General features: G+C 70.2%; 98 protein-coding genes, 4 tRNA genes and 1 riboswitch (2 of these 103 running past the window's edge). Of the genes, 59 read left to right on the top strand and 43 right to left on the bottom strand.

What is annotated here, in order from left to right; all coding sequences use genetic code 11:
- The 3 genes from Cs7R123_RS39705 to amcA form a co-directional block, all read left to right on the top strand.
- Positions 1-928, top strand: the 3' portion of a protein-coding gene (locus Cs7R123_RS39705) for a carboxypeptidase-like regulatory domain-containing protein (RefSeq protein ID WP_212834335.1). 860 nt of this gene lie to the left of the window's left edge; the window shows 928 of its 1,788 coding nt (coding positions 861-1,788); its start codon lies off the left edge, out of view; the stop codon is at positions 926-928.
- 126 nt (positions 929-1,054) lie between these two features.
- Positions 1,055-2,176: a cyclophane-forming radical SAM peptide maturase AmcB gene (amcB, locus tag Cs7R123_RS39700; RefSeq protein ID WP_212835131.1), complete on the top strand. Its 1,122-nt coding sequence runs from the start codon at positions 1,055-1,057 to the stop codon at positions 2,174-2,176.
- Positions 2,127-2,321: a multiple cyclophane-containing RiPP AmcA gene (amcA, locus tag Cs7R123_RS39695; RefSeq protein ID WP_212834334.1), complete on the top strand. Its 195-nt coding sequence runs from the start codon at positions 2,127-2,129 to the stop codon at positions 2,319-2,321. The genes amcB and amcA overlap by 50 nt, the downstream gene beginning before the upstream one ends.
- A gap of 21 nt (positions 2,322-2,342) precedes the next feature.
- On the opposite strand, the gene Cs7R123_RS39690 is transcribed toward amcA, so the two are convergent.
- Positions 2,343-2,591 (bottom strand): DUF3073 domain-containing protein, encoded by a 249-nt coding sequence (locus Cs7R123_RS39690; protein WP_212834332.1) that lies wholly within the window; start codon positions 2,589-2,591, stop codon positions 2,343-2,345.
- Between the two features lie 331 nt (positions 2,592-2,922).
- Positions 2,923-3,984, bottom strand: coding sequence for a Glu/Leu/Phe/Val dehydrogenase (locus tag Cs7R123_RS39685; RefSeq protein WP_212834330.1), 1,062 nt, complete (start codon positions 3,982-3,984; stop codon positions 2,923-2,925).
- 122 nt (positions 3,985-4,106) lie between these two features.
- On the opposite strand from Cs7R123_RS39685, the gene Cs7R123_RS39680 reads away from it, so the two are divergent.
- The gene (locus tag Cs7R123_RS39680) at positions 4,107-4,934 is read left to right on the top strand and encodes a hypothetical protein (protein ID WP_212834328.1); all 828 of its coding nucleotides are present in this window, start codon (positions 4,107-4,109) and stop codon (positions 4,932-4,934) included.
- 219 nt (positions 4,935-5,153) lie between these two features.
- Complete coding sequence (locus tag Cs7R123_RS39675; protein WP_020522548.1) at positions 5,154-5,363, top strand: BldC family transcriptional regulator; 210 nt, start codon at positions 5,154-5,156, stop codon at positions 5,361-5,363.
- Between the two features lie 185 nt (positions 5,364-5,548).
- Here Cs7R123_RS39675 and Cs7R123_RS39670 read toward each other — a convergent pair whose 3' ends face one another.
- The 5 genes from Cs7R123_RS39670 to Cs7R123_RS39650 form a co-directional block, all read right to left on the bottom strand.
- Positions 5,549-6,232 (bottom strand): ABC transporter ATP-binding protein, encoded by a 684-nt coding sequence (locus Cs7R123_RS39670; protein ID WP_212834326.1) that lies wholly within the window; start codon positions 6,230-6,232, stop codon positions 5,549-5,551.
- Positions 6,225-7,217 (bottom strand): ABC transporter ATP-binding protein, encoded by a 993-nt coding sequence (locus Cs7R123_RS39665; RefSeq protein WP_212834324.1) that lies wholly within the window; start codon positions 7,215-7,217, stop codon positions 6,225-6,227. The genes Cs7R123_RS39670 and Cs7R123_RS39665 overlap by 8 nt, the downstream gene beginning before the upstream one ends.
- Positions 7,217-9,868: an ABC transporter permease gene (locus Cs7R123_RS39660; protein WP_212834322.1), complete on the bottom strand. Its 2,652-nt coding sequence runs from the start codon at positions 9,866-9,868 to the stop codon at positions 7,217-7,219. The genes Cs7R123_RS39665 and Cs7R123_RS39660 overlap by 1 nt, the downstream gene beginning before the upstream one ends.
- A gap of 8 nt (positions 9,869-9,876) precedes the next feature.
- Positions 9,877-13,074, bottom strand: coding sequence for an FtsX-like permease family protein (locus tag Cs7R123_RS39655; protein WP_212834321.1), 3,198 nt, complete (start codon positions 13,072-13,074; stop codon positions 9,877-9,879).
- A gap of 104 nt (positions 13,075-13,178) precedes the next feature.
- A complete protein-coding gene (locus Cs7R123_RS39650) occupies positions 13,179-13,781 on the bottom strand; it encodes a TetR family transcriptional regulator (protein ID WP_212834320.1) in 603 nt (200 codons plus the stop codon).
- A 106-nt stretch (positions 13,782-13,887) separates the two neighbouring features.
- On the opposite strand from Cs7R123_RS39650, the gene Cs7R123_RS39645 reads away from it, so the two are divergent.
- Complete coding sequence (locus Cs7R123_RS39645; RefSeq protein WP_244872434.1) at positions 13,888-14,445, top strand: hypothetical protein; 558 nt, start codon at positions 13,888-13,890, stop codon at positions 14,443-14,445.
- Positions 14,442-15,767: a PrsW family intramembrane metalloprotease gene (locus tag Cs7R123_RS39640; protein ID WP_212834319.1), complete on the top strand. Its 1,326-nt coding sequence runs from the start codon at positions 14,442-14,444 to the stop codon at positions 15,765-15,767. The genes Cs7R123_RS39645 and Cs7R123_RS39640 overlap by 4 nt, the downstream gene beginning before the upstream one ends.
- A 143-nt stretch (positions 15,768-15,910) precedes the next feature.
- Here Cs7R123_RS39640 and Cs7R123_RS39635 read toward each other — a convergent pair whose 3' ends face one another.
- Together Cs7R123_RS39635 and Cs7R123_RS39630 are read right to left on the bottom strand one after the other, a co-directional pair.
- Positions 15,911-16,147 (bottom strand): hypothetical protein, encoded by a 237-nt coding sequence (locus Cs7R123_RS39635; RefSeq protein WP_212834318.1) that lies wholly within the window; start codon positions 16,145-16,147, stop codon positions 15,911-15,913.
- Positions 16,148-16,184: 37 nt separating this feature from the next.
- On the bottom strand, positions 16,185-17,516 hold the full coding sequence (locus Cs7R123_RS39630) for an ABC transporter substrate-binding protein (protein WP_212834317.1): 1,332 nt from the start codon (positions 17,514-17,516) through the stop codon (positions 16,185-16,187).
- 128 nt (positions 17,517-17,644) lie between these two features.
- On the opposite strand from Cs7R123_RS39630, the gene Cs7R123_RS39625 reads away from it, so the two are divergent.
- Positions 17,645-18,043, top strand: a complete 399-nt coding sequence (locus tag Cs7R123_RS39625) for a hypothetical protein (RefSeq protein WP_212834316.1) — start codon at positions 17,645-17,647, stop codon at positions 18,041-18,043.
- 118 nt (positions 18,044-18,161) lie between these two features.
- Here Cs7R123_RS39625 and Cs7R123_RS40965 read toward each other — a convergent pair whose 3' ends face one another.
- From Cs7R123_RS40965 to Cs7R123_RS39585, 9 genes are all read right to left on the bottom strand, one after another.
- Entirely contained in the window at positions 18,162-18,284 is a 123-nt protein-coding gene (locus Cs7R123_RS40965) for a hypothetical protein (protein ID WP_280517357.1), read from the bottom strand.
- A 368-nt stretch (positions 18,285-18,652) separates the two neighbouring features.
- A tRNA-Phe gene (locus tag Cs7R123_RS39620) sits at positions 18,653-18,729 on the bottom strand.
- Positions 18,730-18,757: 28 nt separating this feature from the next.
- Positions 18,758-18,831, bottom strand: a tRNA-Asp gene (locus Cs7R123_RS39615).
- A gap of 63 nt (positions 18,832-18,894) precedes the next feature.
- Positions 18,895-18,967, bottom strand: a tRNA-Glu gene (locus Cs7R123_RS39610).
- A gap of 156 nt (positions 18,968-19,123) precedes the next feature.
- On the bottom strand, positions 19,124-19,915 hold the full coding sequence (locus tag Cs7R123_RS39605; RefSeq protein ID WP_212834314.1) for a polysaccharide deacetylase family protein: 792 nt from the start codon (positions 19,913-19,915) through the stop codon (positions 19,124-19,126).
- A gap of 98 nt (positions 19,916-20,013) precedes the next feature.
- Entirely contained in the window at positions 20,014-20,556 is a 543-nt protein-coding gene (idi, locus tag Cs7R123_RS39600; RefSeq protein WP_212834312.1) for an isopentenyl-diphosphate Delta-isomerase, read from the bottom strand.
- Positions 20,553-21,980, bottom strand: a complete 1,428-nt coding sequence (gene crtI / locus Cs7R123_RS39595) for a phytoene desaturase family protein (RefSeq protein WP_212834309.1) — start codon at positions 21,978-21,980, stop codon at positions 20,553-20,555. The genes idi and crtI overlap by 4 nt, the downstream gene beginning before the upstream one ends.
- Positions 21,981-22,243: 263 nt before the next feature.
- On the bottom strand, positions 22,244-24,985 hold the full coding sequence (locus Cs7R123_RS39590; protein WP_212834306.1) for a cellulose binding domain-containing protein: 2,742 nt from the start codon (positions 24,983-24,985) through the stop codon (positions 22,244-22,246).
- A gap of 305 nt (positions 24,986-25,290) precedes the next feature.
- On the bottom strand, positions 25,291-25,941 hold the full coding sequence (locus tag Cs7R123_RS39585) for an NADPH-dependent FMN reductase (RefSeq protein ID WP_244872433.1): 651 nt from the start codon (positions 25,939-25,941) through the stop codon (positions 25,291-25,293).
- A gap of 170 nt (positions 25,942-26,111) precedes the next feature.
- On the opposite strand from Cs7R123_RS39585, the gene Cs7R123_RS39580 reads away from it, so the two are divergent.
- Entirely contained in the window at positions 26,112-26,684 is a 573-nt protein-coding gene (locus Cs7R123_RS39580) for a hypothetical protein (RefSeq protein WP_212834304.1), read from the top strand.
- A gap of 67 nt (positions 26,685-26,751) precedes the next feature.
- Here Cs7R123_RS39580 and Cs7R123_RS39575 read toward each other — a convergent pair whose 3' ends face one another.
- Together Cs7R123_RS39575 and Cs7R123_RS39570 are read right to left on the bottom strand one after the other, a co-directional pair.
- Positions 26,752-26,958 carry a hypothetical protein gene (locus tag Cs7R123_RS39575; protein WP_212835151.1) on the bottom strand — a complete coding sequence of 69 codons (207 nt, stop codon included), beginning with the start codon at positions 26,956-26,958 and terminating at the stop codon, positions 26,752-26,754.
- A gap of 72 nt (positions 26,959-27,030) precedes the next feature.
- Positions 27,031-28,023 (bottom strand): response regulator transcription factor, encoded by a 993-nt coding sequence (locus Cs7R123_RS39570; RefSeq protein ID WP_212834302.1) that lies wholly within the window; start codon positions 28,021-28,023, stop codon positions 27,031-27,033.
- Positions 28,024-28,140: 117 nt separating this feature from the next.
- Here Cs7R123_RS39570 and Cs7R123_RS39565 point away from each other — a divergent pair, with 117 nt between their 5' ends.
- The gene (locus tag Cs7R123_RS39565; protein ID WP_212834300.1) at positions 28,141-28,860 is read left to right on the top strand and encodes a PP2C family serine/threonine-protein phosphatase; all 720 of its coding nucleotides are present in this window, start codon (positions 28,141-28,143) and stop codon (positions 28,858-28,860) included.
- On the opposite strand, the gene Cs7R123_RS39560 is transcribed toward Cs7R123_RS39565, so the two are convergent.
- Entirely contained in the window at positions 28,857-29,906 is a 1,050-nt protein-coding gene (locus Cs7R123_RS39560; protein WP_212834298.1) for a LacI family DNA-binding transcriptional regulator, read from the bottom strand. The two genes, Cs7R123_RS39565 and Cs7R123_RS39560, sit on opposite strands and share 4 nt — an antisense overlap.
- Before the next feature lie 619 nt (positions 29,907-30,525).
- On the opposite strand from Cs7R123_RS39560, the gene Cs7R123_RS39555 reads away from it, so the two are divergent.
- Together Cs7R123_RS39555 and Cs7R123_RS39550 are read left to right on the top strand one after the other, a co-directional pair.
- On the top strand, positions 30,526-30,753 hold the full coding sequence (locus Cs7R123_RS39555) for a hypothetical protein (RefSeq protein WP_212834296.1): 228 nt from the start codon (positions 30,526-30,528) through the stop codon (positions 30,751-30,753).
- Between the two features lie 224 nt (positions 30,754-30,977).
- Positions 30,978-32,816, top strand: a complete 1,839-nt coding sequence (locus Cs7R123_RS39550) for a S9 family peptidase (RefSeq protein WP_212834295.1) — start codon at positions 30,978-30,980, stop codon at positions 32,814-32,816.
- 54 nt (positions 32,817-32,870) lie between these two features.
- On the opposite strand, the gene pepN is transcribed toward Cs7R123_RS39550, so the two are convergent.
- The 7 genes from pepN to Cs7R123_RS39515 all read right to left on the bottom strand — a co-directional run bounded on the left by pepN (position 32,871) and on the right by Cs7R123_RS39515 (position 40,905).
- Positions 32,871-35,435, bottom strand: coding sequence for an aminopeptidase N (gene pepN, locus Cs7R123_RS39545; protein ID WP_212835126.1), 2,565 nt, complete (start codon positions 35,433-35,435; stop codon positions 32,871-32,873).
- A gap of 32 nt (positions 35,436-35,467) precedes the next feature.
- A complete protein-coding gene (locus Cs7R123_RS39540; RefSeq protein ID WP_212834294.1) occupies positions 35,468-36,241 on the bottom strand; it encodes a class I SAM-dependent methyltransferase in 774 nt (257 codons plus the stop codon).
- A 43-nt stretch (positions 36,242-36,284) separates the two neighbouring features.
- Positions 36,285-37,583: a hypothetical protein gene (locus Cs7R123_RS39535; RefSeq protein ID WP_212834293.1), complete on the bottom strand. Its 1,299-nt coding sequence runs from the start codon at positions 37,581-37,583 to the stop codon at positions 36,285-36,287.
- Positions 37,576-38,118 (bottom strand): hypothetical protein, encoded by a 543-nt coding sequence (locus Cs7R123_RS39530; RefSeq protein WP_212834292.1) that lies wholly within the window; start codon positions 38,116-38,118, stop codon positions 37,576-37,578. Before Cs7R123_RS39530 ends, Cs7R123_RS39535 begins: the two co-directional genes overlap by 8 nt.
- A gap of 20 nt (positions 38,119-38,138) precedes the next feature.
- Positions 38,139-39,326 carry a YcaO-like family protein gene (locus Cs7R123_RS39525; RefSeq protein WP_212834291.1) on the bottom strand — a complete coding sequence of 396 codons (1,188 nt, stop codon included), beginning with the start codon at positions 39,324-39,326 and terminating at the stop codon, positions 38,139-38,141.
- 101 nt (positions 39,327-39,427) lie between these two features.
- The gene (locus Cs7R123_RS39520) at positions 39,428-40,018 is read right to left on the bottom strand and encodes a GAF domain-containing protein (RefSeq protein WP_280517356.1); all 591 of its coding nucleotides are present in this window, start codon (positions 40,016-40,018) and stop codon (positions 39,428-39,430) included.
- Between the two features lie 47 nt (positions 40,019-40,065).
- A complete protein-coding gene (locus Cs7R123_RS39515; RefSeq protein ID WP_212834288.1) occupies positions 40,066-40,905 on the bottom strand; it encodes a S8 family serine peptidase in 840 nt (279 codons plus the stop codon).
- Between the two features lie 200 nt (positions 40,906-41,105).
- Here Cs7R123_RS39515 and Cs7R123_RS40960 point away from each other — a divergent pair, with 200 nt between their 5' ends.
- The 12 genes from Cs7R123_RS40960 (at position 41,106) to Cs7R123_RS39460 (ending at position 54,126) form a co-directional block, all read left to right on the top strand.
- A complete protein-coding gene (locus Cs7R123_RS40960) occupies positions 41,106-41,231 on the top strand; it encodes a hypothetical protein (protein ID WP_280517355.1) in 126 nt (41 codons plus the stop codon).
- A 95-nt stretch (positions 41,232-41,326) separates the two neighbouring features.
- On the top strand, positions 41,327-42,592 hold the full coding sequence (locus tag Cs7R123_RS39510) for a pitrilysin family protein (protein WP_212834286.1): 1,266 nt from the start codon (positions 41,327-41,329) through the stop codon (positions 42,590-42,592).
- 112 nt (positions 42,593-42,704) lie between these two features.
- Positions 42,705-43,943: a pitrilysin family protein gene (locus tag Cs7R123_RS39505; protein WP_212834284.1), complete on the top strand. Its 1,239-nt coding sequence runs from the start codon at positions 42,705-42,707 to the stop codon at positions 43,941-43,943.
- 39 nt (positions 43,944-43,982) lie between these two features.
- Positions 43,983-45,035, top strand: coding sequence for a hypothetical protein (locus Cs7R123_RS39500; protein ID WP_212834282.1), 1,053 nt, complete (start codon positions 43,983-43,985; stop codon positions 45,033-45,035).
- Positions 45,035-46,462 (top strand): radical SAM/SPASM domain-containing protein, encoded by a 1,428-nt coding sequence (locus Cs7R123_RS39495; protein ID WP_212834280.1) that lies wholly within the window; start codon positions 45,035-45,037, stop codon positions 46,460-46,462. Before Cs7R123_RS39500 ends, Cs7R123_RS39495 begins: the two co-directional genes overlap by 1 nt.
- Before the next feature lie 70 nt (positions 46,463-46,532).
- The gene (locus Cs7R123_RS39490; RefSeq protein ID WP_212834278.1) at positions 46,533-47,849 is read left to right on the top strand and encodes an MFS transporter; all 1,317 of its coding nucleotides are present in this window, start codon (positions 46,533-46,535) and stop codon (positions 47,847-47,849) included.
- A 70-nt stretch (positions 47,850-47,919) separates the two neighbouring features.
- Positions 47,920-49,164: a CapA family protein gene (locus Cs7R123_RS39485; protein ID WP_212834277.1), complete on the top strand. Its 1,245-nt coding sequence runs from the start codon at positions 47,920-47,922 to the stop codon at positions 49,162-49,164.
- A gap of 96 nt (positions 49,165-49,260) precedes the next feature.
- The gene (locus tag Cs7R123_RS39480) at positions 49,261-50,358 is read left to right on the top strand and encodes an adenylate/guanylate cyclase domain-containing protein (RefSeq protein WP_212834276.1); all 1,098 of its coding nucleotides are present in this window, start codon (positions 49,261-49,263) and stop codon (positions 50,356-50,358) included.
- Positions 50,322-52,463 carry a hypothetical protein gene (locus tag Cs7R123_RS39475; RefSeq protein ID WP_212834275.1) on the top strand — a complete coding sequence of 714 codons (2,142 nt, stop codon included), beginning with the start codon at positions 50,322-50,324 and terminating at the stop codon, positions 52,461-52,463. The genes Cs7R123_RS39480 and Cs7R123_RS39475 overlap by 37 nt, the downstream gene beginning before the upstream one ends.
- Positions 52,464-52,674: 211 nt before the next feature.
- Positions 52,675-53,277 carry a response regulator transcription factor gene (locus Cs7R123_RS39470; protein ID WP_212834274.1) on the top strand — a complete coding sequence of 201 codons (603 nt, stop codon included), beginning with the start codon at positions 52,675-52,677 and terminating at the stop codon, positions 53,275-53,277.
- 134 nt (positions 53,278-53,411) lie between these two features.
- Entirely contained in the window at positions 53,412-53,795 is a 384-nt protein-coding gene (locus Cs7R123_RS39465) for a hypothetical protein (RefSeq protein WP_212834273.1), read from the top strand.
- Between the two features lie 175 nt (positions 53,796-53,970).
- Entirely contained in the window at positions 53,971-54,126 is a 156-nt protein-coding gene (locus Cs7R123_RS39460; protein WP_212834271.1) for a hypothetical protein, read from the top strand.
- Between the two features lie 59 nt (positions 54,127-54,185).
- Here the strand turns inward: Cs7R123_RS39460 and Cs7R123_RS39455 are convergent, their stop codons facing one another.
- Positions 54,186-57,032, bottom strand: a complete 2,847-nt coding sequence (locus Cs7R123_RS39455) for an AfsR/SARP family transcriptional regulator (protein WP_212834269.1) — start codon at positions 57,030-57,032, stop codon at positions 54,186-54,188.
- Positions 57,033-58,035: 1,003 nt separating this feature from the next.
- Between Cs7R123_RS39455 and Cs7R123_RS40610 the strand changes: the two genes are divergently transcribed.
- Both Cs7R123_RS40610 and Cs7R123_RS39445 read left to right on the top strand, forming a co-directional pair.
- Positions 58,036-58,395: a hypothetical protein gene (locus tag Cs7R123_RS40610; RefSeq protein WP_244872432.1), complete on the top strand. Its 360-nt coding sequence runs from the start codon at positions 58,036-58,038 to the stop codon at positions 58,393-58,395.
- Positions 58,386-58,460, top strand: a tRNA-Lys gene (locus Cs7R123_RS39445). Before Cs7R123_RS40610 ends, Cs7R123_RS39445 begins: the two co-directional genes overlap by 10 nt.
- A gap of 311 nt (positions 58,461-58,771) precedes the next feature.
- Here Cs7R123_RS39445 and Cs7R123_RS39440 read toward each other — a convergent pair.
- Entirely contained in the window at positions 58,772-60,295 is a 1,524-nt protein-coding gene (locus Cs7R123_RS39440) for a tyrosine-type recombinase/integrase (protein WP_212834267.1), read from the bottom strand.
- 81 nt (positions 60,296-60,376) lie between these two features.
- Complete coding sequence (locus Cs7R123_RS39435; protein ID WP_212834265.1) at positions 60,377-60,610, bottom strand: helix-turn-helix domain-containing protein; 234 nt, start codon at positions 60,608-60,610, stop codon at positions 60,377-60,379.
- Between the two features lie 54 nt (positions 60,611-60,664).
- Between Cs7R123_RS39435 and Cs7R123_RS39430 the strand changes: the two genes are divergently transcribed.
- The 9 genes from Cs7R123_RS39430 to Cs7R123_RS39390 all read left to right on the top strand — a co-directional run bounded on the left by Cs7R123_RS39430 (position 60,665) and on the right by Cs7R123_RS39390 (position 72,413).
- Positions 60,665-61,267 carry a helix-turn-helix domain-containing protein gene (locus tag Cs7R123_RS39430; protein WP_280517354.1) on the top strand — a complete coding sequence of 201 codons (603 nt, stop codon included), beginning with the start codon at positions 60,665-60,667 and terminating at the stop codon, positions 61,265-61,267.
- Between the two features lie 826 nt (positions 61,268-62,093).
- Positions 62,094-63,521: a hypothetical protein gene (locus tag Cs7R123_RS39425; RefSeq protein ID WP_212834261.1), complete on the top strand. Its 1,428-nt coding sequence runs from the start codon at positions 62,094-62,096 to the stop codon at positions 63,519-63,521.
- An 86-nt stretch (positions 63,522-63,607) separates the two neighbouring features.
- Positions 63,608-64,546 (top strand): hypothetical protein, encoded by a 939-nt coding sequence (locus Cs7R123_RS39420; protein WP_212834259.1) that lies wholly within the window; start codon positions 63,608-63,610, stop codon positions 64,544-64,546.
- Between the two features lie 237 nt (positions 64,547-64,783).
- A complete protein-coding gene (locus Cs7R123_RS39415; protein WP_212834257.1) occupies positions 64,784-66,523 on the top strand; it encodes a P-loop NTPase fold protein in 1,740 nt (579 codons plus the stop codon).
- A 110-nt stretch (positions 66,524-66,633) separates the two neighbouring features.
- On the top strand, positions 66,634-67,302 hold the full coding sequence (locus Cs7R123_RS39410; protein ID WP_212834255.1) for a hypothetical protein: 669 nt from the start codon (positions 66,634-66,636) through the stop codon (positions 67,300-67,302).
- On the top strand, positions 67,299-68,567 hold the full coding sequence (locus Cs7R123_RS39405; protein WP_212834253.1) for a hypothetical protein: 1,269 nt from the start codon (positions 67,299-67,301) through the stop codon (positions 68,565-68,567). The genes Cs7R123_RS39410 and Cs7R123_RS39405 overlap by 4 nt, the downstream gene beginning before the upstream one ends.
- Positions 68,551-69,315, top strand: a complete 765-nt coding sequence (locus Cs7R123_RS39400) for a TatD family hydrolase (RefSeq protein ID WP_212834251.1) — start codon at positions 68,551-68,553, stop codon at positions 69,313-69,315. The genes Cs7R123_RS39405 and Cs7R123_RS39400 overlap by 17 nt, the downstream gene beginning before the upstream one ends.
- Positions 69,316-69,555: 240 nt before the next feature.
- A complete protein-coding gene (locus tag Cs7R123_RS39395) occupies positions 69,556-70,401 on the top strand; it encodes a hypothetical protein (RefSeq protein ID WP_212834249.1) in 846 nt (281 codons plus the stop codon).
- A 1,073-nt stretch (positions 70,402-71,474) separates the two neighbouring features.
- Entirely contained in the window at positions 71,475-72,413 is a 939-nt protein-coding gene (locus tag Cs7R123_RS39390; protein ID WP_212834247.1) for an LLM class flavin-dependent oxidoreductase, read from the top strand.
- Positions 72,414-72,918: 505 nt separating this feature from the next.
- Here Cs7R123_RS39390 and Cs7R123_RS39385 read toward each other — a convergent pair.
- The gene (locus Cs7R123_RS39385) at positions 72,919-74,628 is read right to left on the bottom strand and encodes an FG-GAP-like repeat-containing protein (protein ID WP_244872430.1); all 1,710 of its coding nucleotides are present in this window, start codon (positions 74,626-74,628) and stop codon (positions 72,919-72,921) included.
- Between the two features lie 582 nt (positions 74,629-75,210).
- On the opposite strand from Cs7R123_RS39385, the gene Cs7R123_RS39380 reads away from it, so the two are divergent.
- Positions 75,211-78,834, top strand: coding sequence for a PKD domain-containing protein (locus tag Cs7R123_RS39380; RefSeq protein WP_212834245.1), 3,624 nt, complete (start codon positions 75,211-75,213; stop codon positions 78,832-78,834).
- A 66-nt stretch (positions 78,835-78,900) separates the two neighbouring features.
- Here the strand turns inward: Cs7R123_RS39380 and Cs7R123_RS39375 are convergent, their stop codons facing one another.
- Positions 78,901-81,009, bottom strand: a complete 2,109-nt coding sequence (locus Cs7R123_RS39375) for a S9 family peptidase (RefSeq protein WP_212834243.1) — start codon at positions 81,007-81,009, stop codon at positions 78,901-78,903.
- Between the two features lie 232 nt (positions 81,010-81,241).
- Here Cs7R123_RS39375 and Cs7R123_RS39370 point away from each other — a divergent pair, with 232 nt between their 5' ends.
- The 7 genes from Cs7R123_RS39370 to ccsB are packed head-to-tail and all read left to right on the top strand — an operon-like array spanning position 81,242 to position 88,272.
- Positions 81,242-82,417, top strand: coding sequence for an FAD-binding oxidoreductase (locus Cs7R123_RS39370; protein ID WP_212834241.1), 1,176 nt, complete (start codon positions 81,242-81,244; stop codon positions 82,415-82,417).
- 10 nt (positions 82,418-82,427) lie between these two features.
- Positions 82,428-83,750: a glutamate-1-semialdehyde 2,1-aminomutase gene (gene hemL, locus Cs7R123_RS39365; RefSeq protein ID WP_212834240.1), complete on the top strand. Its 1,323-nt coding sequence runs from the start codon at positions 82,428-82,430 to the stop codon at positions 83,748-83,750.
- Between the two features lie 13 nt (positions 83,751-83,763).
- Positions 83,764-84,393, top strand: a complete 630-nt coding sequence (locus Cs7R123_RS39360) for a histidine phosphatase family protein (RefSeq protein ID WP_212834238.1) — start codon at positions 83,764-83,766, stop codon at positions 84,391-84,393.
- Positions 84,394-84,401: 8 nt separating this feature from the next.
- Positions 84,402-84,956: a TlpA disulfide reductase family protein gene (locus Cs7R123_RS39355; protein ID WP_244872429.1), complete on the top strand. Its 555-nt coding sequence runs from the start codon at positions 84,402-84,404 to the stop codon at positions 84,954-84,956.
- A complete protein-coding gene (locus Cs7R123_RS39350) occupies positions 84,956-85,750 on the top strand; it encodes a cytochrome c biogenesis CcdA family protein (protein ID WP_212834237.1) in 795 nt (264 codons plus the stop codon). Before Cs7R123_RS39355 ends, Cs7R123_RS39350 begins: the two co-directional genes overlap by 1 nt.
- Positions 85,747-87,294 carry a cytochrome c biogenesis protein ResB gene (locus Cs7R123_RS39345; protein ID WP_244872428.1) on the top strand — a complete coding sequence of 516 codons (1,548 nt, stop codon included), beginning with the start codon at positions 85,747-85,749 and terminating at the stop codon, positions 87,292-87,294. Before Cs7R123_RS39350 ends, Cs7R123_RS39345 begins: the two co-directional genes overlap by 4 nt.
- A complete protein-coding gene (gene ccsB, locus Cs7R123_RS39340) occupies positions 87,295-88,272 on the top strand; it encodes a c-type cytochrome biogenesis protein CcsB (protein WP_212834236.1) in 978 nt (325 codons plus the stop codon).
- Between the two features lie 103 nt (positions 88,273-88,375).
- On the opposite strand, the gene Cs7R123_RS39335 is transcribed toward ccsB, so the two are convergent.
- Positions 88,376-89,221 (bottom strand): hypothetical protein, encoded by an 846-nt coding sequence (locus Cs7R123_RS39335; protein WP_244872427.1) that lies wholly within the window; start codon positions 89,219-89,221, stop codon positions 88,376-88,378.
- A gap of 54 nt (positions 89,222-89,275) precedes the next feature.
- On the opposite strand from Cs7R123_RS39335, the gene Cs7R123_RS39330 reads away from it, so the two are divergent.
- Together Cs7R123_RS39330 and mqnP are read left to right on the top strand one after the other, a co-directional pair.
- A complete protein-coding gene (locus tag Cs7R123_RS39330) occupies positions 89,276-90,739 on the top strand; it encodes a menaquinone biosynthesis decarboxylase (RefSeq protein WP_212834235.1) in 1,464 nt (487 codons plus the stop codon).
- Positions 90,736-91,638, top strand: a complete 903-nt coding sequence (gene mqnP, locus Cs7R123_RS39325) for a menaquinone biosynthesis prenyltransferase MqnP (RefSeq protein WP_212834234.1) — start codon at positions 90,736-90,738, stop codon at positions 91,636-91,638. Before Cs7R123_RS39330 ends, mqnP begins: the two co-directional genes overlap by 4 nt.
- 242 nt (positions 91,639-91,880) lie before the next feature.
- On the opposite strand, the gene Cs7R123_RS39320 is transcribed toward mqnP, so the two are convergent.
- A complete protein-coding gene (locus Cs7R123_RS39320; protein WP_212834233.1) occupies positions 91,881-92,528 on the bottom strand; it encodes a UbiX family flavin prenyltransferase in 648 nt (215 codons plus the stop codon).
- A gap of 58 nt (positions 92,529-92,586) precedes the next feature.
- Here Cs7R123_RS39320 and Cs7R123_RS39315 point away from each other — a divergent pair, with 58 nt between their 5' ends.
- Entirely contained in the window at positions 92,587-93,063 is a 477-nt protein-coding gene (locus tag Cs7R123_RS39315; RefSeq protein WP_212834232.1) for an SRPBCC family protein, read from the top strand.
- Here the strand turns inward: Cs7R123_RS39315 and Cs7R123_RS39310 are convergent.
- Both Cs7R123_RS39310 and Cs7R123_RS41035 read right to left on the bottom strand, forming a co-directional pair.
- Positions 93,060-94,406 carry a hypothetical protein gene (locus Cs7R123_RS39310; protein ID WP_212834231.1) on the bottom strand — a complete coding sequence of 449 codons (1,347 nt, stop codon included), beginning with the start codon at positions 94,404-94,406 and terminating at the stop codon, positions 93,060-93,062. The genes Cs7R123_RS39315 and Cs7R123_RS39310 overlap by 4 nt on opposite strands.
- Before the next feature lie 152 nt (positions 94,407-94,558).
- Entirely contained in the window at positions 94,559-94,840 is a 282-nt protein-coding gene (locus Cs7R123_RS41035; protein WP_308442909.1) for a BldC family transcriptional regulator, read from the bottom strand.
- A 220-nt stretch (positions 94,841-95,060) separates the two neighbouring features.
- Here Cs7R123_RS41035 and Cs7R123_RS39300 point away from each other — a divergent pair, with 220 nt between their 5' ends.
- Complete coding sequence (locus Cs7R123_RS39300) at positions 95,061-95,507, top strand: Lrp/AsnC family transcriptional regulator (RefSeq protein WP_212834229.1); 447 nt, start codon at positions 95,061-95,063, stop codon at positions 95,505-95,507.
- A 52-nt stretch (positions 95,508-95,559) separates the two neighbouring features.
- On the top strand, positions 95,560-96,651 hold the full coding sequence (locus tag Cs7R123_RS39295) for a PLP-dependent cysteine synthase family protein (protein ID WP_212834227.1): 1,092 nt from the start codon (positions 95,560-95,562) through the stop codon (positions 96,649-96,651).
- Between the two features lie 80 nt (positions 96,652-96,731).
- On the opposite strand, the gene Cs7R123_RS39290 is transcribed toward Cs7R123_RS39295, so the two are convergent.
- Both Cs7R123_RS39290 and Cs7R123_RS39285 read right to left on the bottom strand, forming a co-directional pair.
- Positions 96,732-98,300: a DEAD/DEAH box helicase gene (locus Cs7R123_RS39290; RefSeq protein ID WP_244872525.1), complete on the bottom strand. Its 1,569-nt coding sequence runs from the start codon at positions 98,298-98,300 to the stop codon at positions 96,732-96,734.
- Positions 98,301-98,611: 311 nt separating this feature from the next.
- Positions 98,612-99,979, bottom strand: a complete 1,368-nt coding sequence (locus Cs7R123_RS39285; protein WP_212834225.1) for a C40 family peptidase — start codon at positions 99,977-99,979, stop codon at positions 98,612-98,614.
- Positions 99,980-100,157: 178 nt separating this feature from the next.
- Here Cs7R123_RS39285 and mqnE point away from each other — a divergent pair, with 178 nt between their 5' ends.
- The 6 genes from mqnE (at position 100,158) to Cs7R123_RS39255 (ending at position 105,139) form a co-directional block, all read left to right on the top strand.
- Positions 100,158-101,327: an aminofutalosine synthase MqnE gene (mqnE, locus tag Cs7R123_RS39280; protein ID WP_212834223.1), complete on the top strand. Its 1,170-nt coding sequence runs from the start codon at positions 100,158-100,160 to the stop codon at positions 101,325-101,327.
- Positions 101,328-101,329: 2 nt separating this feature from the next.
- Positions 101,330-101,743, top strand: a complete 414-nt coding sequence (locus Cs7R123_RS39275) for a hypothetical protein (protein ID WP_212834221.1) — start codon at positions 101,330-101,332, stop codon at positions 101,741-101,743.
- A gap of 20 nt (positions 101,744-101,763) precedes the next feature.
- Positions 101,764-102,048: a DUF4229 domain-containing protein gene (locus Cs7R123_RS39270; protein ID WP_212834220.1), complete on the top strand. Its 285-nt coding sequence runs from the start codon at positions 101,764-101,766 to the stop codon at positions 102,046-102,048.
- Positions 102,049-102,198: riboswitch (cobalamin riboswitch) on the top strand.
- A gap of 96 nt (positions 102,199-102,294) precedes the next feature.
- The gene (locus Cs7R123_RS39265; protein ID WP_212834219.1) at positions 102,295-103,236 is read left to right on the top strand and encodes an ABC transporter substrate-binding protein; all 942 of its coding nucleotides are present in this window, start codon (positions 102,295-102,297) and stop codon (positions 103,234-103,236) included.
- Positions 103,237-103,345: 109 nt separating this feature from the next.
- Complete coding sequence (locus Cs7R123_RS39260; RefSeq protein ID WP_212834218.1) at positions 103,346-104,371, top strand: iron ABC transporter permease; 1,026 nt, start codon at positions 103,346-103,348, stop codon at positions 104,369-104,371.
- Positions 104,372-105,139 carry an ABC transporter ATP-binding protein gene (locus Cs7R123_RS39255; protein ID WP_212834217.1) on the top strand — a complete coding sequence of 256 codons (768 nt, stop codon included), beginning with the start codon at positions 104,372-104,374 and terminating at the stop codon, positions 105,137-105,139.
- On the opposite strand, the gene Cs7R123_RS39250 is transcribed toward Cs7R123_RS39255, so the two are convergent.
- Both Cs7R123_RS39250 and Cs7R123_RS39245 read right to left on the bottom strand, forming a co-directional pair.
- Positions 105,132-106,466: an aminotransferase class V-fold PLP-dependent enzyme gene (locus Cs7R123_RS39250; RefSeq protein ID WP_212834216.1), complete on the bottom strand. Its 1,335-nt coding sequence runs from the start codon at positions 106,464-106,466 to the stop codon at positions 105,132-105,134. The two genes, Cs7R123_RS39255 and Cs7R123_RS39250, sit on opposite strands and share 8 nt — an antisense overlap.
- Before the next feature lie 207 nt (positions 106,467-106,673).
- Positions 106,674-108,701 (bottom strand): AAA family ATPase, encoded by a 2,028-nt coding sequence (locus Cs7R123_RS39245; RefSeq protein WP_212834215.1) that lies wholly within the window; start codon positions 108,699-108,701, stop codon positions 106,674-106,676.
- A 187-nt stretch (positions 108,702-108,888) separates the two neighbouring features.
- Here Cs7R123_RS39245 and Cs7R123_RS39240 point away from each other — a divergent pair, with 187 nt between their 5' ends.
- From Cs7R123_RS39240 to Cs7R123_RS39230, 3 genes are read left to right on the top strand one after another with little or no spacing between them, the layout of a single operon-like run.
- Complete coding sequence (locus Cs7R123_RS39240; protein ID WP_212834213.1) at positions 108,889-109,419, top strand: ArsR family transcriptional regulator; 531 nt, start codon at positions 108,889-108,891, stop codon at positions 109,417-109,419.
- Between the two features lie 58 nt (positions 109,420-109,477).
- Positions 109,478-110,710 carry an MFS transporter gene (locus tag Cs7R123_RS39235; RefSeq protein ID WP_212834212.1) on the top strand — a complete coding sequence of 411 codons (1,233 nt, stop codon included), beginning with the start codon at positions 109,478-109,480 and terminating at the stop codon, positions 110,708-110,710.
- A 28-nt stretch (positions 110,711-110,738) separates the two neighbouring features.
- Positions 110,739-111,587: a menaquinone biosynthetic enzyme MqnA/MqnD family protein gene (locus Cs7R123_RS39230; protein WP_374707089.1), complete on the top strand. Its 849-nt coding sequence runs from the start codon at positions 110,739-110,741 to the stop codon at positions 111,585-111,587.
- Between the two features lie 174 nt (positions 111,588-111,761).
- Here the strand turns inward: Cs7R123_RS39230 and Cs7R123_RS39225 are convergent, their stop codons facing one another.
- Positions 111,762-112,712: a hypothetical protein gene (locus Cs7R123_RS39225; RefSeq protein WP_212834210.1), complete on the bottom strand. Its 951-nt coding sequence runs from the start codon at positions 112,710-112,712 to the stop codon at positions 111,762-111,764.
- A 58-nt stretch (positions 112,713-112,770) separates the two neighbouring features.
- Entirely contained in the window at positions 112,771-113,718 is a 948-nt protein-coding gene (locus Cs7R123_RS39220) for a hypothetical protein (protein ID WP_244872425.1), read from the bottom strand.
- A 321-nt stretch (positions 113,719-114,039) separates the two neighbouring features.
- On the opposite strand from Cs7R123_RS39220, the gene paaA reads away from it, so the two are divergent.
- On the top strand, positions 114,040-115,074 hold the full coding sequence (paaA, locus tag Cs7R123_RS39215; RefSeq protein ID WP_212834208.1) for a 1,2-phenylacetyl-CoA epoxidase subunit PaaA: 1,035 nt from the start codon (positions 114,040-114,042) through the stop codon (positions 115,072-115,074).
- On the top strand, positions 115,071-115,343 hold the 5' portion of the coding sequence (gene paaB / locus Cs7R123_RS39210) for a 1,2-phenylacetyl-CoA epoxidase subunit PaaB (protein WP_212834206.1). Its footprint extends 9 nt past the window's final position; only the first 273 of its 282 coding nucleotides appear in the window; it begins with the start codon at positions 115,071-115,073; the stop codon falls past the right edge of the window. Before paaA ends, paaB begins: the two co-directional genes overlap by 4 nt.

Here is a 115,343-nt window from a genome sequence, read left to right as displayed (position 1 = left end):
CGACGACGACGACCCGCAGCCGCGGGGCCGTCCGGGCGCGCGCGGCGGCGCCGGTCAGCCGGCCCGTGCCGGTGCCGGTGCGTACGCGGGTGCCGGTGCCGGTGGCGGCGCCTACGGTCGTCCCGCCGACCCGACGATGGTGGCGCGGCCCGGTGCCGACGCGGCCACGATGATGCACCGCCCCGGCGACTACGGCACGCCGGCCCAGCGCGGCCAGCAGCAGTACGGCCAGCAGGGGCAGCAGCAGGGCCAGCAGCCCCCGTGGGGCCAGCAGCAGCAGCCGGGGTACGGGCAGCAGCAGCAGGGCTATGGCCAGCAGGGCGGCGCGTACGGCAGCCCGGCGGGCGGTGCCTACGGCGGCTCCCCGGTCGCGCCGACCAGCGGTTACGGCGGCGGTTCGCCCGTCGCGCCGACCAGCGGTTACGGCGGCCAGCAGGGCTACGGCGACGCCGGCTACGGCCAGCAGGGCTACGGCCAGCAGGCCGGCGCTGGATACGGCCAGCAGCAGGGCGCCGGTTACGGCCAGCAGGGCTACGGCCAGGGCCAGGGCCAGTACGACGAGCCCACCCACTACGCGGGCCCGACCTCGGGCGCGGGCGGCGGCTACGGCGCCCAGCAGCAGCAGGGCTACGGCCAGCAGCAGCAGCCCGGGTACGGCCAGCAGCAGGGCGCCGGTTACGGCCAGCAGGACCAGTACGGCCAGCAGGGCTACGGCCAGCAGCAGCAGGGCTACGGCCAGCAGGACCCGTACGGCAGCGGCCAGCAGCAGCAGGGCGGCGGCTACGACCCGTACGGCCAGCAGCAGCAGCCCGGGTACGGCCAGCAGCAGGGTTACGGCCAGCAGGACCCGTACGGCAGCCAGCAGAACGACGGCTACGACGACCGGCGCGGCCGCGACGGGCGCCGCCTCGACTGGCTCGACGACTGATTCCAACCACTGAGAAGGCGCCGACCCGGCCGCAGCCGCGACAGGGTCGGCGCCTTCTTTCACGTACGCGCTGGAGACAAACTCCATCGGGTTTGCTGCAATGGTCGCGTGCCCCCCGTCAACGGCATGCGAGGCGTCTCGCGGGTGCCCTCATACGTGGTGATGCAGCCGACCACGCTGTGCAATCTCGACTGCGTCTACTGCTACCTGCCGCTGCGCGCGGCGGACCGGCGGATGGGCGTGGCCGTGGCCCGCGCGGTGGCCGCCGACGCCAATGAATGGGCACGGCAGGACCGCTTCTCGGTGGTGTGGCACGGGGGCGAGCCGACGGCGGCCGGGCGCGAGCACCTGGCGGCGCTGATGGCCCCGTTCTCGGCCGCGGTGGAGCAGCACGTCCAGACCAATGCCACGCTGATCGACGACGCCTGGTGCGAGTTCTTCACCGCGCGCCGGATGCGGGTGAGCGTGAGCGTGGACGGGCCGCCGGACTGCAACGGCGACCGGGTCGACCGGGCCGGGCGGGCCGCGTACGCCCGGATCGAGCGCGGCGTGGCGGCGCTGCGCCGCCACGGCCTGCCGTTCGCGGCCCTGTGCGTGGTCACCGACCCCCGTCCGGGCCTGGCCGCCCGCCTGTACGACTACTTCCTCGACCTGGGCTGCGACACCCTCGGCATCAACGTGGAGGAGCGGGAGGGCGTCAACAGCCGCGACAACCGGCACGACGCGGCCGCGGTGCGGGGGTTCTGGGCCGAGCTGACCGCCGCGTGGCGTGCCCGCCCCCGCCTGCACCTGCGCGAGCTGGAGTGGAGCCTGCGCTACCTGGACGCGGTGCTGGCGGGCACCGATGACGACCTGCTGCCGCGCGAGCTGGACCCGATCCCGACCGTGGGCTGGGACGGTGCCGTGGTGCTGCTGTCACCGGAGCTGGCCGGGTTCACCGACCCCGGGTACGGCGACTTCACCAGCGGCAACGTGCTCACGCACGGTCTGTCGGCGCTGCTGGCGCAGCCCACGGGAACCCGGTGGGTCGGTGAGTTCGTCCAGGGGGTGGAGGCGTGCCGGGCGAGCTGCCCGTACTTCGGCTTCTGCGGCGGCGGGCACGCGGCCAACCGCTACTTCGAGCACGGGCGGTTCGACGGGACACAGACCGAGCACTGCCGCAACAGCAAGATCAACTTACTGGAGGGAGTGCTCGATCATGTCCGATCCACTAGACCTGGTGACAGCCCAGATCCGCGATGTACGTGACGATCTCGTTCCCCTGCTGGAGGAGGCCCGAGCGGCACGACTGGAGCGCTCCGAAGCGCCAGGCGCCGACAGCAGTGCTGTCTGCGCCTGGAACCACTTCGAGAACATCCCGACCTTCTTCAACTGGAACAACCGCCCGCGCTAGCGGGCGGTGCGGCCAGGAAGATCAGCGGCGGGAGGTCCAGTCCTTGCCGTCATCGTCATCGTCGTCATCATCATCGACGGCGTAGGCATCGTACGGGTCGTACGGATCCGGCTCGTCGTCGTGATCATCGGCTTTGCCGCTGCCGCTGTCGCTGGTGAGATCGCTTCCCGCGAGCTCACGCTGCAAGGCGGCGAGGTCGGTGTTCGGGGAGTGGTACTTCAACTCCCGGGCCACCTTAGTCTGCTTGGCCTTAGCTCGGCCGCGCCCCATGGCCGACCCCCTCGCACATGAATGACGGGGCTACCCGAAGGCGGGCCCCGATGACGTCAGACATCTCTCGTGGCTCATACGGTACATGGGAGGAGGCCACTTCGGCATCTCGGGTTGCCGGGTGTCTGCCAAGCCACCGGAACCTGTCCGTTTTATGACTTGTAAGGAGTATATCGCGCCAGGTCCATGACGGTGCGGCCCGCCTTGCCAAGATCGAGAAAGGTGCCCGGCAATCGTGCGAAAGGACGCGCGACATACCCACGACTGCCGGGCAACTTGGGTGATCTTCGAGGGGGTGCCGGCCGGGCTGGAGGGCCGGGCCGGGCGGCTGTCAGAGGCGGATGGCGCGGAGGCGGCCGACGTCGGCCATACGCTGCTCGGCGAGGCGGTCCGCGGCGGTGGCCGGGGAGATGCTCTCGCTGTCGGCCAGCTCCAGCAGGCGCTTGGTGGTGTCGAAGATCTTCGTGGCGCGCAGCTTGGCCCGCTCGAAGTTGAAGCCGTCGATCTCGTCGGCGACCTGGATCACGCCGCCCGCGTTGACCAGGTAGTCGGGCGCGTACAGGATGCCGCGGTCCATCAGCAGCTTCTCCACGCCGGGGTGGGCCAGCTGGTTGTTGGCGGCACCGGCCACGATCTGGGCGCGCAGCGCGGGGACGGTGTCGTCGTCCAGGGCGCCGCCGAGGGCGCAGGGGGCGTACACGTCGATGTCGCTGGTGATCAGCGCGGTCGCGTCGGCGACCAGGCTCACCTGCGGGTGGGTCTCCTTGGCCCAGGCCAGCGCCTTCGGGCTGACGTCGGTCGCCACGACCTCGGCGCCGTCCTCCAGCAGGTGGGCGGTCAGGTACTTGCCGACCTTGCCCAGGCCTGCGATGCCGACGCGGCGGCCGCGCAGCGAGCTGCTGCCCCAGCGGTGCTCGGCCGCGGCGCGCATGCCCTGGAAGACGCCCCAGGCGGTGAGGATGGAGGAGTCGCCGGCGCCGCCGTACTCGACGCTGCGGCCGGTGACGAAGCTGGTCTCGCGCGCCACCACGTCCATGTCCTGCACGTAGGTGCCGACGTCGCAGGCGGTGTAGTAGCGGCCGTTCAGGGACTGCACGAACCGGCCGTACGCCCGCAGCAGGCTCTCGGACTTGAGCTGGTCGGGGTCCCCCCAGATGACGGCCTTGCCGCCGCCGAGGTCCAGCCCGGCCAGGGCGTTCTTGTACGCCATGCCGCGGGACAGCTCCAGCACGTCGTGCAGGGCCTGCTCCTCCGAGGCGTACGGGTAGAAGCGCGTGCCGCCCAGGGCGGGCCCGAGCGCGGTCGAGTAGATGCCGATGATGGCCTTGAGACCGCTGGCGCGGTCTTGGCAGAACACGACCTGTTCGTGACTGCCGTCGGTGAATACACCCACTGCTGGCTCCAAGGAGACGTCGCTGGCCCTTGTGAGGCCACGGCCGCCGGTCTTTCCGGAGGCTGGGAGACGCCCCGGTAGTGGCGCTCCCGCTGACAGCCTAATCGTGGGAGGATCGCGAGGTGCCGTCACAGTTCGCCGCGTATCTGAGGGTGTACGAGCCGCTCACCGCGTTCGGCCCTGAACGGGAGCGGTTCTGGCGTCGATACGTGGACGAGGGACGGGCCGTGGGCGTGGCCGACGGGCCCGGCCGCCAGCGCGCCACGGTGCTGGAGGCACTCGGCGCGGGCTGGTCCCGGTTGCCCGACCTGCCCGACGAGGCATACGTGATGCAGAGCCTCACCGGCCAGAACGACGTGCCGCTGGTGTGCCCGTGGAACCTGCGGGTCCGGGTGGCCGAGGCGGCGCTCCAGGCGCGTGACGGGGTGCCGCAGGTGCTGGCCGACGCGTTCGTGCCCCCGGCGCTGGTGGGCCTGGCGCAGACCGTCATAGAACAGGTGCGGGCCGAGGACCGGATGCACGAGCAGGTCGCCACCTGGGGTGTGCCGCTGCGCTGGTTCGTGCTGGTCTCGCCGGCTGAGCGCGACCTGGTGCTGGAGCCCGCCCGCCGGGTGCTGCGCTACCGCACCGAGATAGGAAAGGCGCGCCAGCGGGCCCACAAGGGGCTGCGGGTGCTGCGCAAGACCCTGGGCGACGTGCCGATCACCGAGTCGCTGCGCGAGACCGCGCGCTGGCTGGAGTCGTTCCACCCCGGCTCGGTGGTGGAGCTGGACTACGGCGGCCTGACCGCCCTGCTGCCCGACGACGCGCTGCGCGACGACGACTCGGTCGAGCTCGTCGCGACCGGGCTCGCCGGACTGGAACGCGAGGACGGCGACGCGGCCACGGCGGCATATGAGCAGCTCGTGCAGCGGTGGCGGGCGATCCAGCTCCTGGAGCGGAGCAACTGACTGTACGCAGTGGTAGCGCCACTTACAGTAATTCAAAGCTATGAAATTACTGTCTTCATGCCCTTAATGCGGACATGTCGTTCATTCATCATCCGTCCATCCACGGACCTTCACCCGTTCGGCCCATGTCGGACATCGCGGACTAGCCGGACTATGGGTAGCGCGTTGGCCGGCGGGACCCCGGCCTACGTCTATAGGTACTTGTGGAGGAGTGACCGCATGGCGTCGCGTACGCACGAACCAGAGCCCCTGCTCACCCCGGCAGAGGTTGCGTCGATGTTCCGCGTCGACCCGAAGACCGTGACCCGGTGGGCCAAGGCGGGAAAGCTCAGCGCCATTCGGACGCTGGGCGGCCACCGCCGCTACCGTGAGTCGGAGGTGCGTGCTCTGCTCCAGGGCCAGATCCCGCACCAGCGTCAGGGCGACTGACACAACTGAACAGCTAGGACCCCTTGATCGAGGCGCCCTCCACACCGTCCCCCAACGGTGCGGAGGGCGCCTCGGTCTTTACCCACCGCACCCACGGTCAAGATCGCTCACAAGTTGCCGGGCAATCGGGCGTATGAGTGGTCAAGATACGCACGATTGCCCGGCAACTTGGCTGATCTAGAAGGTCAGACCGTGGCGGGGACCAGGGCGCCGTCGCGGAGGGTGACGATGCGGTCGGCCATGTCCATCAGGGCGGGGTCGTGGGTGGCGACCAGGGCGGTCATGCCGCGGGCGCGCACCAGGGCGCGGAGCAGGTCCATGATCTGGCGGCCGGTCTCCGAGTCGAGCTGACCCGTCGGCTCGTCGGCGATCAGCAGCCGCGGGTCGTTGGCCAGCGAGCGGGCCACGGCGACGCGCTGCTGCTGGCCGCCGGACAGCTCGTACGGCCGCTGGTTGGCGTGCGCGCCCACCCCGACCAGCTCCAGCAGCACCGCCACGCGCTGCTCCCGCTCGGCGGCGGGCACCTTGGCCAGCCGCAGCGGCACGCCCACGTTCTCGGCCGCCGACAGGATCGGCACCAGGCCGAACGACTGGAACACGAACCCGATCACGTTGCGGCGCAGCGCCACGAGCTGGTTCTCCGACGCGGAGGTCAGCTCCTGCCCGGCCACGAACACCTTGCCCGAGGTCGGCCGGTCCAGGCCGCCGACGATGTTGAGCAGCGTCGTCTTGCCCGCGCCGGAGCGGCCGCGTACGGCCACCAGCTCGCCCTGCTCGGCCGTGAACGACACGTCGCGGACCGCGTGCACCACCCGGTCGCCCTTGCCGAAGTCGCGGCACACCGACTCCACCCGCACCAGCTCAGCCACGGCGCACCTCCACGTGCTCGGTCTCCAGGTTCAGCTTCACGCGGTCCTTGAGCTCCAGCGCCTCCACGAAGGCGCCCGGCAGCTGCATCCGGCCGGCCCGATCGAGCACCGCGTACTCCTCGGTCACCAGCTCGGTCTCGCCGTCCTCGGTCTGGCGGGAGGTGCGGCGCACCTCCGAGGCCAGCCGCCCGTCCCGGATCGCGACGGTGCGGCGCACCTGGCCGGCCACGTTGTGGTCGTGGGTCACCACGACCACGGTGACGCCCAGCTCGGCGTTGATCGTCTGGAGCGCCCCGAACACGTCGGCGGCGGTCGACTCGTCCAGCTCGCCGGTCGGCTCGTCGGCGAACAGCACCTCGGGGTCGTTGGCCACGGCGAGGGCCACCGCGACCCGCTGCTGCTCGCCGCCGGACATCTGGCCCGGCCGCCGCTGCGCGCAGTAGCCGACGCCGACCATGTCCAGCAGCTCCATCGCCCGCCGCTTGGCGGCCCGGCCCGACCGGGTCCCGGCCAGCTGCATCGGGGTCACCACGTTCTCCAGCGCGGTCAGGTACGGCAGCAGGTTGCGGCCGGTCTGCTGCCAGACGAAGCCGACCATGCGCCGCCGGTACGACAGCCGCTTGCGCGCCGACATGGTGAGCAGGTCGTACTCGCCGACCCGGGCGATGCCCGCGGTGGGCACGTCCAGGCCGGACAGGATGTTCAGCAGCGTCGACTTGCCCGAGCCGGAGGCGCCCACGATGGCGAGCAGCTCGCCCCGGTCGACGACCAGGTCGAGTCCCTGGAGCGCGACGACCTCGACGCCCTCGGTCTTGTAGATGCGGACCAGCCCGTCGCAGACCAGGTGCCCGCGCAGCCGGTCGGTGCCGCCCGCCCGGTCGGCGGCCCGCTGCGCGGCCCGTGCCTGCAACGTGGCCAGGTCGGGTACGTCGCGTCCGGGTGCTCCCGCCGGGTCGGCGAGCCCGATTCCGGTGTCCGTAGTCATCAGCTCTCTCCCGCCTCGAATGAACCCAGCCGCAGCACCTCGCCGAGACGCAGCCGCCGGTTGAACAGGGTCTCCACCAGCAGCGCCGTCAGCAGCCCGGCGAGCACCAGCCCGACCGCACCGCCGACCACGGCCGGGTCCAGCCGCACGCCGGCGTCGTAGCCGCCGGTGTACGTCGTCAGCCCCAGCGCCGGGCCGAGCAGCGGCGGCAGCGCCAGGCCCACCAGCGCGCCGGTGAGCACCGCCACCGTCACCAGCGGCGCCAGCTCCACCAGCAGCAGGCTGCGGCCCTGGCCGCGGCTCAGGCCCATGGTGCGCAGGCGCGACAGCACCTGGCCGCGGGCCCGCGCCCCGGCCAGCACCGCGAACGCCACCGCCAGCAGCGCCAGCGCCAGCCCGCCGAGCGCGCCCACGCCGTACGCGAAGGTCAGCACGCCGTTGACGCCGGTGCGCTCCAGCTCGGCCCGGCGCTGCGCCCAGGTGGTGACCGTGGTGGTCAGGTCGGCGCCGCCGACCGGGGTGCCGATCGAGGTGACCCAGCGCAGCTGGGCGTCGTCGCCGGCCTTGGCCAGCGCGGCCGCGTCGGGGGCGCCCGCGATCAGCAGCCGGTTCGGGGCGATCGGCTTGTCCGCGCGTACGCCCAGGGCCTGCCAGGGGATGACCATGAACTGGGCGTCGTCGGGCAGGCCCGGGAACCGGTCGGCGGTCCCGCCGACGGTGAAGTCGTACACCCGGCCCTGAAGGTCGGCGGCGGCCGTGGTGCGGCCCTTGAACTTGGCCGCGACCTCGGGCGACAGCAGCACCGGCGCGGGCTGGCCCGGCTGGGCGTCCACGAACCACTGCGGCAGCGCCAGATCGCGCCCGGCGTCCCGGATCACCTGGGCCATCCGGGGGCCGTCCACGACGACCACGTAGAACTTGCCGATCTGCTCGGCGCCGGGCTGCCGGGAGAGGTTGACCGTGGTGGACGGCTGCGCCAGCATCGGCGCGGCCGACCGTACGCCCGGGACCGCCAGCAGCGCGTCGGCGCTGTCGTGGGCGAAGAAGAATCCGCTCACCGTGGCGTCACCGGGGACTGCCTGGTCGGCGGCCTGGTCGCGGCCCGCGTCGACCGTGCCGGACACCCCGAGGCTGAAGACCGTGGTGCAGATGGCCACCACCAGCACCGCGATCGGGCCGACCGCGGCGGGCGCGGTGCGGCCGGAGCGGGCCAGGCCGAGGAAGCCGATCGCGCCGCGGGTCCGTGCCGCCAGGCGGCTGACCAGGCCCAGCGGCGCCGGGATGGCCCGTAGCGTGAGCACGGCCGCGCCTGCGGCCAGCAGCACCGGCACCGCCGCGAGGAACACGTCGACGTCGGCGGTGGCGTTGAGCCCGCGGCGGCGGACCAGCCACACGCCCAGTGCGCCGAGCACCAGCAGGCTCACCTCGGCGGTGCGCCGCCTGGCGCCCACCCGTGACCCGGCCAGGTCCTCCCGCTCGCCCGAGAACGACAGCCGCCGCAGCGTCAGCATCGCCGTCACCGGCATCGCCAGCACCGCCATCAGCGCGAACAGCACCAGCACGGTCGAGGTGTCGGCGGCGCGGCCGGGCATCGCGAGCCCGGCCAGCCAGCCGACGACCGCGGCGGGCAGCACCACCGGCAGCACCTCGGCCAGGGTCCGGCCGCCGATGGTCAGCACGGCGCCGCCCCGGGCCCGCAGCAGCGCGAACTCGCCCCGCCGCCGGCTCACCGCGAGCCGGGCCGCGAGCAGCACCAGCCCGGCCAGGGTCGCCAGCGTGCCCGCCTGGACCACGGCCAGCAGCGACTGCCCGGCGTGGGCGGCCTCGGCGAACCGGGTCAGCGCGGTGTCGAGGCTGCCCTCCATCCGGGTGTCCAGGCCCTGCGAGTGCGCCGCGTACACCGCGGACACCACCTTGGGCAGCACCGCCATGTCCAGCTGCTGGGCCGCGAGCCGGTAGCGCAGCTCGAACGTCGTCGGCACCCCGGCGTAGTGGGCCCGGTCCACCCCCGAGAAGTCGGTGAACATGACCGCCAGGAACGTCTCGCCGTCGTCGCGCGGCTGGTACGGCTTGAGCGCCAGCGGCGCGGTGTCCCAGAAGCCCGCCGCCGGGTCCACCGGCTCGGCGATGCCGACGACCTGCACGCCGCCCGCACCGGTCACGTTGAACCGGCTGCCGACCTTCAGGTGCAGCACGGTCGCCTCGGCCGGGGTGATCACGACCTCGACCGGGAAGCCGGGCTCGTCCAGCGTGGCCGGCCAGCGGCCGTCGACCAGGCGGGTCGCCTGCTCCAGGCCGCTGGCGGCGCGCAGGCTGAACCGGGCCTTCGAGGGCAGCCCGGTGTCGGTGGCCCAGGACTCCTCCAGCTCGGTGTAGACCGTCCACCAGGACTCGCCGATGCGCCCGCGCAGGTCCGGGTAGAACACCGCGGTCTGCGCGTCCAGGCGGTTGGGCATGGTCCGGGTCGAGCGGTTGACCGGGAAGCCGCCCCGGTAGTTCAGGTCCTTCACCTGGTACGGCAGCGACGTCACGTGGTCGCGCAGCGCCTCGTCGGTGATCCCGTTCGCGATGCGCGGGGTGCCGATGACCAGCACCCCGGCGACCGCCGTGAGCAGGCCGAGCAGGACGAGCTGCCCGAGCGAAGCCCGCATCCGCCTTCTCATCGGTCAGCTCCGATCCGCAGCTGGGCGGCGGACAGCCGCTGCCGCATGGTGGTCGCGATCAGTCCGGCCATGCCCATCGACAGCACCAGCAGCAGCGCGCTGGTGCCGAGCACCGGTAGCCAGTCGAGGCTGAGCAGCGGTTCGGGCACCGGGCGGGCGGCGCTGGGCGTGAGGATGACCAGCGGCGCCATGGTCGCGGCGACGCCGACGCCGACGACCAGCCCGACGGTCACGCCCAGCCCGGCCAGGAACGCCTGCTCGACGATGAGCGCTCCGGCCAGCAGCCGGGGCGTGGCGCCGAGGGTGTGCAGCACCGCGAGCTCGCCGATCCGGCGGCGGGCGGTGGCGCGCACGTCGACCGCGACGCCGACCAGCGCCAGCGCGATGGCGCCGAGCGCGGCGATGAACAGGGCCAGCCGCGCGCCGACGCCGTACGGGTCGTGCCCGGCGTTGTCGGCCAGCGCGAGCCGGTCGGTGACCCGTACGTTGGTCAGCTGCGCCGCCGCGGCCGCCGTGGCGGCGTGCTGCGCCGGGTCGGTGCCCAGCCACCACTCCTGCACGCCCTGGGTGCTGCCGTACCAGTCGAGGTAGCCGGCGCTCAGCGAGGGCAGGTCCAGCAGCAGCGCGGACGTGTCGGACACGCCGGGCAGCGCCGGGATGCTGCCGACGATCTTCACCCGCACCTGCACGCCGTGGAACCGGATCGTGGTGGCCTCGCCGACCTTGACGTGCATCGTGTCCAGCGCGGTGGTGGTCGCCAGCGCCGGGATGTCGGCGGTCGGCAGGGTGCGGGTGACCGTGGTGTGGAACGAGGGCGGGTATCCGCCGCCCTGGTTCTCGGTCCGGTCGTAGCGCACGACCAGCTCGTCGGTGGTGACGTCCGTGGCGGCCAGTTCGTGCGCGCCGTTCGGCGGGTTCTGGTACTGCCACGGCGCGCTGTCCACGCGCAGCGACACGGGTGCGGCGGTGCCGTCGGCGGTCACCGCGGCCAGGCCCTTGAGGTGCCATTCGACGGGGGTGTCGTAGTCCCCGAACCCGTCGATCATGAAACCGGCCAGCCGGGTCGCGCCTGCGGGCACCGCGACCTCGAACGGGGTCGCGGTGCCGTTGAGCGGCAGCATGCTCAGCGGCACCCGGAAGGTCTGGCCGTGCGCGCCGTACAGCACGACGTCGGTGCCGCCCCTGCCCTGGGTGCCTTCCGGCAGCCGCGCCGTCAGCCGCAGCGTGCCGCGCAGCTTCGCGGTGCCCGCGGGCAGGTCGACGGCGGGGGCGGTGAGCTGCCGCTCGGCCAGCTGGTGCAGCAGGGCGGGCAGGTCGCCGAGGTCTTCGCGCAACCGGAGCACCCCGGTCGCGGCGGCGGCGTCCAGGGCGACCAGCGTCGACGGGGTCGACTTCTCGCCCAGAGGGATCGAGGTGCGCCAGGCGGGCAGCACGGCGCGTACGCCGGGCAGGCCCGTCACGGCGGCCGTACGCCCGGCCGGCTCGAAACCCGACGTCTCGGTCAGCCGCAGGTCGGCGCCGGTGACGTGGTCGGCCTGGTCGTGGTTGGAGCGCTCGCTGGTGGCGGCCAGGGTCCAGGCCAGGGTGCTGACCGCGACGGCCAGCGCCAGCAGCAGCACCGGCCCGGCGTGCGGGCGTCGACCGGCCTGCCACATGCCCAGCTGGGTCGCGAACCACGGCCGCCGGTCGAGCAGCCGCTCGACGAGCCGCGTCAGCGGGGGCAGCAGCCGCAGCGCGAGCACCGCGCCGGCCAGCACGCCGATCGGGGCGGCCGCGGCCAGCAGCGGGTCGATGCCGAGCTTGCCGCCGAGACCGGACAGCGGGGAGTCGTACTGCCGCAGCTGGAACCAGGCCAGCACGGCGAAACCGATCAGTGCGAGGTCGGCGCCCGCCCGCTGGACGGCGGCGCCCCGGGAGGGGCGGGACCGGGCGGCCAGGTCGGCGACGTACGTGCCGCCGTTCTTGAGGGCGGGCAGCATCATCGCCAGCACGCAGCCCGCACCCGCGGCGAGCGCGACGAGCCAGACGCCCGCCGTCAGCGAGCCGTCGGGGCGCAGCCCCACCGCGCGGAACGCGCTCAACCCCGAACTGCGGCCGAGCAGCAGCGAGGCCAGCAGCGGCGCCAGCACCACGGCGGGCAGCGCGACCAGCACCGCCTCGCGGGCGGCCAGCCCGGCGAGCTGGCCGCGGGCGGCGCCGCGGGCGCGCAGCAGCGCGGTCTCGGGCCGCCGCTGCTCAGTCAGCAGCGCGGCCAGCAGCATCAGGGCGTATCCGCCGAGCACGATGGTCAGCAGCATCGGGGTGAGCAGGGCGGAGCGGCCGACCAGGTCGGCGGCCTTGAGCCGCTCCACCAGCCGGTCCAGGGCGGTGATCGTCTGCCCGGAGTTGCCGAAGCCGACCGCCCTGGGCAGGTCGCTCAGGCTGCGCAGGGCGTTGCTGACCTTGACCAGCCCGGCCAGGTCGGACCCGGCCAGGCGCGGCTGCGCAATCCAGCCGGCGCTGCCGTTGGCCGCCCAGCCGCCGCCGAAGAAGTCGGCCCGGTCCAGCACCAGCGGCCCGTACGTCGAGCCGCCCGCGAGCGAGCCCTCGGACAGCTCCGGCGTGAGCAGCCAGTACGGGTCGTCGCCGTGCTTGGCGGCGAAGACGCCGGTGACGACGACCTCGGTGACCTTGCCGGAGCGCCGATCGGTGACCGGCACCCGCGCGCCGGGCTGCACGCCCATCACCCGGGCGGCCGCCTCGCCGAGCACCGCCTGCGCGGGGACGGCGCCGGGCACGGCCCACGTCCCCGATCGCAGGTCGGCGTGCTCGGGCAGCGCGTCCAGGAACATGACCTGCGCGAACACCAGGCCGCCGGAGTCGGGCACCGCGTTGCCCGTGGCGCCGCTGAACTGGCGCCCGTTCGAGTAACCGGCGCCCACCAGGTCGACCTGCGCGCCGCCCAGGCCGCCCGCGAACCAGCCGCGGACCTTGCCGTCGGCGGTGGTCCAGGTCTCGGCGCTGTCGGCGGGCCCGCGTACCACGATCGAGCGCTCCGCGGGCGGCGCTGCCGCGACCGCGGCCTGCCCACCCGCCTGTACGACGGCGCTGTTGTAACTGACCAGCCCGGCGAGCAGCACCGTCGCGATCAGGGCAGCGGCGGCCGCCGCGGCGAGAAGGCTCCTCGCGCTGTTGGCGCGACGCCAGACCAGCATCTCCACTCCCACGTTCGTCGGCTGTTGGCCGCTGTAGAGAGCAAGGACGATGCCGGAAAGGTTCGCATCCGACCAACGGTCGTTACTCGAATGTGACAGCGCTCTCAGGGCTGATCGGTCAACCCCGCCGTCAACTGGTCGAAAGCGGCGCGTCGGGTCCCGGCCAGATCGGGGCTGAGCCCGGCGGCCCAGGACCACAGCGCGGTGTCCCAGGCGCCCTGCGCCGCCGCGGCGACCAGCAGGGGGTACGGATGGGCCGGCGGCACGCCGCACCGCTCACCCACGAACCAGGCCACCTGCTGCCGCAGCTCCTCGCTGATCAGCAGGTACGTCTGGAGCAGCGTCGGCTGCGCCTCGACCAGCCGCAGCCGCGCCCGGATCTGGGCCAGCTCGTCCGCGCCGGTCAGGTCGCCGGCCTCCAGCACGGCGCGCACCGACGCCAGCGGCGACTCGCCCGGTGGCCGGGCCGCGAGGGCGGTGCGCAGGTCGGCCAGGCGCCGGTGCGCGACGTCGCCGAACAGCACATGCTGCTTGGAGGAGAAGTACCGGAAGAAGGTGCGTACGGAGACGCCCGCCGCCGCGGCGATCTCCTCGACCGTGGTGTCGTCGAACCCGCGCTGCGCGAACAGCTCCAGCGCGGCCTCCTCCAGCGCCGCGCGCGTGTGCTCCTTGCGCTGCTCCCGCCGGTTGATCACCTTGCCGGTCATTCACTCATCCTGCGCGTCCGGGCCGGAGCCGTCAAAAACCCCGGCCAAGCCCGCGCATCGGTCGATATAGCAGCATTCAAGTTCAATGCCCGGTTAACGTCTGATCATGGTGGCGCACCGACTGCTGCGGAACCTGGCCGGCGGCACCGCAGTGCTGGCTGCCCTGCTCGTGGTCGTCTTCGGCCTGCCCGCACTCAACCGGATCGTGCCCAACGACCGGTCGCTGGCCGGGCGGGAGCGCTACGGCGTCGGGGCGGGCGTCAGCGTGCAGCCGCCACCCGGTGCCCGGATAGACGCCAGCAAGACCCGGCCCGGTGCCGACCGGGCCACCGTGCTGTTCCTGATCGGGGCGGTCCGCTACGCCATCGTGGTGACCCCGTTCAGCGGCGGCATCGAGGACGCGGCCGGCCGCCTCCGTACGAAGATCAAAGCGACCCAGGGGTACCAGGTGACCGGTGACGAGGACGGGGTGCGCACCGACAGCGGCATCGCCGGGCTGGCCGGCGGCTACACCGCCCCCGGCCGGTGCGGCCGGTACGCGGTGTTCCTGGCCGGCGGCGTCTCCATCGAGGTGACCGTGAGCGGCGCCGAGTTCGAGCTCGACCAGGTCATGGACGGCATCGACCACAGCATCGACTCCATCGCGTACGGCGGTGCGCGGTGACCGCCGCGGGGGAGACCGGCGGCAGACGCTGGCGGTTCTCCGTACGCCCGACGCCGCGTCCGGCGCGGGCCCTCAAGTCGCTCCAGTTGCCCGCGTTCTGGCTGCTCGGGCTGATCCTGCTGGCCGGGCTGACGCGGCTGGGCGGCATCCTGCGCGCCGACCTGGCCCGATACCCGGTGGCCACCACCACGGCGATCATCCTGTTCGCCCTGTACGCCGTCCCGTTCTGGCTGTTCATCGCCTCGATGGACTTCCTGGAGCGGGAACCGCCGCTGCTCATGGCCACGGCGTTCGCCTGGGGCGGGGCGGTCGCCACCACCGCCGCCATCCCGGGCAACCAGTCCGTGCACGACCTGCTGGCCAAGCTGATCTCGCCCGCGTTCGCCGCCACCTGGGGCCCGGCCATCGCCGGGCCCACCATCGAGGAGCTGCTCAAAGCCCTAGGCGTGGTCATGATCGTGCTGGTGGCGCGCAAGCAGATCAACAGCGTCCTGGACGGCATGGTCTACGGCGCGCTGGTCGGCCTCGGCTTCCAGGTCGTCGAGGACATCGTGTACGCGGTGAACGCCGTCTCCGTCACCGGCCGCGGCGACGGCGTCGGGCCGGTCATCGCCACGTTCTTCCTGCGCGGCTTCCTGGCCGGGCTGTGGAGCCACACCCTGTTCACGGCCCTGGCGGGCGCGGGCATCGCCTGGTTCCTGGTCCGCACCGACAAGCCGACCTGGTGGCGCGCGGGCGGGCTCGCCGTCGGCCTCGGGCTGGCCTGGCTGACCCACTTCATCTGGAACTCGCCCCTGTTCGCCGACGGGCTCGGCTCCGGTGGCGCCGGGGTGCTGCTCGGGATGCTCGGCAAGGGCCTGCCCGCACTGGTCATGGTGCTGGCCCTGGTCTGGGTGGCCCGCCACCGCGAGGCCCACTTCTACGTGGCGCAGCTCGCGGCGCTGCACGATCCGGCGATCGCCACGCCGGGCGAGCTGCAGATCATGGGCCACGGGCACCTGCGCGCCGACGCCCGGCGGTACGGCAAGGCCCGCTGCGGGCGGGCCGGGGAACGCGCCGTACGCGGGTTGCAGACCGCGCAGGCGCGGCTGGCGGTCGAGCTGAGCCGGGTCAGCCATCTCGATCCGGCCGACGCGCTGCTGATCTACTGCCGGGACGAGGTGCTGGCCCAGCGGCAGCGGCTGGTGGCGCTGGGGCACCCGGAGGCGATCGTGTCACCGTCCCGGCCCGCGGTGCCGCGCATCGTGGTGCTAGGCGCGCTCGGGGCCGTCCTGCTGGTCCTGCTCATCTGGCAGGCCATCCGCTCCATGAACGCCGCCTGACCACCTCCCCGCCCGCCGCACATCTGGCTTGAGATAAACGTTGGCCTATCTCATCGATTTTATGTAGATCATCTTCGATGAGATAGGCCAACGTTTATGTAATTAGGGTCGGGGCGGCGGACCGCCCGGACTGCCCGGACCGGTCAGGCCGGGGCGTGGCCGCCGTCGCCGTCCACGGTCGCGTCCGGGGTGCCGTCCTGGTCGAGGTCGACCAGGGTGATGTCGACGTTGCCGTCGCCGTCGGTGTCGAACTGGAACAGGTCGGCCTTGCCGTCGCCGTCGGTGTCCGACACCCACACGTCGGTCTTGCCGTCCTGGTTGGTGTCGCCGGTGATCAGGTCACGGCGGTCGTCGCCGCGGGTCTCTACGGTCTCGCTCACGAGGTTCTCCTTCTCAGGGGGTCGATCCGGTCAAACGTTAGTGGCGGATGAGAACGCTCGCATCCACCAGCTTCGCGATCGCCTGGGCCGAGTCCTCGTAGAAGCCGACGATCAGCACTCCGTCCAGCTGCGCGGACTTGATCTCCTGGGCGATACGCACCAGTTCGTTCTCATCCTTGACGTTGCCGTCGTCGGTGAGCTGGTACGTGAACGATCGGATCTCCGACTCCGAGACACCGGCGTTGATCAGTTCCTTCTTGGTGTCGTTCGCGAGCTTCGTGCCGTAGTCGTCGTTGCGGGCGATGATCGCGTATCGGCGGCCGCCGTCGCGGACCATCACGTCGGCCAGCGCCCGCGCCTGCAGGATGTCCGACGGCGCCGTACGGAAGTAGAGGCCCTTGTCGTCCGCGGTGCTCAGGGTCGACGAGGTGTTCGACGGCGAGAACATGATCAGGCCGTTCCGGACCGCATCGGGCAGCGTGGCCACCGCGACCCCCGAACCGGCCGGGCCGATCAGCACCGACACCCCGGCGGCCTTGTGCGAGTTGATCGTGGCGCGGGCGACCTTAGGGTCGGTGCCGTCGTCGCCGTCGATCCACTTCACCGGCTTGCCGAGCACTCCGCCCGCGGCGTTGATCTCGGTGATCGCCAGCTTGGCCGCGGCGGCCATCGGCGGCAGGGCCGGGGCGAGCCCGCCGTGCTGGGGCAGCAGCCCGCCGATCGTCAGCGGGGTGGAGGACTTGCCGTCCTTGACCGGCTTCGGGGCCTTGGTCGAGGACACGTCCGACTCGTTGCCGGTGCCCAGGAACTCGGTCTTGCCGCTGTCGACCTGGTTGCTCGCGTCGAAGTGCATGGTGGCGTACATCGTGGTCGCGGGCTCGCCGGCGTCGGTGAAGCCGTATCGCACGGTGATGCCGCGGTAGGCGATGTCGTCGCCCTTGCGCGCCATCGACAGGCACTGGGCCGGGGTCTTGCAGGCCAGGCCGTCGGTGGTCACGCCGTTGATGTACTTGGCGATGTCCGCCGGGTCGGTCGAGCCGGCCTGCTGCGCGGCCAGCGCCGCCACCACCACCGCGTCATAGGTCTCCCCCGCGTAGGTGAAGTCCTTCAGCCCGGGGGTGATCGCCCTGAGTTTGGCGACGAAGGCGCCGTCGAGCGGCGTCATGGGCAGCGTGCCCTTCATGCCGTTCAGAGCGCCCGGCTTCTCCTTGAGGAAGTCGGCGATCGAGTTGCTCATGTTGCCGTCGGTGCCGTAGAGATACGCCCCCGGGTACTCGGCGGCCCGCGGATCGTCTGCCTTGTTCGAGCAGGCCGCGAGGGTGAGCAGGGAAACGCAGGCAGCGGCTGCGACAGCGCGCGGGATACGCATGAGGGTGCCTCCATGGCCATGGTCCAACGGGCACCTTAGCGTTGTTCCCGGGATTGGGGGAGGGGCCTTTACGACGTTTGGGTGCCGAGTGGTCCGGTACGGTTGCCACCGCCCGATAGGCTCCGACCGTGACCGTCGATCCTGACCACGCGTTCGAAGACGCCGCTCTCATCCTCGACCAGGCACTGGCCGGCAACGGGAAGGCGGTGGCAGGCACCTTCGACGCGGTAGTGAAGCGGGAAGGCGCGTTCGGTGCGTACAACGTCGCCTGGTGCCTGGCCGGCGAGCTGGCCGGCGACGGCCTGCGGGCAGGCCCGTGGACCCTGGACTACCCCGAGATAGACGAGGCGCACTACGACGCCCGCTGGGTGGCCAGATTCGTCAGCGCGTACGTCAACGAGGATCAGCCGACCGGAGAAGCCCTGGTCGGAGCTGCCATCGCCGACGGCAGGCTGCCCGAGTGCCTGCTCACCCTGGCCGGCTCGACGGTCGCCACCCTCCGCCGCCGCTCCCCCGGCGCTCCCTGACTGCCCCACGTACGGGCGAGTTGCCAGGCAATCGGTCGCGAGACCTCGCGCTGAACACACGACTGCCGGGCAACTTGAACGATCTCGGTGTGGCGCGGTGCGGGCCCGATGGTCAGGGCTACAGGTAGTACCAGGTGCCCTCAGAGCAGGTGCCCTGGCTGTCCCTGCAGTCGAGCGCGGGCTTCTGCGCGTGGGCGGGAGCCGCCGCGACCGCCGAGTCCAGCAGGGCCAGGCTGGCCATGAGAGCGATTCGAGCAATGATTCGCATGCCGACCTTCGGGAACGAAGTGCGTAGATGATCTAGTATATTGACGCTCGTAGATCACCTGGAACCGCCGTTCGGACGAACTCGTCCCGGGCCGCCCCTGGTCCTGCCGAAGTCCGAGGTGTGGGTCGTGCAGTTTCGGGGAAACTGCGGTTATCCGGCCCAAGATTTCAGCACTTTCCCCGAAACTGCACGCCTGCCTCAAGCATCGGCGAAAGCCGGTTCGGCGCGGTCGACCACGGTCACTCGCCGGTGAGGTCGGCATCGGCATACGAAAATGCCCCGACCCGCAGCCCGAGATGTCTCAGGCGCAGTTCGGGGCGACAAAGCCCGGCGAAGAGCTTTGGTGGCCAGGGGCGGGGTCGAACCGCCGACCTTCCGATTTTCAGTCGGACGCTCGTACCAACTGAGCTACCTGGCCGAAACCACCGAGGTGGCCGTACAAAAAGCGGTCCTGACGGGACTTGAACCCGCGACCTCCGCCTTGACAGGGCGGCGAGCACTCCGACTGCTCCACAGGACCTTGCTTGTCTTGCTGGTCTTACCGGTCTTGCTTCCGGGAGAACCTTACCAGGTCTCCCGGTCGTGCCCCCAACGGGATTCGAACCCGTGCTACCGCCTTGAAAGGGCGGCGTCCTGGGCCGCTAGACGATGAGGGCGGCCGCACCATCATTGCACAGTGCCGCGGGAAACCCGCAGTACTTATGCTCTGACGGTTTGTTGCTCCCATCCGGCCCCGCCGGAGGCTCGGAAAGCATATGTGACCAGCGGGCGTAACACCAAATCGGGGGTGGGGTCCGCTGCGGCGGGTCGGATCAGAGGGCGTCCGGCAGGCGCACGAGCTTGTACTTGGCACGCAGCGTGCTGATGATGCGGGGCAGCGCGGCGAGGGTCTGGCTGCGGTCGCCGCCGCCGTCGTGCATGAGCACGACCGAGCCGGAGCGGGTGGCCCGGATGACGCGGTTGGCGATGGTGCCGGCGCCGGGGCGCCGCCAGTCCTGCGGGTCGACGGCCCAGTGCAGCGGGCTCATGCCCAGGCTGCGGGCGACCTTCACCGCGGCGAGTGTCCAGTTTCCGCCCGGGTGCCGGAAGTACTTGATCGGCGCCCCGGGGACCGCGGCGTGGATGGCGTCGTTGGTCCGCTGCATGTTCGACCGGATCTTGGCGGTGGACCAGGTGCCCAGCTTGAACTCGTGGTTCCAGCTGTGGTTGCACAGGGTGTGCCCCTCGGCCACGATCCGGCGGATCAGGTCGGGGTGGGCGGCGGCCTGCGAACCGATCACGCAGAAGGTGGCCTTGACCCCGCGCGCCTTGAGCGCGTCCAGGACCTTCGGGGTCCACGCGGAAGGGCCGTCGTCGAAGGTCAGCGCGACCCCGCCGAAGCCCGTGGTGCGCTGGAGGTTCATCTTCTCCGGCACCGGTTTGACCGTGGGGCCGACCGAAGGGCTCGCCGAGGGGGTGGGCGAGGGGATGACCGGCACGACGCTGGGCGACTCGCTGGCGGCCGCCGCCGCGTCGTCGTCGCGTGCGCCGGTGCACGCCGACATGGCCAGGGTGAGGCTGATCGCCAGCAGGGCGATCAGGCCGTGGCTGCGCCGTTGCGCCATGGCCGCTCCCGGGGGTGGAGGGGGTCAAGGGGGACCCCAGCCTGACACAGCGGCGCAGGCTGTGCCAGGGGACGGCCGGTGAAGTCTGTCGAACGCCTCTACGCGCAGTCGCCCAGTGCGACGTCGGTCACGCCGGCCAGCCAGGGGGCGAAGTCGTCGGGGCTGCGGCCGAGCCAGTCGCGCAGGTCGGCCGGTGAGATCCAGCGCAGCGCGGCGACCTCGGCCGGGTCCGGGCGGGGCGGCTCGGCGTCGGCGCCGAGGATGCCGAGCAGTACGTGGTCGTACTCGTCCTCGACCCGGCCGGTGGAAGGGTCGACGGCGCGGTAGCCGTACACCCCGATCTCGGTGAGTTCGACGGCGCGGACACCGACCTCCTCGGCCAGGCGGCGCGCGGCGGCGACCGTCACCGGCTCGCCCGGCGCCGGATGGCCGCAGGTCGCATTGGCCCAGCGCAGCGCGAACCGGGTCTTGACCGCGGCACGCTGTTGCAGCAGCAGCCGCCCGGAGGCGTCCAGCAGGTGCACCGAGAAGGCGCGATGCCGCACGCCCGGCGCGCTGTGCGCCTGGGCGACCGTGGCCTTGCCGCAGGCGTTGCCGTCGGCGTCGACCAGTTCGACCAGATCTTCTTCCCGTGACCTCATGAGCGCGCTCCGATCACCCGACGCGCGGCCGCTCTACCCGAGATCAGCACCATCGGTACACCGACGCCGGGACGCGTGCCGGACCCCGTGAACACCACATTTGTCAGGGTCGGATGCAGGTTACCCGGCCGCAGTGGTCCGGTCTGCCGCAAGGTGTGCGCACTCGCGAACGGTGTGCCGAATGTCATACCCTGCCGGGCCCAGTCGTCGGGGGTGACCACATAGGACAAAGCCAGGTCAGCGCCCAGATCCAGGTAGCCGCGGGCCTCCAGGGTGGCCATCAGCTCGCCGGCGTACCGGCGGCCGACCGGGCCGTCCCAGCGGACCGGCGCGGTCTTCAGGTTCGGCACCGGCACGGTCACCTGGTATGTCTGCCGCCCCGTCGGGGCCGCCCCCGGGTCGGTCCGGCTCGGGTTGGTGACCAGCACCGACGGGTCGCTCATCAGCTCGCCGCGGTTGACCACCTCGTCGAAGGTCTGCCGCCACGAGCGCCCGAAGTGCAGGTTGTGGTGCGCGATCCGCTGGTAGCCGCCCCGGTCGTCGCGGGTGCCCAGGTGCAGCACCACGCAGGAGGGCGCCGGGCGCAGCCGCCGGATCCGGGTCGGGGCGCCGCCGGGCAGCAGGCCGTACGCGGCGGGCAGGTCGGGGTTGAGCACCACCGCGTCGGCGGTCAGGCGCTCGCCGTCGGCCGTGTGCACCGCCACGGCCCGGTCGCCCCGGGTCTCGACCGCCGTCACCTCGGTATGGAACCGGAAGCTGACGCCGTGCTTCTCCGCGGCGGCGGCCAGCGCCCGGGGCACGGCGTTCATGCCGCCGCGGGGATACCAGACCTCGGTGACGGTGTCGAGGTACGACGCCACGCGAGGGTCACGCCCGGTGAGCAGGTTCCGAAACGCGAACAGCCGCTGCGTACGAGGGTCGGCGAAGAAGTCGGTCAGCCGCCGCCGCGCCCCCTCGCTCGCCAGCGTGCGCCAGTGCCCGGCCGGGTCGCGCCGCTCGAACGACTGGAGCCGCCGCGCCCAGCGCAGGAAGCGCAGGTAGCCCGCCGCCTCCTTGCCGCCGCAGAGCCGGGCGATCGCCGCGACCATCCGCTCCGGGTCGGCGTGCACGTCCAGCGTGGTGCCGTCCGGGAAGTGCGCCCGGTACGCCGGATCGAGCCGGATCAGCTCGATCCAGTCCTGGAGGTGCTCGCCGACCGCGTGCAGCGGCTCGGCGAGCAGCTCCGGTGAGGTCACCATGGTGGGCCCGGTGTCGAACCGGTGCCCGTCGAGTTCGAGCACCCCGACCTGCCCGCCGGGGTGCCCGTTCCGTTCCAGCACGGTGACCTCGCGCCCTGCACCTGCCAGGTGCAGCGCGCAGGCGAGCCCGCCCAGGCCGGCCCCCACCACGACGACATGATTTGTCGGACCTAGTACGGTTCGCACCGATTCATGGTGGCACGTTCGGCCACTCCGACACGCCATTCAGCCACCTCCCAGCCACCGCTTGGCCGATATCTGACATTTCGGACAGGGTCCTCCCCGCAGTTTCGGGGAAAGTGCAGGAATCGCGGCCGGCATTCGAGCACTTTCCCCGAAACTGCCCGAACCCCTGCCCGCCCTGCCCCGCCCGTCCCCCGCGTCGACGCTCCCCGGAACGGGCGACCGCCCCCGCCGGCGGGCGGCGGGGGCGGTCGTGGGGTGGTGCGTCAGAGGGCGGTGCAGGTGATGGGCGACGGGACGGGGTTGGACGTGGTGTAGTTCGCGTTGAAGCCCGGGTTCGCCGTGGCGCCGGGCGCCAGCGCGCCGTTCCAGGCCTCGTTGGTGATCTGGACAGCCGCCCCGGTCTGGGTCTTGACGCCACCCCAGAGCTGGCTGATCACCTGGCCGGCGGTGTAGTTGAAGTTGACCCGCCAGCCCGTGGTCGCCGAGGTGCCGGTGTTGGTCACCACGATCTCGCCCTGGAAGCCGCCCGGCCACGAGTTGAGGATCTTGTACGTGGCACTGCACGACCTGCCCGGCTGCGGCGAGGCCGACGGGCTGGGCGAGGCGGAGGCCGACGGCGACGGCGAGGCGCTGCGCGACGGGCTGGGCGAGACGGACGGCGAAGCCGAGGCGGACGGCGAGGCCGAGCCCGAGGCGCTGGGCGAGGCCGACGGGATCACGCCCGTGTCGCCGTACACGATGCCGCGGCCGTTGGTGCCCATGTAGACGCGGCCGTACGTGCGCGGGTCGCCGGTGATCGAGTCGCCGGCGTTGCCCCACTGGTGCTGGGCGTCGTTGATGCGGACCCAGCTCGCGCCCGCGTCGTTGGAGCGGTACACGCCGCGCACGCCGTCGATGGTGGCCATCGTGTAGACCGCCATGTTGGTGCGGCCCGGCGCCGCCTTGCCGAAGCCGACGCCGACCGCGCTGGCCGACGCGCTGAACTTGGTGAAGCTGGTGCCGGAGTTGGTCGAGCGGTAGAGGCCGGTGTCGCTGGCCAGCCACAGCTCGCCTTCCACGCCCGGCACCGCCTTGAACCCGGCGATGACGCCCAGGCCGGAGGCGGCCGCGGTGAAGCTCTGCCCGCCGTTGGTGCTGACGTAGACCGTGCCGTTGTAGGCGGCGTAGAACTTGTTCGCGTTGACCCGGTCCGACTCCACCTTGGCCGTGGCCGGGGCGCCGCTGGACTGGGTGAAGGAGCCGCCGAAGCTGGTGGCGTAGAAGACGCCCATGGAGTCGGTGCTCCACACCGCGCGGGTGCCGTTGGCGTTCAGGGCCACCGTGCCGCCCTGGGCGCCGCTGGGCGAGCTGCCCGACCACCAGTTGGCGCCGCCGTCACTGGAGACGCCGATGTTGGTCTGGCCGTTGGCGGTGCGCGCGCCCTTGCCGACCCGGATCACGTAGCTCGGGTTCAGCTCGGCGTAGTCGAGGCTGTTCGTGCTGCCGAAGTACGGCATGTCGAACATGTCGGGGACCACGGTCAGGTCGGTGTGCCGGAAGCCGCCGATGTCGCCGACGCCGGAGATCAGCGGGGCCGCGCCGGTCGGCGGGCTGATCAGGTCCAGCACCGCGGTCTCCTCCAGCCCCTTGACCATCGGGGCCAGGTTGACCGTGGCGCCGGTGTCCAGCGCGGTGAGGTTGGTGGTGCCGTAGATCGTGGCGCCGGTGCCGAACATCATCCGGTTCGAGTTGAACGGGTCGATCTCCAGCGCCTCGGTCATCCAGCCCAGCTTCGGCGACTGCTCCGGGGCCGACTTCTGCTCGTTGAAGTCGAGCCACGGCACGCCGCTGATGTTCAGGCTGTACTTGTTGGTGCGGTTCGGCCAGGCGTAGTCGTAGAACTGCTTCCAGGTCGCGCCGCCGTCGGTGCTGCGCCAGATGAAGGTGTCCGGGTACCAGGAGCTGTAGCCGGTGACCATCAGCGTGTTCGGGTTCTGCTTGTCCACGGACAGGCCGGAGTAGCCGAACCAGTTGTTGTTGGTGTCGGTCGACGGCACCGGGCTGATCTGGGTCCAGGTGCCGGTGGACAGCTGCATCTTCCACACGTCGCCGTGGCCGCCGTCGTACGGGCCGCCCTTGTCGCTGGTGGTGATGTAGAGGTATCCACCCGCGATCTCACCCTGGTGGGCCAGGAAGCCGGTCGGCTGCCCCGCCACCCGCTCCCACGAGGTGCCGCCGTTGAGGCTGCGGTACACCGTGTTCTGGAGGTCGGCGACGCCGACGTAGATCGCCTGGGTGGTGTTGCCGGCGGTGCCGGTGGACTTGTCGAACGCGACCCACACCACGCCCTGGTTGAACGTCAGGTACTGGTTGGTGTCGGCCGGGTCCTGCACGTAGTTGCCGACGTTGGGGAAGTTGGTCACCTTCGCCCAGGTCACGCCGGAGTCGGTGCTGCGCCACAGGCCGTTGCCCGCCTCGGCGCCGAAGTAGAGGGTGCTGTTCTTGTTCGGGTCGATCGCCAGGCGCTCGCCCATGCCCCGGCCGGGCATGTTGCCGCCGACCTTGAACGGCAGCGTGGTGGCCGCCCAGGTGGCGCCCTTGTCCGAGGAGCGCAGGATGGCGCCGTTGTTTGGGTCCCAGCTGTTGAGGTACATGCCGACGGCGGCGTACACCTTGCTGGTCTGCACCGGGTCGGTGGCGAGGCTGATCACGCCGTTGTAGTTCCAGTTGTCCCAGCCCGCCCAGTCCAGCAGCGGGGTCCAGCTGCTGGTCGACTGGTTCCAGCGGTAGGCGCCGCCGATGTCGGTGCGGGCGTAGATCAGGTTCTGCTCGGTCTGGTTGAAGATGATGCCGGGGACGAAACCGCCACCGTCGATCCGGACGTTCTTCCAGGTGTACGGCTCAGACGTGGCGGCCAGGGCCGGTGTTCCCCCGGCGAGCTGGGTCACCACGGCCAGCACGCCTGCGGCGAGGCTGGCGGCGACCGCACCGGCGAGGGTGCGGGTTCTTCGGGCACGCGTAGGCATTGCGGCATTCCTCTCAGGGTCGTGAGAAGGGAGGTGCCGCCGCGTACGGGGGAGAGCGTGAAGCGGGCCCGGGCAGTGTCGACCGCCGCACTCACCCGTCGGACGGCGACAGAGTTCGTGCGTGAGTTGCTGCGGGACTGCCCTCGGCGCACACGGCACCGGCCCCGTGGAGAGGTTCACACGGGGCGCCGAGCCATGTCAATAGTTGGGGGTACAAACGAAATAGGAACCGGTCTGAGCTGCTGTGCACTGGCGCGCTATGGACGCCGCCGGAACGGTGGCGGCCGACAGCGGATCGAAGGGCGCTACTCGATGCGGTCGACCGCCGGGTCCGGGCGCTCGCCCAGGAACTCGATCCAGCGCTGCTTGGCGCACGGGTAGTGCACCGCCGACTCGACCAGGGTCAGGAAGTCGGTCAGCATCGTGGCGAACCGGCGGGCCAGTTCGGCGTCGCCGACGCAGCCCCGCTCGTCCATCGCCTGATGCGCCTGGGCCAGCGAGAACATCTCCGGGTACACCCGGGCGCCCAGATGCTCCAGCGGGATGCGCAGCGCCCACAGGCCGCGGTTGCCGCCCACCATGGACGGTGACGCCGACATCAGCAGCACGTGCCGCGCCGCGAACGGCTGCGGGCGCAGGCGGGAGCCCCAGTCGATCAGGTTCTTCAGCGTGCCCGGGATCGAGGCGTTGTACTCGGGCGAGGCGATGACCAGGGCGTCGGCCTCGGTGAGCGCGGCGCCGAACGCGCCGACCGGCTCGGGCAGGCCGGTGGCGGCCTCCTCGTCGCCGTCGTACGGGGGCAGCGGCCAGTCCCGCAGGTCCGCCAGCCGCACCTGCGCGCCCAGGCGGCCCGCCTCGGCGGCGGCACACGCGGCGAGCCTGCGGTTGAGCGACTCGCGCCGCAGCGACCCGCCGAACACGAGCAGCCGCACCGGGCGGTCGGGCGAGTGGTCCATGTCGACACTCAACCACTCGCGGCCCTGGCGCGCAGGGGGATCGCCGAACGCGGCCGCCAAGATTGTCAAGTTCCGTGCGCGCACTGGGCTGGGATGCCGGAGTAGGGCACTATGACGGCGGCGAGGTAACGTGCGCCAGCTATACCCCTCAACCCCTCCGGAGCTCGATCATGAGTGAATACACCCCTCAGGTGAACCTGGTCAGCCGCACCGGTGCCGGTGTGGTCGGCGGCGTCGCCGGTGGGCTGTTCCTGGCCCTGGCGTTGCAGATCATGGGGCACATCAAGCCGTACGCGCAGCTCGTGGGCGAGACCGACGCCTCGACCGCGTGGGTCATGACGCTCGTCGTGGCCGGTGCCGGCGGCGGCCTCTTCGGCGCGTTCCTGGGCAAGTTCATCCGCGGGCAGATCATTCCGGCAGTCGGTGTCGGCCTGGTCTACGGCATGATCACCTGGGTGCTGCTGGCCCTGGTCGTGCTGCCGATCCGCGGTGACGGCGCGTTCCTGGGTATCGCCGACGCGGGCGGCATCTTCGTCCTCGGCGTCTACGTCATCTTCGGCGTGGCCACCTCGATCGTGTACGCCATCTTCGGGCCCCGCCGCCGCCACTACTACCGCCGCCGCCGCGAGTACGGCTTCGTCATGGCGATGCCGAGCGTCTCGCGCCGCCGCCGCAAGTCCCGCCGCAGCCACCACGACGACGACGTCGACATCGACGTCGACGTGGAGATCGACAACGACTGACCGCGCCGACGTCCGACGGCCCGGGACGCGCCCGCCCCGCAGCGGTGCGCGCCCGGGCCGTCGCGCGTCAGCGGCCGGCCGCGGCCAGCTCGGCCAGCACGTCCGCGGGCACCTCGACCACCGTCTCGTGCGCCGGGACGTCCAGCTGGGACAGCGCCTCCGGGTCGGTCACCCGCCAGCCCTGCACCAGGTAGGTGCCCCGGTCGGTGCGGTACAGCGACGGGCAGTTGGTGTCGCCGGACAGCGCCGTCTTGCGGATGAAGGTGAGCTGCACTGGTCCCCCTGGCCTCGACGTCGGAACACCCTTATCGGGCATACCGGTAGCTTAGCCACGCCTACCCGGCCCTCAGCCGCGCCGCACCGCCCACAGCGCCGCCTCCGTACGCGAGGAAGAACCGGTCTTGCGCAGCAGATTGGACACGTGCACCGCCACCGTCCGGATGGAGATGTCCAGCGTGCGGGCCATCTGCTTGTTCGACATCCCGGCGGTCAGGCACTCCAGCACCTCCAGCTCGCGGGCGGTCAGCTCGGCCCGCTCGCCCGGCGCGGCCGGCGCGGGGCGCTGACCCGGCAGCGGGGCGCTCAGCAGGGCCTGCGGCGGCTGCCCGGCCGCGACAGCCAGCAGCTCCGTCAACCGGTACGCGTTGCCGCCGGTGCGCTCCCACACCGCGTCGGCCAGCCCCTCGGGCACCGGCCCGTGCACCTGCGCGATCAGCGCGGCCACCTCGGCCCGGCCCAGCGGGCCCAGATGCTGGCGCACCGCCCCGGCGGCACCCGAAAGCCGGGCGAGCGCGGTCGCGGCCAGCTCCGGGGAGACCGCCGCCTCGGCCGGGCGGCTGGTGACCACCAGCAGCACGGGCAGGCCGGCGGCGGCCGCCAGCTCGGCGACGAGGTTGAGGCTGGCCGGGTCCAGCGCGTGCAGGTCCTCCACGATCAGGGCGGCGGGACCGCGGCCGACCAGTGCGCGCACGGTGCGCACCGCCAGCCGCAGCAGCGCGCCGGGCGCGTACCGCTCCGCCGGGGCGGTCGGGTCCTGCCCCAGCCAGGCCAGGCCGTCGGCGGGAATCGGCAGGTCGCGGGTGTCGTGCCGGCTCAGGATCGCGGCCAGCCAGTCGTACGGCGCGGGCGAGTGCACCCGGGCCGTGCCCCACAGCACCACCGCCGGGCGCGGCGCGAACGCCGCCAGCGCCTCGCTCACCAGCCGGGACTTGCCGGTCCCGGCCGCGCCGGTGACCACCACCACCCGCGTCCCGGTGCCGTCGCCGCGCCGTACGCAGGTCCACTGCCGCGCGAGCTCGTCGAGCTCGTCGGCGCGCCCGACCATCGACAACGGCGTCATCGCCACACAATACGAGGAGGGCGCAGTGCGGCCGCCGGGCGTGTCGCGTGCCGAGCGAGGCAAGATACGTACATCTGCTTAAAGACAAGTCCCCTCGCGATAGGCAGGCTAGACACCATGAGCTTGATCCTGCGCGCCGTGACCGTCACCGATCCTGGCCTGGTTCGGGAGAACAACGAGGACTCGGCGTACGCGGGCCGTCGGCTGATCGCCGTCGCCGACGGCATCGGCGGCTCACCCTCGGGCGAGGTCGCCAGCCACATCGTCATCAACGAGCTCGCCCCGCTCGACGGCGAGCCCGCCGAGGGCGACCCGGCCGAGGCGCTGCTGGCCCGGCTGGCCCAGGCCAACTCGCGCATCCGCGAGGTCACCGACGCCGACCCGGCCAGTGAGGGCATGGGCACGACGCTGACGGTCGTGCTCTTCGACGACGGCCGGGCGACGCTGCTCCAGGTCGGCGACTCCCGGGCATACCTGCTGCACGAGGACGAGCTGAGCCAGCTGACGGTCGACGACACCCTGGTCCAGGCCATGATCGAACGCGGGCTGCTGACCCCGGCCGAGGCGCGGGTGCACCCGCACCGCTCGATCATCACCCAGGCGGTGCAGGGCCGGGAGTTCACGCCCACGATCCTCACCCTCCAGCTGCGGCCGGGCGACCGGCTCATGCTGTGCAGCGACGGCCTGTCCGACGTGGTCGACGACGAGGCCATCGCCGAGGTCATGTCCCGCGTCATCGACGTGCGGCCCTGCGCCGACCGGCTCGTCTCGCTCGCGCTGGCGGGGGGCGCCCCCGACAACGTGACCGTCGTCGTCGCCGACGTGGTCACCGGCTAAGCGGAGTCGCGCAGCACCAGCTCGGTGGGCAGCACCGTGGGCCCGTCGCCGACCGGCTCGCCGCGCACCGCCGCGAGCAGCCAGCGGGCGGCGACCGTGCCGATCTGCTCCACCGGCTGGTGCACCGTAGTCAGCGCGGGCCGGATCTGCTCGGCCAGGGCGTGGTCGTCGAAGCCGACCACGGCGACGTCCTCCGGGATGCGGCGGCCGGCCTTGCGCAGGTAGCGCACGGCACCCGCCGCCATCACGTCCGAGGCGGCGAAGACGGCGTCCAGGTGTGGCCGCTGGTCGAGCAGCCGCTGCATGGCGTGCGCGGCCGAGGCCTGGCTCCAGTCCCCGTACGCGACGGGGGCGTCGGTGGCGCCGATGGCCCGCATCGCGTCCCGGTAGCCGGCCAGCCGGTCCGCGCCCACGCCCGTGTCGGGCGGCGCGGCCAGGTGCGCGATCGAGCGGCGGCCCTTCGAGATCAGGTACTCGACCGCGGCGCGGGCCCCGCCCCGGTTGTCGGCGTCGACGTACGGCACCGGCTGCGGCCGCAGCGGGCGCCCGATCACGGTCACCGGCGTGCCCAGCGTGGCCAGCGTCGCCGACAGCGGCAGCGGCCCGTGGTCGGAGACGATCATGATGCCGGAGACGTGCCCGCCCTGGAGGTATCGCCCGACGGTCTCGACCAGGCCGCCGCTGACCGTGGTGACCAGCAGCGGGATGCCGTGCGCGGCCAGCTCCAGCTCGGCCGCGCCGATCAGCCGCGCGAAGAACGGCTCGGTGAACAGCAGCCGGTGCCCGGCGTGGATGACGGCGGCGAACGCGTTCACCTTCCGCTGCGCCTGACCCCACGCCGCCCGGTGCCGCCGGTAGCCGAGCTGGCTGGCCGCGTCGCATACCCGCTGGTACGCCTCCGCGCTGACCCGGCTGGAGTTGTTGAGCACCCGCGACGCGGTCGCGATGGAGACCCCGGCCGCGCGGGCGACCTCGGCGAGGGTCGGCGGCGTGGAAGTGAGCGATCCAGGCTCGCTGTGAGCAGTGGAAGCGCTCCCGTCGGTCATTGGTGCACCCTAACGCGCATGAGTCGGGGGCGGTAGGCCCGCGCAGCGCGGCATGATCGCGGTCTGCGGCCAATTCGCGGCGACTGGGCGCGGGTGGGGACCGCAGGCGCCGGTCATGCGCGACGTGCGCACCTATATAAAGGCCGAAGCCCCCTCCCGTGTGCCGAGGGGGCTTCGTGACCTGCGGTGCTGGTGGGCCGCCAGGGACTCGAACCCTGAACCTACGGATTAAAAGTCCGCATCACATGAGGCCATCCATCCGCGTGAACCGATTAAATATGGTGTCTGAACTGGGCAAATGCGCGATTCGAATGTCTCGGGAGGTCCGCTTCGGACTTGCGCGCATCCATTTCCAATCTTGTGCTGGCCCGGCTAAACCGTTGGTCGCCTGCCTGCGCTTGTCGCCCGTCAGCTTGCCCGACCCAGGATGATCACCAGGCTGGGAATACCGCCAAGTTGCGTCCGGGATGCCCGAAACGCTAGGCCGTCAACGCTGGGCATCTGCCCGCCCGGTGCCCGCCTACGGCTGCCTGTGGCACGCCGATCTGGCACGCCACTGCACGCAACTCGATCACTAAGCCGGTCGACGTGATACCGGCTGAGGTGCAAGCATCGGAGCATGCAGCTGTTCGGAGACCGGATCGTCGCCCCGAGAGAACTCATGATTAGAGAGATCATCGCTAACGAGGGCTGCTTGACCGTCACTCTCGATCAAGCGCTGTTTGTGCGTCAGGGTGAGACGCTGTGGTTGGACAAGTCGGAGTTGGTTGTTGAGCGGCTTGACGGCACCACGGTGCGCCCAGGTTCCGCGTCGGCGATGGTCCGGCGGAGTTTCCGGCTTCTCTGACAAGCAGCCAGATGCAGACTGTAGTGATGCCGATGATCCGCACAACGCCTCTGGACCCACGGACTTGATGCGGCCGCTTCTGCCACCGATGAGGTCGGGAAGCCCGCAACCAGAACCGAGCCCGGCCAGGCCATGGTTGTGCCCGGCGAACTGATGGACTCTGAGGATAGCCCGATGGACTTTGCGGGACTGCGACTGAACTTCCGCTTGGCTAGGATCAGGGCATGCCTTCGTACCGCGATTTCCGGCCCACGCTAAGGTTTCAGCCGATCCTGGCGCTGTCTGCCGACTGTTCGCAGATCGCCTATGCCGATGACGCATCCGGCCAGTTCAACCTCACCGTGCGTCCGGTCGTCGGGGGTCCGGAACGGCGAGTCACTGACTTTTCGACGCACACGGTTCGCAAGGCGTCGTGGCACCCGGACGGCAGAACTCTGATCTTCCAGGCCGACCAGAACGGCGATGAGAGAACACAGCTGTATGCCATCGCCGCCGAGGGCGGCGAGCCGACGCCGCTCACCGATGTGACGGGTGCGCAGTTCACGCTCGGGTATGGCGCCCCGGTTTCACCAGATGGCAAGTACTTGACGTACGTGGGCAACGACCGTTCCCGGGCCGATCAGGACATCCTGGTCCGGGATCTGACCACCGGCGAGGTGAACCGGATCTACGAGGGAGACGGTCGTCTCGCCTTGGGCCACTGGTCACCCGACGGCTCTCGCCTCAGCATGGCCCTGTGGCGGGAAGGCTATGACCACGTGGTGCACATCCTGCCCGCCTCGGGTGGCCCTACCAAGAGGCTGACCTCTGACGAAGCCGTAGCGGCCTACTGGCTCGGGCCGTGGCTGCCCGACGGTTCGGGGTTCATCGTCCGCAGCAACGCCGGCCGTGAGTTCACCGGCCTCGCCGTCATCGACGCCGACTCGGGCGAGCTGACCTGGATCGACACTCCCGACTGGGATGTGGAGGCGGTGGCGCTGTCCGCCGATGGACGCACCCTGGTCTGGGTGGTCAACGTCGGCGGTGCTTCCCAGCTGAGGGGACGTGATCTCCGCACCGGAACGGACCTGCCCATGCCGGAGCTTCCACTGGGCCAGGCTGACGCAATCTCGGTATCGGCCGACGGAGCGTTCGCCGTCGTACTGCTGTCCACGCCGACCAGACCGTGGAACGCCGCCGCGATCGACCTCGTCACCGGGCAGGTGCGGTGGCTCACCGACTCCGTTCCCGGCGTCGCCGATCCGGCGACGTTCGTCGATCCCATCCTTGTTCACTATCCCACGCATGACGGTCGCCAGGTTCCTGCCTATCTCTACCTCCCGGCCGGGGCCACCTCCGATCTGGGTGTGCTGCTCTCGATCCACGGCGGCCCGGTCTACCAGGAACGTCCTGCCTACGTCTACGACGGCTTCTACCAGTATCTGGTCAGTCACGGTGTCGCGGTCCTGGCGCCGAACGCCCGTGGGTCGTCCGGATACGGAAAGACCTACGAGAAGCTGGTCTTCCGGGACTGGGGCGGCGGCGACCTGGGCGACTTCGCCGCCTCGGCGCAGTGGCTACGCGAGCAGGACTGGGTCGATCCCGCGCGGCTGGGGCTGTTCGGGGCTTCCTACGGCGCATTCGGCGTGCTGTCGTGCCTGGCCCGGTTGCCGGAGATGGACTGGGCGGCCGGGGTCGACCTGTTCGGCCCGAGCAACCTGGTGACCCTGGCGGAGGCTACGCCACCCGCCTTCCGGGCGCTGGTGGCTGACGTCATCGGCGATCCAGACACCGACGCGGAGATGCTCCTGTCCCGCTCGCCGATCACCTACGTCGACCAGATTCGGGCTCCGCTGTTCGTGCTCCAGGGCGCGAACGACCCTCGCGTCCCCCGTGGTGAGAGCGATCAGCTCGTCGAGCGGCTCCGAGCGCGCGGGGTCGAGGTCCGCTATGACGTCTATCCCGACGAGGGCCACGGTTTCGTCAAGAGCGAGAACCAGATCAAGGCTCGTTCCGACGCGGCGGACTTCCTCATCGAGCGTCTGAACCCTGAGGCGGCGAGGACAGCCGCAGCAGGGGCATGATCGACGGGTGGGCGCGGCCGGATACTGCCTCGCCCACCCGTCGGTGGCGCGCCGTCAGCTACCCGCCACCGCCACCTGCCGTGCCGCGGTGTCCCGCAGGCGGCAGGCCAGCGCGCGGGCGACGGCGTCCTTGCCCTCGATGACCAGCCTGCGCAACGGAGCCGGGTGCCCGTCACGCGCGAGCCACCTCTCGGCGTAGGCGATCGCCTCTTCGCTGATGTCGAATCGCGGGTAGGCGAAGGTCATGAACTCCTGCGCCGACTCGCTGTCGCGCTCAGCCCAGATCCGCGCCGCCACGTCGAAGTACCTCTTCGTATACGGAGCCAGCAGCTCCCGCTGCGACGGGTGCTGGAAGCCGATCAGCATCGCCCGGGCCTTCCAGTTTGGCGGCTGCTGCGATGCCGTGAGCGCCTCCCACACAGCTGCCTTCGCAGCGCCGTCGGGCAGCATCGCCAGGGCGAGTTCCGCCTGACGGTCGCCCGTGGCCGTATGGTCTGCCGCGTGCTCAGCCGCCACCTCGGCGGCGCCGACCCGCCCGGCCGCGGCCAGCATCTGGATGATGTGCCAGCGGAGGTCGCCGGCGACGGTGAGTCCGGTCGGGACGCCGGATCCGGTGAGCCAGCCTTTCAGAACGGCGAGGTCCTGCTCGCCGCGGGCGGCGAAGGCGAAACTGCGTGCCCAGGCCAGTTGGAAGCCGCTTGCCGGGGCCGCCTCCAGCATGGCCGTTCTGGAGACGGTGGCGAGCAGTTCCCAGCCCGGCGCATGCCACTCGGGGTCGGCATACTGCCCGATCGCGGTCCGTGCCTGCATCAGCGTGGCGGTGATCAGGTTGATGTCGGTCTCCTGCGGCAGCCCGGACGCGACCAGCGCCAGATAGTCTCGGCTGGCCATCTCGCCGTCGCGCACCATGTCCCAGGCGGCGGCCCAGCACAACCCGCGGGCCAGGGAGGAGCCGAAGCCGGCGATGTGGTCCACCACGGTCGCCAGCGACCGGGAGTCGAGCCTGATCTTGGCGTATGAGTGGTCGTCGTCGTTGAGTAGCAGCACGTCCGCGGTGCGCAAGCCGATCAGCTCGGGCAATTCGGTGACCGGACCGTCGATGTCGACGTGGACGATCTGACGGCGTACCAGTTCGGCACCGACGAGGTCGTAGAGCCCGACTCCGATGCGGTGACGGCGCAGCGTCGGGTGGTCCATCGGTGCGGTCTGCCGGATCGCCACCCGGCGGTAGGCGCCCGCATCCGATTCGATTTCGGGGTGCAGGGTGTTGACCTGCGCTGTCGTCAGCCACTGCGCAGCGAACGGCGTGACGTCCCGGCCCGAGGTCTGGGCGAGTTCGGTCAACAGGTCACTCAGCGTCGTATTGCCCCAGGCGTGCTTGGCGAAGTACTGCCGCAGTGCCGCCACGAATGGGTCGATGCCCACGTACGCCACGATCTGCTTGAGGACGCTGGCGCCCTTGGCGTAGGTGATGCCGTCGAAATTGACCTCTACCGCTGCCACGTCATCCATCCGACTGTATACGGGATGGGTGGTGGAGAGCTGGTCCTGGCGGTAGGCCCAGCTCTTGTGCAGGGACAGGAACGTGGTCCAGGCGTCGGTGAAGCGGGTCGCCTCGGTGTTGCACCAGTGCGAGGCCCACTCGGCGAACGACTCGCTGAGCCACAGGTCGTCCCACCAGCGCATGGTGACGAGGTTGCCGAACCACATGTGCGCCATCTCGTGCAGCAGGGTGTTGGCGCGCTGCTCGTACTCGAAGTCGGTCACGGGCGAGCGGAAGATGAACGTCTGCTCGGCGTTGACCACGCAGCCGAAGTTCTCCATCGCGCCCTTGTTGAACTCCGGCAGGAACAACTGGTCGTACTTCGGCAGCGGATAACGCACGCCGAACTGGGCGTGGTAGAAGTCGAAGCCCTGTCTGGTGGTGGCGAAGAGGTCGTCCGGCTCCAGGTACTGCCCCATACTTCTACGGGCGAGCAGGCCCAGGTCGATGCCGTCGTGCATCTCGCGCACCTCGTAGAAGGGTCCGGCGCATAGGGCGGTGATGTATGTGCTCATCCGCACCGACTCGGCGAAGTGCACCACCTGGGCGGTCTGGTCGCGTTCGACACGCTCGACGACCGCGTTGGAGACCACCCTCCAGTGGGCGGGAGCCGTCACGTGCCAGGTGAACACGGCTTTGAGGTCGGGCTGGTCGAAGCACGCGTACACCCGTTGGGCGTCCTGGGCCTGAAACTGGCTGTACAGGTAGACCTCGGCGTCGACCGGGTCGACCAGCCGGTGCAGTCCCTGGCCGGTGCTGGAGAACTCGTAGTCGGCGTCGACGATCAGCGTGTTCACCGCCGCGAGATCCGACAGTGCCAGTCCCTTGTCCGCAGACCAGCCGGAGAGGTCCAGGGAACGGCCGTTCAGCGAAGCCGCGCGCACAGCACGCGCCGCCACCTGGGCGAACGTCTCCGCGCCAGGTTCGGTGCAGGTGAAGGCCACCTCCGTGATCGTGCGGAAGGTGTCGTCGGCGGGTGCGCCGCGACCATCGGTGAGGTCGACCGTGATGTCGTAGGCCGCCACGGTGATCAGGCGGGCTCGGTCGATCGCCTCGACATGGGAGAGGTTACGCACAAGAGCCATCAGTGAACTCCTTCGTGGTTGGGTTAGCCCGGAACTCGGGCAAGGTGCACCGCAGCCGCCTGATCGACGACGATCCCGCCGTCGGCGTGCATACGTACGAACTCCGCCAGTGCCAGACGTTCCAGTTCTGCGGCGTCGGCTGCGGAAAGTGCCTCGACCAGGCGGGCGAATCCGTGCGACAGGCCGAACTGCCAGCAGGTCTGCGGGTCGGGTATCTGTAGCCGAACCTTGATTGACAGCCGGCGCAGGTCGGTGAAGCCCGTCTGCCGGAGCGCGGCCGCCACATCCAGACGGGTGTCGGGCGGCCGCAGACCACCGGCCCGTGCCGCGAAGGTCGCCATCAGCCGACGGCAGCCCGCCCAGCGGCCCGTCGGATCGGGGCTGGGATCGGGCAGCGTCAGGGCGACGGCACCTCCCGGCCGAAGCACCCGGCGCAGCTCGGCGAGGACCCGAGCCGGGTCGGCCACCAGATGGATCATGAATCCGGCGCAGGCCAGGTCGAAGCTGCCAGCGGGAAGATCGAGCGCCATCGCGTCCATCACCCGCGCCGACAGCCCTGGATGGCGGGCCGCGAGCAGTTCGATCATGCGAGCGGACCCGTCGATCGCGGTGACCTCGCAGCCTCTGCTCGCGGCGGCGATCGCGATCGCCCCACGACCGGTGCCGATGTCGAGCACCCGCGATCCCGGCGTCGGGTCGACGATGTCAACCAGCTGCCGGGCACAGGTGGCGAAGTACGGGACGGCCTGGTCGTACCGGTCGGCAAGGCGATCGAACAGGGCCCAGGTCTCGGTCACGAGGGCACCCGATCCACGCGGGTCGGTGTCCCGTTGTCGGCCTTCATCGATCCTCCCGGAGAAGCGCTATCGGCGGGCTACCCGGCGACAGGGTGACGCCGAAGACCACCCGCTCGCCTTCGGCAGGGCGGAGCTCCAGCTCACGGTCCAGTCGGGCGCGCCACCGCACGGACTCCACCCGCACGCCGCGTCGGGTCGGCACGAGCTCGACGGCCCAGCGCCCTGCTCCGCACACCCCGGCAGCGCAGTCGGCGACCAGTGCCACCATCGCCACGGCGTCCGGCGCGAACTCATCGAGCAACCGCCGCCGCTGCGGCACGCTCCGCCGTAGCTGCACCAGCGTGCGCGAGTCGGGGTGCCAGCGGAAGTAACCGGCCGGCAGGCCGCCGACGGGGGCGAAGAGGGCGAAGAACAGCTCGTGCTGTGGCGGCAGCGCAACCTCGACCGCCTCGCCCAGACACGCGGCTATCTGCTCGAACGGAGTCCCGCGGGCGGACTCGGCCAGGGCGGCCCTGGGAAATCTGGGCGAGGTGGCGTTGCGGGTGTCGCGATCCCGGGGCCATCCGCCGGGTGCTTCCCCGCGGGTACGAGTGTTGCCGCTGCTCAAATCCACGTGCCGCCCTTCGGCTGGCCAGGCCAAGTCGGGGTGGTCGGCCAGCTCGCCGAGCCAGTCGGCGAGGATCGCGTACGCGGTCGCTACCAGCTCGGGCCGCATCTGTTCGGCCGGCACCGGATCGGGTGGCGACGCCGGACGTGCTGTGCCGCCCCGGTCCACGAGCTCGATCTTCAGCACGGTGCCCGCTTGTACGAACCGCACCAGCGTGACCTGCGCGCCGCCCGACGACGTTGCCAGCAGGTCGCCCGGCGGGGTTTCGGCACCGTCGACGACCACCAGCCCACACGAGGCCGCCGGCAGAGCCGAAAGGTCCGCGAGCCGGCTGTCCCTGAACGGCAGCCGGATCGCTTCCCGGCCCGCCGCGCACAGGTCCGCGACGCATTGATCGGCTCGCCGATCGTCGCTCACGAGCAGGATGAGACGTCCCGGCCGCGCGGGTGGACCGGTGCCCGCGAACGCGTCCGCATAGGCCGCCGCAGGCGACACCGGTTCCGAGGTGGTCGCGAGCACTCCCAGTCCGGCCAGCCGTCCGATCAGCCCCCGGGCCTCTTCGGGGACGGATCGGCGGTCGACCGGCCCTGACATCAGCCCCCGACCCAGCGCCGCTGCCGCCGAGCCGACCTCGAGCCGCATCCGGCGTGTTCCGTGGACGATCACCCAGGTCGACGGACCTAGCCAGCCCGCCACCACCCCGGTCCGCAGCCGGTACGGCTCGCCCTCAGTCATGGCAGCGCCCGCAGCCGTGGACGGCCTCGACCAGTCCCCGACCGAACCGATCCGGCTCGCGAAGGTCCTTGCGCAGGAACGTGTACTCGCCGCGAGCCGCGGTCGAGGCGAAGGCGGCGATCTGCGCGGCGGCGAAGGTCACGTGGTGCGGCAGGAACAGCTCGGGGCCCGCCATCTCGCCGTCGTCCCAGGCGCTCTCGATCATCGCGTCCAGCGGTGCGGCGCGCTCATGCTGGCGGCGACGGCTCTCGTAGCAGAGAAGGCAGGGCCCGGCTCGGGGAACCACGAGCGGTCCCACTCTGATGTCCCGGTGGTCGTTGACCACGGGCAGCCATGTCCACCCGTGTCGGAAAGCGAGCTGGTCGACCTGGTCGAACCGGCGTCGACCGGGACGGCTCTGCAGTACGACGACCAGGCGGCCACCTGCGGCGAGCTCCCTGAGCTGTGCTCCGTCCCCCTCGGCGAGGTCCAGGCCGTGGCGATCGAGGGCCTCGCGGACGGCGACGGCGAAGGTGCCCTCGACGGTGGTGACCAAGGGCCGGCGCGAGTCAGGGGTTACGGGAATGGTTGCGGCCAGGGATTGAGGTCCCATTCCTGCCTACTCTCGTATCCCATCGCGGCCGGTCCCCGGTATAGGCGCGGATGCGCCTTGAACTGCGCATACGGATTCAGGCTCAGCGGTTGCAACTCGGGCACCACCACGGCCACCGCCGACGTGCCGCACGCCCGCAGCTCTCGCGTGGTGATGTTCACGATGACGGCCTGGTCGCAGACCTCGGCCAGCCGCGCCACCAGCTCCGCCAACGCGGCCTCCGGCTCTGGTGGCAGCGGGGCCACCACGCGCCTGGCGGCGAGCGGTGCGGCGGGCGTCGCGAGGAAGTCGAACGCGTGGCGCCTTTCAACCTGGCCCATGTATCTGGCCCCGTCCAGAACGCCGGTGATCTCCTCGACTGAGCGGGGCACCGCCGCCGGGGTTCCCGGATGGCTGCGGAAGCTGATCAGTTCCAGCACCGCCTTCTCCGCGGCGACGGCCAGACTCCGCCCGGTCGCGGCGCCGACGAGCTGCCCGTACCAGGGGTCATGGTCGGCGAACTGCAGCGCGTACACGGTGGGCACGCCGACGTCGGAGGTCGCGTCGAACAGCCGGGTCGAGATGAAGTGGTCCTCCGACCATTCGAGCAGGTAGGCGAGTCGCTCGGTGGTCTGTTCCCGCAGCGGCGGCAGGCTGAGCCGCTGCAGCCAGGTCAGCGCCGCGACATCACGTTCGGCGGCCTCGCTCAGTGCGCCGATGCAGGCTTCGCGGTAGTCCGTGTGGACCGCGAAGCCGGTGGAACCTCCGGCGGCGAACCTCTCCGCGTCGGTCGGGTCGGGCAGTCCCCGGTTCACCATGCAGGCGGGCACCCAGGTCTCGCAACGCTGGATCACATCGAAGCCGCGCACCCAGCGGATCTCGCGGTCCGGGTCGTACGGCACGACGGCCCGGGCAGAAGCGCCCAGCTCCGAGTCCGAGCACCGGGGCAGGTTCTTGGTCTCGATGACCGCACCCGGCAGGTGCCGTTCCAGCGCCCAGATGTGATCATGGTGGTTGCGTCCGAACGCCCGGCTGGCGTACCGCTCCAGCCCTTCGGCGACGGCGACGGTCCGTGCCAGCAGGTCGTCGTCCAGAGCCTGTCCACGCGCGCCCAGACTGCGCGGTCCGACGGGTGTTCCCGGCTGGCCGCTGCCCGCGAACACGTTCCACACTGACAGACGGTCCAGCCCTCGTGGCGGCGGCGTGCGCATCGCACCGGACACGGCTCCGAGAGTGCCGCCACGCAGATGCAGCGACCCACGGTCCTGTCCGCTCATCGTCGGACGTAGGCGTCGGTCGCGGACTCCAACGCGCGCAGGAAGTCCTGGGCCGCCGGGTCTTCCAGGCTGCTGAGGTACTTCACGTGCTGCAGCAGCCGCTCCAGCGAGAACCGGCTGCCCACCATGTCGTCGTTCAGGACGTTGAGCGCCGCCAGCGAGCTGCAGCACTGCCGGGAAAGCTCCTGCAGCAGTTCGAGGGTCTGCATGGAGTCGACGATCGGGGTGGTCGGGTCGAGGACCTCGACCACCCCGAAGACGACTCCATCGGTCTCCAGCGGCGTGGCGAGGATGCAGCGCGGAAGGTATCCGGTCTTCTCCGCCACGTCTCGGGAGAACTGCGGAGCGGTGTCCAGCTCATCCGCGATGATCGACTCTCCGGTCTGGAACACCCATCCGGCGATACCCTGGCTGGAGGGCATCTCGATGCCGAGGATGCTGTCCGCGTACTGCTCCGAGGTCGCCTCCAGCACCAGGGTCTCGGAGTCCGGACGATGCAGGAAGACCGACGCCGAGTGGGCGGAGAACAGCACCCGGGCAAATCTGACTGTGGAACGCAACAACTCGGCTCGCTGCCGGCCCGCCATGGACGGGTCTTGGGCAGGACGAGCGCGGCTGCTCCGGCTGGCCGGCGTCACTCGCGTTCTCCTTCGACTAGGTTGCTGGCCACCGCGGAGAGCACATGCCTGATCTCGGGCACAGCCAGCTGCGGATATTTCGACCGGATCCGTGCGATGAGACCCGCCAGGTGCGGAGCCGCGAAGCTGTTGCCGGAGACCCGGACCACGCGGCCGTTCTGCGGCACGGCCACTCGGACGCCGGCCGCGAAGTACTGGACGGGCGGCCTTGGATTCAGCTCGATGTGCTCCGGGTCCTCGACCGAGTGCGATCCCGCGGAGAACACGGCCGAGAAACGCCAGGGATAACTCTCCACAGGAGCGTTGTGGGCCGCGGCCACGATCGCCACGTCCTGGAAGAACGCCTGGTCGACGAGGTCGTGAATCTCCTGCTTGTAAACCGGGTTCCGCGTCGACAGGCTCAGGTTGATGACGCCGAATCCTTCTGCGATCGCCCAGCGCAGCGCCGCGATGAGAATGTCCCCGGCGCCGCCAAGAGTCGGGCCTAGCACCCTTATGGAGGTTATTTCGCACGCCGGGGCAAGGCGATTGATGATCGCGGCACAGGCGGTTCCATGACCGGCCGCATCGCCTTGGGAGTCGGTCACCACATCGTATCGTAAGGTGCCATCGACGGCACTCTTTGAAACGGTGAAAGAGCCACCGCGACGGCCGATGTCCAACGTCGGATCGAGGCCGCTGTCGATGACGCACACACGGACGCCCTCGCCCGTGCCACCGCCCCATGCCCACTGCCGCGATATTGAACCTGGCCTGGCCAGACGATCGGTGCTCACCGTCTCGCCTGGGCTCATATGAGCGAATTGAATCACCGAGCGAGCGGTCTGCCCCGTCATTGGCCGTGACTCCTTCGAGCATCCCATCGCACCGTACAGTGCAGTTTCTGCGCATCTCGCGAGCACTTTATCCGACGACTCCAGAGGGCGCCTGTCCTCTTTTTCTGTGACACCGGAACCGCTTCACATCCGGCGTGGATTGCCTACTGTCATGCCCACCGCCGGAAATCGGTCCGGCGGCATGAGCACAGGGAGCCGAAGTGTCCGACAAGAACACGACCAAGCCCGAGATCGAGGCCGACGAGACCGACCTCGAGGGTCACTCCATCGAGGTTGAGGAGGGCGACGCCGACGCCGCCAACTTCAACGTGGCCTGCTGCTGCTGAGCAGCGATACTCCGCCGCCCCGGCATCCCGCGAGGGTGCCGGGGCGGCCGGCAGACACAGAACCCGACCACCGTGGAGTCACGATGCCCCCCAGCGTGAGTACCGTCCATCAACACACCCTCGTAAACGGGCTTCGAGTAGTGATCGCCCCGGTGGCGGCCAGTCCGCTCGTCGGCCTCAACCTCCGCCTGGAGGTTGGCTCCCGGCACGAGCAGGTCGGCCAGCACGGGTATGCGCACCTGTTCGAGCACCTGATGTTCTCCGGAACCCGCTCGGTTCCCAACGGTGCGCACATGGCCGCCATCCAGACTGTCGGCGGAAACGTGAACGCGTCGACGTCCACCGACTCCACGAACTTCAACCACGTGGTCGGGCATGAGGACTACACGGCCGTGCTGGCATTGGAGGCCGAACGGCTGAAGCACCTCGCTGACGCGCTCGACGACGCCGGTGTAGGCAGGGAGATCGAGGTCGTCAGCAACGAGCGGTTCGAGCAGGAGGGGCGGCCCTTCGGCGACGTCAACGAACTGGTCGCGAGCCTGCTGTATCCCGCTCCCCATCCATACGCCCATCTGCCGCTGGCCCCGCTCGGCGATGTGCGGGCCGCTTCCCGGGACTCGGTGGTCGCGTTCTTCACGACCCACTACGTTCCTTCCCGCGCCGCGATCGCCATCGTCGGCAGCGTCGACCCCGAGGCTGCCCTGGGTGCGGTGGACCACTATCTGAGCGGCTTCTCGCCCGGACCCGACCCGTGCGGGCAGGAGCACGTCGAGGAGACTCCGTCGCCCGGCGGCGACACGCCCGTCCGGGCCGAACGCAGCGGCGTGTGGGGACCGCGACTGTTCATCGGGCTGTCCATCCCGCCGGCCGGCACCCTGGGCCACGAACGGACCAAACTGCTTGCGCAACTGCTCGCCGGCGGTCATGACGGACTGCTGATCGGGGCGCTGGGACGGGACCGGAAGCTGGTCTCCGACGTCAACATCCGCTTCATGTCCCAGGCCCGCCACGCCGCACTCTGCGTCGTGGAGCTGGTCGCATTGCCTGGTGCCGATCTGGCTGACCTGGAGTCCGCCTATGCCGAAGCCGTGGCGTCGATCGACCTCACCCGGCTGCGGCCGCAGGCGCTGGAGCGCTTGCTCGGCCTGTACCGCTCGGCTTGGTTGTGCAATCGGGATCGGGTGGGCGGGCATGCGAACGACCTGTCGTTCGCGGTTCTCTTCCAGGACGGACCGTGGGCACCCGACACCATGTACGACGCGATGTTGCGGACCACCCTGGCCGACCTGACCGAGGCGCTCGGGTGCTTCCGCCTCGGCGGGGACTGCGCGGTGGTGAGGTATCGCCATGCCGACCGCTGAGGCGACGACGAAGTACAGGTCCGTGGCAGAGGTGATGCGGTCGATCGGGGCATACCGCGCCGAGGCGGTTTACCCGGCCTGGCAGGAGTCCGTGACGACGGGCGGTCTCGAAATGAGTCTGCTCCACCTTCCCGGCAAGCACACCGCTGCGGTCCGGCTGCTCTTCGCCGGTGGGTACGCCGACAACGACCCAGCCGACCGCCCCGGGCTCACGGAGATGATGCTGCGCACGGCGATCACCGCCTCGCGGCGCCTCACCTCGGGAGCGATGGCCGCCGAACTCGACCGCCTGTCCGCCATGGTGGCCGCGGACTGCGGCTGTGACAGCACCAGCGTGTCCTTCCTGACCCCGGTGGAGTTGCTGACGCAGACGGCTACGACCGTCGTGGAGGCGCTAACCGCACCACGGTTCGATGCCGACGATTCGGCGATCTTCGGGGCCCGGCTGAGGGCGATGCACTCCGCCGCCCGCAGAACACTGCGGCACATCGCGGTCGCCACCGTCGAACAGCAGATCCACGCGCTGGCATCCCGCTACGCGACGCCGGAGCTGCCCGGCGACGATCGCGACGGCGTATACGGCGCCGAATCGCTCGCCGCGCAGCATGCGGCGTACTTCAGCAGCAGGAACCTTCGTATGATCGTCGCAGGCGACCTGGACCGGACAGATGCACCCGCCATTCTGGCCCGCGCCTTCGAAGGCTGGCAGACCGCAGGTCACACCGCAGGCCCGGTCCTCGGGCTCAGCTCGCCGCAGTGGTCGAACCGCCCGTTCCCCGGCGCCAGGCAGGCGGCCATCGCGCTGGGACGGCTCGTGCCAGTCACCGACCTGCGGCGGGCGGTGGCGGCGGAGGTCGTCGCGACGATGCTCGGGGGCTGGTCGGGTTCTCGGCTGCACACCAGCCTGCGCAACGAGGCCGGACTCACCTACTCCATAGATCTGAACTTCGCGCCCCGGCTGAGCACTGCGGGCAGCTCGGTGCAGTTCACGCTGAGTTCCCAGGTCGAGGCCGCGCGGGCGCGGGACGCCTGGCAGTTGATCCGCCACCAGCTCGACGCCGTCTGCGCGCGGGGCATGAGCCCGGACGAGGTCCGGGCCACCACCAACTGGATGCTTCGCTCGCAGCTGCTCTGCCTGGACACTCCGAACCAGGTCACCGCACAGCACGGACGCTGGGCCCGGGGCGGCTTCCCCATCACGGCCGGGCGGCAGCGCGCGCGGATTCTGAGCGAGCTGACCGCCGAGGAGGTCTCGACGGCCGCCAACGATCTGCTCCTACCGGAACTGCTCTGCGCGGCTGCGGTCGGTCCGGCGGCGGGGCAGCTGCCGGGATTCGTGGAGGCGGGCTGAGCGATGGCGTCGATGATCCCGCCCCGAACGATGCCCGCGATGATGACCACCTCACGCTGGCTCGGCTACCTCTCCGACGAGTCACGCGTCACCGCCACGGTGCCGCGACTGTGCGACAAGGTCGAACGACGGCTGAGTGAGATCACTTGCACGGCGCAGGTGTTCGAAGCCGCGAACCTGTTCGCGCTGATGCTGTTCCGCGCCGGCATGACCGACGACGCCCGTACGGTGTGCCACGCCGAACTCGCGTTCGCGCTGCGGCGCCGGGGACGGTCGGATTGGCCCGAAACGGTGGCCTTCGCCGTACAACCTCAGATCAACCTCCTGCGCCTCGACGGCTACGCGGGTGATCATCACCGCGGGCTGCGCGGGCTGCAAGAGCTGGCCGAGATCTCCCGCACCCGGGGCGGAGCGTTGCCAGACGCGGACATCAGCTCGCCCGACTGGGCGGTGGTGCCCGACTGGAACCTGCTGCGCAACACCATCAGGGACGTCGTCATCGCCGACACCTGCAAGGTGACGCATCGCAGATCGACTGCCGCGGCCCTGCTTGAGGCGGCTGCTGTCCTGCGTGCCCATTGGCCGCTGTCGTCGCACAGCGGAGCCCAGCACGCCTACGAGGCGCCATACCTCGTCGATGCTGTGCGGGCCGAACGCGACGGCGTCGCCGCCGTCGGCGGGATAGGCCGACGCAGCGGGCTGACCCGCGCCATCCAACTCTGCCATCTCGCATCCCAGCTGGCGCAGGCCGGTGAGCGCGGCCCAGCCGAGGCACACGCCCAGACCGCACAGCGCTTCGTGGCCCAGGCAGGAAGCCTAACGTTGCAGTCCAGGCTGACCCGGCTGCGCATCCGCTGCGCGATCGCCGACACGCTGCATGCGACCGGCCATGTCAGCCGGGCCCGAGCCGAGTTCGAGCAGGTCGTTCTCGAACTGGACGGCGAAGACCCAGCGCTGGCCTGCGACATCGTCCGCCGTCTGGGCGGACCGGACTCGGCGACCGCAGGGCAGGCCCCGACCACCGTCGGTCCCGAGCGGGTACGAATCCTGCTGGACCGCGTCATGACCACCCTCACCGACGGGAGACACTGATGCCGAACGGCACCGGTACCACCGCGACCGGCCCGACCGGGCACGGAGACAGCGCAGGCGAGACCGCAGCGATCGACTCCGTGGCCAGCAGGTACCTGCTGATCGGCGACACGGCCTATCGCCGCTCGGACGGTTCGACCGTCACACCCGTTTACGCGACCAGAACGGCGAAGCTGCTGTTCGTCGACCCGTCGGTCGCGCGGCGGCTGCGGACCGGGCAGATCTCGGAGATCGATTCAGCCGACCTGTCCGAGCTGGTGGACGCGAAGGCGGTCGTACCTGCGGACGAGGATGAACGGGGCGCCGTGGTGTCCCGGTTCAAGCGGTTCTCCGACAATCGGGCCTACCGCCGGTTCACCCTGATGCCCACGTCGAACTGCAACATGGGATGCAGTTACTGCGGGCAGGAGCACTACAAGCCCGTGCCGAAGGAATCACGCCTCGGCCTGGTGGCCGAACGGGTGCTGGCTGCGATCGCCGAGCCGGAGGTCAGGTCGGTCTTCGTCACCTGGTTCGGCGGGGAACCGTTGCTCGCGCTGCGCACCATCCGCGAGCTGAGCACCAAGTTCATCGCCTCGGCACGTGAGCACGGCACCGCGTACCGGGCCAACATGGCCACCAACGGCAGCCTGCTCACCATGCGCACCATGCACCGGCTGTACGACGACTGCCTGCTCCGTTCCATGGACGTCACGATCGACGGCCCGCAGGAGCAGCATGATGCCCGGAGGTTCCTCAAGAACGGCGGCCGCAGCTTCCGCCGGATCCTGACGGTGCTCGGGGAGGCCGCAGAGTCAGGCGCGTTCCCCGATCTCACCGTGAACATCCGCGTCAACATCGACAACGCCAACCAGGACCATGTCAGCGAGCTCCTGGACGAGCTCGCCGCTGCCGGATTCACAGACCGGCTCTTCCGCGTCCAGCTGTTCCCGGTCCACTCCTGGGGCAACGACGTGTCGGCGGTGGAGTTGGGCAAACGCGCGTACGCCGACCGTGAAGCCGAGTGGCTCGCCCAGGCCACGCGTTCCGGACTGCACACCGAGCTGTTGCCACAGCAGCCTCGACACGGGACGTGTCTGGCCACCACTCGCAACGCCGAGCTGATCGATGCCGAAGGGCGCATGTACGGCTGTTCGGAGCATCCGCTGGTGCCCGGCGAGAGCAGCACGAAGGTAATCGCGCGGCTGGACAGCCTCTCGCCGGGGGCGATCCGACCCCGCGCGGAATTCGACCATTGGTACCAGTCCGTCGATGAAGGCGGACCGCAGTGTTCGAGCTGTCCGGTACTGCCGGTGTGCGGTGGTGCCTGCCCCAAGCTGTGGCAGGAGGGCCACGTTCCCTGCCCCAGTATCAAGTCGAATTGGCGGCAGCGGCTGGACCTGGCCGCCATTGCGCACGGCCTGGTTCCCGAAGGTGCGCTTAGGTAGCGTGATCGCAGCTGAGACGATCCTCAGAGCTCCAATCCCGACCTTCTCGATCCCAAGGACGTGAGCGGCAATGAAGTTCAGAAGCGAACTGCTGCAGAATGCGGACTATCGACGCCTGTTGGCAGGCCAGACGATCAGCTCTGTCGGCTCGGCGATGAGCACCTTCGTCTTCACCCTTCTGGCTCTGGCCATCACGCATTCGACGGTACAGGCGGGTCTCGTCGGAGCGGCGCATGCCCTCGGTTCGAGTGTGACCATGCTGCCTGCTGGCGCCCTGGTGGACCGGTGGAGCCGACGCACGGTCCTGCTCGTCTGCTCTGCCGGCGGCGGTGTCATGTACGCCTCCGTCGCCATCGCGACCTATCTCGACCGGCTCTCGATCGTGCACCTGATCGTCGTGTCGGCACTGAGTGGGGTCACCCGAGCGTTCTTCCTGCCCGCGCAGGTCGTCGCGCTCCGGCAGATCGTGCGCCCGCAGGACCTCGGCCAGGCAATGGCCGCCAACGAGGGCCGACAGCATCTGGCGACCCTCACCGGTGGTCCGCTGGGCGGTGCGCTCTACGCGGTGTTCGCCTGGCTGCCCATCGCCGTCGACGCGATCTCGTACTTCGTCCTCACCGTCCTGTTGAAGACGATGAAGAACAAGCTCCCCGCGCCCGCCCGCTCAGGGCGCGAGAGCGTGCTGACGTCAATCAAAGAGGGCGGTCGGTGGCTGGTCCGGCAGCGCGCAATCCGGCTCATCGCCGTGGTCGCCACGCTGCTGAACTTCGCCGCCAGCGGCATTCTGCTGGTCCTGATCATGAATCTGCAGCGGCACGGGGTGCGCCCGTCGGTCATCGGTCTGCTGGAGACCGGTGTTGGCGTCGGCGGCATCCTCGGCGCCATGGCATCACCGCTGATCCTGAAGCGCTTCACCACCGGCCGCATCGCGATCGGCGCCGCGTGGCTGATCGCGGCCAGCTTCGCCGCGACGGCTTCGACCGCTAACCCGTTCGTGCTCATCCCCATGGTGGCACTCGCGGTCTTCGCGGTTCCCGCCTTGAACTCCAGCCTGTTCGGCTACCAGGTGCTGGTCACGCCCGACGGCCTGCAGGGGCGCGCCCAGAGTGCCATCACCTTCCTCGCCACGAGCATGAGCCCGCTCGCCCCGGTGCTTGCCGGTCTGATGCTCGCGCACGTCGGGGCGGTCTGGTCGGTGCTGTTGTTCGTGGGCGTGCTGCTGCTGAGTGCGGTGCTGCTGACCGCCAGTTCCGCCATCCGCGACATTCCGCTGCTGGCCGAGGTGCCGCGGGCAGAGACCGCGCCAGCCGACGGCGGGCCGGAGGCCTCCGCCAAGGCGGAGCCGACCGCCACCCCGGCCGAACTCGAGCCGTCCACCCAGAAGTGACCGGTCCGGGCCTGTGCGTCGAGGCCCGGATCGGGATGAACGCCAGACCGAGCAGAAGGGAGTCGTTCCGGTGAGGATCACGCTGTTCGGTGATGCCCTGTTGACGTCGGGCCTCGCCGACGCGGTGGCTGCGGGTGATCTCGCGGCCGAGGAACTGAACATCGGCACCGGCGACGTGACCGTCTGCAATCTGGAGACGCTGTTCCACGACTACGGGATGCCCGCCGGCGCGGCCAAGGGCGGGATGTACCTACGCTGCCCGACCGCTGCGGCGGCAGACCTCAAAGCAGTCGGTTTCGACATGGTGGCCAGGGCCAACAACCATGCTCTGGACTACGGCGTCCCGGGAATGCTGACCACGACCGCCTCGCTGGAGGCGGTCGGCATAGCCTCGGCCGGTGTCGGGCTCACCTACGAGCAGGCATTCGCACCGGCTATGGCGACTTGCGGGGCGGGCTCGGTCAGCCTGATCAGCGCGTGCAGCACGCTTCCCTTCGGGTTCGCGGCCACCAGGACCCGAGGTCCGATCCCCGGTCGGCCCGGGGTCGCTCCGCTGCGGTTCGTCCGCCGCCGCACCCTCGAGCCGCAGATCTTCGCCGGTGCTCGGATCGCGGCGAGCCTGATGTACGACACCGAGATCCCGGCGGAGGCACAGCGGATCCGGCTCTCCGAGAACCTGCTCGTCACCGTCGGCAGCGGTCCCGACCCGGACAGTCTGATCGACGCCGAGGACATCGGTATGCTGACCGGGGCGGTTGCCGCCGCAGCCGAACACGGAGATGTGATCGTCAGCCTGCACAGCCACGAGTCAGGGCCGCGCAGCTGCGATCCGGCCGACTTCTTCGTCGAGACGAGCCGCCTGCTGGTCGACGCAGGCGCACGCATCGTGTTCGGACACGGACCCCATGTCGTACGCGGTATGGAGTTCTACCGGGGAGCGCCGATCTTCTACAGCCTCGGCAACTTCATCTTCCAGTACCACGCCGTGTCCGCCTTACCCGACGATGCCCGGCGGGAGGCGCGGCTGCCGGTCACCGCCACCGACAGCCAGATCGCCGAACGGGGTCTGGACTTCTCCGGAGACCCTATGTTCTGGGAGGGCATCAGCGCTCAGGTCGACCTGGCGGCCGGTCGCGTGCGCAGCATCGAACTCGTGCCCTTCCGGCTCCGGACGGATGCGGATCCCGCGACCCGCGGTCTGCCGGTACGAGCCCGCGGCGCGGCGGCGGCAGACCTCCTGCGCCGTTTCGAGTCCCTGTCTACGGGAGTAGAGCTGCGCATCCACGGCGACGTGGGCCGGATCGAACTGGTATAGCGCGACGAAATCCGGATGTGTGCGCAGGTGCGCACGCATCTGACAGCCATGCGCCCAGAACGTGGATGAACCATACGAGCAGCAGGAGGCAGTGGAATGGCTGAGGAGCGGCGGCTTGTCGCGGTGATGTTCGCCGACGTGGTGGGCTCGACCGCTCTCGCGGAACGGCTCGACCCGGAGGACGTCCGAGCGCTGATGGGACGATATTTCGCGCATGCCCAGACCGTCATCGACGATTTCGGCGGAAAACTGGAGAAGTTCGTCGGCGATGCCGTGATGGCCGTGTTCGGCATACCGAAGGCAAGAGCCGACGACATCGAACGAGCGCTGCTCGCGGCGATCGCGATGCGCGACGCCGTCGAGGCCGACCGCGCCCTGCCCGCGGAGTTCCGTATCCGCGTCGGCGTGCACCTAGGCGACGTGGTGACAACCGAGGGCGTCGGTGACATGTTCATCGCCTCTGGTGACGCCATGAACACCGCCGCCCGGCTGCAGCAGCACGCGGCACCCGACGAGATCGTGGTCAGCGAACGCGCGATGGCTGCGGCCATGTCGCGGTTCTGCTTCAGCGAGCAGCGTGTCGTGGCGGCGAAGGGCAAACAGGACGGGCTGCGCGTCTATTCGCTGAAGGGAGCCCAGGCGGCCAGGCCCGGCCAACCGGCGTGCTTCGTGGGGCGGATTTCCGAGTTGGCCCATTTCGGAAGTCTGGTAACCGCGGCTCGGACCGGCGTGAACCAGCAGACTCCGCTGCTGGTGGGGGCTGCCGGGATCGGCAAGTCGAGCCTGTTGGAGCAGGTGTGCCGGTTGCCGGAGGTGGTCGCGTCAGGTGAGGTCACCACCGTCTGCTTCATGCCGTACGGTCGGACGGCGACGGCCGTGCTGGCGGACGTGCTCGAGCAGACGCTGGCCGACACGCCCACCGTCGACTCGATCGCGGTCCTGCTCGAAGCACACGGTCACCCCACGGCCCACGCGCGGTTGCTGGCCTCGATCATCATGACGAGCACGGGCCGACTGGAACATCCCGCCCCGATAGAGCCGTTCGCGCTGGCCCAAGCGTGGCTCGCACTTCTGGATGCCTCTGCCGCCGCCGTCCTCGACTGCTCATCGTCGACGATCTGCAGTGGGCGTCCGACAGCCTGCTGCAACTCTTCCTCATGCTCGCCGACCGCGCTGAGGCCTCTACGCGGCTGACGCTCGTGCTCATCGGCCGAAGCGAACTTCTCGACCGGCTGGGCGCCGACGGGCTCAAGTCCACCCCCGTAGCCGTCTACCGGCTCGGCCCGCTGTCCGCGTCCGAGTGTCACGAGATCGTCACCGAGCGGGGGCCGATCGACGCCGAGCTCGCCACCGACATAGTGCGCCAGTGCGGCGGAAACCCGTTCTTCCTGCTGGAGATGCTGAAGCGGGCGCGGCTCGGCACGACGGGTGCCGAGGCAGTGCCTGACACGGTCCACTCGGTGCTGCTGGAGAAGTTCGACCTGCTGCCCGCGCCCCAGCGAGAACTACTGCGGATCATGGCGGTCCTCGGCCGGTGGGCCGCCCCGCAGGTGCTCGCCTCGGCGCTGCCCGCGATGGCCGAAGACGAGTTGCTCCGCTGCGCGGCGGCACTGGTCGACGACGGCGTGCTCCGGCCTGTGGCCGAGGGCGCCCCGGCCTTCGCCCACTCCCTGGTGCAGACAGTCGTGTACAGCGCGATGGCGCGGACCGAACGGACGCAACGGCACGTGCGCATCGCCGAGAGTCTGTGGCAGCACAATCCCGCTGACGTGATCTTCGACGAGGTGGCCGCGCACCTGTCCGAGGCGATTGTGCTCACCAACCAGATGCTGGTACCCCGACCGTTGCAAGTATCAGCGGACATGGTCATGTCGTCGTTCATGCTGGCGACCCGCCGCGCCTGGCATCAGGGGCGCCTGTCGGACGCGGCGGACCTGGTGCGTACCGTGCTCAGCCTCGAGCCCGACCTGGGGCGTCGCGCCACGCTGTTGGAGCTGCTCGGCGACGTGCTGGGCTGGTCGCCCGGGGCCGTCAACGCCTACCGGCAGCTGCTCGTACTCGTCGCGGGCGACACGGTAGCCGCGGCACCGGCCGGCACCGAGCTGCGCGCACTGCGCAAGCTCATCGCGGTGCTGACCCGTGGCGGGCAGCTCGGCAGGTTGGCCTTCCCCGCGAGCGAGCTGGCCGTGTTGATGGACCGGGCGTTCGAGCTGGCCACGACCACGACCGACGAGGCGGAACGTCACCACGTCAACGTGTTGCGCTGCTTCCAACTGCCAGAACCCTCGGCCGACGATCGGCATGGGTCACCGGCCGAGCTGTCGCAGATCCTCGAACTGGCGTCGAGGGCAGCGGACCACTTCGCGGCCGACGGCGACACCGAGCATCTGAACGCGTCGCTCGACGGCTGCCAGGTCGTCGCGGCACGCCTCGGACGGTTCGGCGATGCGCTGGAGATTGCACAGCGGCGGCTGCGGCTGGCCGGGCTCGGCCCGACCGAGCGTGCCGACGTCATCTCGATGGCGGTGACCGCACACTGGGCGGCCCGCCAGCCGAGCCAGGCCATCACTCTGATCGAGCAGGAGATCGCCACCAGACCGCCGACGCAGCCGATCGGCACCCTGGGGCTGGCAATCGCGGCCGGCCTCTCGGTCGCGTACCAGGCCGGTCTTTGGCAGCGCGCGCTCGCGCTCCGGCCGTGGCTGGACGCGGCTTTGCAGAACATCACCAGCCTGCGGCAGGACCCCTCGTACTGCATCGACGGCTACTTCAGCCTGCTGTGGATCGCCGTGGCAGGTGGTGACGACGCGCAGATCCTAACGCTGGCCGATGTGATCCGATCCTGTATGACGGACGTGGGCCACGTGACCGAGGAACTCGAGGAGATCCTGGCGCTAGGCACGGCCGCACCCGATCCGGCGGGCCGGCCGCTGCCCGCGGCTCCGCTCAGCGCGCCGCTGCTGGCGCTGCGCAACGAGCGTGGTCTGCGTTCTCCACTGCCGATGATCGAGAAGGTGGCTCAGGGCGGATCGGCCCGGCCGGACCGTCCCGTCGACGTCGCGCTGGCGATCGCCCGCTCCGACACCCGGGCTCTGGCGGCGCTCGCCGACGAGTTCCAGGACCGCGGGATGGTCACCCTGGCGCTTCGGCTACGGCTGGCAGTGACGTCGATGGCCGATGATCCGCGCGGGTTCGCCGAGGCCGCGGCCGCACTCGCCGAGATCGGAGACGTACGCACCGCGAGGTGGTTCGCGGCTGCGGCCGATCCCTCTGCCGAGGGCGTGATGGCCCGAGGCTGACCCGGCGGTGCCGGAAGATTCGGTCTCACCTTGCCTGCGCTGGGAGGGGAAGCGTTTGGGAAGGATTTGGTGACCGCCGCCCACCATGCTGTGTCCCGGAAGCTCCGGTGGACAGCACCACGACGCCGGAGTCTCGCGCCGGTTGCTCCGTGACGGGATCGACCGATCGGGACCGTCGGCGTGGTATCGACAACTCGGGGGAGTGAAAGTGATGGCAGAGCAGGCACGCGGGATGATCCGCGTCGGCATCGTCGACGAGCAACCGGTCACCCTGCAGGGCATCCGGTTCGCACTGGAACAGGCTGAGGACATCACGGTCATCGTGGCCGCGACCACACTTCAGCAGCTTGACGCGAGCACGCTCGATGTGCTGCTGGTCGATGCCGACCTGGTCGGCGGTTTGCCCTTCACTGCATTGGTCGATCTCATGTCGTCGTATGCCCGGGCGGTCGTGACCTCCTCGGCCGGCTTCGGCCCGCAGATCCAGACATGCCTGGCTGCCGGTGCTGTCGGCCACCTGGACAAGGCGAGCGAGCTGGGACGGTTTGCGGAGGCGGTCCGAACGGTCATGGCCCGAGGCAGGCTTGAGGCCTCGCAGCCGCCGAGCCCCACTCTGGGGCTGTCGACGAGGGAGCACGCGGTGCTTTCGGCCATCGCCGACGGGCTGACGCACGGCCAGATAGCCCGGCGACTCGGCATCAGCCAGAGCACCGTCGACACCTATGTCAAGCGTGCTCGGGCCAAGCTGAACGTGGCCAACAAGGCGGAGTTGACCCGCGCCATGGTGGCCGGTCCGCGCGGCCGCCGCGCCTGATCGACGGTTCGGCGCTTCCACCGGGCCCGCGTGCCCGGATCGGGGAAGCGAGCCGCGACGACATCGCGGCCCCGCCCCGCACCGCAGGCCACCGTCGTCCTGCAGCCATTTCCCCCACCCTGAATGGAGTACCTGTGAAACTGCGGAACATCGCGGCCTCCACCGTCGCCGCCGCCCTGCTCACGGTGCTGACCGCGCCGATGCCCGCTGCCGCAGGCGACATCGGGCCGCTGTGCGTGGACGAGGTCAGCGCAAATGCCCAGGTGACTCAGCAAACCCTGCCACTGCCTGAGTGGGCCAAGAACACCATCACCGTGACCTACAACGGGTGCCACCGGGCGGTGCGCGCGTATATCCACTGCAACAACTTCCCGTTGGGTACGTATTGGGACTTCGGTACGAGCACGTACAACGTCGGCTCGACCAGTGCAGCCATGTGCGACACGCCCGCGTGGATGAGCTACGGCTACGAGTACAAGGATGCTGCCGGAACCTGGATCCGGGTCCGCAAGGGCTGATATCACTGCGGTGTCAATAGGGCCGGTGCGGTGCCGTACGCCGATATACCGCGATACTCCGAAAAGGCTGCTTCGCAACAATCGCAGCAGCAGAGAAATACGTTCCCGAATTTGCGCGGCTGGGGTATAGTCCACAGCCGATCGATCTGCCAGCTCTCTACGTCATGGAGGCTTTATGTTTAAGCGTCGCCTGATCGCGCTGCTCACGGCAAGCGTTCTTGCCGTCAGCGGAATTGCTGGCCTGGTTGTTTCGACCAGTGCTTCCGCGAGCCAGTCCGCCGTCGCCGACGGCGGCCCCAACAACAGTGACTACAACTGGTGCGGCTGCTGATTCACGCTGCTGTAAAAGGTCACGCCGGCTGCCGAATGGGCAGTCGGCGTGACCTTGCGTCACAATTCAGCGAGAGTGCGGCGAATGAACCCCTCCAGTAGAGTGGGCCGTGGTTGGCGGACCAGCCGCAGCGCCTCCGACAGGGTCGCGCGGGCCCGCTCGATGTCCCCCCGCTGCTGATGGCAGATTCCCAGGCCCCTCAAGCTCTGTGCCTCACCCGGCCGGTCTCCGAGTGCCCGGCAGGTGGCCAGTGCCTGCTGGAAGCCCGCCTCCGCCTCCTCGATGCGGCTCTGCCGCAGCCGCAGCATGCTCTGCCAGAACAGCACCTGGGCGTAACCCTGCCGCGAACCCGTGTTCTGGTAGATGACGAGCGCCTGCTGGAAGCACTCCTCCGCCGCGTCGTCCGACCCTAGGTCGAGATGGGTCTGGCCGATGTTACGCAGGACCCAGGCCACACCGCCGTGGTCCCCGGCCTCACGCAGCACCGGCAGCGCCTGACCGTAGCGGTCCAGCGCAGTCGCCCGGTCCCCGCGGAAGCGGTCGATCATGGCTACCAGCGCCGTCGCGTTGGCCAGGCCGTAGCGGTCGGCGATCTGTTCGAACATGTCCGCCGCCTGCCGGTAGAGCTGCCACGCGCGGTCGTGTTCGCCACGGTCGGTGCAGACCCCACCCAGACGGTGCAGGATCGCGGCCTGCCCGCGCACATCGCCTGCGGCCTGCGCCGCGGCCAGCGCGACGTCGAGCACGCTCTGCCACTCGTCGAAGTAGCGCAGCATCTGGAACAGCAGCGATGTCGTGCACGCCAACTCCCAGCACGCCGCGCCTTCGCCGTCGCGGGCCGCGCGCCGCATCGCGGCCACCACGACGTGTCGTTCGTGCTCGAACCAGGCCAGCGGTTGCGCGGCGACGGCGTTCAGGATCTCGTCGTCGACGTCCCAGCGAGAAGTGGTGCCCCAGATATTCTGATATGCGCCACCATAGATGGCCCGATATGCGGTGTCCGCGAGCAGGAGGCAGGCACCGAACAGCCGCGCCCGAGCGGCCACAAGCTCCGCGTCGGACTCCGCAGCGCCGACGTTGCCCTTCGCGAACAGCCGGACCAGGTCATGCAGGCGGTAGCGTGGAAAGCCCGCGATGTCGTACTGCCGCGCCTCGATCAGCTGAGCATCGAATAGCTCCTCCAGCACGTCCTCGGCCGCGTTGACGGACAGCCCCATGAGCGCGGCGCAGGCCCAGACCGTGACGTCGGGCAGGTCGAAGTCACCGAGTCGGCGCATCAGCTGTCGCGCGTGTGCCGATAGCCCGGTGAAGCTCAGTGCGATACTGGCTCGGACGTCGAGGTGGCCGTGCGCGAAGTGGTCGAGCCTGCCCCGTTCGTCCGACATCAGGCGGACCAGCTTCTCGATGTTCCAGTGCGGCTTGGCGGCGAGCTTAGCCCCGACCACGCGCAGGGCGAGCGGCAGGTAGCCGCAGTGCCGCGCGAGATCCCCCGCCGCCTCCGGCTCCGCCTGCACCCGTGGCTGCCCCGCGATGCGCTCCAGCAAGCTGGTCGCCTGGTCCACCTCGAGCACCTCCAGGCTCAGCATCCGGGCCCCGAGGGTCGCTCCCAGCCGGGCACGGCCGTTGACCAGGACACCGCAGGACGGGGTGCCCGGGATCAGCGGCAAGACCTGGTCGTCGCTGCGCGCGTTGTCCAGAACCACCAGCACCCGGCGGTCGGCCAGCAGGTCCCGGTACAGTTTCGCCCGCTCTTCCAGGGTGGTCGGGACGGACAGCCCGTCCACCCCCAGCGCCCGCAGGAACCTGCCGATTACGTCGGAGGTCCCCAGCGCCTGGGTTTCGTCGACACCGTGCAGATCGGCGTACAACTGCCCGTCGGGGAACTCCTCCCGTAGGCTCTGGGCGGCGCGAACGGACAGTGCCGTCTTACCCACCCCACCCGGGCCGGAGACGGCCACCACCGCCACGTTGCCGGTCGTCCCGGCGGTAAGAACCTCGCGAATGACCGCGATCTCGTAAGCCCGCCCGACGAAGTCCCCGATGGTCGGCGGCAGCAGGCGTGGCACGCCGACGGTGAAGTCGGCGGAGGTCGCAGCCGCCGCCTCCTGGATCGTGGGCCGGCTGACCTGGACCGCAGGCGTTTCGGATGGCACATGGTCAAGCGCCTGGGTGCCATGCAGGATGGCGACGTGCAACTCCTGCAGGTCGTTGCCCGGATCCGCGCCCAGTTCGTCGCTGAGCCAGCGGCGGCAGGTGTCATAGATGCGCAACGCGTCTGCACTGCGGCTGGCTCGGTGCAGCGCCAGCATTGCCAGGCCGACCAGCCGCTCGCGCGCCAGGTTCGCCGAGGCCGCCTCCATAAGTTCGTCCACGACCTGGTAATGCCGCCCAAGCTGCAGTTCGATCTTAAAGAGATCCTCGGTCGCGGTCAGTCGTGCAGACTCCAGGCCGCGGCAGAGCGCGTTGTAGGAGTCCCCGGCCAACCATCCGCCCAGCGCAGGTCCGCGCCAAAGATCGAGGGCTCCCCGCAGTGCGAGCCGGGCGTCCTCCGTTGATCCACCGCGGCGCCAATCGGTCGCCATCGCTCGGAATTGGTGGGCGTCGACCGACTGGGGAGATATGCGAAGGATGTAGCCGCTGCCATGAGTTGCCAGCTCGCAGCCGACATCCCCGCGCCGAGTCAGGGAAAGGATGTTTCTCAGTTCCGATATGCGGCTCTGCACCACCGCGCGGGCGTTTGAGGGCGGCGAGTCGTCCCACAGCAGATCGATCAAGCGGTCACTGAGGATGAGGTGGTTCGCCTCCAGCGCGAGAATGCCCAGCAGCAATCGTTGCTGCCGCCTCGCGAACGAGATCGGCAGGCCATCCTGCCATGCCTCGACTGGTCCAAGAACTCGGATTTCCACCGCGTGTCCCCCTGCCGCGCGCTTGCGGCATAACGTATCACCGTGGCGGTAGCCACGTGCAAGAAGCATTGGCGGACTTAAGCATCCGATCGCGATGGTCCGACCTGGACCTCCAGTCGGCACACGAACATCATAATTAAGCCGGCGGACCACTCGCCTCTTGCGCGCGGACCGTAGTACGCCCTCGTGGCCGCCAAGCGGGAAGATCGGGCCGTGATGGTCTTCGAGGGAGGCTCAGGTGCGTGAGATGGAGCCCCCGCATCGGGCTCGGGCTGGCGGGCGGGCCCGAGGAGTTGGTGCGCATAGATCCCGCCGAAGGCGAGCACTGCCATGTATAAGCGTTGGAAAGCGAACGCCCGACGGTTGATCTCGGCCTCCGACAACGCCATGTGCGTCATGGCTGCTCGACGAAGTCCTCAAGAACACCCCGACCGTGACCAGAGCGTGGGTGGACTCTGGAGTGCGCCACGAGGCGCTGCATGACCGTGTGGAGGTGAAAGGACTCCACCGCCCGGCTGTCGTGGCAACCGGGTGAACGCTGGGGGCAGCCTGATCCGGGAGACGCCGGGGAGGGCGGCAAGCAGCCCCGACAAAGCCGGGACGTGCTGGTACTGCCAGACGGTACGGGTCCGGCAAGCGGAGACGGAAAGGCGTACGTGAGAAACCGGTGTGTAAAGCCTCTTCAACGACCCACCAGCTCGAACCTGGCGGATGTGGGCTGGGATGCGGTGCGCACCGTCCGGCGTGGCCGGTCGGGAACTCCTCATCGGGATTACCGGTTCCTGGGTGGGAGGCCACGGTGAAGGCCCACGGCGTAATCGTGGCGATGCCGCAGGGGCAAAGCTGGACGCCGACCCCGTCGATCGGCATGTGGTGAACGTGGGAACCGCTCGGTGTCGCCGTCGTCCCGCGCGGCCAGCGCGGGAACGGGCAGGCGCGTCGTCTGCTGATGGCGCCGGGTGGGACGGAGGCCCCGTAGTAGTCGCGGGCGTGACGACCCGCCGTGGAGGTCGGGAGAGCCGGCCGCAAGACGAAGGGGGCCAGCAAGTCGGCAGTGCGGGGGTTGGAATGTCAGGAGTGCGCCGGTGAACACCGACGAACTGGAGTCGGCCCTGATGCGGCCGAGATCTGGGTACTGAAGATCCAGACCAAGCTGCACCAGTGGGCCCGTGATGATCCTCATCGCAGGTTCGACGATCTGTTCAATCTCGTCGCCGATCCCGCGTTCCTTCTGGTGGCGTGGGACCGGGTGCGGAGTAACAAGGGTGCCCGCACGGCCGGGGTGGACGCGGCGGGCCGTCCGCTGAACCTGGTGTCGGCCTTTGGGTGCTGTCCGGTAGCCTGGGTGGGCGCGGGCTGCTAGCTCAATGGCAGAGCTGTGGACTTTTAATCCATAGGTTCGGGGTTCGAGTCCCCGGCGGCCCACCACTTTACCTGCGGAAACGCGTTTTATTCATAGCTTGGCGTGAATAAAACGGCCCTTGCTACTCCGATGCTGCTCCAACTGCTCCTCCAGCGATTCGGGCTATTCCGAAGAAGTCTGGCAATTTGCCAGCCGCACCTCGACGCCACAAGATCGGTGGCGTCGAGGTGCGAACGGTCCTTCGGAAGCATCCAGCCACCGCCACCTGGCCAAACGAACATATGTTCCACAGATTATCCACAGGGTGTGGACGAAGGAGTCGTCGTGCCGACGGTTCGGCGGCGGGATCCGAACGGTCGGCACGCCTGGGTGATGGCTACACGTTCTGCTTAACGCGGCGTCTGCGCTTGAGGACGTTGGCGGTGTTCTCGGCGGTAGCCCGCTCGAGTTCGCGGAGCAGCGAGGTGTAGATGTCGGCGGTGATGGCGATGGTGGAGTGGCCAAGCTGCTCCTTGATGTCCTCCATCTTCGCACCCCCGGCCTTGGCGTAGGTAGCGGCGCCGTGTCGGCCGTCGTGGATGCCCACGGGTGGTAGGTCCGCCTTGCGGACGTTGCGTTCGAAGCGTTCGGAGACGGTGTCGGGGTGCCAGGCGCTGCCGTCGGGCTGGCGGAAGTAGAGGTCCACGTAGATGGTCTTGTAGCCGCCGCCGTCGACGGGGGTGGTGACCGGGACCGTGCGCGGCCAGGCCGGCCCTGCGGTCTCTTCCCAGTGGGCGCGCAGGATGTTGTACGTCTGGAAGTCGTCGATAGTGTCGGAGTCGAGGGCGAGTACGCGGTCACCGGTGCGAGTTTTGACCGGTTTGTAGATCGGCCTGTACTTGTGCGTGGCGATCTGGTGGGTGATGGTCGCGCTGGCTTCGTCGAGGTCGATCTGCGGTCTGCTGATGCCGACGGCCTCGCCCCGGCGTGGGCCGCGTCGTAGGACGAACGCGTAGAGCGGGTAGAGCTCGGGGTCGTGTTCCTCGGTGTAGTCGAGGTAGGCGGCGGCCTGGTCGGGGGTCCAGACCATGACGGGGTAGGGGACGATGCCGGTCTTGCGCCATTCGCGGACGCGGGCGTCGGTCCAGAGGCGGGCTTTGGCTTGTTCGGCGGTGGGTAGCTCGACGTGGCGGGCGGGGTTGAACTCGATGTAGCGGTACTTGCGGATCGCGTCGTTGAGGGCCTTGCGCAGGGTGGCGCGGATGCGGGTCATGGTGGCCGCGCCGATCGGCTTCTTGCCTTTGACGCTCGCCCGGACCAGCCGGTCGGGGCTGGTGCGGGCGGCGTCGATCTCGACGTTGCGGGCGACGATCTTCGCGTACATCTCGTCGAGGTGGGTGACGTTGAGTCGGTCGAGGCGGATCTTGCCGAGGTGGGGGATCAGGTAGTTGCGGATGTGGCCGTCGTAGCCGCTGCGGGTGTTGTCGTCCATGACCCGCTCGGTGATCCAGCGGGTGAGGTAGTCGGCGACGGTGATGCTGACGTTGGCTGGTATGCCCGCGCGGACCCTGCGGGCGACGGTGTCGCGGTCGGGCAGCGGGGTGCCACTGGGCACGGCCTGCAGCATGGTGGCGATCTCGTCGGCGAGCAGTGTGTCGTCGCCGGCCAGCATGAGCAGGTTCTTGGCGTGGTCGCGTTCGGCGACTGCGGCGTCGCGGCTGTTGCTCGCGGCGGGGCTTCGGCGCAGCTGGCGGCGCTTGTTGTCGCGGGTCCGTGGGAGTTCGAGCTGGTAGATCCAGGTGCCGTGGGTGGTGTGCCATTTGCCGTCGGAGCGGCGCAGTCCGGGGCACCGGGCATTGAGTCGTTTGCCGTTGGTGTCCTTGCAGGTGCACCACTTGTTGATGGTTCCTTCAGCGGTCATGACTGTTGCGCTTTCTGTCGGGCGGGCTGCGGATTTCGGATCCGCGGGCGGTGTTGATCAGGGCTCGACTCAGCGGATTGATCAAGTCGCGGTGGTGGCGTCGCCGGTGGGCAGGTGGGCGGCGGCGAGGATCGCGGCGACGGGAACGCGCCAGCCGCCGCCGACTTTGATCGCCGCGACAGGGAACTCGTTGTCGCGGGCGAGGCGGTAGGCGGTGGCCTGGGAGATGCCGAAGATTCGGGCGGCGGTTTGCAGGGTGGTGAAGGTCCCGAGGGCGCGGATCGCGTCTTCGGTCCACTGGTCAGGTGAGGGCATGGGTGTGCTCCGGTGGGGGTGATGGGGTGAGTTCAGCGAGCCAGCGCAGCAGGGGTGGCAGGTGCGGTCGGGCCCCGTAGGCCAGCAGAGTGCCGTCGGCGGAGTGGCAGCCGATCGAAGCGGCGCGGCTACGACGCCACGGCGATGCGTGAGATCGCCGAGCAACTGGGCATCACCAAGGCTGCGCTGTACTACCACTTCGAGAGCAAGGACGCGATCGTCACCAGTCTGTTTGACGGACTCCTGCGCGCCCTCGACGAGCTTCTCGACGCCGCCGCCGGGCAGCCGCCGTCGGCGCAGCGCTCGTCCGACCTGCTGGGCGGATGGCTCGCGCTAACCGCAGGGCAGGCGCTGCCCGTCATCAGGTTCGCGGCGGCGAACCAGACCGTGCTGCGTACCGCGCTGTCGACCGGCCGTGAAGGTGCGACGCAGCGGTTCGAACGGGCGACGCAGCTTATGCTCCGCCCGGATGCGTCGCTGTCCGACCGACTGCGTGTACGGACTGCCTTGCTCGCTGGGCACGTCACCGTGCTGGCGGCGCGGGGCACGGACGCCGAAGACGCCGATATCCTTACTTCCGCCCTAAGCGCGGCAGCGTCGCTGACTGCTGGCCTGTTTCCTGCCCCGATGTTGCCGGATGTTACCGGGCACACGTGATCAGAGTGGTCAAGATGGACGTGGAAGTCGCCGGGTTGGCGGCCCTGTTGCCAGTACTCAGCTGCGGGAATACCGGGCCAGTTCAAGTTGTCAGCAACCGCTATGTCCATCCAGGGCATGTCATCCGTGCCTTGAGTTCCATGGTGATCTCCACAGCGTGAATATGCTTCTCGCCTCTACGGCTACTTTCAGGGTATTCCGGATGAACAGGATCAAAGCACTTCAAACTTGCAGAAATAGACTGGTCCGGCACGTGCGGGTGACCCGCAACTCGGCCGGATTCTGCCGCAAATTGGCGGCTGTTCCTGCGTAGGCGGATGACTTGGGCCTGCTGACGTCGGTGTCCGGCCAGGTCCTGCTCTCGCATACGCGGGGTGACCCGAGTGTCATAGTGGCCGCCCCGGCCCCGGATCCGGTTCGCGGTGGCCTTGACTGTGAGCAGCGCGCGTTAGCGGCGACCACGGTGCCGCTCAGGGATCTGCTGTCGAGGTGGGCGCCGGGGTTCAGGCCACCAAGGCGTGTGACGACGTGGCGGAACGGTGGGAGCAGAAGAGCAGGTGACATGGGAGGCAGCCCGCCTGGGGAGGACCAGGCGGGCCACCGCGTTTCTCATCACGCATCCGGGCTTCGAACGGTCGCGGACCTGGCGCGACGCACGTGGGGAGTGCCGCGCAGCCACGCGGGTGACGGCCAGCTCAGGCATGTCGTCGTAGATGGTGGCAACGCGATGCGGTCGATTGGTTCGCTCGTGCGCGTGCTTGCACGGCTGCCAAAGGTGGAGACAGAGTGAGCTATGGATCGGTGGACCCCACTTAATGAGCGGCAGTTGACGGTCTTGCGGCTGGTTGGCGATGGCAACGATCTCAGCGCCGCTGAGCTCGCCGGGCAGCGTTTGACGGGTCGCGCGTTGGCCAGCCGGCGCCTGGTGACCGTCAGCCGCAAGGGCGGCGGTTGGTCGGCGGTGATCACGGATGCCGGACGGCACTACCTGCAACACGGCGGCTATCCGAACCGGCCAGTAGGCAAGGATCCCGAGTTGAAGGGAAACCCGCTCAAGGAGGCAGGCGATCTAATCCGTCGCCTGCAGGAGGCGCCGGACCGGATCCTGCGTATCGAGGCCCCCGACGCGGCCAGCCGCCGCACTTTTCGCCGGGCCATCCACGCCGCCCAGAGCAACAGTCTCGTGCCCGACGGATACCAGCTGCAGCACACCGGTCGCGACCACGGTGACATCGTCATCCGCCTGGCCGACACAGCCCAGTCCGATGACACCGCTTGGAACCGGATCCGGCTCAACGCCCGCCACCAGATACGTCATCCGGAGCAGATCGCCGCCGCGCTGAGAAGCCAGACCGGCTGGTGCCTGGTAACGGAACCGGCGCGCGAAGACGCCGTCACCTTGGCGCTGTGCCTGGTCGACGAGGCACGCCGGGCCGGCCACGAGGTCGAGTTGAACACCAAGGGCCGCAATCCGCGGCTGATGCTCACCATGCACGGCATCACCCGTCCGCTGCACATCAGCGAGGAGTACGACAAGGTCCCCCATCAGCCCACGGCCGAGGAGATCCGGGACAACAGGCGCAACCCCTCGATCAACAAGATCCCCGAGTTCGACTCGGTGCCCTCAGGGCGCATTCGCATCCTCATGCAGCGCTCGTACGACAAGCGCGAAGAGTGGACTGGGCTGCGGCCCCAGACATTCCGGGCCCGTGTTCGCCAGCTGCTCGACGACATCGAGACCGCTGACGCCGAGGATCGCAAGCGGCGCGAGGAGCAGCGGCGCGAGAACGAGCAGCAGATGGAGAAGTGGCAGCGGCAGGAGGACGACAAGCGCCGCCGCTGGGAGACGGCCATCGTCTCCGCCCGCCGTAAGGCGGTAGCCAAGATCCGGCAGGACACCTTCAGATCAGCGTTCGACGCGTGGACCCGGGCGCAGGAACTCCGGCGGTTCTGCACGGAACTGCAGCAACTCGCCGACAGCGGCACAGGCGCTGGCGACCTTGTGAAGTGGATCGCCTGGGGCAATGCCGAAGCGGAACGTATCGACCCCACTGTCGAACCGTCGTCGTTGGCAGGCGTGCGCTTCGACGTCGACCCGGGTCCTGACGACCTGCGCGCGTTCCTTGAAGGGTGGAGCCCGCACCGCCCGGACAAAGAGTACCGATCCGGCAACCTTCCTAATGATCCGCGAGAGTCGTACCAGAACCCCTGGCATCCCGGCCTCGCCGGCAAGAAGCAGTGGTGGCGGCAGTAGGTATCGCCACCGCGAGAAGAAAGTGAGCGCCGCTCGGCGCGGTATCGTGCGGGCGACGAAACATCTACTGGTGGAGATGGGCTGCCATGCGGGTTGATCCCTCGCAGTACGTCGTCGGAGACGAGTGGGCTTACCGGGCGCGCGACAACGCGCCGTCCGAGCGTGTACGCATAGTTTCGGTAACGCCCGGCAAGCAGAGCGTCCGGGTCGAGGTCGCCTTCTCGGACGACCCGCAGCGCAAGAGCGAAACCGTTCCCGGCAGCCGCTTGCGGGTCCGGTGGGAGGGCGTCGAGGCGTACGACGCGCTGATGGCCAACTGGCAGCGTATCGACGACTGCGTCCTTGACGAGGTCGAGCAGAGCTGCGTCGGTATGGTGTTCGAGCTTCTGGTGCCTGCTGACATCGCGGAACTGGAGTGGTCATCGGTGCGCGACGCCACCGGGATCCGGGACCTCGAAGGCCTCGCCAGCCTCATCGGGCTCAAGACCAAAGAGATTCTGGCCGCTGGGCCGTGGTTCGAACATGACGGCGCGATCATGCTCTCGCGCACCGGAACGCTCGCGATTGCCGAGGCAGCGTGTCGGCACACCCCGATGCCGGTGCTGAACTGGGTCGTCGAGCAGGAGACCGAACTACGCCACAAGTGCAAGCACGGCTCCGAACGCAGGAACTACCTGACCGGCGAGCCTGAGACGACATCGCCCCAGTGGGAGTACCACTGGTACCTGAGCCACCACCGACCGCGGCACGAACTGCTCCGCCAGTGGTGCGGGCACCGGGCGGTGACCTTCCAGGAACGCCTGATCGCCGCCGAAGCCGAGGCCCGCCGACTCGACCTGCTGGTGACCGAACTCATCGCCGCGCTCGAACGCGCCGGGGACAAGACCAGGGCCATACATTTCAGCGACGAGCACGAACAAGACCGGATAACCCCGGAGAAATCCCGACCCGTCGTCGACCGGCCGCTCGACCTGTCCGAAATCCCCGTGCGGGAAGTTCCCCGCCGACGCCGATGGGGTGGCTGATGCGCCGTAGCGGCAGCACTACCGGCTGCCCGAGGCTGCTTCCCTCCGCAACGACGCAACGTATGGCCCGTACCTGAACCGCGGCCGCCAAGATCGTGGTGCGCCAACTGTCGGCCCGTCGGGCTACCGTCGCGTTGACTTCAGGAGCGTCCGCTAGGCCGCCACCTGGGGTCGTAACATCCCTGGCTACCTCCACACGCCCCGAAGGTGAGCACCCCATTGACTTCTGCTGTTGTCATGAGCGCATCCCTCTACGATGACAACCCGGCGTTGGAAGACCTCCTAGGCTTCGACGCAGTCGCAGGGGTCGTAGCCAGAATCGTGTCGTCGGGTGGTCTCGACCCGGTGACGGTAGGAATCCACAGTGCCTGGGGTGGCGGGAAGTCAACCGCCTTGAATCTCATCGACAAGGAGCTTTCAAAACACGGGAACATCCTCGTGGTACGCATCGATCCGTGGGAGTTTCAAAACGCTGAGGACATGCGCGGTACTCTCATCGCGCAGGTGCTCGACTGCCTTCAGACTTATGTGAACGGGCAGAAGTCACTCAAGGACAAGGCCGCGGAACTCGGCGGCAAACTGAACGATCTCCGTAAGCGAATTGCCTGGGGGCGTGTAGCCAAGGCTCTCGTCAGTAGCGCCGTAAGCGTGTCACTTGACCTAAACGGCCTCGTCGATGCCCTGACGCCGAAGGAGAAGACGAGCGACGCCGATGAGGTCATGCAAGGGATGGCGGGCTTCAGGCAACAGTTTGAGCAGCTCATGAAGGCTATCGATGGCCTTACTCGGGTGGTCGTGCTGGTTGATGACCTGGACCGGTGTCTGCCCCCGACGATCATGGCTACCATGGAGTCGATCAAGCTGTTCCTGTCAGTGAAGAAGATGGCTTTCGTGATCGCCGCTGATCAGGACCTGATCAAGGATGGCGTCGAACTGGAGTTGCGCGGGTCGGCACGTGGAGGGTTCGCGAAGCTTTACACCGAGAAGATCGTGCAGATCCCGGTCACGCTGCCGCAGCTGTCCCTTGAGCAGGCCGAGGCATACATCGCACTGCTCCTGTGTAATTCCGGCTCGATAACCGGTAAGCGCTACAAGGAGATCATCGCTGCCTCTGGGGTACGCCGCAGGGCGGGCAAGGCGCCCTACGTTGTTGTCGACGAGTCGAAGAGTGAGCCCACCGTCGAACAACTGTCGCTTGCCCGCAGCATCGCTTCCGGCCTGGCGGCCGACGTGTGGAGCAGCCCGCGCGCGATCAAGCGGTTCTTGAATGCGATGGCGGTGCGCGAGCACCTGGCTACCCTCGCTGGCGCAGAGCTGCGGCTGGATGTCCTGGTGAAGCTGTACCTTCTCGAGCTTCGGTACTCGGAGGCGTTTCAGACTCTTGCTGGCAAGGGTAAGGCTGAGCGCAAGCTGCTCGTCGGCGCATGGGAGGACTGGGCTCAGGGCAAGAAGGGTGCTACCGCGCCAGAGGGTGTCGGGGACACCAAGGCGTGGGCTGCTCACGCTCCCTCGCTGAGGGACCAGGCAGATGCGGTTGATCGCTATCTCAGTGTCGCCTCGACACTCAAGAGCGACGTCCGGTTCGGCGGCGCGGTCAGTGCGGTTCAGCTCGAACTTATCGAGCTGCTGTGCGATCCGTCGGAGTCGACGCGCAAGGCGGCCGTACAGCGAGTTCTGGGCTTGCCGGCCGCAGATCAGGACACTGTTGTTCAGGGACTCTGCGACGCGCTGTCTCGCACCGACGACGCCGGGTTCATCATCAACTCGCTTCAGCTGATTATCGAGGGTGAACAGCGCCACGCTCAAGCTGCCGCGCAGGCACTGACCGCGCCAGCTGTGCTGCGAGCGATTCAGACTCACCACGTTGTGTTCCTGGCGAAGCTCCGCGACGTGCTGACTGCGCTGGCTGAGACACCGGGCATCGATGAGCGCGTAGCGAGAGCGGCCAGCGAGGAACTCCTCGAAGGGCGCTTCTGACGATGGGGACATCAGGGGCTTACGGCGGCAGCGGCGCGAACTCATGGGAGGCGGTGCACGACTCGTACGGTGACATGGTCGACTCTCCGTCACCGCCCAGACCCTCGCAGGTGGAGAAGTTCGTCGACACCTTGCTGAAGGCGCTGTCGGCGGGATCGGCGCAGGGATCACCTGGCCCGATTGGCTCGCTCCTGCCCGGTCGGGCGGGATCCGGCGGCGGAGGTTCCTCCAGCTCTCGGACGGGAGGGGGCGGTGCCCGCAACGTCAGCAGGCAGGTCGGGCGGGGAGCTGCGGCGATTGCCGGCGCTCAGGCGCTGCGAGGCGGTGACGCTGCGACGTTGCAGGAGCTCGGTCTCGACCTTGATCATCTGCGCTCCCTGCCGAGTGCGCGTGCCCAGTGCGCTTACATCGCCGATGCCGTACTCGGAGCACCAAGCCATCCAGATGAGGTGGCGCTTCGCGCGGCCACCATGCGCACGATGGCTGAGGTCCTGAAGGCCAAGGAGGATATAAGCCTTGAAGACCGGGTAGAACTCTTCATCGAGAACCTCGCCTACGAGCAGGTACTTGTGGAGCTGACTTCCCAGCGCCGTGAGAACACCGTCACGCCACAGCGGGCTAAACAGATCGAAGAAGACGCACGGAAGTACCTCCACGCCCACATCGCCGCAGGCCGTGTAACCGAAAAAGCCAAGTTGACGGTTCAGGGCTTCATCGAATTCGCCAGTAAGCTCGCATCCAAGACATTCCGGGTCCTAGGCATCAGGGGCAGCGCATGAACGCTATTGAGCTGGTGCCTGGGGGCGCCTCGGGCGTGGTTGAGTCTGCGACGCTCGTTGAGTGGCCCCTCGCCGCTGGGTCGACCGTGACCATGCAGGCCGACTTCGGGTGGGACATGGCCGAGCTTGGCAACGTCCCTGTCACCGCACGGGATCTGTTGCGGGTGGTCACAGCCGCGTATGTGGCCGACCGAGTCACCCGCAGATCCGGCCAACTGCTCTGCCGGGATCTGAGCATCATCGTGCACCTCGAAGACTCCAGTAAATGGACGCAGCCAGCGCTCGACACCGCCGTTGACCTTCTGCACTGGCTTACTGGGGATACCTGGCGCCTGCAGGTTGTCTCGGCGAAGAAGCTAAAGGACCGGCTGGCCGCACCTGGCACCGCGGTGGAGGCGGTAAGCCTGCTGTCGGGGGGTCTGGATTCACTGTGCGGAGCGCTGCTACAACTGGGCGAGCCCGAGGGAGTGCTCTACCTGGGTCATCGCGACCCGTCGAACGCCGTACGGCGCGCCCAGTCCGCTGTCCGGCAGGCGATCCAGCAGCGCAGGCCCACGGCGGAGTACCAGCGCCTCGCCCTTCGACCACTGCTGAAGATCAAGGAAGCGACCCCGCGGACCCGGTCATTGCTGTTCATGGCACTCGGCGTAGCCGCCGCTACGGGCCGCGAGGCCCAGCGGGTCACTATGCCGGAGAATGGGTTTACCAGCATCAATCCACCGCTTGAGCCTTCCCGCGGCGGGCCGCTCACCACACGGTCGACCCACCCATGGACTTTCCACCAGTTCAAGCAGCTTCTGAGCGAACTCCGCCTCGCTCACATCGCGGTCACAAACCCGTATGGGCACATGACGAAGGGCGAGCTTGTAGCTGCTGCACTGCGGCCACACGACCCAGACGATGCCACCCTCGCCGCCGCGACCCTGTCCTGCGCAAAGCCGAACGCCGGGCGCCTCAAGGGCGGCAACGCCAACCTCAACTGCGGACTCTGCGTCGCCTGCCTGGTAAGACGAGGCGCCTTCGTCGGCGGCGGGCGCGAGGACCAGACGACCTACCTCATGGATGTACTACCCGAGCAGTCACGACAGCGGTTCCTCGACTACCGCCGCCATGACATCGCCGCCTGGTGCTACGCCGTTGAAGCGGGCTTCGACGAGTACCGCGTTCTCGCTTCAGGCATGTGGCCGGTCGGCACCGACTTCGACGCCGTCATCGACATCTGCAACCGCGGCCTGAAGGAGCTTCGCAGTGTCCCACGTCCCTGACCTACCCCGTCTGGACTGCCACGCCCACATAGCACCCGACGTCACGAGGCCCCAGGTCGCCGGACTCGGAGGCGCTTTTATCTTCGCGATGACCCGCAGTCCTGCCGAGGCCCGCGTGGCCGTTCGGCGTGCGGATGAAACCATAGTCTGGGGCTACGGTGCGCATCCCGGCCTAAAGACCTCACCCGCTCTCGTGACCGCAGAGGGAATACGAGCCGCCGTTCAACAGCACGTGCTCATAGGCGAAGTAGGACTCGACCGCTCAGCACCACTCGGACCACAGCAAACCGCTCTCGCAACAATCCTTGAGGCTTGCCGCGGAAAGCCGGTGATGCTTTCGCTGCACAGCACAGGACGTACCGCGGAGCTGGTGGAGCTGTTAGAACAGACTCCGCATCCAGGCGTGATCTTGCACTGGTTCACCGGTGCCCCGTCCGAGGTCGATCGGGCCACGGAGACCGGCTGCTTCTTCTCGGTTAATGCTGCAATGACCGATGATCAGCTCAAGCTTATTCCGGCTAACAGGATGCTGCCCGAGACGGACTTTCCAAGTAGCCGGAGATCCATAAAGGCAAAGATCCCAGGCGACATTGACTATCTGGAGACTCGGTTGATGAGCCTCATCGGGGTTCCGCAAAGCGAGGTCCGGTTAATGTGGTACCGCAACCTAGCGGATCTTGCGCAGCGGTCGAAGGCGCTGGAACGCCTCCCGTCGGCGCTGCAGCGAACGATGGATATCGTGCCCTAAAGCTGGGTGTACCGCATCGTTGGTGGCAACTTGACGGAGCGGCAAGTCCATCCTGTGGCGCGCAGCCGCGAGTTCGGCGACCTCTACGCCGGCAGAGGCGAGGGCGCCCTCAAATGTGGTGCCCTGCGCCTCTCCGGTCCCGCGTCCACGTCAGCGACCGGTATGTGCCAGACCCTTCGGCGGGGCCGCCCAGGAAACCGAGATGCCCCGCTCCATTCCCGGGTGCAAGGATTACTGCTTGTGAGCATGAACATCGGTCTCAAGTTCGACGTCGAGAAAGTTGACCATCAGGTATTGGTCGGCTTCCGCGATCCGCAGCTTCATCCAGGGGCGGCGAGCCATGGGCTGCATCTAACTGCGACCGTCAGGCAGCACGAGCTGACAGGCGGCTTCCTCTTTCTTTCGGGTGAGGCCGTCGTCGTCAGCGGCGGGACGCGTCCGCGCCGGTGGCTCTGCAATTGGACCCACGCGGAGCCTCTGCTGTTGCGCCCGTTGAACATCGACAACACTGGGCACATCGTGCTGCCGATATCAGATAATCAGCTTTGGCAGATCGAGGATATGCGCAGAGGTGACGACTTCACGCTCGAACTGCGCGTCAACGCCACCCTCGTGTACCAGGGCAAGACCTATCCGATGTTCAACCCCCAGCCCTACCCAGCCCGGGTGGACCGGGCGGCATGGCTAAGGCAACTCGCTGGCGTAGAGCGGATGGCGCACTTCACCGTGGCAGTACCCGCCGTAGGCAACGGCCACGGTGGCATGGCGTCCGTGGTCGGGTTCCTGCGGGACGCGGAAGTTGCCTACCGGGATAACCGGGACCAGGACGCCGCAGTGGCACTCCGCCGAGCCGTCGACCGCTTCCGCGAGATCGAATCCATCCCGACGGAGAAGAGCTTCAAGGACGTTCCCGCTCAGCAGCGCGACAAGTCCCAGCGCTGGGCGGCAGCCTTTCACGCTGTCCTCGGCGTGCTCAACGCCGCACCACATGGCGACGAAGTCACAGAAAAGATCGACTTCAACCGCCGCGACGGGCAAGCACTGATCGCGATGGCGTTTGCGCTCCTCGGCCGCGAGTGGGACTGAGAGCCAACTTCTCCTCATCGGCAACCCGGGAGGCTGCGCAAATTCGATCCGTGCTGCTCCGTTGCTGCTCCAAAGCCTGCTTACTCATGCGGAATAGCGATCAACGGTGAGGCATTGGACCAGCTCAGAGGCTCAATGGCGAGTCACGGTCGCGTTGACCTGGTGATGTTATTTGCGCAATTCTGAGCAACGCCTAACGAGGCTGAGCTACTCAAATGGGAGCCCTATGCTGCGCATTAAAAGTCCACAGCTCTGCCATTGAGCTAGCAGCCCTCCCGCGTCAGGGTACCGGAAGTCCCCGTCTCCAGGCTCGCCACCTAGACCGTGCGATCGAGTTGGCGAGACGGCGGCCGTACACCCCCACTTCCGGCAGGCCGGAGACTCACGACGCAGGAATGCGGCAGCGCAGGCGAGCAGTATGCCTGCCGCGGCGACGGACGGGGCGGACAACCCGCCGACGTGGGCAATCGCACCACCGGCTAGAGCACCCAGTGCGGCGGCACCCAAGCCCAAGAGTCGGCTGACCGCGCTGACGCGCCCGAGGAGGTCTGCCGGGGTCAGCATCTGGCGAACGATGCTGCCCACGACGCTTAGCGCGGTCGAAGTAGCACCGAGCACCGAGCACTGCCAGCGCCAGGCCCACGATCATGGGACCCGGCTCAGCAGGACCGTGAGCCAGACAGCTGCCTGCACCGCGAGCGCCATGGCGTACACAAGACGGGTGGGAAGGGTGCACACCTGGTGGCGGCAGATCCTGGCGTTCATCGCTACCCCGATCACCAACCGTCCCGACTTTGCCGAGACGCGGGAGTCATCCTGCCTTTGGGGTTGCGTGACCGTCCTTTCACGACCGCACTCACATAACGATCATGGAATCGTCGATGTTCTGATAGTGTCCACTTTGGCGTCTGCATTGGAATGACGCGGGCTGCGAAGCTCCCGAAGCCTGGTCGAGAGCGAGACGAAACCACGGTGAACACGGCTGCAAACCTCACCGCAGCCCGCCACCTAGACCTCGACCAGTTCCTGGCTGGGCTGCCGCTTGATGACAGTTCTGGTAAGGGGGGCTCGGAATGCGTGTAGGAGTGGTGATCCTGCCGGCCGCGGAATGGCGCACGGCGCGTCGGGACTGGCAACGTGCCGACGAGTGGGGCCTGGATCACGCCTGGACCTATGATCACATCGCCTGGCGTGACCTGATCGACGACCGCTGGTACGCGGCAATGCCGACGTTGGCAGCTGCAGCGGTGTCGACCGAGCGAATCGGGATCGGGACGATGGTATCCACGCCGAACTTCCGGCATCCGGTGCCTTTGGCCAAGGAGGCCCTGGCTCTACGGGATCTTTCCGGTGGGCGGTTCACTCTCGGCATCGGCGCCGGGGCGGGGGGTGCCGACGCTCGAGTGCTGGGGGCCGCCGAGCCATCCCCAGCCGAGCGATCCGCGCGATTCTCGGAGTTCGTCCGGCTTGCCGACGAGTGCTTGAGCCGCCCGGTCGTCAATTTCGCCGGAGAGCACTACCAGGCGGTGGAGGCCCGCATGGACCCCGCCTGTGGACCGGGACGCGCACTGCCGATCGCCGTCGCGGCTGGAGGACCCGCGGGAATGCGCGTGACTGCACGGCACGCCGACATCTGGGTCACCAATGGCTCATCCCCCAGCCCGGGACTCCTAGCGCCGGGTGTTCGGCCAGCAGTGATAGCTGCTCAACTGCGTCAGCTGTGGGCGATCTGTGCTGAAGAAGGACGGGATCCGGGAACCCTGCGCACACTGCTGTTGAACAGCGATCGCGTCAACCCGCCGCTGGCATCGGTGGAGTCCTTCCAGGAGACGGTGGCCTGGTGCCGCGAGCTGGGGATCACCGATCTGGTAGTTCCGTTCCCGCGCACCGATCCACCGTACGCCGGGGACCAGCGGATCCTGGAGCGGATCGCGCGCGAGGTGCTGCCCGGGCTCCGGCAAGACGTGTCCCTCTCGGCGGTCCGCGCCACGATCAGGGACGAGGACCGATGACCGAACATCGACCGCTGGGCGCTGACCCGTGGTTCGGCATACCCGGTCGGCGATCCTGACCTCAGTCGGCTGGCGCCCCACCCTGACAGGTGGCGGCGGGCCGCGGCGGCGAACGCATGCCGGTCATCGGCCAGTACCGCCGGGTCGCCGCCGTCGACCGCCGCGGCCAGGCACGCCAGCCACGACGTGCACTCCAGCGGCTCGGCCGCGCATGACAGCGCCGCTGGCCGGCAGCACGACAGCAGGTCGGCGATCTGCTGCCGACAGGCGGTCAGCTCGGTCACCAGCCGCGAACGGTGCTGCCCGAGCTGGCGCAGCCGGGCCTAATCCGCTCGGCGCGTTCGGGCAGGTAGCAGTCAGCGCCATCAGCGATTGCCACCGATGGTCGGTCGGTTCACAGCCGACCACCACTTCGACTAACCCCACTCGGCGTGCCGCAGGTTCGCGGCGGATCCGAACGCGATGTGGCGGGGAGGGCCGCGGTCCGCGCCCTCCCCGCCGCAGCTCAGAGCGTGGTCTCGCCCGGCACGCCGAAGTAGTCGTGCCACTTCACGCCGCCCGCGAACGAGCTGCCGTTGGACAGCCCCACGTACACGCCGTACGTGCTGCCCCTGGTGAACACGATGATGTCGTCCCTGCCGTCGCCGTTGACGTCGCCGAGGTACGGGAACTCCCCGGCCAGGCAGAAGAAGTCGTTCCACTTCACCGTGGTGCCGGTGAACGCGCTGCCGTTGGACTTCGCGACGTATACGTCGGCGTTGGCGTCGCAGGTGAAGGTGACGATGTCGTCCCTGCCGTCGCCGTCGACGTCGCCGATGCGCGGCTGCTCGGCGCCGACCGCGAACAGGTCGTGCCAGATCGCGGCGGTGCCGAACGAGGTGCCGGTGGACAGGGCCACCCACACGTCGGCGTTGGTCCCCTGGGTGAAGGTGATGATGTCGTCCCGGCCGTCGCCGTCGACGTCGCCCAGGCCCGGGTACTCGCCCGCGACCGAGAAGAACTCGTACCACTTCACCGCGGGCCCGAACGAGGTGCCGGTGGACAGGGCTACCCACACGTCGGCGTCGCCGTCGTGGCTGAACGAGACGAGGTCGGCCCTGCCGTCGCCGTTGACGTCGCCGACGGCGGGCACCTGCGCGCCAGGTGAGAAGGAGTCGTGCCACTTGGCGCCCGCGGCGAAAGCGGTGCCGGTGGAGAGGCCGACGTACACGTCGTCGGTGCCGCCCTTGGCGAAGGTGACGACGTCGTCCCTGCCGTCGCCGTTCACGTCGCCGGTGGACTGCTGCTCGCCGTCGAGGCCGAAGTAGTCGTTCCACTTGACGCTGGTGCCGGTGAACGCGGTGCCGGTCGACGTCGCGGCGTACACGTCGGCGAGCGCGCCCTTGGTGAAGGTGACGACGTCGCTGCGGCCGTCGCCGTTGAAGTCGGTGGCCGAGCCCGCGTGGTATTCGGTCCCGGTGACCGGCGGCGGGGTGCCGGTGCCCGGCGTGGCGATGACCAGGCTCTTCATGTACCGGGCCCCGGCCTGGCTGATCGCGGTGCTGCGGTAGAGGCCGGTCTTGAGGTAGCTGTTCTGGCCGGAGTACAGCGTGCCGGCGCCCTTGGGGTGCTGGCCGGACACGGTCTGCACGCCGTTGTACCAGGCGTCCATCACCGCGGTGCCCGCGTTGGCGGAGAACGTGACCCGCACGGTGATGGTGATGGGCACCCCGGTCACGGCGTTGCCGATGTCGTACGACCAGGCGCCGTTGTTGCCGTCCAGGGCGTACTTGCCGTGCCCGATCTTGATCTCGATCGGCGGCGAACCGGTCGAGTCGTTCTTGAATTGCATGACCACCTGCCAGTCGCCGGTGGCGGTCGGGAAACCGGGGGCGAGGTAGTCGGTGAACCGGACGATGTAGGTCTGGCCCTCGGTGATGTTCTGCGCAGCGGTGGGCTGCGACTCGTTGCGCTGCTGGCCGCCGGCCAGGTAGAACCGCGCGGCCCGGCCCTGCCCGTCCGGCGAGGGCTGCACGGTCGGCCGGGCGACGGCACCCTGGGGCTGGTCGTTCCAGGGGGTGTCGAGCCAGCCGGCCCAGCCGTTGCTGAAGTCGGTCGACCAGATGACGTTCATGCCGGGTTCGGGGGCGCCGACCGCCGGTGCGGCCGGCGCGGCGGCGACCCCGGCGATCGTGATCGCCACGGCGGCCAGCGCGCGGCGCAGGGGGGTGCTCATGCGGACCTTCCATCCTGGGTATGGTGAAAAATTCGCTTGAGTAAATCAGTCATGAAAATAAACTTCAATAGATGCACGCCGATCAGGGCAGGGCGGGCCCGACCGGATCCATCAGGGTGGAGGGTTGGCGCAGCGCGACGTCATCGCGGGGTGACAGCGCGTGCGGAGTCGGTGGATCTGTCGCGAACCGGACGTGTGTCGTGGGCGAGAACACACCTCGGTCGGCGGCCGCCACAGCCCGGCGCGACACCTGGTGGATCTTCACGTGGCGATAGGTGCAGGCTGCGGCGATACCCGTTGAATGTCTGGTGTGGTCGGACGTGCCGCGGTCGGGCTTCCACCGTGAAGGACCGGTTATCAGGTTGTTATAGACCGGTCGGCTATTGCGGAGAAACGAAGAGGCCATTCCCGACCGAGCGGTGACCTGACAGGGTGCTCCGTAGGCTTCCCAGGGGAGCCTGTTTTTACTGGTCTTTTCCTTTTCCAAGATTCCTAGGGGTGTGGGGGTCAACTGTGCGCGCGCGCAAGAGCGTGGCATCTGTCGTAGCAGCGTCCTTAGCCGGAGCGCTACCTGTTCTGGCTGTGGTCGCCTTCAACGTCGCCACCGCCCCGGCCGCCACGGCGGCCCAGCCCAAGCCTGGGCACACGAAGCTGGTGCCGGACCTGCCGCGGACGAACACGCCGCGGATCACGACCGGTGAGATCACGGACATCGAGTACATCGGCAACCGGGTCTTCATCGCCGGCACGTTCACGTCGATCAAGAACGCCACGTCGACGAACACGACGAACTACAACCAGGCCTACCTGGCGTCGTACAACATCGACACCGGCCTGGTCGACGCCAGCTTCAAGCCGGTCTTCGGCGGCGGCGGCGTGACCGAGATCGAGGCCTCGCCCGACGGCACCAAGCTGTTCGTCGCGGGCCGCTTCACCACCATCAACGGTGTGTCGAAGAAGAAGGTCGCCTCGATCAGCCCGACCACGGGCGCCCCGGTGGCCGGCTTCACCGCCAACGCCAACGGCGCGGGCACCGCGCTGGCGGCCACCAACACCACGCTGTACATCGGTGGGCAGTTCACCACCATCAACAACGTGGCGAAGGTCGGCCTGGCCGCGGTCAACGCGTCGACCGGCGCGGTGGTGACCGGTTTCCAGAACGACCTGTCCGGCGGCATCGGCGTCGACGGCGCCCTGACCGTGCAGGCCCTGGTGCTCTCGCACGACGACAGCAAGCTGATGGTCGTGCACACCGGCCGCAAGATCGCCGGGCAGGACCGCTACGGCGTCGGCCTGATCAACACCACGAACAACCAGCTGCTGCCCTGGCGCACCCGGCTGTGGGAGGACAACCTCCAGTTCGTCGGCGGCATCCAGCGGGCGTACGCGGGCGACATCGCCCCCAACGACCAGTACATGGTCGTGACCAGCGGCTCCGGCGGTGACCGGCCCCCGATCAACGACACCGTGGTCGCCCTGCCCATCGCGGGCAACGACAACGTGCAGCCGCTGTGGATCGCGCGCTGCTTCGACTCGGTGTACTCGGTGGCGATCGCGGAGAACGCGGTCTACGTCGGCGGCCACTTCTCGTGGAACGAGTCGCAGCTGGCGCCGGACCCGTGGCCGGGCCTGGACAACGTCGGCTACGGCACCGGCCAGGGCCTCGGCGGCTACGGCCTCGGGGACGCGGTCGTCCGGCGCGACCACATCGGCGCGCTCGACCCGGCCAACGGCAAGGCGCTGGAGTGGAACCCGGGCTCGAACTCGTTCGAGGGCAACAAGGCGATGCTGGTCACCCCGCGCGGTCTGTTCGCCGGCGGCGACGCGACCACGCAGGGCGGCTTCAACGTCGGCCGGGTCGCCTTCTACGACTTCAACACGATCCCGGCGGCCTCGCCGTACGACACCAAGATCACTTCGCCGGTCGAGGGGTACGTCTACCCGGCCGGGCAGCAGTTCACGCTGACGGGCACGGCGACCGCGACCAGCGGCGTCTCGCGCGTCCAGCTGGAGATCATCGACACCGCCAACAACCGGTACCTGCAGAAGGACCTGGTCACCTGGGGTGCCGCGACCGTGATCAACACGAACCTGGCGTCGCCGAACGCGGTCAACACGACCTGGTCGCTGCCGCTGACGGTCGCGGGCAACCACGCGATCAAGGTGCAGGCCAAGGCGTTCGCGGTCAACGGCCAGAGCGACGCGACCAAGGCGATCAAGAAGTTCGAGACGTTCAGCCTCGACGACCGTACGCCGTCCGCGTCGATCACCGGCCCGGCCAGCCCGGTCATGACCACCACGTTCACGGTCACGGGCACCGCCACGGACGACTTCGGTGTCAACTCGCTCAGCTACACGCTGCGCGACACCAACACCAACCGGTACGTGCAGGACGACGGCTCGGCGGGCGCCACCTACAACTCGTTCCGGATCACGCCGGACGTGGTGGGCGGCACCAACACCACCTGGTCGGTCGAGGTCGAGGTCCCGTACGAGGGCCCGTGGCAGATGCAGGTCGTGCCGGTCGACACCGTCGGCCAGTCGTCGCTGGACACCAGCGACCGCACCTGGATCGTCAGCACCACCGGCATCGCGCCGTCGGTCAACGTCACCAGCCCCGCGGTGATGAACCCGCCGACCGCGACCGCGCCGCTGACCGTGGCGCCCGGCGGCCCGGTGACCTTCTCCGGCTCGGCCTCCGACGACCAGAACCTGTTCGGCGTCGAGATCCAGCTGCGCAACAGCACCACGCGCGAGAACCTGGCCTCGGACGGCACCTGGAGCACCGACGTGCAGGCGGGCTGGTTCCGCGTCACGCCGCTGAACCTCAACGCCACCACCACCAACTGGTCGTGGACCACGCCGTTCAACCTGAAGCAGGGCACCTACTCGTTCTCGGTCAAGGCCGTGGACGACGTGGGCCTGGAGACCAGCAGCGGCAACCAGGGCAAGCTCACGATCAACGCCCAGATCCCCGGTGACGCCCCGCCGAACGGCCTGCTCAACGTGACCGGCAACCAGGTCAGCCAGGTGCTGAACCTGAACATCGCCGGCACCGCGACCGACGACAAGGGCGTGGCGAGTGTCAAGGTCGCCTTCCGGGAGACCGCGAGCAGCCGGTACCTCCAGGCCGACGGCACGCTGAGCGCCGCGTTCGCCACCCGCGACGCGGTCCTGGCCACGCCGGGCGGCACGAGCACCACCTGGACCCTCGGTGCGAACCTGCCCAGCCAGGGCAACTACGCCGTGACCGCGTACGCCTACGACAACGCGGGCCAGCAGGACACCAGCACCACCGGCGCGACGGCCACCTACCAGATCTTCCCGGGTGACCTGCCGCCGACGGTGACCACGGCCCTGATGGCGCCGATCGAGGGTGCGACGTTCACCGACGCGCGCATCTTCGTCAGCGGCCGGGTCGAGGACGACCAGCAGATCGCGCAGGCCCAGGTGGCGATCGTGGACGGCAACGGCCGGTACATGAGCTCCTCCGGCACGTTCACGAGCACCTCGGAGAGCTGGCGGACCGCGTTCCTCAACTCGCCCGGCTCGCCCGGCTCGAACTACTCGTACACCACCCCGGTCATCCCGGCCGGCAGCTACACCGTCCGGGTGCGCGGCGTCGACCAGCACGGGTTCGCGACGAACCCGACTGCCGACGTGCACGTGACCGTGACCGTCCCGCCGAACAACCCGCCGGTGGCCAACTTCACCGTGTCGTGCGCGCAGAACGTCTGCACCTTCGACGGCCGCACCTCGACCGATGAGAACACCCCGGCGCTGACGTACTCGTGGAACTTCGGCCAGGGCTCCGGCTCGGGCGCGGTGGCCACGAAGACGTACACCTCGGCGGCGACGTTCAACGTGGTGCTCACGGTGACCGACGAGTACGGCGCGACCGCGACGAAGACCACGCCGGTGACGATCACGGAGCCCGCGGGCAACGTGGCACCCGTCGCGGTGATCGGCACCCCGTCGTGCGCCCTGCTGGCGTGCAACTTCTCCGGTGCGGCCTCGACGGACGCCAACACCACCGACACTCGCACCTACCTGTGGGTCTGGGGTGACGGCACGGCGAACAGCACCGCCGCCTCCCCGTCGCACACGTTCACGGCGGCGGGCACCTACACGGTGACCCTCACCGTCACGGACGGCTGGGGCAAGGCCGGGACCACCACGGTCCAGGTGACTGTCGCGGCTGCCTGACGAACAGACGAGAACGCCCCCCGCCGGATCACCGGCGGGGGGCGTTCTCGTTGCGGCAGTCGCGGCTCAGCCGGCCAGGCCGAACCGGTCCAGGGTCCAGGCGCCCACGAACGCCTCTTCCTTCCACGCGTCGTAGCGTCCCGACGGGCCCGAGTGACCGGCGCCCAGCTCGGTCTTGAGCAGGTAGTCCCCGGCGGCGGCGGTGGCGCGCAGCTTCGCGATCCACTTGGCGGGCTCGCTGTAGCGGACCCGGGTGTCGTTGAGGCTGGTCACCGCGAGGATGGCCGGGTACTTCAGGTCGGCCACGTTCTCGTAGGGCGAGTAGCCCTTCATGTACGAGTACACGTCGGCGTCCTCCAGCGGGTTGCCCCACTCCTCCCACTCGGTGACCGTGAGCGGCAGCGACGGGTCGAGGATCGACGACAGCGGGTCGACGAACGGCACCTGCGCCACGATCCCGGTGAACGCGTCCGGGGCCAGGTTGGCGATGGCGCCCATGAGCAGGCCACCGGCCGAGCCGCCGCGGGCCACGATGCGGTCGGCGCTGGTCCAGCCCGACGCCGCCAGGTGCCGGGCGCACGCGACGAAGTCGGTGAACGTGTTGCGCTTGTGCAGCATCTTGCCCTCGTCGTACCAGTGGCGGCCCAGCTCGCCGCCGCCGCGCACGTGCGCCACGGCGTACACGACGCCGCGGTCGAGCAGGGACAGCCGCGGGATGGAGAACCACGGGTCCATGCTCGACTCGTACGACCCGTAGCCGTAGAGCAGGCACGGGTTGGCCCCGTCGAGCTTCGTGCCCACCGCGCAGACGACCGACATCGGCACGCGGGTGCCGTCCTCGGCGGTCGCCCAGACGCGGTGCTGCTCGTAGCGGGTCGCGTCGTACGGCACGCCGGACGGTCCGGGCAGGACCGGCTTCTGCTTGCGCAGCAGCAGGGCGCCGGTGGCCAGGTCGTAGTCGTAGATCGAGTCCGGGGTGACCATCGACGCGTAGCCCAGCCGCAGCTGGCCGGCGTGGTAGTCGGGGTTCACCGACAGGCCGACCGTGTACAGCGGCTCGGGGAACGACAGGTCCACCGGGTCGCCGCTTGAGGGCAGCAGGCGCAGGCCGGTCAGGCCGTCGCGGCGCAGCGACACCACGATCAGGTCGTGGAACGCGTCGACGTCGTCGAGGCGTACCCCCGGCTCGTGCGCGATCAGCTCGCGCCAGTCCGCCGGGTCGTCCACCGGCGCCTCGGCCAGGCTGAAGTCCTCGGCGTCACGGTTGTGCAGGATCAGCAGCCGGTCGCCCTGCGACTCGACCGAGTACTCCAGGCCCTGCACGCGCGGCTTGATCACCTGCGGCGCGTCGCCGGGACGGTCGGCCGGGATCAGCCACACCTCACTGGTGATCTTGCTGTGCACGTCGATGTGGATGAACCGCTGCGAGCGGCCGAGCTCCACGCCGATCCAGAACCGCTCGTCGGGCTCCTCGAACACCAGCTCGTCGGCGCCGGTGGTGCCGACCGCGTGCCGCCACACCTTGTGCGGCCGCCACGCCTCGTCGACGGTCAGGTAGAACAGCGTCGAGCCGTCCAGCGACCAGGCCGAGCCGTAGAACGTGTCGGCGACCTCGTCGGGCAGCAGGTCGCCGCTGGCCAGGTCCTTCACCCGCAGCGTGAACCGCTCGCTGCCGTCGAAGTCGGTCGAGTACGCCAGCAGCCGCCCGTCCGGGCTGATGTTGTAGGTGCCCAGCGAGAAGTAGTCGTGGCCCTCGGCCAGCTTGTTGCCGTCGAGCAGGATCTCCTCGCCCGCCAGCGGCGCGCCGTCCGGCGGGATCGGCGGGGCGGTCTCGCCCTCGGCCACGGCCCGGCGGCAGAAGATGCTGTACTGCCGGCCCTCTTCGGTGCGGCTGTAGTACCAGTAGGAGCCCTTGCGGACGGGGACCGACAGGTCGGTCTCCTGGGTGCGGCCCTTGATCTCGTTGAAGAGGGTGTCGCGCAGGGCCGACAGGTGGGCGGTGGCCGCGTCGGTCCACGCGTTCTCCGCCTTCAGGTAGTCCAGGACGGCGGGGTCCTCCTTCACCTCCAGCCACGCGTACTCGTCCAGGACGTCGTCGCCGTGGTGGCTGCGGGTGCTCGCCATCCGCTGCGCGACCGGGGGCTTGCCCGGCGCGCCGAGGAGATCGGAAGTCATGGCGGTAACGCTACCGGGCCGACAGGCCAGGCAGCAGCGGTGATTGCCGTACCCGGACAGGTTGCGTAATATCGAACACACGTTCGAACAAGCTCGGTTGCGCGGTGCCGGGAAAAGTGAGTTTTTCCACTATGCGGAAAAGTGACTCTCTGGCGTATCGCGTCCCGCCTTCCGGCGGAGTCAACTTGTCATACAGGCACCATCGCGGTTGGAGCGTGAGATGGCGGCACCGGTGCGTGATGGGTCCGATGTGGACGAGCTGTCGCGGCTGGGCCCGGTCCGTCCGGGTGACCGGCTCGACGGCATGGCGGTGCGACAGGTAGCCACCCCGCGCGATCTGGCCGAAGCCTCCGCCATGATGCGCTGCGCGTACCGGTCGGGGATGTCGGTGCTGCCGTACGGCGGCGGTTCGAAACTGGCCTGGGCCGACCCGGCCGACACGGTCGACCTGGTCGTGGAGACCGCCGGGCTCGCCCGCACCAGCTACGACACGGGCAGCGAGCAGGTCACCGTCGGGGCGGGCGAGTCCGTCGCGGCCGCCCAGGACACGGTGGCCCGCCTCGGGCGCCGCCTCGCGCTGGACCCGCCGACCGACCGGGCCACCTTCGGCGGCGTGCTGGCCACAGCCGAGTTCGGCCCGCTGGCCCACCTGTACGGCCCGCCCGCGGTGCAGGTCGCCGACGCCACCGTGGTCCTGCCCGACGGCACCGTCACCACGCTGGCCGACCGGGCCCGGCTGCTCGGCACCGGCGTGTTCGACCTGCGCTGGACCAGTCCGGGCCGCCCGCACCACGCCAGCCTCATCGTCGACGTGACGCTGCGGACCTACCCGCAGCCCCCGGCCGGTGCCTGGGTGGTGTGCCCGGTCGAGCAGCCGCTGCGCGTGCCCGAACTGCGCGAGGAGGTGCTCGCCGCGCACCTGGCGCCGACCGCGATCGAGCTGGACCTGCCGGGCGTCCGGCGCGGCGCCCAGGCGTCCGCGCGCCGCGACGCGACCGGTGCCCTGGCCGTGCTGTTCGAGGGGTCCGAGGTGAGCGTGGCCGACCGGACCCGGCGGCTGCTGGAGCGCCTCGGCGACCGCGCGCACCTGGCGCAGCGCGCGCCGGTGTGGTGGGGCCGCTACCCGTTCCGCTCCGACGAGGTGGCGGTGAAGCTGCACGTCCCGGACGGCTACCTGCACTCGATCTGCTACGTGCTGGCCGACGCCGTCGGCATGCCGGTGCCCGTGCGCGGCAGCATCGGGTTCGGGCACGCGTGGGCCGCGATCCCGGCCGATCTGCCGACCGGCCAGCTCACCATGGTGCTGGAGACGCTGCGCGAGGTGCTGCTGGCCCGCGGGGGCTCGGCTGTGGTGCAGGCCGCCCCGGCGCACCTGCGGGAGCCGCTGACGGCATACCGCGTGCCATAATCCGAATGCTGTGATCGACACGAATGAGCCGGTGGACCGCTACCCGGCAGACGCACCCGCCTCCCAGGAGCTCTTCGACCGGGCGGCCGCCATCGTTCCGGGCGGGGTGAATTCGCCCGTCCGGGCGTTCCGCGCGGTCGGCGGCGTGCCCCGGTTCATGGTCCGCGGCGAGGGTCCCTGGCTGTTCGACGCCGACGGCCGCCGCTACGTCGACCTGGTCTGCTCGTGGGGCCCGCTGCTGCTGGGCCACGCCCACCCCGAGGTGGTCGCCGCCATCCAGGACGCCGCGACCCGGGGCACCAGCTTCGGCACGCCCACCCCGGGCGAGGTCGACCTGGCCGAGGAACTGGTCGCACGGACCGCCGCCGAGCAGATCCGGCTGGTCAACTCGGGCACCGAGGCCACCATGTCGGCGATCCGGCTGGCGCGCGGGTTCACCGGGCGCACCAAGATCATCAAGTTCGCCGGGTGCTACCACGGGCACGTGGACGCGCTGCTGGCCGCGGCGGGGTCCGGCCTGGCCACGCTGGCGCTGCCGGACACGCCCGGGGTGACCGGCGCCGGGGCGAGCGAGACCGTCGTGCTGCCGTACAACGACCTGGCCGCCGTCGAGCAGGCGTTCACGGCGCACGGGCCGGACATCGCGGCGGTCATCACCGAGGCGGCCGCGGGCAACATGGGCGTGGTCGCGCCGCTGCCCGGGTTCAACGCCGGGCTGGCCGAGATCGCGCACCGCCACGGCGCGCTGCTCATCGTCGACGAGGTGATGACCGGCTTCCGGGTGTCCCGTTCGGGCTGGCACGGGCTGGAGCCCGTCGACGCCGACCTGTGGACGTTCGGCAAGGTCATGGGCGGCGGCCTGCCCGCCGCCGCGTTCGGCGGCCGCGCCGAGGTCATGTCCCGGTTGGCGCCGGCCGGGCCGGTGTACCAGGCGGGCACGCTGTCGGGCAACCCGCTGGCCTGCGCCGCGGGCCTGGCCACGCTGCGCCTGGCCGACGACGCGCTGTACGCCCGGCTCGACGCGACCGCGGCGACGATCGGCCAGCTGGCCACCAAGGCGCTGGCCGAGGCGGGGGTGCCGCACCGGCTCGCCACCGCGGGCAGCATGTTCTCGGTCTTCTTCACCGACGCCGAGGTGCGCGACTACGACGGGGCGAAGACGCAGAACGTGGACGCGTTCCGGGCCTTCTTCCACAGCATGCTGGCGCAGGGGGTCTACCTGCCGCCGAGCGCGTACGAGTCGTGGTTCGTCTCCGGCGCCATCGGCGAGGAGGCGCTGGACCACATCGCCCGCGCGCTGCCGCACGCCGCCCGCGCCGCGGCCGCGGCCTGAACCGGACCGCGCCATGCGAACCACGGTCCACCTGCTGCGCCACGGTGAGGTCCACAACCCCACCAAGATCCTGTACGGCCGCCTGCCCGGCTTCCAGCTGTCCGACCTCGGCCGCCAGATGGCCAAGGCCGCCGCGTCCGCCCTGGCCGAGCACGACGTCACCTACCTCGTCTCCAGCCCGCTGGAGCGCGCGATCGAGACCGCCCAGCCGATGTCCGAGCAGTTCGGGCTGCCCGTCGCGACCGACCCCGACCTGATCGAGAGCGCGAACTACTTCGAGGGCATGCGGGTCGGCGCCGGAGACGGCGCGCTGCGTGACCCACGTAACTGGCGGGTGCTGCGCAACCCGTTCCGGCCCAGCTGGGGCGAGGCCTACCGGGACATCGCGGTGCGGATGACCCGCGCGCTGTACGCCGCCCGCGACGCCGCCCGCGGCCACGAGGCGGTCTGCGTCTCCCACCAGCTTCCGATCTGGACCCTGCGCACCGCGCTGGAGGGCCGCCGCCTCTGGCACGACCCGCGCCGCCGCCAGTGCGGGCTGGCCAGCCTGACCTCCTTCGTCTTCGACGACGACCGGTTGGTGCAGATCACATACACCGAGCCGGCAGCCCACCTGGGAACCGGAGCCGGGCGCGGGGCATGATGGGGCGCGTGACTGCTCGCCCCCACTCGCGCCGAGCCGTGCTGGCCCTCGCCGGTGCCGCGGCGCTCGCGCTGACCGGCTGCGGCGTCGACGACGCCGACACCGCCGTGGTGCTGCGGATCCCGCCGGGCGATCGCAAGCCCGCTCCCGCCGTCACCGGTGACCTGCTCGCCGGCGGCGGCTACGACCTGGCCGCGCTGCGCGGCAAGGTGGTCGTGCTGAACTTCTGGGCCAGCTGGTGCGCGCCGTGCCGGCGCGAGGCGCCGGACCTGGAGCAGGTCTACCAGGCGACCAAGGCGTCCGGCGTCGAGTTCGTCGGGGTCAACCACCGCGACGACCGGGACAAGGCCAAGGCGTTCGAGTCCGCCAAGACCAGCTACCCGAGCATCTACGACCCGGCCGGACGCCTGGCCCTGCGCTTCACCGAGATCCCGCCCGCGGGCACCCCGTCCACCCTGATCATCGACCGGCAGGGGAGGGTCGCCGCGGCGATCCGCAAGGCGACCTCGGTCGCCGAGCTCACCCCGATCGTCCAGGAGATCGCCGCCGAGCAGGCCTCCTGATGGCCGTGCCGTCAACGAATCTGGACTTCGCCTCGGTCGTCACCGGCGGACCGCTGATCGCGGCCGTCGCCGTCGCGGCCCTGGCCGGGCTGGCCAGCTTCCTGTCGCCCTGCGTGCTGCCGCTGGTGCCGGGGTATCTGTCGTACGTCACCGGCCTGGTCGGTGCCGACCTCGACGCGACCCTGGGCGAGGACCGCACCGGGCAGGGCACCGCGCGCCGGGGCCGGGTCGTCGCCGGGACGCTGCTGTTCACGGCGGGCTTCGCCGCCGTCTTCCTGACCACGACGCTGGTGCTCGCGCAGGTCGGCCGGATGCTGCTCACCCATGACCGGTTGCTCCAGACGGTCGTCGGCGCGCTGATCGTGCTGATGGGCCTGGCCTTCCTCGGGGTGATCCCGGGCCTGGACACGCAGTGGCGCCTCCAGCGCCTGCCGCAGGCCGGGCTGTGGGGTGCCCCCGTGTTCGGCGCCGTGTTCGCGCTGAGCTGGGCGCCGTGCGTGTCGCCGACCCTGGGCGCGGTCGGGGCGCTGGCCAGCGTCAGCGGGGGCACCGCCCGCGCGGTCGTGCTCGGGCTGGCGTACTGCCTGGGCATCGGCATCCCGTTCCTGGCCCTGGGGCTGGGCATGCGCCGCCTCGGCGCCGTGGTCGGGTTCATCCGGCGCAACTCGCGCTGGGTCACCCGCATCGGCGGGGCGATGCTGATCGCCGTCGGGATCGCCCTGATGAGCGGCGCCTGGGGCGACTTCGTGATCTGGTTGCAGACCAACTTCGGCGTGGGCGAGGTGAGCATTTGAGCACCGACGTCGACGCGCCGGTCGAGACGGCGCAGGCGGGGCCGCCGCCCGGGCGTACCCCCAGGTTCGTGGTGGCCGCGCTCGTCGCGGCCCGCAACGGCTGGCGCCAGCTGACCAGCATGCGCACCGCGCTGGTGCTGCTGTTCCTGCTCGCCGTCGCGGCCATCCCCGGGTCGGTCCTGCCCCAGCACGCGGTCAAGACCGAGGACGTGGCGAAGTTCTACGCCGCCCACCCGGACCTGGCACCGGTGCTGGAGCGGCTGTGGGGCTTCGACGTGTACGCCTCGCCCTGGTTCGCCGCCATCTACCTGCTGCTGTTCACCTCGCTGATCGGCTGCGTCACGCCCCGGCTGGCCGAGCACGTCCGCGCGCTGCGCACCCCGCCGCCGGACGCGCCGCGGCGGCTGGAGCGGCTGCCGCAGTCGGCCGAGCTGAACGTCGACGAGGCGGGGGCGCGGGCCGCGCTCAAGGGCTGGCGTACGGTGCGCCGCGAGCAGCCCGACGGCACCGTCACCCTGGCCGCCGAGAAGGGCTACCTCAAGGAAGCCGGGAACCTGCTGTTCCACAGCTCGCTGCTGGTCATCCTGATCGGCGTGGGCATCGGCGCGCAGTGGGGCTGGCACGCCAACCGGCTCCTGGTGGTCGGCCCCGACCAGGCGTTCTGCAGCACCCTCCAGCAGTTCGACGAGTACGGGCTCGGCCCGCAGGTCGGCCCCGCCGACCTGGCCGGGTTCTGCCTAGAACTCACCGACTTCAAGGCCGACTTCCGCGAGAACGGCAGCCCGATCTCGTTCCAGGCGACCACGCAGGTCACCGACGCGCACGGCACGGACCTGGGCAGCCGCACGTTCGCGGTGAACCACCCGCTGCGGCTCGACGGCGCCAACGTGTACCTGCTCGGCCACGGCTACGCCCCGGTGCTGCGCTACACCGACGCCAAGGGCGTCACGCAGGAGACCGTCGCGCCGTTCCCGTTCACCGACGGCACGCTGACCAGCCTGGGCGTGGCGATGTTCCCCGACGCCAACGGCGGGGACAAGAGCGCCCAGATCGGCTTCGACGGCCGCTACCTGCCGACCCGGGACAAGGCGCCGTACCTGGTGTCGGACTTCCCGCTGGAGCGCAACCCCGTCCTGGTGCTCACCGCGTACCGGGGCGACCTGGGGCTGGACGCGGGCATCACCGGCTCGGTCTACGAGCTGGACAAGCGGCAGATCGAGGCCGGGCGGCTCAAGCGCTACGGCGAGGCGAAGCTGCTGCGCAAGGGCGAGACCTGGACGCTGCCCGACGGCAGCCGGCTGGAGTTCGTCGGCACCCGCCAGTGGATCACCGTGTCGATCCGGCACGACCCGGGCGAGCAGATCGTGCTCGTCGGCGTGATCCTGCTGCTGGTCGGGCTGCCACTGTCGCTGTACGGCCGGCGCCGCCGGGTGTGGCTGAAGCTGCACCCCGACGGCACGGCGCAGGCCGGGGGCCTGCCACGCACCGAATACCCGGGATTCCAAGACGAGTTCGCCTCGCTGGTCGAAAGGTGGCGACGCTAAGTGGCTGCGCTCTCCGACAACCTCCTCATCGTCACGATCATGTCGTACGTCGTGGCGATGCTGCTGCACGCCGCCGAGTACTCCTTCGGCGGCCGCGGCGTGATCGCCAAGGCCGCCGCCGCCCCGGCCCGTGAGCTGGTCGGCGCGGGCGGCCCGCCGGTCGTGGAGGAGTCACCGTACGCGGCCCCGCCCGCACCCGCCGCTCCCCGGCGTCCGATCAACGCCGACCTGATCGGCCGCGCCGCCGCGATCGTCACGGTCGTCGGCGCCCTGGCCCACGTCGGCACCATCGTCACCCGCGCCCTGGCCGCGGGCCGGGTGCCGTGGGGCAACATGTACGAGTACGTCCTCGCGGTCACCCTGCTCGGCGTGGCGGTCTGGCTGGTCACGCTGTGGCGCAACCCGCAGGTGCGGCACCTGGGCCTGTTCGTGATGCTGGTCGAGGTGCTGCTGGTCGGCGTGGCCGGGATGGTGCTCTACACCCCGGTCGGGCCGCTGGTGCCGGCGCTGGACTCGTACTGGTTCGTCGTGCACATCGGCTCGGTCGCGACCTCGTCCTCGCTGTTCCTGGTCGGCGGCGCGGCCTCGGCCATGTACCTGGTCCGCTCCGGCTACGACGCCGGCAAGCGCGGCTTCCTGTACGCGTTCGGCGCGCGGCTGGCCAACGCGGAGGCGGTGGAGCGGCTGTCGTTCCGGCTGCACGCGTTCGCGTTCCCGATCTGGACCTTCGGCGTCACCGCCGGTGCGATCTGGGCCGAGGCGGCCTGGGGCCGCTACTGGGGCTGGGACCCCAAGGAGGTCTGGGCGTTCATCTCGTGGGTGGTCTACGCGGCCTACCTGCACGCCCGCGCCACGCCCAGCGTGAAGCGCTCGGTCACCGCCTGGATCGCCGTGCTCGGGTTCGTCACGATGCTGATGAACCTGTTCGGCGTCAACATCTTCTTCACCGGCCTCCACTCCTACGGCGGCCTCGACTAGCCCTTCTCCTCCTCCGCGCGTTCGTGCAGTTTCGGGGAAAGTGTCGATAAGCGGGCCAAGATTCCCGCACTTTCCCCGAAACTGCACGAAACCCGCGTTCCGCTCAGCAGGTGGTGGCGGTCCAGGTGTCGTAGTGGTGGCGCCAGTGGAGGCAGTAGCCGTCGGCGGGGGTGCCGGGGGCGGTCGGGATGTCGGCCTGCCAGGGGCGTAGCGGGCCGGCGGGGCCGTCCTTGAGCTGGACGCTGTCGACGGAGAGTTCCGGCAGGGCGAGCGCGGTGGGCTGGGCGGGGTCGGTGTGCAGCTCGACGTACTGCTCGATGCGGGCGCGGCCGGTCAGCGGCAGGGCCTGCTCGGCCAGCAGGTGCCACGAGTCGCCCCACCACAGCCACGCCTGCCACAGCGGCCGTTCGGCGTCGCCCTCGGTCTGGAGGTAGACCCAGAGGCGCTCGCCGGGCAGGACCGCGTACTGGTCGTAGAAGGACCAGGCACTGGTGTTGGTGTCGTACGTGTAGACGCGCTGCCGCCCGTCCCCGGACCAGCCGGTCTCGGACCACCCGGCCTCCAGCCAGGCCACGCCGTCCGGGCCGTCGCCGGACTTGGCCATGAACCGGGCGGCGACGAAGTCCATGGTGCCGGGGCGGACGCCGGTGTCGCGTACCTCGATCCGGCCGAGCACGCCCGACCAGCGTCCGGCCGACGTCGCGCCGAGGTGGTGGTAGCCGGGGCGGGGCACCGGCAGCGACGGCCGGGCGGGGGCGCTCAGCACCGGCTCCAGCTGCGTGGCGCGGGCCCGGCAGGCGTTGGCGCGGCTGGGCGGCGCGGTGGGCGCGTGGGTGGACGCGGCCTCGCCGCGCGGACACCACGGCAGGTCCGGTTCGGTGGGGGCGCAGCCGGTCAGGCCGCCGAGCGCGAGGGTCAGCGCCAGCAGGCCCGAGATGGGGGGCTTCACATCTGCGTCAACTGCGCGCGGAACCCCCGGTGACGCCACTCTAGGATGGCGGGCATGGCCGCACCGCGCTTTCCCTTCGACGACCTGCAGGGTTTCCTCGACGCGCTGGAGCGCGCCGGTGAGCTGCACCGGGTCAAGGCCCCGGTCGATCCCACCCTGGAGATCAGCGAGATCGTCACCCGTACGGTGCGGGCCAAGGGCCCGGCGCTGCTGTTCGAGCGGCCGACGCGCGGCTCGATGCCGCTGGCGATCAACATCTTCGGCTCGGACCGCCGGATGGCGATGGCGCTGGGCGTGAAGGACTTCGACGAGATCGGCGCCCGCATCGGCGGGCTGGTCAAGCCGGAGCTGCCGGTCGGCTTCAGCGGCATGCTGGACGGGCTGGGCAAGGTGCTCCAGCTCAAGTCGGTGCCGCCGAAGAAGGTCAAGAACGCTCCGTGCCAGGAGGTCGTGCTCAAGGGCTCCGACGTCGATCTGAACCTGCTGCCGGGGCTGGTGATGTGGCCGGGCGACGGCGGCATCTACCACAACTACGGGCTGACCCATACCAAGCATCCGGAGACCGGCAAGCGCAACCTGGGCCTCTACCGGCTCCAGCAGCACTCGCACAACTCCGTCGGCATGCACTGGCAGATCCACAAGGACTCCACGGCGCACCACGCGGTGGCCGAGCGGCGCGGCGAGCGCCTGCCGGTCGCGATCGCGTTCGGCAGCGACCCCGTGGTGTCGTACGCGGCGAGCGCCCCGCTGCCCGGCGACATCGACGAGTACCTTTTCGCCGGGTTCCTGCGCGGCGAGCGGGTGGAGCTGGTCGACTGCCTGACCGTGCCGTTGCAGGTGCCCGCCAGCGCCAACGTGATCCTGGAGGGCTGGGTCGAGCCCGGCGAGCGCCTGCCCGAGGGCCCGTTCGGCGACCACACCGGCTTCTACACGCCGGTGGAGCCGTTCCCGGTGCTGCACGTCGAGTGCATGACGATGCGCCGCGACCCGGTCTACCACTCGATCATCACGAGCAAGCCGCCGCAGGAGGACGGGCCGATCGGCCGGGCCACCGAGCGCATCTTCCTGCCGCTGATCAAGCTGCTGGTGCCGGACATCGTGGACTACCACATGCCCGAGGCGGGCGTGTTCCACAACTGCCTGGTCGTGGCGATCAACAAGCGGTACCCGAAGCACGCGCAGAAGGTGATGAGCGCGGTCTGGGGCGCCCACCTGCTCAGCCTCACCAAGCTGATCGTGGTGGTGGACGACGACTGCGACCCGCGCGACCTCCAGGAGGTGGCGTTCCGCGCCTTCGGCAACGTCGACTACGCCCACGACCTGGTGCTGACCCAGGGGCCGGTCGACCACCTGGACCACGCGTCGTACCAGCAGTTCTGGGGCGGCAAGGCCGGCGTCGACGCGACCCGCAAGCTGCCCACCGAGGGTTACACGCGCGGCTGGCCGGAGGAGATGCGGATGTCCCCCGAGGTCGTCTCGAAGGTCGACAAGCGCTGGAAGGAGTACGGGTTCAGATGAGCGCCACCGCCACCCTGGCCGACAAACCGAGCGGGGGCCACGTCAAGGCCTTCCTCAAGCTGGTCGCGATCGAGCACTCGGTGTTCGCGCTGCCCTTCGCGTACCTGTCCGCGCTCGTGGCCATGGACCGCGTCCTCGGCCGCGTCGACTGGATCACCCTGCTGCTGATCACGGTCGCGATGGTCGGCGCGCGCACCTTCGCGATGGCCGCGAACCGGATCATCGACCGGCACATCGACGCCCGCAACCCGCGCACCGCCCAGCGCGAACTGGTCACCGGCGCGGTCAGCGTCCGGACCGCGTGGCTGGGCGCGATCGCGGCGCTGGTGGTGTTCATGGGCGCGGCGCTGGCGCTGAACCCGCTGTGCGCGCTGCTGGCGCCGCTGGCGGTGGTGCCGCTGGTGCTGTACCCGTACGGCAAGCGGTTCACGAACTGGCCGCACGCGATCCTGGCGCTGGCGCAGGCGGTCGGCCCGATCGGCGCCTGGCTCGCGGTCACCGGCACGTTCGCCGGGTCCGGCCCGGCCTGGCTGCTCGGGCTGGCCGTCGGGCTGTGGATCGGCGGCTTCGACCTGATCTACGCCTGCCAGGACGCCGAGATCGACCGGCAGATCGGGGTCCGCAGCGTCCCCGCCCGCTACGGCGTGGCCAACGCGCTGCGCATCTCCACCGCCGTGCACGTGGTCACGTTCGTGCTGTTCGTGCTCTTCGGGGTGTGGGTCGGGCTGGGCTGGCCGTGGTGGATCGGGCTGGCGCTGACGGCGGGCGCGTTCGCGTACCAGCACGTCATCGTGACCCCGACCGACCTGTCCAAGGTCAACCGGGCCTTCTTCACCGCCAACGGCTTCGTCGGCATCGCCCTGTTCGCCTTCGCCCTGCTCGCCCTCGTCATCTCCTGACCGAGCCCACCTCGCGGCGCGCGTCCCCTGCCCGGGGCCGCGCGCCGCGCCGCGTTCGGCGTGCCGCGTCCGCCGCCGTCCGCCCGCCGCGTCCAGGCCCTCAAGATCCGTGCAGTTTCGGGGAAAGTGCGCGAATCTTGGCCGCGATTCCAGCACTTTCCCCGAAACTGCACCCTCGCACCCACCGCGCGGGGCGCGGACGCGGCGCGGGGTGGCGCGGGGTGTGGCGGCGCGGGTGCGGGTCAGGTCGGGCGGGTGCCGAGGTGGCCGGTCCAGCGGGTGAGCAGGTCGTGGTCGATGCCGGCGGCGTCGAGGGCCTTGCCCGCCACGAAGTCGACGAGCTGCTGAGCCTGCGCTTTGGCGCCGATGCCGTAGAAGCCGGGGCTGGCGGGCAGCACCACCGCGCCCGAGTCGATCAGCTCGACCAGGTGCAGCAGGTGGCTGCGGGTGACCGGTGTCTCGCGCGGCACGACCACGACCGGCCGCCGCTCCTTGAGGTTGACCTCGGCGGCCCGCTGGAGCAGGTCCTTGGACAGGCCGAGCGCGATCCCGGCGCAGGCGGCGGTCGAGGCCGGGACGACGATCATGCCCCTGGCCCGGTACGACCCGCTGCTCGGTCCCGCCGCGAGATCCCCCGCGGGCCAGTAGCGCAGGTCCGCGCCGTCCAGCGGGTGGTCCAGCCACAGCGCCAGGTCCTCGCGCCAGTGCGCGTCGCGCAGCGAATGCCCGGTCTCGTCGAGGATGGTCAGCCGCGCCGCCCGGGACACCACGAGGTCGACCGCGTGCCCGCCGGCCAGCAGCGCCCGCAGCACCGCCGCGGCGTACGGGGTCCCGGACGCGCCGGACACCCCCACTATCCAGGGCGTACGGGGTGACTCGGCAGCGGGCATGCCACCGACACTAGCCGCCGCCGTTGACCGGCCGGAGCGGCGCCGCCTAGCCTCGATCATGGCCAATGGAGCGGGGGCGGGATCGGCGAAGTTCCGGGTGGCGGTGCGGATCGTGGTGGACCGCCCGATCGCCCAGGTCTTCGGGTACCTGTCGGACCTGCGGCACGACCCGCAGTGGTGGGGCGGGGTCCGGGCGGCCGCGCGGCTGACCGGGGACGGCGGCGTCGGCACCGTGTACGAGCTGGACACCGTGCTGCTCGGGGTGCGTGACGTGATCCGGCTGGAGGTCGTGGCGCAGCAGCCGCCGGTCACGCAGACGATCACGGTCCGGCAGGGGCGCCTGCCGTACACCGCGCACTACGAGTGGACCGCGCTGGAGCCGGGGCGGACCGCGTTCCGGCTGGTGGCGGAGGTGGCCGCGGTACGGCCGTGGTCGTGGCTCGGGCCGCTGTTCAGCCCGGTGCTGTCGCTGCTGGCCCGGCGCTACTTCCGGCGCGTGCCGGCGGTCATCGAGGCCTCGGTGCCGGGCGGCTAGACCGCGTACTCGCCGATGGGGTCGGTGTGGCGGTGGGCGTACATGCGCTCGTGGAAGCGGACGAAGCGGTCCACGATCGTGCCCGCGCGGCGGTCGCCGGTCCGCTCGTCGAGCTCGCCCAGGCCGTTGGCCAGGCGCGCGCTGTGCTGGGCGTACAGCCCGGCGTAGTAGGTGAGGCTGTCGGCCAGCGCCCGCAGCGCGCCCTCGGCGTCCCCGGCCCGGCGCATGTGCCACAGGGCGAGGTTGCTCTCGGCGTTGTCGATGTCCTTCTGGAGGCGGGTGAAGAGCGGGTCAGGCTCCGGGCTGCTGGAGGTGGTGGCGGTGGCCAGGACGCCGAGCGCGTCCTCGGCGGTGCTCGCCCCGTTCTGGGCGCACGCGACGGCCAGCCGCTGGATCAGCGAGTTCTGCTGGAGCGCGGGCAGGCGCAGCAGCCGGGAGCCGATGTCGTTCTGCAACCGGACCAGCACGGCCGCGTCGGCGTACAGGTCGGCCAGCGTGCCGTCGCCCAGGGCGCGCAGGTAGCCGGGGGCGGGCACGAGCGCCTCGCACAGCACCCCGATGAAGAACGCGAGCGTCGGGGTGACCAGGATGCTGTGCTCGCCGAGCACGGCCAGTTCCAGCCGGGACAGGTGGGTGGCGCGCAGGGTCCGGTCGGCGGCCCGGTACCGGTCGGCCAGCCCCTGCCGGACGATGACGGCGGTGTCGGTCCCGGCGAGGGCGTCGACGAGGTCGCGGCAGCTCTCGATGTTGCCGATGAGCGCCGACCAGACGCCGTATTCGAGCTCGTCCAGCATGGGCGCGGTGCGTCCGGCGCCTGCGACGTGGCGCGCGTACTCCTCGGCCATACCGGCGTGCTTGGCGCGGGCGAGGCTCAGGTCGAAGCCGGAGGCGTGCCGCGCGGCCTCGCGGGCGGGTCCGGCCAGCAGGAGCATCGCGGGCGTACGGTTGCCGGGCGTGATCGCCTGGAGCATGGCCCGGTTGACGGCGGTGACGAGGTCGAGCCGCTCGCGCTGCGGGGCGCCGAGCCGGGGCGAGCCGAGGCCGATCGCGAGGTTGTCCGAGACGACCTCGAACACCTGGTAGCAGTTCATGAGCCCGGCGAAGTGCAGCAGCACCGGCCAGTCGTCCTCCTCGACCAGGCCGGTGAGCAGCCCGGTGGTCATCGTGACGAGCTGGATGACGCCGGAGCTCTGGAGGTATTCGTGGCGGCGGGGGTTGTCGGCGGAGTACGCCCAGGCGGTGAAGTCGCGGTAGGGCCCGGCGGGCATGTGCCGCATGACGGCGTCTTCCAGAGCCGTGCAGGTGGCGGCGAGTAGCTGGGCGGCGCGCCGGTTGGTTGGCATGCGGCGACTCGTATCCTCAGGTCCGGCACGGGCCACGCCGTACGGTGGCCCGTGACAGGCGCCGGGTCAGCGCCGCGTGATGAGGTTACGACCCAGAGGGTTGTCCTGTCCTCCCCCGTCCGGAAAGTACTGTCCGGGTTGGACGGAATGTTTCAGTACGTCGGCCGTCCCGCGGTCGGTCGGACGGTGCCGTTCCCGCTGGGGCCGGTCTGGCCGGGCGGGGCGGCGGGTGGCGGCGGAACGTCTTCGTCCTCGAACTCGCCTTCGCCCTCCAGCAGGGCCCGCACCTCCGACTCGCGGAACCGGCGGTGCCCGCCGGGTGTGCGGATGCTGCCGATGCGTCCGGCCGCTGCCCATCTGGTCACCGTCTTTGGGTCGACCCGGAACAGCGCGGCCACCTCGCCAGGTGTCAACAGGCGATCTCCCGTGTCCACGCCCACCTCCTCGCGTCGACGGAGGTGGTACGGGAAACCCGGGCCATCTCCGCTGGGCCGTACGCCCAATTAGAGCACCATCATCGAATGGTGTCCCCAAAATGGTTGTATGTACCTTTTGGGGGGTTCGCTTACTACGTTGCGAACCTCATTCGTATATTGCCCGAAGATCGGCACCTCCGTGCCCACTCTGGAAGAAACTGCCTCTAAGGTGCTCTGTGTGGACGCCATCGACCGCAACCTACTCGACCTGCTGCGCGGCAACGCCCGCCTCTCGTACGCCGAGCTCGCGCGCCAGGTCGGCCTGTCCGCGCCCGCGGTGCACGACCGCGTCGGCAAGCTGGAGGCGTCGGGGGTGATCCGCGGCTACCACGCCGACGTCGAGCCCAGCTCCATCGACCTCGGCGTCACGGCGCTGATCGGCATCGTGGCCGACTCGGGCGCCGACAGCGACGACCTGCGCGAGGCGCTGGGCGAGTTCCCCGAGCTGGAGTCCTGCTACTTCATGGCGGGCGAGGAGTCGTACCTGGTGAAGGCGCGGGTCGGCACGATCACCGAGCTGGAGCACCTGATCGTGAAGCTCCAGCGCACCCGGGGCGTGGCCCGCACCCGTACCGCCATCGCGCTGTCCACCACGTGGGAAGGCCGTCCCCGCCCGCTCGTCTGAGCCCAGCCTGCGAGGCTGGCTGGTAAGGGGCTGACGCTGCTACGGTCCTCGCATGGAGCAGCTTGACCGGTGTTGCGACGACGCCCGCGCCTGGGTGACCGAGGCGATCACGAAGGTGGCCGCCGACGCCAACCGCAGCGCCGACACCCACCTGCTGCCGTTCCCGCTGCCCGCGGCCTGGGGCATCGACCTGTACCTCAAGGACGAGTCGGTGCACCCCACCGGCTCGCTCAAGCACCGGCTGGCCCGCTCGCTGTTCCTGTACGCCCTCTGCAACGGCTGGATCCGCTCCGGCACCACGATCGTCGAGGCGTCCTCGGGCTCCACGGCGATCTCCGAGGCCTACTTCGCGCGCATGCTGGGGCTCCCGTTCGTGGCGGTGATGCCCGCCTCGACCAGCAAGGAGAAGTGCGAGCTGATCGAGTTCCAGGGCGGCGAGTGCCACCTGGTGGCCGACCCGTCGCAGGTCGTCGTCGAGGCGCGCTGGCTGGCCGAGGACCGCGGCGGGCACTTCATGGACCAGTTCACCTACGCCGAGCGGGCCACCGACTGGCGGGGCAACAACAACATCGCCGAGTCGATCTTCCAGCAGCTGTCCCTGGAGCGGCACCCGATCCCGGCCTGGGTCGTCGTCGGCGCGGGCACCGGCGGCACGTCGGCCACCATCGGCCGGTACGTGCGCTACCAGCGCCACTGCACCAAGGTCTGCGTCGTCGACCCCGAGAACTCCGCGTTCTACCCCGCCTACGAGGCGGGTGACTGGTCCGTGGTCACCGGCAAGGGCTCGCGGATCGAGGGCATCGGCCGCCCGCGGGTGGAGCCGTCGTTCCAGCCCGCGATCGTGGACCGGATGGTGCGGGTGCCCGACGCGGGCTCGCTGGCGGCGATGCGGATCGCCTCCGAGGTGCTGGGCCGCCGGGTCGGCGGCTCGACCGGCACCAACCTGTGGGGCGCGTTCGGGCTGATCGCCGCGATGCTGGCGCGGGGCGAGACCGGCTCGGTGGTGACGCTGCTGTGCGACGGCGGCGAGCGCTACGCCCACACGTACTACGACGACCAGTGGCTGGCCGAGCAGGGCCTGGACCTGACCGCGCCGCTCGACGTCGTCCGCCACTTCCTCGCCACCGGCACCTGGCAGGACTGACCCGCCGCAGGAGACGACAAAGGCGCAGGTCGGGTGACCTGCGCCTTGATCGGTGCTGCTATGCGGGAGTGGTGACCCGCTCAGGCGCCCGGGGCCGAGGCGGCCGGGCGGCGCTCGCCGAACTGGCGCGGGCCGCGGTCGCCGCCGCTGCGGCGGTCCCGGTCGAAGCTGCTGCCGCCGCGGAAACCGCGGTCGTCGCGACCGCCGCGGTCGAAGCCCTGCCCGCCGCCCCGGTTGTCCCGGTCGAAGGGCCGGTCACCACCGCGGTCACTGCGGAACGGCCGGTCACCGCCGCGGTCACTGCGGAAGCCGCCCCGGTCACCACCGCGGTCACCGCCGCGGTCGCTGCGGAAGCCGCCCCGGTCGCCGCCACGGAAGTCGCGGCCGCCGTCGCGGCGCTGACCGCGGGCGAACCGCGGCTCGGGCTCGTCGACCACCGGCGTGCCGGAGGGCTCGCGAGCCCCGGTCAGCTCGACCAGCTTCTCGTCGGTGACGCGCAGCCGGTGCTCGGCGGGCTTGTCGACGCCGGCCTTCTCCATCATGGCCAGGGTGGTGCGGCGCTGCTTGGGCAGCACCAGCGTGGCCACCGCGCCGGACTCGCCGGCGCGGGCGGTGCGGCCGGCCCGGTGCAGGTAGTCCTTGGGGTCCTTCGGCGGGTCCACGTGCACGACCAGCGAGACGCCGTCGACGTGGATGCCGCGCGCGGCGACGTCCGTGGCGACCAGGACGCTCATCCGGCCTTCCTTGAACTCGGCCAGGGTCCGGGTGCGCACCCGCTGGGTCTTGCCGCCGTGCAGGCCGCCCGCGCGCACGCCGACCTCGCGCAGCTGCCCGACGAGTCGGTCCACGCCCATCTGGGTACGCGCGAACATGATCGTCCGACCGGGACGGTTGGCGACCGCAGCGGTGACCTTGAACTTCTCCTGCGGCGCGATCAGCAGCATCAGGTGGTCCATGGTGGACACCGACGCGGCCGGCGGCGCGGTCGAGTGCGTGATCGGGTTGGTCATGAACCGCTTGACCAGCGTGTCCACGTCACCGTCCAGAGTGGCCGAGAACAGCAGGCGCTGGCCCTCGGCGGGGCACTTGGACATCAGCTCGGTGACCTCGGGCAGGAAGCCCATGTCGGCCATCTGGTCGGCCTCGTCCAGCACGGTGATCTCGATGTCGTCCAGGGCGCAGGCGCCCCGCTCGATCAGGTCGCCGAGCCGGCCGGGGGTCGCGACGAGCAGGTCGAGACCGCGCTGCAGGCCGATGATCTGCCGGTCGTACGGCACGCCGCCGACGGCGGTGCTCAGGTACAGCTCCATGGCCTTGGCCAGCGGGCGCAGCGCGTCGGCGACCTGCATCGCCAGCTCGCGGGTGGGCACCATGATCAGAGCCTTGGGGTGGTGCGGGCGGGCCGGCTTGCCCTGCGCGAGGCGGGCCAGCAGCGGGAGTCCGAACGCGAGGGTCTTGCCCGAGCCGGTCTGGCCGCGGCCCAGCACGTCGCGCCCGGCGAGCGCGTCGGGCAGCGTGGCGGCCTGGATCTCGAACGGGCGGGTGATGCCGGCGCGGTCCAGCTCGCGCACCAGCGGGCGCGGCACGCCGAGCTCGGCGAAGCCGGGCAGGGCCGCCGCGGCGGGCTGCTCGTCGGAGGCGCCCGTCAGGCCCTCGGCGTCGACCTTCGGGCCGTCGGAGCCGGCCTTCGAGCCGTCGATGTTGATGTCGAACACGGACGGGAACAGGGCAGGGTCGTGCTGAGTCAAAGCGTGATACCTCTCGGGTGGCGCATCCCCGCGCCGCGCGGCCTAGTGCCGCTGCAAGTCACCCGCAGGAACGCTCGAGGGCGCGGTGAGCGCGCCCAGATCAACCCAATGAGTGTACGGGTTGCGCCAACGGAACCGCCCGGCAATAGCCCGTCGGTGTATCCAGAGTCACGCCGGATGACCGGTTGTTCCCGTTCTGCCGGTGTTCGCCGTCACTGCGGCTCGGTCGAGGGCGGGATGCTCTCGGCGGCCGGGCTCGGTGAGGGCGAAGGGGACGGCGACGGCGACGCCGGGGCCTCCGGCGAAGGGCTGGAACTGGGGCTCGGGCTGGCCGACGGGCTCGGTGAGGTCGACGCGCCGGGGGTCGGGCTGGTGCTGGCCGACGGGCGCGGGCTGGCCGACGCGGACGGCGACGGCGTCGCCGGGGCGGGCAGCGCGTCCACCACGCGGGTCGCGAAGTCGACACTGTAGAGGTTCACCGATGCGATCTTCACCACATCGCCGGTGGTGCGGGCGTGCACCATCTTGCCGTCGCCCAGGTACATGCCGACGTGGTGGATGGTGCGCCAGTCGCTCGGGTCGGTGGCGAAGAACAGCAGGTCGCCGGGGAGCAGCGCGTACTTGCTGACGGTCTTCTGGCGGGTGCCGTAGTACTGGTCGCGGGCGACCCGGTTGAGCGTGATGCCCGCCGACCGGTACGACGCCCAGACCAGGCCGGAGCAGTCGTACGAGTTCGGGCCCTCGTTGCCCCACACGTACGGCTTGCCGCGCTGCGACAGCGCGAACATCACCGCCTGGCGCGCCTTGGCCGCGGCGACGAGCCCGGCGTTGCTCTTGCCGGCGTCGTAGTTGCCGAGGTTCTGCTCCTGGAGCTCGCGCAGCCGGTCCTCTTCGGACTGGAGCTCGGCCAGGCGGCGCTTGAGTTCGAGGAACGCGGCCTCCTTGCGCCCGCACTCCTTGACCAGCGCGGACAGCTCGGAGGTGATCCGCTGCTCGGTGTCGGTGGCCGCGGCCAGCACGCCGAACGCCTGCCGCTCCTCGATCTGGGCGCGGGCCAGGTCGCGCAGCGCCGCCTCGGTGGCGGGCGGGGCGTCGGCGGGGCGGGGCAGCAGTTTGCTCAGCTCGCCCCACTGGGCCAGCGAATCGTCGAGCTCCGGGTGGTGCGCCGAGTGCTGGTAGGCCGAGACCGCGGCCGCCTCGGCGGCCTGCTTCGCCTCGCGCAGCCGGTCGGCCGTGTTGCGCCAGGCGTAGTCGGCGATCGCCTTGGCGACCATCGCGTTGGTGTACTGCTGCTCCAGCTCGCTGCGGCGCGCGTGCAGCACCGACAGCTCCAGGTCGGCCGCGTAGTACTGCGCGGTGAGGGCTTCCTTGGGGGTGGCGGGCAGCGCCACGGGCATGCTGAGGCGCCCGGTGGGCAGCATCGGCGGGGTCTCGTAGGCCGGGTGCTCGCCGCCGTCGGGAACTGCGGTGATCTTCGCGCCGATGGGCGGATCGGCCGCGGCGGGCAACGCCACGCCTCCGGCGATCACCGCGCTCAGCACAGCCGAACCGAGAGCGGTCTGGCCGTGACGTCCGGTCACACGACGGCGGTTCGACATCGCAGGCCCCATCCTCCCCGTTGGTCCCATGAAGTTCCTACCTGAATTCGCCCTCGGTGTCGACCCTGTCCGGTGTCGACCAGGCGTCGGTCAGGTGTCGCGTCGGCGTCGGACCAGGGCACGGTAAGGGGTCCGGACCGGGCGTCGTACGCTGGCTCCCATGGACGTGGGTTTGAAGCGTGAGCTGGAGCAGAAGGTCTATGCCGGAGAGCGCCTGACGCGCGAGGACGGCGAGGCTCTGTACGCGAGTGACGATCTCGCCTGGCTGGGACGCCTGGCCCACCACGTTCGGACGGAGAAGAACGGCGACCGGGTGATGTTCAACGTCAACCGGCACCTGAACCTGACGAACGTCTGCTCGGCGAGCTGCGCATACTGCTCGTTCCAGCGCAAGCCGGGTGAGAAGGACGCCTACACCATGCGGGTGGAGCAGGCCGTCGCCAAGGCGCTGGAGATGAAGGACGAGCAGCTCACCGAGCTGCACATCGTCAACGGTCTGCACCCGACGCTGCCGTGGCGCTACTACCCGCGCGTGCTCAAGGAGCTCAAGCAGGCGCTGCCGAACGTCAAGCTGAAGGCGTTCACCGCGACCGAGGTGCAGTGGTTCGAGAAGATCTCCGGCCTGACCGCCGACGCGATCCTCGACGAGCTGATGGAGGCGGGCCTGGAGTCGCTGACCGGCGGCGGCGCCGAGATCTTCGACTGGGAGGTCCGGCAGCACATCGTCGACCACGCCTGCCACTGGGAGGACTGGTCGCGCATCCACCGGCTGGCGCACAGCAAGGGCCTGCGCACCCCCTCGACGATGCTGTACGGCCACATCGAGGAGCCGCGCCACCGCGTCGACCACGTGCTGCGCCTGCGCGAGCTGCAGGACGAGACCGGCGGCTTCACCGTCTTCATCCCGCTGCGCTACCAGCACGACTTCCACGACAGCGCCGACGGCAAGGTCCGCAACCGGATCCAGGCCCGCACCACGATGGCCTCGCCCGCCGAGTCGCTCAAGACGTTCGCGGTGTCGCGCCTGATGCTGGACAACTTCGACCACGTCAAGTGCTTCTGGGTCATGCACGGCCTGTCGGTGGCGCAGCTGTCGCTGAACTTCGGCGTCGACGACCTGGACGGCTCGGTGGTCGAATACAAGATCACGCACGACGCCGACTCGTACGGCACGCCGAACACCATGCACCGCGACGACCTGCTGCACCTGATCTGGGACGCCGGCTTCCAGCCGGTCGAGCGGGACACCCGCTACCAGGTCGTGCGCGAGTACGGCCGGCCGCAGAGCCTGGCCGAGCGCCGCGCCGAACCGCAGCAGGTCTGGGCCTGAGCGTGGCCGAGTCCGCGGTCCGCGGTCCCCAGCGGGACGAGTCGGGCAAGATCGTCGCGTTGACCGATCTGCTCGCGTACACGGTGGTCGGCGTGCTGCTGTCGGTGGCGGCCATGGCCGTCTTCGACGGGGTCTTCGCCCTGCTCGGGCTGGGCCGCTTCGGCTCGCTCAACGGCTGGCTGGCCGCGGTCTTCCCGGCGATGATCTTCGTCGAGCAGTTCCGGGCGGCCCGCGACTGGTCCGCCCGGCTGCCCACCGCGCTGCTGGCGGCCGTGGTCGGGGTCGGCCTGGGCGTGCTCGCGACGGGCTTCGCGGCCGGGCTGCCCGCGCTGGTCTCCGGTGCCCTCGGCGCGCTGGTCGCGACCGTGGTCTACGCCGTGGTGTGGCACACGGGCCTTGCGTTCGTGAATCGCTGACTTGCCGATACCCTGGTCGGGTGAGTGCTGCTGTCAAGTACACCCTGGCCAGGCTCGGCCTGTTCCTGGCCGTCTTCGCGGCCCTGTGGTTCGTCCCCGTCATAAGCCTGCCCGTCAAGCTGATGATCGCCATCGTGGTGTCGGCGGCCGCGGGCTGGTTCCTGCTGCGCAACCTGCGCGACGACGTGTCCGCCCAGGTCGAGGGCGCGGTGGACCGCCGCCGGGAGCAGAAGGAGCACCTCCGCGCGGCGCTCGCGGGCGACGACGTCCCCGCCGAGGCGGAGCCGGAGAAGTCACACTCGTGACTGCACGTTTGCGGTGCGGGCAGCGGCATGTACTAGCGTGTCGCTGACCGCTCCGCAGCGAAGCCGGTGCGAACCCGGCGCTGTCCCGCAACTGTGATCCCGCCCCGCCAGGGGTGGGCAAGCCAGGTCGCCTGCGACGGTCGCGAACAACGCTCTCGAGGAAGGGCGTCTCGCAGACCGGGCGCCCCTTTTCTCGATCCCAGCCCTGTCGGCGAAGACCTACCTCGACCGACAGGAGGATCACCCGTGTTCCAGCACCGTTTCCGCCGCCGCGCCCTCGGCGCGCTCGCCGCCGCCGGCCTCGTCGCCGCGCTGGCCGCCTGCGCCACCACCGAGGACCCGGCCGCCACTCCCAGCCCGTCCAGCGCCGCCGCCGCATACCCGGTGACGGTCGGTTCGGTCACCCTGCCCGCCCAGCCGGTGAAGATCGTCTCGCTGTCGCCGACCGCGACCGAGATGCTGTACGCCGTCGGCGCGGGCGGCCAGGTCACCGCCGTCGACGACCAGTCGAACTTCCCGGCCGGGGTGCCGAAGACCGACCTGTCGGGCTTCCAGCCCAACGCCGAGGCGATCGCGGCCAAGAGCCCCGACCTGGTCGTGCTCAGCGGCGACGCCAACAACGTGGTGGCCCAGCTGACCGCGCTGAAGATCCCGGTGTTCCTGGCCCCGGCCGCGGTGACGCTGGAGGACTCGTACGCCCAGCTCAAGGACCTGGGCAAGCTGACCGGCCACGCCGACCAGGCCGCCGCCGTGGCGCAGCAGATGAAGGACGACATCGCGAAGCTGGTCAAGGACCTGCCGCAGCGCAGCAAGCCGCTGACCTACTACTACGAGCTCGACCCGACGCTGTACTCGGTGACCTCGAAGACGTTCATCGGCTCCCTGTTCACGCTGGCCGGCCTCACCAACGTCGCCGACGCCGCCGACACCAAGGGCACCGGCTACCCCCAGCTCACGGCGGAATCCCTGGTCAAGTCGAACCCCGACCTGATCTTCCTCGCCGACACCAAGTGCTGCACCCAGAACGCCGACACCGTCAAGGCCCGCGCCGGCTGGTCCACCATCACCGCCGTCACCAAGAACCAGGTGGTGGCCCTCGACGACGACATCGCCTCCCGCTGGGGCCCCCGCATCGTCGACCTCATCCGCGCCATCACCACCGCCACCGCCACCATCCCCGCCGCCTAGGCCGGCCCCGGGCCCCGGCCCCTTTCTCCGCGTCGATCATGAACTTATGGCACGGCTCGACGGCGCGTCCCGGCCATAAGTTCATGATCGACGACAGACTGATTTCGAGGTGAGTGTGCGGACTGCGGGGTTGCGGGCGGGGTGGCTGGCGGCGGGGGTCGGCGCCGTGGTCGTCGCGCTGGTGGCGGGGGTGGCGTTCGGGCCGGTGTCGCTGCCGCCCGGGTCGGTCGCGATCGAGCTGCTCAACCTCATCCCGGGGGTACGGCTGAACTCCGGGCTCAACCCGCGTGAGATCGCGATCATCACCGAGCTGCGGCTGCCGCGCGCGGTGCTCGGGCTGCTCGTCGGGGCGATGCTGGCCCTGGCCGGCGGCTGCTACCAGGGCGTCTTCCGCAACCCGCTGGCCGACCCGTACCTGCTCGGCGTCGCGGCGGGGGCCGGACTCGGCGCCACCATGGCCATCGCGTACGACAACCGCGCCCTGCTCGCCCCCGCCGCCTTCCTCGGCGCGGGCGGGGCCGTGCTGGTCACCTACCTGCTCGGCATGGCCGGGGGCCGGGACCGGTCATCGGCGACGCTGATCCTGGCCGGGGTCGCCGTCTCCAGCTTCCTCGCCGCGATCCAGACGTACCTGCTCCAGCGCAACGTGGACACCATCCGCGAGGTCTACTCCTGGCTGCTCGGGCGGCTGGCCACCGACGGCTGGCAGGAGGTGCGGCTGCTGCTGCCGTACGCCCTGGTCACCGGGGTGGTCGTGCTCGCCCTGCGGCGGGAGCTGGACGTGCTCAGCGTCGGTGACGACGAGGCGGCCGGGCTGGGGCTGCATCCGCAGCGCTCGCGCCTGATCCTGCTGGCCGCGGCGTCGCTGGGCACCGCGGCGGCCGTCGCCGTGTCGGGGCTGATCGGGTTCGTCGGCATCATCGTGCCGCACGTGGTGCGGCTGCTGGCCGGTGGCTCGTACCGGTCGATCCTGCCGCTGTCGCTGCTGTTCGGCGCCGCCTTCCTGACGCTGTGCGACCTGGCCGCGCGCACCCTGATCGCCCCCGGCGAGCTGCCGATCGGCGTGGTCACCGCGTTCTTCGGTGCGCCGTTCTTCGTGCTGGTGCTGCGCACCACCCGGCGGGTGAGCCTGTAGATGCTGGTCCTGGACGGGGTGCGGGTCACCCTCGGCGACACCGAGATCCTGCACGGGGTGGACCTCAGCGTCGCCGCGGGCGAGTGGGTCACCGTGATCGGCCCGAACGGCGCGGGAAAATCCACCCTGCTGCGCGCGCTGAGCGGCACGGTCGCGCACGCGGGTGTGGTGACCATCGACGGTATGAGCACCGCCGCCCTCCCGCGCCGCCGCCGCGCCCAGCTCGTGGCCACCGTCGCGCAGCAGCCCGTGGTGCCGCCCGGCATGCGGGTGCTCGACTACGTGCTGCTCGGCCGCACGCCGTACATCCCGACGCTGGGCCGCGAGTCCGCCCGCGACCTGGCCAAGGTGGAGCAGACGCTGCACCAGCTCGACCTGCACCGGTTCGCCGCGCGCGAGCTGGCCACCCTGTCCGGCGGCGAGCGGCAGCGGGTGTTCCTGGCCCGCGCGCTGGCCCAGGACGCGCCGCTGCTGCTGCTCGACGAGCCCACCTCCGCCCTGGACATCGGGCACCAGCAGGAGGTGCTGGAACTGGTCGACCGGCTGCGCCGCGAGCACGCGCTGACCGTGCTGGCCACCATGCACGACCTGTCCGTGGCCGGGGAGTACGCCGACCGCCTGGTGCTGCTGGCCGACGGCCGCGTCGCCGCCGACGGGCCGCCCGCGCAGGTGCTCACCGAGGAGTTGCTGGGCCGCCACTACCGCGCGAGGGTGCGCGTCATCGCGGGCGAGTACGGCCCGATCGTGGTGCCGGTGCGGCTCAGCTGAGCGCCCGCACCGCCGCCACCGCCCGGTCGACCTCCGCCGGGCTGTTCACGATACTGGTGCCCAGCCGCAGATAGGACGGGTTGTACGGGGTCGCGCTGGCCGCGATGCCGCTGGTGCGCAGCGCGCGTACCGCCGCCTCAGGGGTGGTGCCCGCGAGCTCGCAGCAGACCAGCCCCGCCGACACGCGGGGCGAGCGCGGCGTGATCAGCCGTACTCCCGGCAGCTCGGCCAGGCCCGCCTTGAGCGCGGCCGCCAGCTGCGCGGTGCGCGCCGCGACCCGGTCGCGGCCCAGCGCGTTGTGGAACGCGAACGCCTCGCGCAGCGCCCAGCGGTGCTCGAACGCGTGGTAGCCGCCCGGCGACGGCGGCACCCTTCCCGCCGGACCCGGCCCGAACCCGAGCCAGGCGCCGATGCTGGCGTTGTCGAACGGCGGGATCACCGGCTGGAACCGCTGCCAGGCGGCCTCGCTGCCCCAGACCATGCCGGTGCCGCGCGGCCCGAACAGCCACTTGTGGCAGCCGGAGACCAGGAAGTCGCAGCCCAGCTCGGCCGGGCCCGCGTCGACGGCGCCGAACCCGTGCACCCCGTCGACGCACAGCAGCGCCCGGTCCTGCGGGGCGCGGTCGCGGTTGAGCCCGGCCAGCGCGGTGGCGATCTCCCGGATCGGCAGGCGTACGCCGGTGCTGGAGTGCACCCAGGTCACCGCCACGATCCGGGTCTTCGGGGTGACTCCGGCGACCAGGGCGGCGACGATCTCGTCGATGCCTGCCGCAGCCGGATCCTGGTAGAGGCGCACCCGGCGCACCTTCACCCCGTCGCGCAGGGCGCGCAGCCGCAGCGACTCGTGGGTGGAGTAGAAGTCGTGCTCGGTGGTGAGCACCTCGTCGCCCGGCCGCAGCACCAGGCCGCCGTAGAGCAGGCCGAGGCCCATCGTGGTCGAGTCGGTGAGGTACAGCTCGCCGCTGCCGCCGAGATATCGCGCCGCCTCCTGGGTGATCTGGGCGTCGCGGGCGACCTCGTTGGCGTGCAGGTAGGTCAGCGGGTCGCGGTCCAGCTGGGTGCGGTGGTTCTCGATCGCGGCGCGGACTGCGGCGGGCGGGCTGGCGAAGACGAACGCGTCGAAGTGCGCGACGGCGGGGTCGAGCGCGAAGTGGGCTCGTACGCCGTCCCAGTCCTGCGGGTCCAGCGGCGGCACCCCGCCGCGCTCCGTCGGCTTCGGAGGGTCGTCGTCGCAGGCCGCGACCCCGCCCAACGCCACTGCGCCCGCCGCCGCCGTCGCACCGAGCACCAGCCGCCGGCTGACCGCCGTCTCCCCCGTCCACGCCATGCCCTTCATGGCAGCACGCGCGCCCGCCCACCACCACCCTCCACCCGTCCCATCCCGGTCGGCCCGGGTCACTTCAAGATCGGGCAACTTGCCGGGCAGACGGGCGAATGAGCGCCCAAGATACGCCCGATTGCCCGGCAAGTTGCCCGATCTTGGGTTGGCCCGATCTTGGGCGGGCGCCGATGTTGGGTGGGCGCCGATGTTGGGTTAGCGGAGGGCGGTGGGGAGGGGGTGGGTGTGCAGGACGGTGAGGCTGGTGACGGCGCGGGTGAGGGCGACGTACAGGCGGTGCAGGCCGCGCGGCTCGGCGGCGACGATGGTGGCGGGCTCGACGACGATGACGTGGTCGTACTCCAGGCCCTTGACCAGGGTCGCGGGGACGACGACCAGGCGGCCGTCGCCGTCGAGATCGGACGGGTCGAGGCCCGCCTCGCGGAGCTGGGCCATGACCGCCGGGATGTCGGCGTCGGCGGCGATGACGCCGATGGAGCCTTCGAGGGCCGAAGCGGCGCGGGCCGCCGCGGCGACGTCGGCGGACTCGGTGATCTCCAGAAAGCCGTCGCGGCGCAGTGAGCGGGCGGGGGGCACCTGCACGTCGAGCTCCGGCAGCAGCTTGTTGGCCAGGGCGACGACGGCGGCGGGCACGCGGAAGCCGGTGCTCAGCGCGACCACCCTGCCGTCGGGCCGTCCGAGGTGGGTCAGGGTGTCGCGCCAGTCGCGGGCCGACCACGGGGCGGTGCCCTGGGCTAGGTCGCCGAGGATGGTGAGCGAGCCGTGGGTGCTGCGCCGGGCCAGCGCGCGGGCCTGCATCGGGGACAGGTCCTGCGCCTCGTCGACGACGATGTGGCCGAAGCCGGGCTGCCGGTCGAGCAGCCCCGCGACCTCGTCGATCAGCACGGCGTCGGCGGCGCTGAACTTCGCCTGCTTGACCGTACGCGGCGGGTTCGCCCAGCGCAGCGCCTCCTGCTCGGTGTCGGTGAGGACACCGTCGGCGGCGGCGCGCAGGCGCTCGGGGTCGCCGAGCAGCTCGGCCACGACCTGCGGCGGGGTGACCGCGGGCCAGCAGTGGTCCAGCAGTTCGACGACGGGCTTGCTCTTGCCCATCTTGCGCAGCCAGCTGTCGGCGGGCGACTCGGCGCGGCGGGCTTCGGCCTGCCGCTGGAGCAGGCCCACCACCCGGGCGCGCACCCGTTCCCGGCCGACGGCGTAGCCGGGCTGCTCGCGGCGCACCTCGTCGACGACGCGGCGCAGCACGCCCTCGTCGATCCGCCACTTGTACGACCCGTCGGAGATGCCGATCGGGCCCCGCGGCCGGTCGATCCGGTTCCACAGGGCCCGGTGCAGCACCTGCGCCATGCGCGGGTCGTGCTTGAGGGCGGCGGCCTCGTCGCTGTCGGTGCCCCGGACCGGGGTGTCGAGCAGGTCGGCCATGGTGGCCTGCTCGACCTCGATCTCACCGAGGGCGGGCAGCACCGCCGCGATGTAGTTCAGGAACGACCGGTTCGGCCCGATGATCATCACGCCGGACCGGCGCAGCCGCTCCCGGTGCAGGTAGAGCAGGTACGCCGCACGGTGCAGCCCGACGGCGGTCTTCCCGGTGCCGGGCGCGCCCTGTACGCAGATGGTGTCCTCCAGCCCGGCGCGGACCAGCTCGTCCTGCTCGGGCTGGATGGTGGCGACGATGTCGCGCATCGGCCCGACGCGGGGCCGCTCGATCTCGGCGGTGAGGATGGCGCTGCCGGTGCCGAGCTCCTGGCCCTGGTCGAGGTGCTCGTCCTCGAAGCTGGTCAGCGTGGTCGGCTCGCCGGGCGCGCCCGGCGCCCAGCCGAACCGGCGCCGCACCGCGACGCCCTGCGACTCGCTCGCGCTGGCCTGGTAGAAGCGCTGCGACATGGGTGCGCGCCAGTCGAGCACCAGCGGCTCGCCCGCGGTGTCGGTGACGTGGCGGCGGCCGATGTGCCACACCTCCGGCTCGGCCATGGTCAGCTTGCCGAAGAACAGCGGCGCGGCCGGGTCGTCGGTGAGCTCCTTGATGCGCTGGGCCATCTGCCGCCCGAGCTGCTCGGCGGTGTACGCGTCCCCGGCGACCCGGTCGCCGACGTGGAAGAGCTCCTCGGCGCGGCGGCGCATCGCGGCCAGCGCGGCGCGCGATTCGGCCAGGTGCTCGCGCTCGGTGTCGAGCCCGGCGGGGCCGTTCAGGGCGCGGCGGATCGCGGGGGAGATGTCGGTCTGCATGGAGGTCCTCTGGTCGTGGCGGGAGGTGCGGCCGCCCGGCTCTGCGCCTGAGAGGCGGGCGCTGTCGGCAGTGCCAGAGAGAGGGAAGGAATCGACCGACCATGTTAGTTGCTCATTTGCCCGCCGCACGTGATTTTCTTTACGGGTGAGCGCTGGGGAACAGTTGAGGATCACCGATCCCGCGGTGATGCGCGCGTTGGCGCATCCCGCCCGGATCGCGATCATGGAGCACCTTGCCGGCAGCGTCGAAGACGTGACCGCCACCGAGTGCGCCGGAGTGGTCGGCCTGTCGCCTAGTGCGACGAGCTACCACCTGCGCGCGCTGGCCAAGGCCGGTCTGATCGAGGACGCACCGAGCCGCGGCGACGGGCGCGAGCGCGTCTGGCGGACCCGCATGCGGGGGTACTCCATAGAGCTGGAGCGGGGCGCCGACTCGGAGGCCAAGGCGGCCGAGCGGGCGGTGACCGACGTGTTCCTGGCGCGCGGCGACGAGCGGGTCCGGCAGTGGGTCGCGAAGGCGGCCGAGGAGGCGCCGGAGTGGTACGACGCGGCGCTGATGAGCGAGACCGTGCTGCTGGTGACCGCCGCCGAGCTCAGGGACATCACCGCGAAGATGCTGGAGATGCTGGAGCCGTACAAGAAGAGCGTGCGACAGAACGACCCGCCCGAGGGGTCGCGGCGCTCGGTGCTCCAGGTCCGGGCGGTCCCGCTGGACTGAAGCGGACAGCGGCGTCGGCCTATTGCTTCAGCGCGATGTGAAAGACATACTGTGAAACATGTCTTTCACATCGCGCTGGCGCGACGTCGTCATCGCCTCGGTCGCCCAGCTCATGGCCGCGCTGGGCACCTTCCTGGTGATGACGACCCTGGTGCTCGCGCTACAGGAGCGCGGCGGCAGCGGTCTACAGGTGGCGCTGCTCGTGGTCGCCGAGACGCTGCCGGTCGTGGTGCTCGCCCGCTGGGTCGGCCGCCTGGTCGACCGGGTGGACAGCCGCCTGCTGCTGATCGTGTCGGGCGTCGGCCAGGTCGGGTCGGCGTTCGCCCTGGCCTACGCCACGCGGTACGAGTGGGTCATGGCGGGTGCCGTCGCGTTGGCCGCCGCCACCGCCGTCGCCCAGCCGACCCGCTCGGCGCTGCTGCCCGCGATGGTCACCCGAGAGGACCTGGCCCGCGCCAACGCGATCGGGCAGACCGCCGGGTCCATCGGCATGATGGCCGGGCCGGCGCTGGCCGGGCTGCTCGTCGGCACCGTCGCCGTCGAGCAGACGCTGCGGGTGTCGGCGCTGGCGTTCGGCTTCACCGTGCTGGCCGGGCTGCTGCTGCGCACCCGCCGGGGCGGTGCCGCCGCCGTCCGCGAGGACGCGGCGCGGCCCGGGTCCGAGCCGGTCGCCTGGCGGCTGCGCGACGACCGGATGTACTGGGTGATGGTGTGGAGCCTCGCGCTGATCATCGGTCTGGTGTCGGCGGTCAACGTCGCCGAGGTGTTCTTCGTCCGCGAGACCCTCGGCGCATCCGCCGTCCTGTACGGCGTGGTCACCTCCGCCTGGACCGTGGGCATGCTCGGCGGCGCCTGGCTGATGGCCCGGCTCATCCGCCCCACCACCGCCGACGGCGCCCTGGTCCGCTGGATCTTCCTCGGCCTGGCCGGCATCTGCGGCGCGGTGGTGCTCTGCGGCACCGTCACCGCCGCGGTCTGGATCGCCCCGTGCTGGCTGGCGGGCGGCCTGGTCAACGGCGGTCAGAACGTCATCGCGGGCACGCTGCTCGGCCGCCGGGTGCCCGCTGCCGCGCGCGGCCAGGCCGCCGCCGCGGTCCAGTCGCGGGTGCAGGGCGGCGGGCTCGCCGGGTTCTTCGTCGGCGGCGTGGTGCTCGACCTGATCGACGCGCGCTGGGTCGTGCTCGGCGCGGGCGCGCTCGGCCTGCTCGGGATACTGCTGGTCACGCCCGTCGTGCGCAGCGTCACGGGAGGTACGCGTACGTCACCGCAGGCCCAGGCGACGGCCGCCTGATCGTCCGGCCCGGGTAGGCTCCCTGATCATGAGCGCAGTGCAGCGTCCCCGGGTCGGACACATCCAGTTCCTGAACTGTCTCCCCCTGTACTGGGGGCTGATGCGCTCGGGTGCGCTGCTCGACGTCGACCTGCACAAGGACTCCCCCGACCAGCTCAACCGGGCGCTGGTCGCGGGCGACCTCGACATCGGCCCGATCTCGCTGGTCGAATACCTGCGCCACGCCGACGAGCTGCTGCTCCTGCCCGACCTCGCGGTCGGCTCGGACGGCCCGGTGCTGTCGGTCAACGTCGTCTCGCAGGTGCCGCTGACCGAGCTCGACCAGACCAAGGTGGCGCTGGGCAGCACCTCGCGCACGGGCGTGCTGCTGGCGCAGATGCTGCTCCAGGAGCGCTACGGCGTACGCCCCGAGTACTTCCGCTGCCCGCCCGACCTCAGCGCGATGCTGCTCGACGCGCAGGCCGGGGTGCTCATCGGCGACGTCGCGCTGCGCGCGCTGTTCGAGGCGCCGCGGCGCGGGCTGGCCGTCACCGACCTCGGCCAGGCCTGGCGCGAGTGGACCGGCCTGCCCATGGTCTTCGCCGTGTGGGCCGTGCGCCGCGACTTCGCCGCCGCCCACCCGGGGCTGGTCAAGGACGTGCACGAGGCGTTCCTGCGCTCGCGCGACCTGAGCCTGGCCGGGCTCGACGAGGTCGCCACCGCGGCGGCCCGCTGGGAGCCGTTCGACGCCGCGACGCTCGCCTCGTACTTCCGCGTCCTGGACTTCTCGCTGGGCAGCCGCCAGATCAACGGCCTGCGCGAGTTCGCCCGCCGCGCCACCGCCCTCGGCGAAGCTCCCGCGCTCCCCGAGTCGGGCCCGGAGTTCATGCCCCTCTGACCGGGCCCGCCCTGCCACCCCCGCCGGGGGCAGGCGGGTCGATCATGCAGTTTCGGGGAAACTGCTGGAATCGGCGCGTGAATTCGTGCAGTTTCCCCGAAACTGCACGATCACGCCCAGCGTGATCACGCCCAGCGCGCGCCCGCCCGGGGGCGCGGCGCGCGGCGGGTGGGGTCAGACCAGGTCGGTGGCGGTGCGGAGCTGGGTGGCGACGGACCTGGCGATGTCGCCGCCGGCGGACCACGGCTTGCTCAGCGGGGGCCGGGTCATGACCGCCATGGTCCAGGTGTCGCCCAGGGCCATGCAGTTGACGGTCCAGAAGCCGAGTGCCTGCCGGTCGACCCAGCCGTTCTTGATGGCGATGGTCTTCTGCTCGTCGGCGGGCCAGGCCCGGCGGATGCCGAAGTCGCCGTCACCGCGTACGTTGCGCATCTCGTTGACCAGCCAGGTGGTCCACCGGGGCCCCGCGGCGGTGCCGTTGCCGATGCAGTTGGCGATGCGGCAGGTGTCGCGGGCGGACAGCTGGGTGGTGCTCCAGCCGTCACCGGCCCGGGAGTCGGTGAGCTTGCAGATCGAGACGAGGCGGCCGATGGTGGCCGAGCGGCCCAGCTCGCCGTAGAGCGTCGAGGCGGGCTCGTTGGCGCTGTCGCGGATCATCGTGCTGATCATGTTCATGCGCGCGGTGCTCGGGGTGGTGCCGGACTCGGTGGCGCGGCGCAGGTAGTCCGCGGCCAGCCACGCCTTGATCATCGAGGCGGTCATGTTGGTCTGGTGGAAGTTCGGCGAGCCGATGATCCGGCCCGACGACCGGTCCATCAGCGCCCAGCTCCACCAGTGCGAGACGTTGACGCTGACCAGACCGGTGGTCGTCTCGGTCAGGGACGCGTGCTCGATCCCGGGCGCACCCGGCTGCACCGGCACGGTCCCGGCGGCTTCGCGGCTCGGGCTGGGCGAGACCGACGCCGCGGGCGACGCCGTCGCCGACGGGGTGGGCGAGTTCGACGGCAGGGTGGTGCCGAGGACGCCGGGGGTGCCGGTCTCGCCGCGGGAGGCCAGCCAGAAGCCGCCGCCGGTCAGCGCGGCCAGGCCGGCGCCGCCGGCCAGCAGCGCACGGCGTCGGGTCATCAACTGCTTCATGAGGGGGCTCCGGGGGGAAGAGCGGGTGGCACGGGGGGTGGGGCGGTCAGGCTCTCGGCAGGAGCTGACCTGCGACGCTGGCGCAGACGCCGGCACCGTACTGCAGCCCGTTTTCGACGGGGTAACGGGTCATCACGCTCATGATCCAGTCGTCGCTGACGGCGAGGCAGTTCAGGTGCCAGTTGCTGTCGGCGCCGATGGCGGTCCAGCCGTTCTTGATGGCGAGGGTGCGGGCGACGGTGCCCGGCACGCCGTCGATGATGCCCCACCGGCCGCCGCCGCGGGTGGCCTGCTGGTCAGCGGGGGCGGTGCTCCCCTCGACCTGGCGCATCTCGGACATCACCCAGCCGGTCCACTGCGGCCCGGCGGCGGTGCCGTCGGCGACGCAGGAGGCCAGCCGCAGCGCGTCGCGCGGCGACATCTGGGTCCGGCTCCACCAGGAGGGGTACGCCGAGGTGTCGGTCATGCCGCACATCTCGATCATCCGGCGCACCGACTCGTCCTTGCCGTTCGCGACGTACAGGGCCTGGGCGGCCCGGTCGTCGGAGTGGCGGACGGCGTCGCTCGCCTTGGTGAGCCAGTCCTGGGTGACGGTCTGGCCGCTCTCGGCGGCGCGGCGCAGGTAGTCCGAGACCAGCCAGATCTTGATCATGGATTCGGTGCTGCTGGTCTGGTTCGCGTTCTTGGCCGCGACCACCTCGCCGGTGTGCCGGTCGAGCATGGCCCAGCCGATGAAGTCGCCCTGGTAGTCGAGCGTGACCCGCCCCGCGACCAGCGACCGGCTCGGCCGCTGGTTGCTGACGTGCCGGGTGGTCGCGGGCCCGGGTGTCGTCGAGGGGCTCGCGGCGGCGGTGCTCGGGCTGGCGGCGGCCGTCGCGGCCGGGGTGGAGGCCGCGGGCTCCGGGCTCGTCGCGGGCTGGGCCGGTGCCGGGACAGCGCTCACCACGGTGGCCTCCGAGCCGGTGAGGGCCGATGCCGCGGATGGGATCAGCACTGCCAGGACCATAACGCCGAGCGCCGTGGTCGTGGCAGTGAAGGGGGTACGCCGGGGCATGGGGGTGCTCCTCGGGGGTGACGTCGCTGTCAGGGGTGCACATCCCGGCGAGGGGCCCGCCGGAACGTGAACAAAGTTAGGCCGCAACGCTGGGAGCTGCCTTTATGCCGGTCTTGCCCGAGCGTGAACCGGCTTGTTCCGGTGACGCAGGTCACGGGCGAGCCTGTCGATTGCGACGGAACGTAGTCAGGATTGCGCAATCAGCGACGCTGGTTGTGACAGTTGTTGCGCATATCGGCGCAGCCCTGTAACACTGGCCGCATGGACACCCCGATGCCTGGCGTCGCGGGCGCGGACAGCCTGCTCGGCGAGGTCGAGGAGGCGGAGGCGGCGCTGCGTGCCGCCGCCGACCGGGCCCTCGACGGGCCGGCCTCGTTCGACGCCGTCATCGCCGCCGACCAGAAGATCGAGCCGCGCGACGTGATGCCGGAGGCGTACCGGGCGGGGCTCATCCGCCAGATCGCCCAGCACGCGCACTCCGAGATCATCGGGATGCAGCCCGAGGGCAACTGGATCAGCCGCGCGCCGACGCTGCGCCGCAAGGCGATCCTGCTGGCCAAGGTGCAGGACGAGGCCGGCCACGGCCTCTACCTCTACGCCGCGGCCGAGACGCTGGGCGTCAGCCGCGAGGAGCTGAACGAGGCGCTGCTCACCGGGAAGCAGAAGTACAGCTCGATCTTCAACTACCCCACGCTGAGCTGGGCCGACGTCGGCGCGATCGGCTGGCTGGTGGACGGGGCGGCCATCGTCAACCAGGTCCCCCTGTGCCGCTGCTCGTACGGGCCGTACGCCCGCGCCATGATCCGCGTGTGCAAGGAGGAGTCCTTCCACCAGCGCCAGGGCTACCAGTCGCTGTACGTGCTGGCCCAGGGCACGCCCGAGCAGCGGGCCATGGCCCAGGACTCGGTCGACCGCTGGTGGTACCCGTCGCTGGCCATGTTCGGCCCGCCCGACGCCGACTCCACCCACTCCGCGCAGTCGATGGCGTGGAAGGTCAAGCGCTTCTCCAACGACGAGCTGCGCCAGCGCTTCGTCGACATGTGCGTGCCGCAGGCCGAGATCCTCGGGCTCACCCTGCCCGACCCGGAACTGCGCTGGAACGACGAGCGCGGCCACTACGACTACACCTCGCCCGACTTCGGCGAGCTGATGCGCGTGGTCAAGGGCGACGGCCCGTGCAACCGGCAGCGGATGGCGCACCGCAACCGCGCCCACGCCGACGGCGCCTGGGTGCGCGAGGCGTCCGCCGCGTACGCGGCCAAGGCGAGCAACCGGAAGGAACTGGTGGACGCATGAGCACGGAACCCCTGTGGGAGGTGTTCATCCGGCCGCGGCGCGGCCTGGCGCACACCCATGCCGGGAGCCTGCACGCGCCCGACGCGGCCATGGCGCTGCGGCACGCGCGTGACCTGTACACCCGCCGCCAGGAGGGCGTCTCCATCTGGGTCGTGCCCGCCGCGGAGATCACCGCGTCGAGCCCGGACGAGAAGGACCCCTTCTTCGACCCGGCCGCCGACAAGATCTACCGGCACCCGACCTTCTACGAGCTGCCCGAAGGGGTGGCA

This window comes from Catellatospora sp. TT07R-123 (assembly GCF_018327705.1).
Classification (GTDB): Bacteria; Actinomycetota; Actinomycetes; order Mycobacteriales; family Micromonosporaceae; genus Catellatospora.
Note: the sequence above shows the minus strand (reverse complement) of the source record. Positions and strands in the feature narration are given on the sequence as shown.

Bases quoted from the DNA above. Each gene is read 5' to 3' on its own strand.
- Cs7R123_RS39645 (WP_244872434.1), top strand. From the start codon at position 13,888: ATGGTGGCGCACCGACTGCTGCGGAACCTGGCCGGCGGCACCGCAGTG.
- Cs7R123_RS39310 (WP_212834231.1), bottom strand. From the start codon at position 94,406: ATGCCAACCAACCGGCGCGCCGCCCAGCTACTCGCCGCCACCTGCACG.
- Cs7R123_RS39420 (WP_212834259.1), top strand. From the start codon at position 63,608: ATGCGGGTTGATCCCTCGCAGTACGTCGTCGGAGACGAGTGGGCTTAC.
- Cs7R123_RS39375 (WP_212834243.1), bottom strand. From the start codon at position 81,009: ATGACTTCCGATCTCCTCGGCGCGCCGGGCAAGCCCCCGGTCGCGCAG.
- Cs7R123_RS39330 (WP_212834235.1), top strand. From the start codon at position 89,276: ATGGCCGCACCGCGCTTTCCCTTCGACGACCTGCAGGGTTTCCTCGAC.
- Cs7R123_RS39650 (WP_212834320.1), bottom strand. From the start codon at position 13,781: ATGACCGGCAAGGTGATCAACCGGCGGGAGCAGCGCAAGGAGCACACG.
- Cs7R123_RS39315 (WP_212834232.1), top strand. From the start codon at position 92,587: ATGGCCAATGGAGCGGGGGCGGGATCGGCGAAGTTCCGGGTGGCGGTG.
- paaA (WP_212834208.1), top strand. From the start codon at position 114,040: ATGGACACCCCGATGCCTGGCGTCGCGGGCGCGGACAGCCTGCTCGGC.
- Cs7R123_RS39490 (WP_212834278.1), top strand. From the start codon at position 46,533: ATGAAGTTCAGAAGCGAACTGCTGCAGAATGCGGACTATCGACGCCTG.
- Cs7R123_RS39240 (WP_212834213.1), top strand. From the start codon at position 108,889: ATGCGCGCGTTGGCGCATCCCGCCCGGATCGCGATCATGGAGCACCTT.
- Cs7R123_RS39440 (WP_212834267.1), bottom strand. From the start codon at position 60,295: ATGACCGCTGAAGGAACCATCAACAAGTGGTGCACCTGCAAGGACACC.
- Cs7R123_RS39475 (WP_212834275.1), top strand. From the start codon at position 50,322: ATGCTCGCCGACCGCGCTGAGGCCTCTACGCGGCTGACGCTCGTGCTC.
- Cs7R123_RS39520 (WP_280517356.1), bottom strand. From the start codon at position 40,018: ATGGCGGGCCGGCAGCGAGCCGAGTTGTTGCGTTCCACAGTCAGATTT.
- Cs7R123_RS39605 (WP_212834314.1), bottom strand. From the start codon at position 19,915: ATGGCGCAACGGCGCAGCCACGGCCTGATCGCCCTGCTGGCGATCAGC.
- Cs7R123_RS39230 (WP_374707089.1), top strand. From the start codon at position 110,739: ATGAGCGCAGTGCAGCGTCCCCGGGTCGGACACATCCAGTTCCTGAAC.
- Cs7R123_RS39245 (WP_212834215.1), bottom strand. From the start codon at position 108,701: ATGCAGACCGACATCTCCCCCGCGATCCGCCGCGCCCTGAACGGCCCC.
- Cs7R123_RS39550 (WP_212834295.1), top strand. From the start codon at position 30,978: ATGCCTTCGTACCGCGATTTCCGGCCCACGCTAAGGTTTCAGCCGATC.
- Cs7R123_RS39560 (WP_212834298.1), bottom strand. From the start codon at position 29,906: ATGACCGACGGGAGCGCTTCCACTGCTCACAGCGAGCCTGGATCGCTC.
- Cs7R123_RS39415 (WP_212834257.1), top strand. From the start codon at position 64,784: ATGAGCGCATCCCTCTACGATGACAACCCGGCGTTGGAAGACCTCCTA.
- Cs7R123_RS39255 (WP_212834217.1), top strand. From the start codon at position 104,372: ATGCTGGTCCTGGACGGGGTGCGGGTCACCCTCGGCGACACCGAGATC.
- Cs7R123_RS39675 (WP_020522548.1), top strand. From the start codon at position 5,154: ATGGCGTCGCGTACGCACGAACCAGAGCCCCTGCTCACCCCGGCAGAG.
- Cs7R123_RS39665 (WP_212834324.1), bottom strand. From the start codon at position 7,217: ATGACTACGGACACCGGAATCGGGCTCGCCGACCCGGCGGGAGCACCC.
- Cs7R123_RS39385 (WP_244872430.1), bottom strand. From the start codon at position 74,628: ATGAGCACCCCCCTGCGCCGCGCGCTGGCCGCCGTGGCGATCACGATC.
- Cs7R123_RS39350 (WP_212834237.1), top strand. From the start codon at position 84,956: ATGGCCGTGCCGTCAACGAATCTGGACTTCGCCTCGGTCGTCACCGGC.
- Cs7R123_RS39295 (WP_212834227.1), top strand. From the start codon at position 95,560: ATGGAGCAGCTTGACCGGTGTTGCGACGACGCCCGCGCCTGGGTGACC.
- mqnE (WP_212834223.1), top strand. From the start codon at position 100,158: ATGGACGTGGGTTTGAAGCGTGAGCTGGAGCAGAAGGTCTATGCCGGA.
- Cs7R123_RS39235 (WP_212834212.1), top strand. From the start codon at position 109,478: ATGTCTTTCACATCGCGCTGGCGCGACGTCGTCATCGCCTCGGTCGCC.
- amcA (WP_212834334.1), top strand. From the start codon at position 2,127: ATGTCCGATCCACTAGACCTGGTGACAGCCCAGATCCGCGATGTACGT.
- mqnP (WP_212834234.1), top strand. From the start codon at position 90,736: ATGAGCGCCACCGCCACCCTGGCCGACAAACCGAGCGGGGGCCACGTC.
- Cs7R123_RS39590 (WP_212834306.1), bottom strand. From the start codon at position 24,985: ATGCCTACGCGTGCCCGAAGAACCCGCACCCTCGCCGGTGCGGTCGCC.
- Cs7R123_RS39585 (WP_244872433.1), bottom strand. From the start codon at position 25,941: ATGGACCACTCGCCCGACCGCCCGGTGCGGCTGCTCGTGTTCGGCGGG.
- Cs7R123_RS39630 (WP_212834317.1), bottom strand. From the start codon at position 17,516: ATGCGTATCCCGCGCGCTGTCGCAGCCGCTGCCTGCGTTTCCCTGCTC.
- Cs7R123_RS39360 (WP_212834238.1), top strand. From the start codon at position 83,764: ATGCGAACCACGGTCCACCTGCTGCGCCACGGTGAGGTCCACAACCCC.
- amcB (WP_212835131.1), top strand. From the start codon at position 1,055: ATGCGAGGCGTCTCGCGGGTGCCCTCATACGTGGTGATGCAGCCGACC.
- Cs7R123_RS39225 (WP_212834210.1), bottom strand. From the start codon at position 112,712: ATGACCCGACGCCGTGCGCTGCTGGCCGGCGGCGCCGGCCTGGCCGCG.
- Cs7R123_RS39690 (WP_212834332.1), bottom strand. From the start codon at position 2,591: ATGGGGCGCGGCCGAGCTAAGGCCAAGCAGACTAAGGTGGCCCGGGAG.
- Cs7R123_RS39565 (WP_212834300.1), top strand. From the start codon at position 28,141: ATGAGCTTGATCCTGCGCGCCGTGACCGTCACCGATCCTGGCCTGGTT.
- Cs7R123_RS39505 (WP_212834284.1), top strand. From the start codon at position 42,705: ATGAGTCTGCTCCACCTTCCCGGCAAGCACACCGCTGCGGTCCGGCTG.
- Cs7R123_RS39480 (WP_212834276.1), top strand. From the start codon at position 49,261: ATGGCTGAGGAGCGGCGGCTTGTCGCGGTGATGTTCGCCGACGTGGTG.
- Cs7R123_RS39470 (WP_212834274.1), top strand. From the start codon at position 52,675: ATGGCAGAGCAGGCACGCGGGATGATCCGCGTCGGCATCGTCGACGAG.
- Cs7R123_RS39515 (WP_212834288.1), bottom strand. From the start codon at position 40,905: ATGACGGGGCAGACCGCTCGCTCGGTGATTCAATTCGCTCATATGAGC.
- Cs7R123_RS39535 (WP_212834293.1), bottom strand. From the start codon at position 37,583: ATGACTGAGGGCGAGCCGTACCGGCTGCGGACCGGGGTGGTGGCGGGC.
- Cs7R123_RS39500 (WP_212834282.1), top strand. From the start codon at position 43,983: ATGATGACCACCTCACGCTGGCTCGGCTACCTCTCCGACGAGTCACGC.
- Cs7R123_RS39555 (WP_212834296.1), top strand. From the start codon at position 30,526: ATGCAGCTGTTCGGAGACCGGATCGTCGCCCCGAGAGAACTCATGATT.
- Cs7R123_RS39390 (WP_212834247.1), top strand. From the start codon at position 71,475: ATGCGTGTAGGAGTGGTGATCCTGCCGGCCGCGGAATGGCGCACGGCG.
- Cs7R123_RS40965 (WP_280517357.1), bottom strand. From the start codon at position 18,284: ATGGCCAGCCTGGCCCTGCTGGACTCGGCGGTCGCGGCGGCTCCCGCC.
- Cs7R123_RS39495 (WP_212834280.1), top strand. From the start codon at position 45,035: ATGCCGAACGGCACCGGTACCACCGCGACCGGCCCGACCGGGCACGGA.
- Cs7R123_RS39405 (WP_212834253.1), top strand. From the start codon at position 67,299: ATGAACGCTATTGAGCTGGTGCCTGGGGGCGCCTCGGGCGTGGTTGAG.
- idi (WP_212834312.1), bottom strand. From the start codon at position 20,556: ATGAGGTCACGGGAAGAAGATCTGGTCGAACTGGTCGACGCCGACGGC.
- Cs7R123_RS39570 (WP_212834302.1), bottom strand. From the start codon at position 28,023: ATGACGCCGTTGTCGATGGTCGGGCGCGCCGACGAGCTCGACGAGCTC.
- Cs7R123_RS39660 (WP_212834322.1), bottom strand. From the start codon at position 9,868: ATGCGGGCTTCGCTCGGGCAGCTCGTCCTGCTCGGCCTGCTCACGGCG.
- Cs7R123_RS39580 (WP_212834304.1), top strand. From the start codon at position 26,112: ATGAGTGAATACACCCCTCAGGTGAACCTGGTCAGCCGCACCGGTGCC.
- Cs7R123_RS39435 (WP_212834265.1), bottom strand. From the start codon at position 60,610: ATGCCCTCACCTGACCAGTGGACCGAAGACGCGATCCGCGCCCTCGGG.
- Cs7R123_RS39655 (WP_212834321.1), bottom strand. From the start codon at position 13,074: ATGCTGGTCTGGCGTCGCGCCAACAGCGCGAGGAGCCTTCTCGCCGCG.
- Cs7R123_RS39460 (WP_212834271.1), top strand. From the start codon at position 53,971: ATGTTTAAGCGTCGCCTGATCGCGCTGCTCACGGCAAGCGTTCTTGCC.
- Cs7R123_RS39320 (WP_212834233.1), bottom strand. From the start codon at position 92,528: ATGCCCGCTGCCGAGTCACCCCGTACGCCCTGGATAGTGGGGGTGTCC.
- Cs7R123_RS39250 (WP_212834216.1), bottom strand. From the start codon at position 106,466: ATGGCGTGGACGGGGGAGACGGCGGTCAGCCGGCGGCTGGTGCTCGGT.